Here is a 115,343-nt window from a genome sequence, read left to right on the forward strand (position 1 = left end):
AGAGCAGTTGACTTTTAATCAATTGGTCGCAGGTTCGAATCCTGCACGACCCACCAATGTAAAAAGGCGCCCTAAAGGCGTCTTTTTGCTATATGCAGAATTTAATGATTCGAACCTGCCGCAGGTTCGGGTCGAACGTAGTGAGACAACGGAGCCGCTTGCGGCGACGGCCCGAAGGGCGAGGCGAAGCCGAGTCATCCTGCACGACCCACCAATGTAAAAAGGCGCCCTAAAGGCGCCTTTTTGCTATATGCAGAATTTAATAACTGGAAAGGCTACGGCGCCGTTTTGTAGACTGGATAAGAGCATGCCATCATCCGGTAAAATGCCGCTACGCCGTTAACGACTCAATCATCCGCTCCAGTGCGGGCGTTGTTTGCTGCTTCTCATAAACCACATACAGGTCCGCCGGTATCCGCTCTTCCAGAGGTCGAAACGCCACCCCAGGCCAGTTCATCTGCGCGTATCCATCCGCCATCAGCGTGATCCCCATCCCCATGCTTATCATCGCCAACACCGTCTGCGGCTCCACCACTTCACGGATGATCATCGGGGAGAAACCCGCCTGCTGGCATACGCGCTGGAGAAATGCCCAATCGGAATGTACCGACGGAAGGGTGACGAAGTATTCATTCCGCAACGCGGCGAGGGGGATTGACTCACGAGAGGCCAACGTATGATCCTCAGGGACGGCGACCAGAAATGAAGACTCATGCAGACGCAGGCTGGTAAATCCGGAGGGAGGCTCGATCGCCATTCGCCAGATCCCGGCATCCAGTTCCCGACGTTCTAACAGCGCCATTTGCATACCCGGTGATTTTTCGCGAAAGAGTACTTCTACGTTGGGGTTTTCTTTTAGAAAACTGCGCATCGCCGGACGCATCCTCCCCCACATTGCGGTCCCGACCACGCCAAGTTCGATTCGCCCCGCCTCACCCCGCCCGATCTGTTCAACTCGCGCCATTGCCTGATTGGCACTCGCCAGCAGCCGCCGGGACTCCTCCATCAGGATTTTACCCGCATGCGTTAGCGCCACGCTGCGCGAATGACGCACAAACAGCAACGTCCCCAGCTGCTGCTCGAGCTCTTTGATATGAATACTCAACGGAGGCTGCGACATGTTCAGACGCGCTGCCGCCCGGCCAAAATGCAGTTCTTCCGCAACCGCAAGAAAATACCGCAGTAGCTTGAGATCGATGCGATGCGCGCGTTCCATGATAAGTGCGTTCCAGTTTAGAGGGAGACGTCGCAACGTTACCACATTGCCGCTCATAAGATAAAACGGCGGGTAGATGACCCGCCGCGAGAGCGATTAATGTGCCAGCGACCTGGTCATTAACTTTTCTGGCTCATGCTTATACTTAAAGAACAGCGCGAATATCACCGCCAGCACCAGAGCGTACGCCGCAAAGACTAACCAGATAGTTTGCCAGTCCTTCACGCCGTCAACCGAAAAATAATCTACCGCCAGGCCGCTCAGTATCGAGCCAACCCAGGCGCCGACGCCATTGACCATGGTCATAAACAGCCCCTGGGCGCTGGCGCGAATTCGCGCGTCCACTTCCTGCTCCACAAAAACAGAACCTGAAATGTTAAAGAAGTCGAAGGCGCAGCCGTAGACAATCATCGACATCAGCAGCATGACAAAGCCAAACGGCGATGGGTCGCCAAAAGCAAAGAAGCCAAAGCGCAGCGTCCATGCCAGCATGCTCATCAGCATGACCGTTTTAATACCAAATCGCTTCAGGAAGAACGGGATCGTCAGAATAAAGCCCACTTCCGCCATCTGGGAAACCGAAAGCAATATTGAGGGATATTTCACCACAAAACTGTCGGCAAATTCCGGGTTGCGGGCAAAGTCATGCAGGAACGGGTTACCGAATACGTTGGTAATTTGCAGCACTGCACCCAGCATCATCGCGAAGAGAAAGAAGATCGCCATACGCGGTTTTTTGAATAGCACAAAAGCATCCAGCCCCAGCTTGCTGACTAAAGATGCGGTCGCTTTCTTCTCCGCAATCGGGATCTTCGGCAGCGTAAAAGCATACATCGTTAGCAGCAGCGATGCGCCAGAGGCGATATACAACTGCGCGCTGCTAAGTTCCAGCCCCATCAGACTGACGGCCCACATCGCGACGATAAAACCAATCGTGCCGAAAACGCGAACAGGCGGGAATGCCGTCGCCGGATCCTGCCCCGCCTGCGCCAGGCAGGAATAAGAAATGCTGTTAGAGAGCGCAATTGTCGGCATGTAGGCCATCGCATTGACCAGCATTACCCAGAACATGGTGTCCGAATCAGTGACGGTCGTTGCGTACAGCAACACGCCAGCGCAAACCAGATGACACAGCATGTACGCACGTTCTGCGCGTAACCATTTGTCCGCGATGATCCCCATAATCCCCGGCATAATAATCGCCGCCAGCCCTTTTGAGCTGTAGATCATCCCCACGTTGGCTCCGGTAAAATGTAAAGTATTAATCATGTAAGAGCCCAGAGTCACCAACCAGCTTCCCCAGATAAAATATTGCAAAAAAGACATGATTTTTAAGCGTGTCGCAATACGCATTCTTTTCCTTCCTTGCCGTAGAGTACGACCCCGTAAGCCGGGGTCTTATTGTTATGTGCCTCAGGCCAGTTTGCGCAGGAAACCGCAAATGAGGTTGATAAAATTTTGCCGGGAAAGTTCTGCTGCCGCGAGCGTTTGCGCATGGGAGAGCGTCACATCGCCCAACCCTTCCGCCAGGTTAGTTATTGCAGAAACGGCAACCACCTTCAGTCCGCAATGGCGGGCGGTAATCACCTCAGGTACCACCGACATCCCCACCACATCACCGCCAATCATTTGCATCATGCGAATCTCTGCGGCTGTTTCAAAGTTCGGTCCAGGGTAAGAAACAAATACCCCTTCATTGAGGGTAAAGCCCTCTTCCGCCGCCACCGTCTGAAGAACCGAGCGATAATCGGCGTCATAAGCATTGGCCAGCGAGAAGAAACGCTCGCCAAAACGTTCGTCATTCAGCCCCACCATCGGCGTACCCGGCATGGTATTAATATGGTCGCTGAGCGCCACCAGGCTTCCTGGTCCCACTTCCGGGCGCAGCGATCCGGCGGCGTTAGTACAGAACAATAACTCGCAGCCCAGCAGCCTGAGGGTACGGATTGCGTCCGTCATAATGGTCATCCCCCGTCCTTCATAGAAGTGCCCGCGCCCTTTCATACAGGCAACCGGCACACCTGCCAGATAGCCGAGAACCAGTTCACCGGCATGACCATGAACCGTGCTTACCGGGAACCCCGGCAGCTTCTCGTACGAAATCGCCACGGCGTCTTCGATCTTTTCAGCAAGCGCGCCTAAACCAGAACCGAGAATAAAAGCCACGCGCGGCGTAAAGCCAGGTGAGTAACCGCGAATGATATCAACGCAATACCACGGATTCTGTGACAGGTCGGAATGAGTCATGGGATGTCCTTAAAAGCTACATATCGAATGAATGGTGTTCAGCACCCTCTTTTTATAGCGAGAGAGCATTGCAACTTTCCAATACACTTTCTCATGACGATCGATATGGAAATGATATCGATCGCCATAGGCAATTAAGATCGCCTCGCTATCGATTAGTAATAATTATGTATTGGATTTCTCACCCATCACATAAATACCATACCTGTTGCTGACAAGAGCAAAATAATAAAACAATCATTCGAAAATAATCTATTTCCGGATACTGGAATATACCCTATGAATAAAAATATTATTATCTTAAGTTTTACCGCCGCATTAACGTTACCGCAATCTGCCCACGCGGAGTTTACAGGTGGATTTGCCGATATCGGTCTTCACTACCTGGACTGGACGTCTGATACCACACACCGAACCAGCAGCAAATCCCACAAAGACGACTTTGGTTATCTGGAACTTGAAGGTGGCGCTAATTTTAGCTGGGGTGAAATATACGCTTTCTTCGACTGGGAAAATTTTTATCGCTCACGGAATGAAAAACCGGGGAGTGAACAGCGCTATACGTTTAAAAACACCAATCGTATTTATCTTGGCGACACCGGATTAAATCTTTATTTGCATGCATACGGGACCTACGGTTCCCCCAATCATATTCATTTCCATGATGACATGTTTTTGTATGGTCTGGGATATAACTTTACCGGCACGGGTTATTGGTTAAAGCCTTTTATTGCAAAACGCTATACCGACCAGACATATTATAGCGGTGACAATGGTTACGTAATGGGATGGGTTGCCGGATACAGTTTTACTCTCGGAAGCGAGAAATTCACCCTCACCAACTGGAACGAATACGAGTTTGATCGCGACCCCGCCTATGCCGCCGGAAACGGAGGCAAAGATGGATTGAATGGCGCCGTGGCGGTATGGTGGAACGCAACCCCGAACCTGACGGCAGGCATTCAGTACCGCTACGCTGATAATAAGCTGGGAGAGTCGTTCCTTCAGGATGGGGTTATCTACTCGGCGAAATTTAACTTCTGACTACAGGGCTGCCAAAGGCTGGCATCGCTGAAGTTTTGCGCTCCTGTGTCGATATCTTGATGGTCCGTCATTTCGGAACAGGTGCGCGCTATGATGACCCGTAATATATCCATCCCTTCCTTGCAAAACTGCGGCTGCGGGGCAAAAGCCGCCGCTGGCAACCAGCAGACAAACGTATATATCTGATTGAGCGCCCACACAGGCACAACGCACCTTTCACCCGGCCGGGAAAAATACTATGCCCTTACTCGCTAGCGCTTCTTTCCTGGGCATCAGCGACATGCGGTGTATACTCTATCGATTCCATTAATATGCAGACGCAGTACGCCTTTGTTATTTCTGTAGTCGATACACACACTGTCAGTACTGAATCCCTGGAGTCGTTATGACGCTTTTTCGTATTCTTGATCCCTTTACGCTGACACTGATCGCCGTTGTTTTGCTGGCGTCGTTTTTTCCCGCAGAAGGGGCTTTTGTCCCTGTCGTCGAAGGCGTGACGACCGCCGCCATTGCGCTGTTGTTCTTTATGCATGGCGCGAAGCTCTCGCGCGAAGCCATTATCGCGGGCGGAAGCCACTGGCGCTTACACCTGTGGGTGATGTGCAGCACCTTTATCCTGTTCCCTGTGCTCGGCGTACTGTTCGCCTGGTGGGCGCCCGTCAACGTCGATCCGATGCTCTACACCGGTTTCCTGTATCTCTGCATTCTGCCTGCCACCGTCCAGTCGGCTATCGCCTTTACTTCGCTGGCCGGCGGCAACGTGGCGGCGGCGGTCTGCTCCGCATCGGCGTCAAGCCTGCTGGGGATTTTCCTTTCGCCACTGCTGGTCGGTCTGGTGATGAACATGCACGGCGCGGAAGGCAGTCTGGAGCAGGTCGGTAAAATCATGCTGCAACTGCTGCTGCCCTTTGTCCTTGGTCATCTTTCCCGACCATGGATCGGTAAATGGGTGGCGAAAAATAAGAAATGGATTGCGAAAACCGACCAGACATCCATCCTGCTGGTCGTTTACTCTGCCTTCAGCGAAGCGGTGGTTAACGGTATCTGGCACAAGGTAGGCTGGGGGTCGCTGCTGTTTATCGTCGTTGTCAGTATTGTGCTATTAACTATCGTTATTGCGGTAAACGTTTTTGTCGCCCGCAAATGCGGCTTCAATAAAGCGGATGAAATCACCATCGTATTCTGCGGCTCAAAAAAGAGCCTCGCCAACGGTATCCCCATGGCCAATATTCTGTTTCCAACGTCGGTGATCGGCATGATGGTATTACCGCTGATGATCTTCCACCAGATTCAACTGATGGTCTGTGCGGTAATGGCACGCCGCTACAAGCAGCAGACCGAAAAAATGCAGGCGCAGCAGGAGAGCCGCGCCGCGAAAGTTTAAAGCGGGCGTTTCAGGGGCTGAACCAGCTGCGTCAGCCCCTCGGTTTTAATGAGCAGCGCAATTTGCATCAGTTCGCCCAGTTTACCCGGCGGAAATTCATCCTTGCGGGCAAACCACAGTAAATACTCCTCCGGCACATCAATCAGCCGGCGCCCTTTATATTTCCCGAACGGCATCACCGTGTTGGCGATCTCAATGAGCTGCTCTTTTTCCATCTCAGGCACCCAGCAGGCGGAGCATTTCCGCTTCGTCAATGACCTCGATGCCCAGCTCTTGGGCTTTCGCCAGCTTCGATCCTGCCGCTTCACCGGCAATCACCAGATCGGTTTTTTTCGACACACTGCCCGCCACTTTCGCCCCAAGAGCCACCAGACGCGCTTTGGCGTCATCACGGGACATCTGGCTCAGGCTGCCGGTCAGAACCACCGTTTTACCGGCGAAGGGACTGTCGATCTCTGCGGGATTGATTGCAACCGGCGCAGGCCAGCGCACGCCTTCCGCCAGTAGTTGGCCAATAACCTCGCGGTTGCTCTCTTCCGCAAAGAAATTGAACACATGGGTCGCCACCACAATTCCCACGTCAGGCACTTTCTGCAACTCGTCTATCGACGCCGCTTCTAAGGCGTCAAGCGTACCGAAGTACGCGGCTAATCCCGCGGCGGTCGCTTCACCGACTTCGCGAATACCCAGCGCATAAAGAAAACGCGCGAACGTTGTCTCCTTCGCCTTTTCCAGCGCGTCCACCACGTTTTGCGCCGACTTCGGCCCCATGCGGTCCAGCCCGGTCAGTTTTCCTGCCGTCAGCCGGAACAGATCCGCAGGCGTATGCACATACTCTTTCTCAACCAACTGGTCGATAATTTTGTCGCCCATTCCGTCAACGTCCATCGCCCGACGGGAAACGAAATGCTTCAGCGACTCTTTCCGCTGCGCGCCGCAGATTAGGCCGCCGGTACAGCGGGCAACGGCTTCGCCTTCCACGCGCTCGACGTCAGAACCGCAAACCGGGCACTGGGCCGGAAATTCAACCGGACGCGTATCATCCGGACGGTCGGAGAGCACCACATTGACGACCTGCGGGATCACGTCGCCCGCCCGGCGAATAACCACTTTGTCGCCAATCCGCAGCCCAAGACGGGCGATTTCATCGGCATTGTGCAGCGTGGCGTTACTGACCAACACGCCAGCCACCTGTACGGGCTCCAGCCGCGCGACAGGCGTGATGGCGCCCGTACGCCCCACCTGAAATTCCACGTCGCGGACAAAGGTCATCTGTTCCTGGGCCGGGAATTTAAACGCCACTGCCCAGCGCGGCGCGCGGGCAACGTAGCCAAGCTGTTCCTGCAGCGCCAGTGAGTTCACTTTGATCACCACGCCGTCAATATCGAAGCCCAGCGTTGGGCGATCTTCTTCCACCTGGCGGTAGAACGCCAGAACCGCTTCCGGAAAGTCGCACAGCGTAACGCGATTACTCACCGGCAATCCCCACGCCTTAAACTGCATCAGTCGGCCCAGGTGGGTATCGGGCAATTCGCCCCCTTCCAGGATACCAACGCCGTAACAGAAGAAAGTCAGCGGTCGCTTCGCTGTAATACGCGGGTCAAGCTGGCGTAGCGAACCCGCGGCCGCATTACGCGGGTTAGCGAAGACTTTGCTCCCGGTACGACGCGCCTCTTCGTTGATTTTTTCAAAACCGGCCTGGGGCAGAAAGACTTCTCCGCGCACTTCCAGACGCTCAGGAATGTTATCGCCATGCAGACGTAGCGGGATGGCGCGGATGGTGCGCACGTTGGTGGTAATGTCTTCCCCGGTGGTTCCGTCGCCACGGGTTGCGGCTCTGACCAATATGCCGTTTTCATACAGAATGCTGACCGCCAGACCATCGAGCTTTAGCTCGCAGCACCAGGTGAGTTTATCGGTGCTTTTTAGGCGATCCTGAACGCGTTTGTTAAACGCCAGGAAGCTCTCTTCGTCAAACACGTTGTCCAGCGACAGCATCGGTACTTCATGACGAATCTGGCTGAACGAGGCCAACGGCGCCGCCCCAACCCGCTGGGTAGGCGAGTCCGGGGTGATCAACTCCGGGTGCCGGGCTTCCAGCTCGCGCAGCTCGCGCATCAGACGATCGTACTCCGCGTCGGGCACTTCCGGCGCATCCATCACATGGTAAAGATACTCATGATGGCGAAGCGTGGTTCGCAGTTCTGTCAGTTGTTGTTCGATTGATTCCATATCGCACCATCAATGATAAAAAACCCCCGACAGGCGGGGGTTCAGAAAAGTATGTGTCGTGCCTTTAGTGTATCAGGCGTTAGCGTCTTTCACTTCGCGGATGCGGTCCTGATACTCACGCAGTTTTTGCGGCGTCATCATCCGGCGCTGGTCGTCCAGCACTACGCCACCCACTTCATCAGCGATATGCTGCGCAGACTGAAGCATCAGCTTAAAGTTTTGCAGTTCGTCGCCATAAGACGGCACCTGCATGAAAATGGTCACGCCTGGCGTGGTGAAGTCGGTCATTTCCGGGTCAAACGTCCCCGGATTAACCATATTCGCCAGGCTGAACAACGCCGGACCACTGCCGTCGGGACTCAGGTGGCGGTGGAAGATATTCATGTCGCCGAATTTGAAGCCCGCTTGCTGGATACTGTTGAGCAGGACGTCGCCATTCAGTTCGCTACCGTGATGAGCGGCAACGTTCATGATGATTACCGCTTCTTTACGCTGCGGTTTTTCTGGCGCAGGGGCCGGCGTTTCTTCTACCACCGGTTCTGGTTGCGGCTCTGCTACTGGCTCAGCCGGCTGGAATGCTTGCGAGGCCGCCTGCGGCGCTGGCGAAGCGGGCTGCTGAACAGGCTGTACCTGAGGCGCGGCAGTTTGCTGCGCCTCAGGCGCAGGTTGTTGCGGCGCGGCCTGCGGCTGAATGGGTTGCTGCGGGGCAGGCTGCGGCTGAACCGGCTGTACCGGACGCGGAGCGTGCTGCGGCGGCACCGTCGCGTCAGGCGGCGGCGCGACCGGCTGACGCGGCTGCGCAGACGCATAAGGCGGCTGGTACTGGTGTTGCGGCGACTGGCGAGGGGCTTCATGCTCCTGCGGGCTGCCGGGGGCATGATTCACGCGGTGAACACGAACTTCACCCACGCCTTCGTCAGCGTCGATATCGTCGTCAAACGGCTCATCGTCGCGTTTTGATTTCATGCGTTTCAGTGGACGATCGCGGAACATAGAAGATCGTTCTTTACGGCTGGTCCAGAAACCATGTACCAGTAAAGCGATTATGGCGATCGCGCCAACAATGATTAATATCAGACGCAAATCCTGCATCATTATATTCTCTGTTGTTCTAACACCTTGCCACCACGGCAAACATTTACTCACTAAGAGTATTTGCCGATTACGTCAAGTGCAAGTGTACTCTTAGCTTTCCCGGCATAAAGATGAAGGAAATCGTGCTTTTTGCTGTTTTTTCGAACATTTCCGAACTGTCCTGAGCGCAATTACCCGGTAAGATACCCGGGTTCACTTAGGACTAATACTAAAAGGAGTCTGTCCTGACTATGGTGTCATCATCCGTCACCGCACCACGCAGCGGTGTGTACTACTTCGCTCAGGGGTGGAAGCTGGTCTCGCAACCCGGGATCCGCCGTTTTGTTATTTTGCCCCTGCTGGTCAATATCGTGCTGATGGGCGGCGCCTTCTGGTGGCTGTTTACCCAACTGGATGCCTGGATCCCGTCGTTAATGCGGCATGTCCCGGACTGGCTGCAGTGGCTGAGTTATCTGCTCTGGCCGATCGCCGTGATCTCGGTGGTGTTGGTCTTTGGCTATTTCTTTTCGACGGTCGCCAACTGGATTGCCGCACCGTTTAACGGTCTGTTGGCGGAACAGCTGGAAGCGCGTCTGACCGGGGCCACGCCGCCAGATACTGGCGTGCTGGGCATCATGAAAGATCTGCCGCGCATCATGAAACGCGAATGGCAAAAATTCGCCTGGTATTTACCGCGCGCCATCGTCCTGCTGATCCTCTATTTCATTCCCGGTATTGGTCAAACTGTCGCCCCGGTGCTCTGGTTCTTGTTCAGTGCCTGGATGCTGGCGATCCAGTATTGCGATTATCCTTTCGATAACCATAAAGTGCCGTTTAAAGAGATGCGTTCTGCCCTGCGCGCGCGCAAGGTCACCAATATGCAGTTTGGCGCGCTCACCAGCCTGTTTACCCTTATCCCGGTGCTGAATCTTTTTATCATGCCGGTTGCAGTGTGCGGCGCAACGGCGATGTGGGTCGATTGCTATCGCGCGAAGCATGCCTTGTGGAAATAATGTAAAGATGAGACGCCAGCCGCTGGTATATGCCGTTTCTTATTCCATACTGATCGTCATTATTTCCTCATAGCATATAGATATGCGAAATCCTTACTTCCCCCTATCCGTCTGACGGGTATGCTGGGAAGGTATCCCAATTTCATACAGTTAAGGACAGGCCATGAGTAAGATTTTTGAAGATAACTCGCTGACTATCGGTCATACGCCGCTGGTTCGACTGAACCGCATCGGTAACGGACGCATTCTGGCGAAGGTGGAGTCACGTAACCCGAGCTTCAGCGTGAAGTGCCGTATCGGTGCCAATATGATTTGGGATGCCGAAAAACGCGGCGTACTGAAACCGGGCGTGGAACTGGTTGAGCCGACCAGCGGCAACACCGGTATCGCACTGGCTTACGTCGCTGCCGCGCGCGGCTATAAGCTGACGCTAACCATGCCGGAAACGATGAGCATCGAGCGCCGCAAGCTGCTGAAAGCGCTGGGTGCGAATCTGGTGCTGACCGAAGGCGCGAAAGGCATGAAGGGCGCGATTCAGAAAGCGGAAGAGATTGTCGCCAGCGATCCGGCGAAATACCTGCTGCTTCAGCAGTTCAGCAACCCGGCGAACCCGGAGATACATGAGAAAACCACCGGCCCGGAAATCTGGGAAGATACCGATGGTCAGGTGGATGTGTTTATTTCTGGCGTGGGTACAGGCGGTACGCTGACTGGCGTATCCCGCTACATCAAAGGCACAAAGGGTAAAGCAGACCTCATTACTGTCGCCGTCGAACCGACTGATTCTCCGGTTATCGCGCAGGCCCTGGCTGGCGAAGAGCTGAAGCCAGGCCCGCACAAAATTCAGGGCATCGGCGCGGGCTTTATTCCAGGCAACCTTGATCTCAAACTGATTGATAAAGTCATTGGCATCACCAATGAAGAGGCGATTTCTACCGCACGCCGTCTGATGGAAGAAGAAGGGATTCTGGCGGGCATCTCCTCCGGCGCAGCCGTCGCTGCCGCGCTTAAATTGCAGGAAGATGAAACCTTTACCAATAAGAATATTGTGGTTATCCTACCGTCCTCGGGTGAGCGTTATCTGAGCACCGCATTGTTTGCCGATCTCTTTACTGAGAAAGAACTGCAACAGTGATGCCAGCTTGTTAAAAACGCGTAAAAAAGCACCTTTTCAGGTGCTTTTTTGTGGCCTGCTTCAAACTTTCACCCCACCTGGCATTGATTCACCCCGTTGGGTCTGGTATTTAACCTGACTAATTATTTTGAAGCGCGAAATTAATCGTTACAGGAAAACTCCCTGCTGAATCGATTTTATGATTTGGTTCAATTCTTGATTTCGCGGCATAATGTTTAATGACGAGCGAAACGTCAGCGGCCAGAAGTTGCCTGCAACGGATTGCGTATAACACCTGGTGTGTCGCGTCCGTTTACGTCGGCACTAACAATACAGGCTAAAGTCGAACCGCCAGGCTAGACTTTAGTTCCACAACACTAAACCTATAAGTTGGGGAAATACAATGTTCCAGCAAGAAGTTACCATTACCGCTCCGAACGGTCTGCATACCCGCCCTGCTGCTCAGTTTGTTAAAGAAGCGAAAGGCTTCACGTCTGAGATTACTGTGACTTCCAACGGCAAAAGCGCAAGCGCAAAAAGCCTGTTCAAACTGCAAACTCTGGGTCTGACTCAGGGCACCGTTGTCACCATTTCTGCGGAAGGTGAAGACGAGCAGAAAGCGGTTGAACATCTGGTCAAGCTGATGGCGGAACTGGAATAAGTTTTTCCGGGTTCTTTTAAAAATCAGTCACAAGTAAGGTAGGGTTATGATTTCAGGCATTTTAGCATCCCCGGGTATCGCTTTCGGCAAGGCACTTTTGCTGAAAGAAGACGAAATCGTCATTGACCGGAAAAAAGTTTCTGCCGACAAGGTTGATCAGGAAGTTGAACGTTTTCTGAGCGGTCGTGCCAAGGCATCTGCGCAATTAGAAGCGATCAAAACCAAAGCTGGTGAAACGTTCGGTGAAGAAAAAGAAGCCATCTTCGAAGGGCATATCATGCTGCTCGAAGATGAGGAGCTGGAGCAGGAAATCATAGCCCTGATTAAAGATAAGCACATGACGGCTGACGCAGCTGCGCATGAAGTTATCGAAGGTCAGGCCACTGCCCTGGAAGAACTGGATGATGAATACCTGAAAGAACGTGCGGCTGATGTGCGTGATATCGGTAAGCGCCTGCTGCGCAACATCCTGGGTTTGGCGATCATCGACCTGAGCGCAATCAAAGACGAGGTTATCCTGGTTGCCGCTGACCTGACCCCGTCCGAAACCGCACAGCTGAACCTGCAAAAAGTGCTGGGTTTCATCACCGACGCGGGCGGCCGTACCTCCCACACCTCAATCATGGCGCGTTCTCTTGAACTGCCTGCTATCGTGGGTACCGGCAGCGTTACCTCTCAGGTTAAAAACGACGACTATCTGATTCTGGATGCCGTAAACAACCAGGTTTACGTCAACCCGACTAACGAAGAAATTGAAAAACTGCGCGCCGTGCAGGAACAGGTTGCCACCGAGAAAGCGGAACTGGCGAAACTGAAAGATCTGCCGGCAATCACCCTGGATGGCCATCAGGTTGAAGTGTGCGCAAACATCGGTACCGTACGTGACGTCGAAGGCGCAGAGCGTAACGGCGCCGAAGGCGTTGGCCTGTATCGTACTGAATTCCTGTTTATGGACCGCGACGCGCTACCGACTGAAGAAGAACAGTTTGCGGCGTACAAAGCTGTTGCTGAAGCCTGCGGCTCTCAGGCAGTTATCGTGCGTACTATGGACATCGGCGGCGACAAAGAGCTGCCGTACATGAATTTCCCGAAAGAAGAGAACCCGTTCCTGGGCTGGCGCGCTGTGCGTATCGCCATGGATCGCAAAGAGATCCTGCGTGACCAGGTTCGCGCTATCCTGCGCGCGTCCGCTTTCGGTAAACTGCGCATTATGTTCCCGATGATTATCTCTGTTGAAGAAGTGCGCGCACTGAAGAAAGAGATCGAAATCTACAAACAGGAACTGCGTGACGAAGGTAAAGCATTTGACGAAGCAATCGAGATTGGCGTGATGGTGGAAACACCGGCTGCGGCGACGATTGCGCGTCATTTAGCCAAAGAAGTTGATTTCTTTAGTATCGGCACCAATGATTTAACGCAGTACACGCTGGCAGTTGACCGTGGTAATGATATGATTTCACATCTTTACCAGCCAATGTCACCGTCCGTGCTGAACTTGATCAAGCAAGTTATTGATGCTTCTCATGCAGAAGGTAAATGGACTGGCATGTGTGGTGAGCTTGCAGGCGACGAACGTGCTACACTTCTGTTGCTGGGGATGGGTCTGGACGAATTCTCTATGAGCGCCATTTCTATCCCGCGCATTAAGAAGATTATCCGTAACACGAACTTCGAAGATGCGAAGGTGTTAGCAGAGCAGGCTCTTGCTCAACCGACAACGGACGAGTTAATGACGCTGGTTAACAAGTTCATTGAAGAAAAAACAATCTGCTAATCCACGAGATGCGGCCCAATTTACTGCTTAGGAGAAGATCATGGGTTTGTTTGATAAACTGAAATCTCTGGTTTCTGATGATAAGAAAGACACCGGAACTATTGAGATTGTTGCTCCGCTCTCTGGCGAGATCGTCAACATCGAAGACGTGCCGGATGTAGTTTTTGCGGAAAAAATCGTTGGTGATGGTATCGCCATCAAACCAACCGGTAACAAAATGGTCGCGCCTGTTGACGGTACCATCGGCAAAATCTTTGAAACCAACCATGCGTTCTCTATCGAATCCGATAGCGGTATCGAGCTGTTCGTTCACTTCGGTATCGACACCGTTGAGCTGAAAGGCGAAGGCTTCAAGCGTATCGCGGAAGAAGGCCAGCGCGTGAAAGTGGGTGACCCGGTCATCGAATTCGATCTGCCGCTGCTGGAAGAAAAAGCCAAGTCCACTCTGACGCCGGTCGTCATCTCCAACATGGACGAGATCAAAGAACTGACCAAACTGTCCGGTAGCGTGACCGTGGGTGAAACTCCGGTTATCCGCATCAAGAAGTAATTCTTGCCGCAGTGAAAAATAGCGCCTTCCGGCGCTATTTTTTTATCCGCCAATTTCACCTTTACAGCAACGTGGCGGTGACCGGACGATAGCACTTCTCGCGCATCAGGATTTTCATGCCGTCCGGTCCACTTTCCAGCATCCGTTTTTCGGCGTCTGCGACCAGCAATTCGCACTGATACCCTCCCGCAATGCCAAACATGGCGCGCGCCACGCAAATATCCGCCAGCGCATCCACTCCACTGGTGTCGAAATGACCGACCACCCGCCCTTGTTGACGAACCACTAAGCGATAACTTTTCATTGCGCCTCCCCTGTCGGCGGCAGTATTAATTCGTCGCAGCCGCATTGTTGGGTCCACATCATGACGTCCAGCACCCTTTCTGCCGCCAGTTGCGTGGCTCGGGTTAACGTCATTTCACGTACAATGCCGCTCACCAGCTCCGCACAGAACAGATCGCCGGTGCCTTTCAGGTCGGTTTCCACCCGCGGATGTTCAATAATATCCACCGATTCAGCCGTCACCACCGCCACGTTGATAGCGTCACGGTTTTGTCCGGGAGCACTGGTGATCACAATCCACTTCAGCGTATCGGTGAGCAGCGACCTCGCCGCAATCACTGCCTCGTCAAGCGTACCGCACGGTTTGCCGCTCAGCATGTGCAGTTCAAAGACATTTGGCGTCAGCCCATGCGCCACTGGCAGCAGATGCTGCCGGTAAGCCTCCGGGATTTCCGCTTTCACATACATACCGCTGTCCACGTCCCCTATCACCGGATCAACCAAAATGGTGATATTGGGGTGGTGCTGGCGCACGTTCTGCAACCATTGCGCCAACAGGACGATTTGCTCTGCGCTGCCCATGTAACCGGTGGTCACCGCCTTCAGCTCGCGCAGGGCGTCGCGCTCACTCAGCGCCTGTAAATAGCCGTTAAACCAGTCGGCAGGAATAATGCCGCCATAAAACGTCTCGTAATGCGGCGTATTGCTGAACAGCACCGTAGGTACCGCCGTGACGCGCAAACCTTTTGCCTTAATAGCCGGCACCGCGATGCTGTTACCCACGCTGCCGTACACCACCTGTGACTGAACGGCGACGATGTCGGTTTGTAACGCCCGATGGCTATCGCTAAAAAGCACTGACTGTATATCACTCTCCTGCGCCATAAACATCTCCTCTCACTGGACAGCGGGCTGGCGCCTCACTATTATCGTCATATGCTAAAATTCATTTTGTCATAGGTCAATAATGATCGACGGAAAAACCGCCAGCGAAATCTTTGACAACATCCGCCAGCATATCACCAGCGGAGCGTTACGTTCGGGGGATACCTTACCTCCCGTGCGCGAACTGGCCCAGGCGCTGAACGTCAACCGAAATACTGTCGCTGCGGCCTACAAACGGCTGGTTATCTCCGGGCTGGCGCTGAGTCAGGGGCGCAACGGCACGGTGATAAACGGCGCCTCTGCGCCAGTTGCGCTGGAAGGAAGCGATCCGCACACTCCGCTTGTCGATCTTTCCGGCGGCAATCCCGCAGCGGATCGTCTGCCCGAGCTGGGACGCTATCTAAAAACGCTCACGCATACTCACCGCTTGTACGGCGATGAAGCGTTATCGCCCGCGTTACAACAGTGGGCGCAAACATGGATGAAGGATGCCACCCCTGCCGAAGGCGAAATTGATATTACCAGCGGCGCCATTGATGCCATTGAACGTCTGCTGAGCGCCCACCTGCTGCCGGGCGACAGCGTGGCGGTGGAAGATCCGTGCTTTCTGAGCAGCATTAATATGCTGCGCTACAGCGGTTTTCGCGCCACGCCCGTGCGCGTTGACGAGGAAGGCATGCAACCGGACATGCTGGAGCAGGCCTTACGCCTGGGCGCACGCGCGGTGATTATTACCCCACGCGCGCATAATCCAACCGGATGCAGCCTGAGCGCCACGCGTGCCGCCGCGTTACAAAACATACTTGCCCGCTATCCGCAGGTGTTAGTCATTGTCGACGATCATTTCGCCCTGCTCTCGACATCAGCCTGGCATCCGGTTATCGCCGCGGAAACCCTGCGCTGGGCGGTGGTGCGTTCAATGTCGAAAACGCTCGGCCCGGACCTGCGTCTCGCCATCGTTTCCAGCGATCCGCTGACGTCGCAGAAACTGCGCCTGCGCCTGAACGCGGGCAGCCAGTGGGTCAGTCATCTACTTCAGGATCTCGCTTCTGCCTGCCTGAACGACAGTGATTTTCAGCGCTCATTGAACCATACCCGGCAGTTTTATGCGTCCCGCCAGCAAAAGCTGGCCGGGGCGCTGGGCCAGCATGATCTGGCCGTACCGCCGGGCGACGGTCTGAATCTGTGGCTGCCACTGAAGGACACCAGTCAGAAAACCGCTTTTATGCTGGCGAAATCAGGCTGGCTGGTGCGCGAAGGTGAGGCGTTTGGCGTGAACGAACCTGCACACGGTCTGCGTATCACGCTGTCGACATTGAGCGACAGCGATATCAACACCCTGGCGGCTGATATTTATCAGGCGCTGAATGGCTAACAGGAGAAGAGCGTGCGAGTACATTTTGTTGTTCACGAATCATTTGAATCCACCGGCGCCTATCTGCCATGGGCAGAACAACGGGGCTATACCCTCTCATGGTCTCGCGTTTATGCCGGAGAACCCGTGCCGAAGAACGCGGACGGCTTTGACATGCTGGTTGTATTTGGCGGCCCCCAGTCGCCGCGAACAACGCTTGCAGAATGTCCGTACTTTGACTCGCTGGCGGAACAGCATCTCATTAATCAGGCGATAAGCGCCGGACGTATTGTGGTGGGCATCTGTCTTGGCGCGCAATTGATTGGCGAAGCATTGGGCGCAAAGGTCTGCAAAAGCCCGGAAAAAGAGATCGGTCATTTCCCTATTACGCTGACCGCAGCAGGCAAAGAGCATCCGTTTTTCTCTCACTTTGATTCTCCACTGAGTGTCGGTCACTGGCATAACGATATGCCGGGATTAACCGATCAGGCGACCGTCATTGCGGAAAGTAAAGGCTGTCCGCGACAAATTGTGCAGTTTGGTCATTTCATTTACGGCTTCCAGTGCCACATGGAATTTACCGCCGAGTCCGTCGAAGGATTGATTAGGCACTCCCAACAGGAGCTGGCGGAAGCCGCAGGGAAAACGTTCATCCGTTCGGTAAAGGAAATGCGCGAATGGAGTTACCAGGAAATGAATGAAACGCTGTGGCGGTTTCTGGATAAACTTCTGCAAGCACATTCAGAAAATTACCCCGGTCGCGGGTGCAACTAAACGCAGGACGCCTTGTCAGAACTACGAAGGATTTCTCATCGCAAGGAAAAGTGGAATGAAAAGAATCGCCTGTACGCTATTTGCTCTCCTGTTAACTCTTCCGGTCTGGGCGAAGCTGAATGCCCATGAAGAGGCACGCATCAGCGCCATGCTTGATGCACTGGCGCAAAAAAAGGATTTAATCTTCGTGAGAAACGGCGATTCACATAATTGTGATGAAGCAGTATCCCACCTGCGCCTGAAGCTGGGGAATACCCGCAACCGTATTGATACCGCAGAACAATTCATTGATAAAGTCGCCTCCTCTTCATCGATTACCGGCAAACCCTACATTGTGCGAATTCCGGGTAAAAATGATGAAAATGCCAAACCTTATCTGCACGCACTGATCGCGGAAACAGATAAAACCCTTAACTAATTTTCTCAACGAATCGGTTAGAACATTCCCTAACCGATAGTTTTACCATTGCCAAAGAGATAATGTCATGGCAAATACTTTATTAAAGTTTGTTGTACCTGTTTTATCATTAATGATAAGTCACAATGTGATTGCCGCAGAAAATAATCGCTGTGATTTCTCTATCAGTCAGCAATCCCCTTCGACACTAATTACCTCACTGATGAATCAATTACCGGATGTGGTTAAAACCGGTAACAAAGAATCCGTCGGGAATTTCGTCGACAGCATCTGGAATGAACTGCATGCATCCTGTGCTAATTTCGAAAACGCGAATGCGGTAGTATGGCGCCTCACGCAGGCGCTGAATGAAACCGCTCAGTATGAAAAAGCCATTGAATTAAATAAAAAAGCGGCAGAGGCGACCACCAATGTTGATCAGCATCAGCGTTTTATTCGCAAAGCGACCACGCAAGCGATGCTGGCTGGTAAAGGAAGTGAAGCACAGCAGTTCATTAAAACGTATCTTTCCATCAAAAACCTCCCCGCTGAGATGTGGCAACTGGATGATGAGAATAATCAGTTAAATTATGCTCTTGCCCATCTGACGGTGCCGTTAACCACTGGGCGCTGGACGCTGGCAAAAATATATTCTACCGGTCAACGTGATGGCGCGTCAGTGATTCGTTTTACTAACAATGGCGATGGAATCTATAACGTCGCAGACAACTATGTTTCCGCTGACATAACGCTCCACTACCGGGGATCTAATAACACTGAGCATTCAGTAAAAACAACGCAGATAAAACGACCCTGGCTTTATACAACAGCAGAGGATGCTGAGCTTTCGGCAAAATTACCCGATTTCCCAGGCGAAAATATTAAACAAATAAAATCAGCTCAACGTTATAGCGTCGCCGGGGATAGCGTGACGACGGCAATATGGCAAATAACGCAAGGATCGTGGGAAATGGCGGTTCAGGCAACATTTCAGACAGCGCACAGCGAAAATGCCCTTCAGCAACTGTCTTCACTGTTTACAAAAATAAAATGGCCGCAGGCAGACACGCTTCCCCCCATTCAGAAAGAACTGGATGCACTGACAAAAACAACTTACCGTACCACGGCCGAATGGAATAACGCTGCCCGACAGGCAAACTTATTGCTTCCGGCGGCAAAATTCCCGCTTGAAAAAGCAAGAGTCAACGCCATTCTCGGTATCCATTCATACCGGCAAAATAAACTGGATAAAGCCTGGTCATATCTTCAATATGCTCGCGCCGCTTATTCGCAAACCTTAACGACTCAAACCGAAGATAACTATGGTTCGCAAGCGCTTCTGATGTACCTGACGGACATTGCTTACCGGACGAAAAAGAAGACCTATACCGAACTGGTGAAACAATCATTAAGGCATTCGCCAATGGATAGCCATTGGGTTTTTGATCCTGTTATCCCACAAATATTCAACAAAAAAAGCCAGTTACGCTTTCCCTTTAACGTCGGCATTTTCCATGCCTCAGCATTCACGTATATCGAAGGAACCGTTGTTTATTCTGCAGCAAAATATGGCTATTCGACTGAGTTTTCCGCCGGGTTGACGGAGTTGTCTGAAGTCAATGTGCCGAACATTATCAAAGCTAAAGTCAAACGCCTTCAGGAAGAAGATCGACAAAAAATAACTATAGCGGACAAAGACCTGCATAAAACAACCTATCCCTTTAGTTTACAGGGACAGAAGAAAATGGCGACAAAGTGGTCGGTCAAATGGTACAGCGGTAGCGAAAAAACAGAAAAATCACTGATCTACTGGACGTTTCCTTACCAGAGCGGTTATGGCGCGATCCTTGCGGTGGTCGATAACAAGGACAACGCGGTATTGCCCGAGCTGGATAAATTTGCCAAACAACTGGCACAGTACTCTGCCCCTGCATCGTCGTCAGTTTCTGGAGAACGTAATGATGTTTCTAACTAACAGGCACGTTTTATTCGCTCTGGTTTGTTCCTTTGTCGCGCCAACGTTTGCCGCAGCCACCTCATCTCCTGTTGAACGATATGAACTGTGCCAAAAGCTACCCTATTACGACCAAGAGCAACAATATCTGATACGGCGCCAGCAACTCGACAGCTACAAGGAAGCAATGGGATTGATTCAGCAGGGAGATTTTATTACTGCACAACGGGCGCTACTGTCCAGTCTGGAAAAAATGAAGGTAAGCTGCGACATTAACCACTATGAGTTGTCATCAGAACTGGATACCCTGGCATGGCTGTTGGAAAAAAAACACCGCTACGCTGAAGCACAGAGCCTGTTCGAAAATGCGCTACCGCTGGCAGAATATGATGATTTCATTAAAGGATTTTTAATTTCTGCCGCTAAATATGCCTGGTTCGCAGAAAAACAAACGGATGCCATCCTTTTAATTAAACGTGTGTATTCCGGCGAAGGAGGTAAAAAAATCTCACCTAATCTTTGGCACATAGACGAAAAAAATAACCAACTGTCCTGGCGGGTGGCTAATATGCGCTTCCCTGTTATTAACGCAAAGAAATGGTTGCTGGTTGATATTGACTCGGGTGAAACCCGGGATTACCCGACAGACCTGACCTACATATTATCATCCGGTGGAAAGATTCGCTTCACGATGACCTATAATGAAGTCGAAAAAGAAGACTCAATGGTATCACCTGAGGATAAAAACGTTGCGCCGCCCGTAACAGATATCGGCCATATACCAGATTTCCCGGTGGATAAAAATCTCCAGCAGAAATTTGTTGTAGCAGCAGAGGAACAAATTTCCGTCACATGGAAAATTAAGCAAGGTGACTGGCGGGTCACCATAAAAGCGAAAATTCCTGAAAGCGACAGCCAGGCCGCAATAAAGTCGATTGCTGATTTGTTTGCGCAGATTAAATGGGATAATCCGCCAAAACTCTATCACCAGCAAACGATGCGCTCGATTGAAGCTGAATTGTATCCTCTTGGGGTAGGACTGTCCGCGCCTGATGCTCCTGATGAGAACTGGGACAAAGCCAGGATCATCGCGCAAAAAGGGTTACAGATCGCCGCATTCCCGGCTGAATATCAAAAATTTTACAGCATTACAGGCCTTGCGGATTATCGTAAGGGAAAGTATGCCGATGCCAGTCAGGCGTTCGAAAAAGCGCGGGCGCAGTTCCCCTATACTCATAACGACTGGGACTATGAAAAAATTTTATTCTACTCAGCGCTCAGTACATTACGTTTTGAAGAAGGGAAAGACGGTTATGAGCTTCTGGCGAAATATATCCAGGCAGCCGGCCTCATTGGCGATAGCCAGCAGTGGAGCGTAGACACCGCGCACGGGGCGATAAGAGAAAATAAAGATGATGGATTGATTTTTCCCTTACTCACTGCCCAGACAATACTGGAGTATGCAGGGACGGATTATCTCCTGTATTCCTCCGAAAAAAATCCAGACAGTTTCCTGGTTCAGATATTACCGTCAGATACGTCGCCAAAAGCATTTATCCTGCAGCGTCTGAAAATGGCGAAAGATCAGACGGAAGGCATTAAATTCGAGCACACCGCACAGGATATTTCAGGAAGTCAGAACAACGCCGTGCGTTGGGTCTTCCATAAAGAGGAATCCATCAGAGATTACCTGTCGCCGGATGACGGTGTTTACTGGTTTATTCCCTGGCAGGGAAAGACCATTGCTGTTTTTCCCAGAACGTATGACCGGAAAGCGCCTGCGGCAGAGAAAACGGATAACTTCGTTCGTGAACTGCTGACTGCTGATTTAAAAGAGAAAGCCTAATCTACGTCAAACCGGTCAGTGACACACTGACCGGCATTGGTTATATCCCCGCCCCCTGGCTGAAATGCTCTTCGCCAAACACACCCGTGGAAAGGTAACGATCGCCGCGATCGCAGATAATCGCCACAACGACGGCGCCCGGCCTCGCCTGCGCCACACGAATCGCCCCGGCCACCGCGCCACCGGAACTGACACCGCAGAAAATCCCTTCCCGCACCGCCAGCTCGCGCATGGTGTTTTCCGCAGCCTGCTGATGAATATCCAGTACCTCGTCAACCAGCGAGGCGTTAAATATTCCCGGCATATATTCCGCAGGCCAACGGCGGATCCCCGGAATGCTGCTGCCCTCTTCCGGTTGCAGGCCAACGATGGTGACAGGCTTCGCCTGCTCGCGCAGAAAACGCGACACGCCAGTGATTGTGCCGGTCGTGCCCATACTGGAGACAAAATGGGTGATGCGCCCGGCAGTTTGCTGCCAGATCTCCGGCCCGGTGGTGCTGTAATGCGCCAGCGGGTTATCAGGGTTGTTAAACTGATCGAGCAGTTTGCCCTCTCCGCGTTCTGACATGGCTAACGCTAAGTCGCGCGCCCCTTCCATGCCCTGCTCTTTGCTGACCAGAATCAGCTCTGCGCCATAAGCGCGCATTGCCGCGCGTCGCTCCTGGCTCATGTTGTCCGGCATCAGCAGGGTCATGCGGTAGCCTTTCAGCGCGGCAATCATCGCCAGCGCAATCCCGGTATTTCCACTGGTTGCTTCAATGAGTACGTCGCCTGGTTTAATTTCCCCGCGCTTTTCCGCCTGCACGATCATCGATAGCGCAGCGCGATCTTTCACCGACCCGGCGGGATTGTTACCTTCCAGTTTGAGCCAGATTTCACTGCCGTTGTCCGGCCCCATCCGCTGCAATTTCACCAAAGGCGTATTGCCGATTGTTTGTTCTAGTGTGTTCACGTCTTTTGTCCAACTCAATGCCCGATGGCGCTACGCTTATCGGGCCTGGGTAAATCATCCCGGGATTACGCTATTTCTGCCAATACCACATCTTCATGGCGCTCAATGCGCTGCTCGCCATTATACAGCCGGGCATTTTGCAGGCCGACAAACAGGCGCTCGCCGCGCGCCGGGGTATCGTCGCCCTGCATCACCACCGTCAGCGGTTCGTTATACCATCCCAGCGGCTGCACGACTAACTGGGTATAGTGGCCTTTCGGGCTGGCTTCGATCACCTGTACCGGCAATGGCGAGTCGAGACTGGTACGACGGCTAATGTCCACTTCCCACGGACGCAGGAACAGATCGACCGGCCCCTGATACGCAGGGGTATAACCCAGCGGCCAACGGTGCGCGCCGACGTGGAACTGCGCGCCGCGAACAGTGCCCTGCAGTCGGTTCACCTCGCCCATAAACTCCAGCACGAAGCGGGTGGCCGGTTCGCGCCAGACCTGATCCGGCGCGTCGGCCTGTTCAATATGGCCCTGGCTCATCACCACCACCCGGTCCGCCACTTCGGTCGCTTCTTCCTGATCGTGGGTCACAAACACGCTGGTGAATTTCAGCTCTTCATGCAACTGGCGCAGCCAGCGCCTGAGCTCTTTACGCACCTGGGCATCCAGCGCGCCGAAGGGTTCGTCGAGCAATAAAATTTGCGGCTCAACGGCGAGCGCGCGCGCCAGCGCCACCCGCTGTTTCTGCCCGCCGGAAAGTTGCGCCGGAAAACGATCCGCCAGGTGCGCAAGTTGCACCATTTCCAGCAGTTTGGTCACTTTCGTCTTGATAGCGGCCGCATTCGGTCGTTCACGACGCGGCAGCACCGTCAGGCCAAAAGCGATGTTGTCAAAGACGGTCATATGGCGAAACAGCGCGTAGTGCTGAAACACAAACCCGACCTTACGGTCGCGAGCATGCAGGCGGCTGACATCAGTGCCGTGAAAACGAATATGCCCGCTGCTCTGATGCTCAAGCCCGGCGATAATCCGCAGCAGCGTGGTTTTACCAGAGCCGGACGGCCCCAGCAGCGCCACCATCTGACCAGAAGGAATATCCAGCGAGATATCGTTCAGCACCTGGGTGCGACCAAAGGACTTCTTAATATTGGCAATCTCAATGCTCATGATGTTCCTCCTGTTGCGCGCGTTTTTCCTGATTCTCCAGGCGCCATTGCAACATGCTCTTTAAAAACAGGGTAATAATCGCCATCAGCGTCAGCAGCGCGGCGGCGGTAAAGGAGCCAACGGTGTTATAGTCCTGCTCCAACAGTTCAATCTGTAACGGCAGCGACAGCGTTTCGCCGCGAATTGAGCCGGACACCACCGACACCGCGCCAAATTCGCCAATCGCCCGGGCGTTGGTCAGTACCACGCCGTACAGCAGCGCCCAGCGGATATTGGGCAGCGTTACGCGGCGGAACATCTGCCAGCCGGAAGCGCCGAGCAAAATCGCCGCCTCGTCCTCCTGACTGCCCTGACTGAGCATCACCGGCACCAGTTCTCGCACCACAAACGGACAGGTGACAAAGATAGTGACCAGCACCATCCCCGGCCAGGAGAACATAATTTGCAGGTTATGCTCGTCCAGCCAGCCGCCCAGCGGGCCGTTGGAACCATAGAACAGCAGATACACCAGCCCGGCGACCACCGGCGATACCGCAAACGGAATATCCAGCAGCGTGAGCAAAAGCTGGCGACCGGGAAAGTTAAAACGCGTCACCAGCCAGGCCAGCAGAACGCCAAACACCAGGTTCACCGGCACCGCGATCAGCGCAATCAGCACCGTCAGCCAGATGGCATGGAGCATGTCCGGGTCAGATAAATTCTCGATAACCGGCATCAGCCCACGGCTGAACGCCTGTACGAAGATGTAAATCATCGGCACCAGCAAAATGAACGCTGAAACCAGCATACCGACGCCAATCAGAAACCATTTTCCCCAGTTAATGCGGGGAGCGTCATAACGCTTCAATTGAGTAACTTCCGCCATTAGTGACCTACTACGCGTCGGCCAAAGCGACTTTGCAGAGTGTTAATCGAAAACAGCAGCAGCAGCGAAGCCGCGAGGATCACCGAAGCGATCGCGCTGGCGGCGGGGTAATCAAATTCCTGCAACCGCACGAAAATCATCAGCGACGTCACTTCCGTTTTCCAGGCGATATTCCCGGCGATAAAAATCACCGCCCCGAACTCGCCGAGGCTGCGGGTAAAGGACAGGGCAACTCCCGCCACCAGCGCAGGCGACAGTTCCGGTAGCACGACTTTACGAAAACTTTGCAGACGCGTTGCGCCCAGCGTTTCCGCCGCTTCTTCATATTCCGGGCCCAATTCTTCCAGCACCGGCTGCACGGTGCGTACCACAAACGGAATGCTGGTAAAGGCCATCGCCACCGCAATCCCCAGCCAGGTATACGTAACTTTGATGTCGACGCTCGCCAAAAACTGGCCGTAAAAACCATTGACTGAAAACAGTGAAGCCAGCGTCAAACCTGCGACTGCGGTTGGCAAGGCGAACGGCAGATCCATCAGCGCGTCCAGCAGCGTGCGACCCGGGAAACGGTAGCGGGTTAAGATCCACGCCATCAGCAGGCCAAATACGCCGTTAAAAATCGACGCCACGAACGCCGCCAGCAACGTCACTTTATAGGCTGCGACCACCTGCGGGTTAGTGATGACCTCCCAGTATTGCGCCCAGCTCATCTGCGAGAGCTGCATCACCAGCGCGCTCAGCGGCAACAGCAAAATCAGGCAGACGAACAGCAGGCTGGTGCCCAGGCTTAAGGTAAAGCCCGGCAGTACGCGTCTGGAGGAGACAGCAAACATTACTTACGCCCCGCCGCCAGCAGTTTGTCCAGTTCGCCGCCGCTGGCGAAATGGGTTTTCATGACATCCGGCCAGGCGCCAAACTTATCTTCCACGCGGAACAGTTCGGTCTGTGGGAATTGATCCTTCAGCTTATCCATGACTTCCGGGTTATTCACCCGGTAATAAAAACCGGTAATGATGGTCTGCGCCTGTGGGCTATATAGCCAGTTCAGGTACGCTTTTGCCGCTTTTTCCGTCCCGTTGGCTTGCACATTTTTATCGACCCACGCGACCGGGAATTCCGCCAGAATGTTGGTTTTCGGGATCACCACTTCAAAGCCCTGCGCTTCGTACTGTTTACGGATGTTGTTCACTTCGGACTCGAAGCTTATCAGCACATCGCCCAGCCCGCGTTCGGCGAACGTGGTGGTGGCGCCGCGTCCGCCGGTATCAAACACTTCGACGTTCTTCAGGAACTGAGTCATGAACTGCTCGGTTTTGGCTTTGTCGCCACCGTCAGCATTATCTGCCGCGCCCCAGGCCGCCAGATAGGTATAGCGCGCGTTACCGGAGGTTTTGGGGTTTGGGAAGATCAGCTTCACGTCGGAGCGCACGAGATCGTTCCAGTCCTGAATGTTTTTCGGATTGCCTTTACGCACCAGGAAGCCCATCGTGGAATAGAATGGCGAGCTGTTGTTCGGCAAACGGCTCTGCCAGTCCGCCGGGATCAGCTTGCCTTTATCATGCAGGATCTGCACGTCAGTGACCTGGTTATAGGTGACCACATCAGCTTTTAACCCCTGCAAAATCGCCAGCGCCTGTTTTGAAGAACCGGCATGAGACTGTTTGATGGTCAGCTTGTCGCCGCCGTTATCTTTCGCCCACTGTTGTTCAAATGGCGGGTTAAGGGCGGCAAACAGCTCACGGGAAACGTCATAGGAGCTGTTAAGCAGTTCCGTCGCCTGCGCCTGCCCGACCAGCAACAGCGACGCAACCAGCGCCAGAGAGTTCTTTTTCAGTAAGTTAACGGCCATTGCGCACCCTTATAAAATTAATGACTTTCTAATAGCCATAATATTTATAACCAGTGTGAAAGGAGTAACGGTTTTATATACCGTTTGCTGATTTGAAAGTTGAAAAGGGAATAAGAGAACCCCTCCCGGCCAGCGGAAGGGGTGTAACGTCGGTCAGACGCCGACGCTGACGCTTTCCGGCAGCGTGCTGCCGCCGTCAATCACGTTTTGGGTGCCCGTGAGATAGCTGGACTCGTCGGAGGCCAGGAACGCCGCCAGTTCGCCCACTTCCAGCGGACAGGCCAGACGACGCAGTGGTATCGCCTTCGCCATTTCTGTCAGCACCGATTCCGGATCGTCCGCGTTGGACTGGCGGGCGATGCTTTCCGCCATTGGCGTACGTACGTAGCCCGGGCAAATGGCGTTCACGCGGATCCCCGATTGCGCAAATTCCACCGCCAGCGATTTGGTCAGGCCGACAATCGCCGCCTTCGACAACGCATAAGCAGTTTCACCCGGATCGGCCACCATATCGCCGGTCACCGAAGACATCATCACAATGCGGCCATCTTTACGTTTTACCATTTCCGGCAATACGGCTTTCGTGACGTTCCAGACGCCTTTAATGTTGACATCAATATGGAAGTCGCGATCTTCATCGCTCATCTCGAGGAAACCGCCGAGGCGACACACGCCCGCGTTGTTGACGAGGATATCGATGCGTCCTTCCACCTCTTTCGCTCGCTTGATCGCTGCGGCGACAGACGCCGGATCCGTTACATCCGCCACCACGGCCGTGCAGCGATGACCGCGTCCACCCAGTTCGTCCGCCAGCTTTTCAATCTCATCGGAGATATCCAGCAGGATTAAGTTCGCGCCGTGGCGAGCAAACACTCTGGCGATCCCTTCGCCAATGCCCTTCGATGCGCCCGTAATCAATGCTGTTTTGCCCGTGAGTTTACCCATTTCAATGCTCTCCTTATGAATATGAAGTCTTACACTCCATTAACAACGAAAATACATTAAAAACAGATAAGTGCTGAGGAACAGCTCACTAATTAAGGTAAATCTTAGGAAAAAATGCGCCGGAATCAGTCCCGGAGCAGATTAATCAACTCACTGCTGCGTTCGATCATTCGTAATGACTCGACATCATTGCGCTGTACCAACCCGACAAAGAGCAGGTCGGTGACCGAGTTCTGGGCGGTACGCGTCGACATAGATGAACTGCGCCATGCCTTCTCACTCGAAACCGTGTCCAGCGTGTAATGCGCCAGCCGGCGCAGCGGGGAATCAGCAAGCGAAGTAATGGCAATCACCGTCGCCCCCCGTTCGCGCGCCGCTTGCGCGCACAGTACGATCTCCTTTTTGGCGCCGCTGTAGGAGATCGCCAGTTGCACATCGCCCTTCTGCAACGCCTGCGCAACCGTCACCTGCACATGCGTATCCGCTTCACAGGCCACGCGATAGCCAATCTTCATCAGTTTAAACGACAGATCGCGTCCCACCAGCGCCGACCCGCCCAGTCCGGTTATCTGAATAAACCCGGCGCGACTGATGGTTTCAATCACCTGTTTCAGCCGGACGAAATCCATCAGGTCACTGGTCTCTTCCAGGGCGGATAATTTTTCGCGATTCAGCTTACGGGCAATGACCTCCAGGCTGTCTTCGCTGGTGATTGAGCTGTGCAGATGTAGCGCTTTATCCTGCTTTTTTTCGCGTCTGGCGCTGTTTTCTTCAATCAGCGCCATTCGTAATTCAGTAAACCCCTTCGCCCCCAGCTTTTGGGCAAATTTGACAATACTCGACTGGCTAACCTGCAACTGCTTCGCGAGCTGACGGGAGGAGACGGTTTTTAGCTCGTTGAGATGAGCCAACAGAAATTCAGCGATTTTGCGTTCATTGTCGGTAAATTCTGCTTCAGCGCTGCGTATTTTCGCCAGAAAAAACATGTCGTCTTACTCTCCCCTGTTAACGGATTTCTCAATTCTACTGCCTGCCCGGCAGGATACCCGATTGTTTACCAGAGTATGATTACCCTCACATTCTTCACACGGCAATTCAACGATTCCATTGCGATGTAAATCAGAGAATATATGATTCCATGCATTTTCCATAGTAGCAGCCCCGTTAAGCTGTAAAGTTTGTGGCGCTCTCGACAAAATGGCGGCGGTAGCATTCACCCGGGACCGGAGAAGGAATAAAGCGAATGGCAAAAGAAATCAGCGTTGATCTCCTGCAGGCAATCCTCTCCCGGGTTGGCGGAGCGGAAAACATTGCCCGGTGCGGAAACTGCATGACGCGTTTACGCCTGACGGTACATGACAGTCGTCTGGTTGACGCCAGCATCAAAACGCTGGAGGGCATTAAAGGCGTGGTGCTGTCGGATAATCAGGTTCAGGTCATTTTTGGCCCCGGCAAAGCGCAGCGGGCAGCGGATGCCATGAATGCCCTCCTTGAAAACGGCGGCCCTGCCGTTACGGCTGGCGCGGCGGAGATTGCCGCAAACACCAAAAAGCAGATCAAAGCAAAACAGACCTCCGGCATTCAGCAGTTCCTCGCCAGGTTTGCCACTATCTTTACGCCGCTGATCCCCGGTTTTATTGCCGCAGGCCTGCTGCTGGGGATTGCCACACTTCTTGCTACGGTGCTGCACGTGCCGGCAGATGCGCAGGGCGCCTTGCCCGACGCGCTGAACTTTATGAAGGTCTTCAGTAAAGGACTTTTCACCTTCCTGGTGATCCTGATTGGCTATAACGCCGCACAGGCCTTTGGTGGAACGGGCGTAAACGGCGCCATCATCGCCTCGCTGTTTCTGCTGGGCTATAACCCCGCCGCGACCACCGGTTATTACGCAGGCATTGAGGATTTCTTTGGCCTGACAATCGATCCTCGCGGGAACATAATCGGCGTACTGATTGCGGCATGGGCAAGTGCGCGAATTGAGAACGTCATTCGCCGCTTTATGCCGGACGATCTCGATATGCTTCTGACCGCCACGCTGACCTTACTGGTCACCGCCGCGCTGGCCTACCTGGTGATTATGCCGCTCGGCGGCTGGCTGTTCGAAGGAATGTCCTGGCTGTTTATCCACCTCAACAGTAACCCGTTAGGCTGCGCCGTGCTGGCGGGGCTGTTTCTGGTTGCGGTGGTGTTTGGCGTCCATCAGGGGTTTATCCCGGTTTATCTGGCGTTAATGAGCAGTCAGGGGTTCAACAGCCTGTTCCCTATTCTTTCTATGGCGGGCGCGGGTCAGGTCGGCGCGGCGCTGGCGCTCTACTGGCGCGCGGAAAAACACAGCACAATCCGCAGCCAGATCCGCGGAGCGATAATCCCCGGGCTGCTCGGCGTCGGTGAACCGCTTATTTACGGCGTGACGCTGCCGCGAATGAAACCGTTTATTACCGCCTGTCTGGGCGGCGCCGCAGGCGGGCTGTTTATCGGTCTGGTGGCCTGGTCAGGTTTGCCTATGGGGCTGAACAGCGCATTCGGTCCGTCAGGGCTGGTGGCCTTGCCTTTAATGACCTCTGCGCAAGGGATCCTGCCAGCCATGGCGGTGTACGCCGGAGGGATGCTGGTGGCTTACGTTGGCGGCTTTATTTTTACCGCGCTGTTTGGCTGCCGTAATGTCAATCTGGACTAAATTATGCGTAAACGTTTTCTGCTTATGTCCGCGCTGGCCCTGAGTTTTAGCCTCAGCGCAACCCCATTTCCGGTTCTTACGGAAAGTACGCCTGAAAAAGTCGGAATGGATACTGAACGTCTGAACAGGCTGGATAACTGGATAGCGCAACAGGTGGCGGCGGGCTATCCCGGGGTGAATCTGCTCATCGTGAAAGACAATCATATTGTCTATCGCAAGGCGTGGGGCGACGCCAAAAAATACGACGGTCATGTTCTGATGCCTCAGCCTATCAGGGCGACCACGGATACCCTGTACGACCTCGCCTCCAACACCAAAATGTACGCCACTAACTTTGCGCTGCAAAAGCTGATGTCAGAGGGCAAACTGCATCCGGACGATCTCGTCTCGACGTACATTCCTGGTTTTGCCGATGCGCCAGAAGATGTGATTAAAGGGAAGAATGCGTTACGGATTGCGGACCTGCTGCATCATTCCGGCGGCTTCCCTGCTGACCCGCAGTATCCGAACCAGGCCGTCGCCGGGAAACTGTACTCGCAGGATAAGGCCACGACGCTGGCGATGATCAAACGCACACCGCTGGAATACCGCCCCGGCACGAAGCATATTTACAGCGACGTCGACTATATGTTGTTGGGCTTTATCGTCGAGTCCATCACCGACCAGCCTCTCGACCACTATGTCGAAAACGCCATTTATCGTCCGCTGGGTTTAAGCCATACGGTGTTTAATCCCCTTCAGAAAGGCTTTCGTCCACCGCAGATCGCCGCGACGGAGCTGAACGGCAACACCCGCGATGGCGTGATTCATTTCCCGCATATTCGCACCACGACGTTATGGGGCGAAGTGCACGATGAAAAAGCCTTCTACTCGATGGGAGGGGTCTCCGGCCACGCGGGACTGTTTTCCACCACCGGCGATCTCGCCGTACTGATGCAAACCATGCTCAACGGCGGCGGCTACGGCAACGTCAGATTGTTCAGCCCGGAGACGGTAAAAATGTTTACCCAACGCTCGGCGGAGGACGCCACGTTCGGCCTGGGCTGGCGGGTTAACGGGAATGCCAGCATGACGCCAACATTTGGCGCGTTGGCCAGTGCGCAGGCCTACGGTCACACAGGCTGGACGGGGACGCTTACCGTTATCGATCCGGTAAACCATCTGGCCATTGTGATGTTGAGCAATAAACCTCATTCACCGGTTGCCGATCCCCAAACGAATCCGAACCTGTTCAAGAGTGGCCTGCTGCCGATGGCGACATATGGGTGGGTAGTGGATCAGGTCTACGCGGCGATAAAATGACCGCATCATACCGGATAAGGGTTCAAACAACGCCTTATCCGGCACGGCTTTCCTGATGGCGTTACGCTTATCAGGTTACAGGTTGATTCGCTTACAGCGCCAGCAGGCGATCCCGTGATGGGGCAAAGTAATAGCCGCCAGTCACCGGTTTGGTGAAGCGCAGCATCGCGTCACGTTTACCGTCGGTGTCACCGAACATGCTCAGCAACTGCTGCTCAATGTTATGCAGACGCGCGCAGTAAGCGCAGAAGTACAGGCCATGAGTGCCGCTCGCGGTGCCGTAAGGCAGACTCTGGCGAACAATTTTCAGCCCTTTACCGTCTTCTTTAAGATCAACACGGCTCAGATGAGAGGTGGCCGGACGCGCGTCGCCGTCGATCTCTTCATTTGCGTCTTTCGTGCGGCCAATCATCATTTCCTGATCGTGAATGCTCATGCGGTTGAGCTGCTTCAGGTTATGTTCCCAACGCTGCACGAACACATAGCTGCCGCCTGCATCCACACCGTCTTTAATGACCGCCACTTCACGACGCGTTTCTTCACCCGCCGGGTTTTCGGTACCGTCAACAAAACCACTGAGATCGCGCTCCTCCACCCAGCGGAAGCCATGGATTTCTTCCTGAACGTCAACGCAGTCGCCAAAGGCCTCCATCGCCGCCTGGGCTACGGAGAAATTCACATCGTGACGCAGGGAAAGAATGTGGATCAGGACGTCATACTGGGTGGCCGGTGCGAGTCCCTTACCGTAAGGGATGAAATTTTTCAGCTCTTCGGCCCCGACGCCGCCGCTCAGCGCACGCCAGGTGTCGTGTCCAAAAGCCACGACCGCGCCCAGATGCGCCTCGGGAAATTTCGCTTCAAACGTCGCCAGCTTATCGGCGAAGACTTTGCTGGCGCTGCGCAGTGCGTCAACGTCGCCTTTAACATTCGCTTCAATCCAAATCGCGGCGCGGCAATGTTCTGGCAAAATGCCACTCTGAACCTGAGACATCATTCCTCCTGGAAAATGAGAATGCCACGCGGTCGTGGCATTGATGGAGGCTATTTTACCCTGTTTTTACGCGCAGCGGTTTGTTCAGACGCAAATTAACGACGCCAGATTATCTTGCTGACTTTCCATTCTTTAAGCGTGTCATCAGACGGCATTAAGCCTTCCGGCCCATGCCATTCGCCGGAAAAGAGATAGCTAATATGCTGACTGCCTTGCGCTTTACACTCCACCGCGACGCGGTCGTCATCAGTGGCTGGCTGGCAGTTGCCAAAGGCTTTGCTGTAGAGATCGCTAAACGGCGTGCCCACGTCGACCCCGGCTTCGGAAGGAATATCGCTGTCGAGAACATCGATGCGGCTAAGGGTGCCTTGTTCGCCATTAATGACCATCGCCACCTTGTCGTCCTTCATGGCTTCAAAAAAGCGCACGACGTTGCCGTTGGCGATTTTCATTCCGCTGCGCAGGCGATAATCCCCGTCCAGCGCGTCGGCTATCGCCTGTTCATTAAGCGGCGTGGCGGCAGTTAATGCGCCAACGCCCTGCTCGGTCACCTCCGTCGAGGAGCCAAACCAGTTCCACGGATTCGCCGCAGACCAGTTTACAGACGAGAGCGTCGAACACCCGGTCAGCGCCAGCGGCATCGCACATAACATCAAACGCAGCGATTTCATCACATTTCCTTCTTTATTCATCATCGTTGCTTGGAGTCCCGGTTCGCCAAAAAGTGCCGTTATTCTTTTTCAAGGGTGAAGCAGGCGCGTAACCGGCGATGGGAGATCAGCCAGATCAACGCCACGACATCCGCCACCACCAGCGCCAGACTGACGCCGTTAACAGCTTCCCCCAGCAGCCATAGCACAAGCTGCCAGCCCAGCAGTACCGCCTGCGCCAGGATCAGTGCCGCGTAAAGCCCTCGCCAGATCGCAGGAAAAGCGTAGCGTCGCCCGCTAAGAAGGAAAGCCAGCACCGCCGGGACGCCAGGCAGCAATCCAAGCCAGAAATTATCGTGATCGGGATAAAACAAATTCAGCAACGTATTGCCCTGCTCCCGGGAGGAACCGGCAATCACAAACAGCACCCAGGTTCGGGCCTGCAGCAACAATACCAACCAGAACAGCGCAGGCAGGCGCAAATGGCCATGCGCGTCGTAATCAGCAGGATGAAACTCAGTATTCTTCATCTTCGATCAGGCGCTTACCCAAACAGAGCACGTCCGCATGTTCATAGCCCAGCCGTTCATACATGCCGAGCACCACGTCGTTATCCTCGCGCACCATGATCTGCACCTTTGGACACCCACGCGCAATGAGCTTCTTTTCCAGCCGGTTGAGCAGCGCGTTGGCGATACCACGTCCCCGGAACTCCGGGTGCACGCCAAGATAATAAGCGGATCCGCGATGGCCGTCGTATCCCCCCATCACCGTTCCGACCACCTCGCCGCTGACTTCAGCCACGAGGAACAGGCTGACATCATGATTGAGCTTACGCTCAATATCCATTTCAGGATCGTTCCACGGACGCAGCAGATCGCAGCGCTCCCAAAGGGTGATCACCTCTTCGAAATCTTCCTGGCGAAAAACGCGTATCTCCATGGTATTTGCCGCCTTTTCGGGTCTAAAAACCAAGATTATGGCGCAAAGCGTTGATTCAGCCAATATCTGACGCGAAGCGGTGAAAAAAATGGCATAATAGCGAGCTGTCATGTATTGAAATGAAAAGTAAAACAATTCTCAACATCAACAGTCGTAACGGATTACGCGATACGATATAACATCTGGATTAAATATTTTTACAACTCAGGCCGTATGAGCACTTTTAAACCCCTAAAAACACTCACATCGCGCCGCCAGGTGCTGAAAGCCGGGCTGGCTGCCCTGACCATTTCGGGGATGACCCACGCCACAGCAAAAGAAGCTCCCCTGAAAACCAGCAACGGACACAGCCAGCCCGCGAAAAAAAAATCGGGCGGCAAGCGGATCGTGGTGCTGGACCCCGGCCACGGCGGCATTGATACCGGCGCGATTGGTCGCAACGGCTCGAAAGAGAAACATGTCGTGCTGGCGATCGCCAAAAATGTGCGTTCAATATTACGCAGCCAGGGAATCGACTGCCGCCTGACGCGTTCGGGGGATACGTTTATCCCTCTGTACGATCGCGTGGAAATCGCTCATAAGCACGGCGCCGATCTGTTTATGTCGATCCACGCCGACGGTTTTACGAACCCAAGCGCCTCAGGCGCGTCAGTGTTCGCATTGTCTAATCGCGGCGCCAGTAGCGCAATGGCGAAATACCTTTCCGACCGCGAAAACCGCGCCGACGAGGTGGCCGGTAAAAAAACCACCGACAGGGATCACCTGTTACAACAGGTGTTGTTCGACCTGGTGCAGACGGACACCATTAAAAACAGCCTGACGCTTGGATCGCACATTCTTAAGAAGATCAAACCCGTGCACAAGCTGCACAGCCGTTCCACGGAACAGGCGGCGTTTGTGGTGCTAAAATCACCATCAATACCGTCGGTGCTGGTAGAAACCTCCTTTATCACGAATCCGGAAGAAGAGCGACTGCTGGGCACTGCGGCGTTCCGGCAGAAAATCGCGACCGCCATCGCCAATGGCGTCGTCAGTTATTTCCACTGGTTCGATAACCAGAAAGCTCATTCGAAGAAACGCTGAATATGAAACCCGATGCACAACGCGTTAAACAGTTCCTGCTGACCCTGCAGGACACCCTTTGCCAGCAGCTCAGCGCCATTGACGGCGCGACATTCATTGAAGACAGCTGGCAGCGTGAAGCTGGCGGCGGTGGACGCAGTCGGGTACTGCGTAACGGCGGCATTTTTGAGCAGGCGGGCGTAAATTTTTCCCATGTCCATGGCGAGGCGATGCCCGCTTCCGCCACGGCCCATCGTCCTGAGCTGGCCGGACGCAGTTTCGAAGCGATGGGCGTCTCGCTGGTGGTGCACCCGCTCAACCCGTACGTTCCCACCAGCCACGCTAACGTGCGCTTTTTTATTGCCGAAAAGCCCGGTGCCGATCCGGTCTGGTGGTTCGGCGGCGGTTTTGACCTCACGCCCTACTACGGTTTTGCCGACGATGCCGTTCACTGGCACCGGACCGCGCGCGATCTGTGTCTGCCGTTTGGCGACGAGCTCTACCCCCGCTATAAAAAATGGTGTGACGACTACTTTTTCCTGAAGCATCGCAATGAGCAGCGCGGCATCGGCGGGCTGTTTTTTGACGATCTGAACACACCGGATTTCGATCGCTGTTTCGCCTTTATGCAGGCGGTGGGGAACGGTTATGCCGACGCCTACCTGCCGATCGTCGAACGTCGCAAAGCGATGCCCTGGGGCGAGCGCGAGCGTAACTTCCAGTTGTATCGTCGCGGGCGTTATGTGGAATTTAACCTGGTCTGGGATCGCGGTACCCTGTTTGGGTTACAGACAGGCGGACGCACCGAATCGATTTTGATGTCGATGCCGCCGCTGGTGCGTTGGGAGTACGACTGGCAGCCGGAAGACGGTAGCCCGGAAGCCGCATTGAGTGACTTTATTCAGGTACGCGACTGGGTGTGAGTCGCGCCGCTTCGCAGGCTGGATAAGCGGCGCGCCATGCGGCAATCACGCAGCCGCCATTGCCTCACATCCACTGGCGCATGCGTTGATGTAACGTCGACGACGGCTTCTCGGCAAACAACTGCTGGTAGTCGGTGGCGAACTGGCCCAAGTGCCAGAATCCCCACTGCATCGCGGCGTCCTTGACCGTGGCGCTTTGCGACCACGGACTGATCAGTTCGCGGCGCACCGCGTTCAGGCGGATCCTTTTCAACCACGCGTTTGGGCCAATCCCCAAAATAGCGTGAAACGCATTCTGCAACGTGCGACGGCTGACGTGCAGTTGATTGCACAGATCCAGCACCGTCAGCGGCTCAGACATGTTTTCCAGCACATACTCCCGCGCCCGCGACAGCAGCCTGCGGTAGCCCTGATGGCTAACGCTTTCCGCCGTATGAATTGGCTGCGCCTCTTCCAGCATCGTCCCCATCGCCATTAGCAGGTTATCGCCAAGCACTTTTCGTACGGCGGGCTGATGGAGATTCTCCGGATTCTCGCTAAACGTCGCCAGCGCCTGCTGAACAAAGCCCCACAGCGCCGCTTTGTGCTGCTCTTTGACCTCCAGCGCCGCCTGGCTGCGCAGCATATGTAGCACCCGCTCCGGGTTATGTAAAAAGTTGGCCTGCCGGGAGATCACATCTTCCGAAATCACCACCCCAAGAATGGTGTAATCGTCCGGGGTACTCAGTTCAAACTCGGTACCACCCGGCCGGGTCGCAATCTCCGCGCTGCCGAGGCACTGGCTGCCAATAAACCCCTGCTCGCCGCGCGTCGCCGGAATACCAAACCAGAAAGAGTTCGGCCAGACCAGACACGACTGGCGCAGCGCCAGTCCGGTGTATTCACGGAACACCTGAATATCATCGAGCAGGATTTCCGTGAACTCGCCATGAAATTTGCCGGGATGCAGTTGATCGTAAATCTGCTGCCAGGCGGTAATGGTCAGGGCGTGCTCATACACGTCCGTGGTTCGCCGCTGGTGAACGTTGTCCACTTCCACCTTCGGCGTCAGTTTTACGTCTTCGGGTAATGCTTCATGATAAAGATGGTGCAAGTTAGCTGTACGGGTCTTTTTCATGATCTTTATGCCGGACGCCTGTTGAGACGCCCGGCCCTCCGACAGATTAATTTTTTATGCGATAGCGACTGCTGCGTTTACGCAACGCCCCGTCCGTAAAAAGCTGCTCCAGCGCCGCCCGGGCCTGCTCCAGCGGCCAGCCAAAGTGCGCGGCGACCTCGCCCGCCGTCATGCCCTGACGCACCCCGGCGAGTTTTGCCAACAGCGCATCGGCGTTGTCTGGTACGCCAGGCGGCTGCGGCGCCGTTTTCGGCGCGGGAGGCGCCGATGCACGCTGAAACCCGCCGATCAGCCACTGGGTGTCATCCTCGGGCCGACCAATCTCTTTTCGGCTGATGACGCGTCCGGTGCGCTGCGCCGCGGCGCTTCCGGCATCCAGCGCCGCCCGACAGGCCGCCAGATCGCCCTCCACTACCAGCGTCACCTTGCCAGGGTCAAGCACTTCGTGATTCAGCAGCGTGACGTTGGCGGCTTTCAGCATGGCATCCGCGGCATCCACCGCCGCGACCATGCCCTCCACTTCCAGTAATCCCAGCGCATTGATCATCGGCAACCTCCGTTACGCGCGCTGGATGGGACTACGGGCGATATCCAGAACCGCATCGGTAAAGGCATTGCACGCCGCTTTACAGGCCGCCTGGCTCCCGGTTAAAAACGCAGCGGAATAGTTGGTTTCCGACGGCGGCGGCACGTAGGTCACCAGTTGAACATCGGCAGATTTCATCGCCGCATCAATACCAAAGGTCGCTTCGAGCGGCGGCGCAACCAGATAAGCGATCGGATCGCCCAGCGCAATCCCCGCGGTTGACGAGAGATACGAACCGGTGCGCGACACCACGTGCGCGAGAAATGCCGTATCTTCCGCATCGTTCGCCCACTGGAACGCAGCGCCGCTTTCAATATGGGCGACCATCGCGTCCAGTCCGGCGCGAACCTCCGCCGGGTTTGGTCCGCCGAGCATAATCAGCACTTCTCCGGCGGTAGGCGACGGGCCGTGGGCAGCGCCGGCGTATAGCGAGCGGCCATACACCACTTCCACCATCGCCTGTTTCGTCGCTTCGTCTGCGGCAATATACGTCACGTCGTCAGAGTCTGCCGTGATGAGACCGAGGCTACGTATATGCGACGGTAATTTCAGTTCGCGCGCAAACCCGTCGTTTACGGAAGCAATCACGCGCATCGCGCTGACCGAGGGTCGAATCAAATCTAATGCTGGCATGATGCCTCCTTTAACGGGTCATGTTGATGCCGGACGCCTTTTGCTCCAGCATGCGTTTGGCCAAATCGACAATGACGGCGGCCGCTTCGACCGGCGGGGTGCCGCCCTGGTGGATGTTCGAAATACAGGTGCGATCGGCTTCCACGGTGGTCGCCACACGCGGGGAATAGACCGCGTAGCAGGAGAGACTTTCTGACTGCCCCAGCCCAGGACGTTCGCCGACCAGCAGGACAACCACCTTAGCACCGAGGATCTCGCCGATCTGATCTTCTATCTTCACGCGGCCATAGCGCACAAAGAACGGCGTGCCGACCTTCAGCCCCGCCTGCTTCAGCCCGGCGAGAAGGGGCGGCAAAATCTCCTCATAGTTGGCCGTGATCGCATCAGTGGAAAGACCGTCGGATACCACCACCTGCACGTCCGGATTCATCACGCACTGCGCTTTCAGCGCCTCGACCGCTTCCGGACTCAGCCGACGCCCCATGTCCGGGCGGGTCAGATACAGGTTTTTGTCGCTGATTTCCGAACGCACCTCCAGCAACCCCTGGGCTTTCACCCACTCTTCCGGCACTTCTTTCAGCACCGTGTCTTTCGAACGCGAGTGATCGGCGAGAAAGCGCAGCAGCGCCTGGGTGCGTGGGCGCGGCCCGGCGCGCCCCGTGCAAACCCGCGCGGCGGTGCTACGACGCAGCTCCGTGAGCACGTCGGCGCGGTGCGGATGCTCAACGCCAATCCACGCTTTCGCTTGTGCGGATCCTAAATCGACCTCACAGCTTTCGCTGGCGACAGGCGCCGCGCACTGTGGCTTATGGCATCCCTGCGCGGACGGCGCGGCGGTTTGTGGCGCATCCTGGCCCATTGACGCCATCACGCTACGTACAATTTCTTCAATCTGTTTTTGATCCATGGTGTCTCATCCCCGCGTCATCAGAAGAACAGTGACGGATCGCCCGCCCGTTTGGTCAGACGACCGTTTGCCATAATGCCCATCGTTTCCAGCCAGCGTTCAAACTCCGGCGACGGGCGCAGGTTCAGCAGCTGGCGCACGGTTGCGGTGTCGTGGAAGGCGGTGGTCTGATAGTTGAGCATGATGTCGTCGCCGAGCGGCATGCCCATGATGTAGTTGCAGCCGGCGGTGGCGAGCAGAATCATCAGGTTTTCGTTGAGGTTCTGATCGGCGTCGGCATGGTTGGTGTAGCAGCAGTCGCAGCCCATCGAAATGCCGCTCAGCTTGCCCATAAAGTGATCTTCCAGGCCCGCACGGATAATCTGGCGATCGTTATAGAGGTACTCCGGCCCGATAAAGCCCACCACCGTATTAACGAGGAACGGATCGTAGTGCCGCGCCAGCCCGTAGTTACGCGCTTCCATTGTCACCTGATCCGCGCCAAAGTTAGCGCCAGCGGAAAGCGCCGAACCTTGCCCGGTTTCAAAGTACAGGCAGTTTTCCCCGGCGATGCGGTTGAATTCCGCCCCCACCGCGCGCGCTTCATCCAGCATCGCCAGCTCGACGCCAAACTCTTTTAATCCCTTCTCGCTGCCGCAAATACTCTGGAAGATCAGCCCGCCCGGCGCGCCGCGACGGATCGCTTCGATCTGGGTCGTCACATGCGCCAGCACGCAGCCCTGGGTCGGGATGTTGAACTTGTCGATGACGCCGTAAACGGTATCCAGTACGCGGCTTAAGTTTTCCACGTCGTCGGTGACCGGGTTGACGCCAATCACCGCATCGCCTGCGCCAAAAGAAAGCCCTTCATAGATTTGCGCGGCAATACTCTGCACATCGTCGCGGGTGTCGTTCGGTTGTAAGCGGCAGCTAAAGGTGCCTGGAATACCGATCGTGGTATTGGCTTTTTTAATCACCGGCATTTTCTTGCCGCCGTAAATCAGATCGGCGTTGGAACAAATTTTCGCCACCGCCGCCACCACTTCAGAGGTGAGCCCTTTACGGGTAAAAGCGATGTCGTCAACGGATGTTTCGTCGCTCAACACGTACTCGCGCAGTTCGCTGATGCTCCAGTTTTTAATGCGGTTATAAGCGGTTTCATTGACGTCATCCTGAATCAGACGCGTCACGCAGTCCTCCTCATAAGCAATCACCGGATTATTGCGAATATCCGCCACTGTCATTTCTGACAGTACCTGTTTCGCCGCCACGCGCTCCTGCGAACTTTGCGCTGCGACGCCTGCCAGCACATCCCCCGAACGCAGTTCGTTGGCCTTTGCCAGCACCTCTTTTACATCCTTAAACTGATATACATTGCCGAACAATGTGGTCTTTAGTTTCATAAGTCGTTCCCTCAGGAAGGAAATGCGAGTGATTTCACCGTCACCGGCACAACCGATCCGCCAAAAAGAGGCGTACCAATGTCGATATAGTCCCCCGCGCGCACGACCACCTCATCGATGACCGCCAGCGGGAGTTGCTGTAACTGCGGGCGCAACAACATGCCCAGGGCTTTACCAAAATCCTGCTCGGCCACCACCAGCAGGGGATGCGGATTGGGAAAACGCACGACAAAGGCGGTCAGCGCGTCGATGACCGACAGTAACGCGGCGTAACGCACCGGAAGCGAGGCGGGCAGCGCCAGCACGTAAGCGTCGTTTTGGGGATCGAGATCGAGTTGAATGAGCGCCTGCTGCCAGGCATGCAACAGATCCGCGTCATCCTGCGGGATCGCCACTGGCAGATTGCGCAGCGGCAGTTGAACGTCGTCCAGCCAAATCGTACTGCCGGACAGCGACAGCGTATGCGCCCCCGCGCCGATCACCGTGGCCCGTACGGTCTGCGCCGGAAACTGAACGTTCATCTCCCGCAGGCGGGGATGTTTGTGCAGCGCCGTCGCTAACAGCGGTCCGATGTCAGCAAAACAGAACGGATCGGCGGGCAGGTTGCGGTAGCATTCGCCCACCCCGCCGGAAAGCGTAATCACATCAGGTTTCGCCCCGGCAGGCAGCAGCGCGGTTTGCATCAGCGCCTGCGCCAGCGGTGACGGCGTGCCGTCAATGATTTCCACAATCAGTTCCGCCATCCGCTGCGTCACCTCAACGACCTGCGCCACAGTAAGTGTGCGGGCGTCAGTTCCTTCGCCGAACAGCGCTGCGACGATCTTCTGACCGGGTTGGTGAGCGTAAACCACGCGTCCCTGGCCGTCGGTTTCCAACAGACGGCCCCCCACATTCAGGCAGGCGGTACCGGTGACCTTTCCGGCATCAAACAGCGCGTAGTTCGACGTCCCGCCGCCGATGTCGATATTGAGCACCCGACACATCCGCTGCTCTGAAAGGGTTTGCGCGCCCGCGCCGTGTCCGGCAATCACCGACTCCAGATGGGGACCGGCGCTGGCGACGACAAAGTCGCCGAGCGACTGCGACAGCGCCATTACCGCCCCGCGCGCATTGCGGGTTTTCGCGCTCTCGCCGGTGATGATGATCGCCCCGGAGTCCACGGTTTCCGGCGCGATGCCGGCCGCCTGGTATTGTTCAAGGATTAATGCCCTGAGTTCGGCCTCTTTTAACCCACCCTGCTTATCGACAGGCGTAAAGAAAACCGGGCTTTGCCAGCTAATTTCGCGTTTGATGAATTCGTAACGAGGCACCTGCGACACCGCCGCGCGGTTGACCAGTTCCAGTCGTGAGAAGATCACCTGGGTGGTGGTGGTGCCAATATCGATACCAACGCTCAGTAGCTGGCGAGTGTTCACGATTGCGCCTCCACGTCGATTTCTGCCGGGACATTTTCATCTTTTGGCACCAGCATCATCGCCACGCCAATCGCCGTGACGCCGCCAATGAGCTTGCCGACAATCATCGGGAAAATCATCGCGTTCATGTTGGCTGCCGCGAAGCCTAAGTGGTCGCCCAGCGCGAAGGCGGCAGAAACAGCGAATGCGCAGTTGATCACTTTGCCGCGGGTATCCATCTGCTTCATCATGCCGAACATCGGGATATTGTTCGCCAGCGTCGCCACCATGCCGCCCGCCGCCATATTGTTGATTTTGAGCAGGCCGCCGACGCGCATCAGTGGTTTTTCGAACCAGCGGGTCAGCAACAGCACCATCGGATAAGCGCCGAGCAGCACGCAGGAGATAGAACCGATCACTTCGATGGCGCGCATCACCTCGCCGGGCGTGTCGCCAGGGGCCATGAAGATCGGATCAAGTCCTGGGATCAGATCCCAACCGAGCAGGAATTTGATCACCGCCGCCGCCAGGCCGATAGTGATCAGCGCCACGAGGAATTTGGCGAAGATCTGGAAGCCGCTGATCATCTTTTCCGGAATGAACTTCAACCCCAGCGCCACCAGCACCGCAACGATGATCACCGGGATCATGTTCATCAGGATCAGCGCGAAGGTAAACTCCACCGGCTGACCGTTGATCTCAACGCCGGAATACATTGCCACCAGCCCCCCGGCGATACAGCCGATGGGGATCGTCACGATGCCCGCCAGCACGCCGAGCGCCAGCCAGCGGCGGTCAGACGGCTCAATGATCCCCAGCGCCACCGGAATAGAGAAGACGATGGTTGGCCCCATCATCGCGCCGAGAATTAACCCTGAGTATAGCCACGCCGCCACATCGCCGCCCGCCAGCTCTTTGGCGAGGAAGAAACCGCCCATGTCGCAGGCCAGCAGCGTACCGGCAAACATTGACGGGTTCGCACCGAGCATTTCATACAGTGGAATAATCACCGGTCCGAGCAATTTCGCTAACACCGGCGCCAGCGCGGTCATACCGACCATGGCCAACCCCAGAGCGCCCATCGCCATAAAACCTTCTTCAAACTGTCCACCGGACCCTTCAATGCTTTTGCCGAATTTTCCGAGGAAACGCGCTGAACCGCCGAACTGTGACAGGATCCTGTCCACGGCGGCAATCAGCATAAAGAACATCATGATGTACATGATGATTTCGTTAATTCCCATAGCCTCTACTCCCTGTCTTTTGTGATTCGTGGGCCTGATGGCGCTGCGCTTATCAGGCTGTTAATGTGCCGCCGTGTACAGGTCGATAATCTGTTCCCGGCTGGCGGTGCGTGGGTTGGTGCGCAGACAAATATCCTCCAGCGCCCCCGTCGCCCAGCCGCTGTAATGTGCTGCTTCCGCGCCTGCGTCGCCGAGGCGCGTCGTCAGGCCCACTTCGGCGATCAGATCGCTCACCGCCGTGATGGCATCGCGATCGTCCGATTTCTTATTGGTCAACGCCCGCCCGATATGCGTAAAGCGTTCACGGCACACCATTCGGTTAAACCCCATCACCGTTGGCAGCAGCATGGCATTCGCCTGGCCGTGAGGGATGTGCAGCGTCGCCCCCGGCTGGTGCGCCATCGCATGGCACAGCCCCAGTCCGGCGCTGGAAAACGCCATTCCCGCCATACAGGAGGCAAGCAGCATACTTTCGCGCGCGGCGAGATCGTGTCCGTAGCCCACCGCTTTCGGCAGTGATTTGCCGATCATCGCTATCGCGCCAATCGCCAGGCTGTCAGTAAACGGGGAGGCATTCAGCGCGCTGTACGCTTCCACCGCGTGAGTGAGCGCATCAATACCGGTCATTGCCGTGACCGATGACGGCACGCCTTCGGTCAGCGCGGCGTCAAGAATCGCCAGATCCGGCATCAAAGAAGCATGCGCCAGCACCTGTTTGCGCCCGCTCGCCGCGTCGGTAATCACCGTGACGTTGGTGGTTTCCGATCCGGTACCGGCGGTGGTAGGCACCGCGATCAGCGGCAGGCGCGGACGCAGCGTGCTGGTTTCCGTCATCTCTGCCAGCGTCAGGCTGGGATTGGTGACCAACAGCGCGACCGCTTTTGCCGCATCCAGCACGGATCCGCCGCCAAACGCCACCACGCCGTCGCATTTAGCCTCGCGCAGCTGCGCAACCGCGGCACAGACGTCGGTAATACAGGGTTCTCCTGGTGGACACGACCAGACCGTCATCGCCACGCCCTTCATCGCCAGGCTGCGCTCAAGCGGCGCGGTCAATCCGGTCTGATGCAGAAAACTGTCGACCATCACAAACAGATGGCTGAGTTCGCGCGTCTGCGCTTCCTGTCCGCAAGCGCTCAACGCGCCGAGTCCACACAGCGTGACCGGCGGAACGCTAAAGGTTTTCACGCGTTGCAGATTCAGGGTATCGAATGCCTGAAAGAGCGCCGTCTGCAAGTCAGCTTGCATAGATTCCCTCCGCTTTCTCTTTCCCGCTGTTAGCGATAGCCAGCGGCGTCATAAACAGGCTGTGTTGGGGCAGATGCACCTGTAAAGTCGGGAAACGCTGGCGAAACAGTTCGCCCACCCCCGGCTGCATGCAGGAACCGCCCGCCAGCCACAGATCGTTAATCCCCTGCCCTTCAATGTGCCGGGCGACAATCTCCGCCATTTTTTCGTACACCGGCTTAACCACCGGCCAAATCTCCTGCGCATTGCTGCGCTTGTACTGTTCGGCGTCCTCCAGCGAGATGCGCCGGTTTCCGGCAAGGGTCAGTGAAATGTGATGACCACCGGTCGCTTCGTCGGCGGACCAGGTCACTTCCCCCCGCTTCACGATGGCGATGCCGGTCGTGCCGCCGCCGATATCCACCACGCCGGCGTTATCGAGTTGCAGCAGATCCGCCACTGCAGTCGGTTCATCCAGCACGTGGCTCACCTCCAGCCCGGCCGACTCCAGCACGTTGATTGAAATGCGCGGATCGGTGCCCGGCGGGAATGAGGTCGCCGCATGGGTGAAGCGGCAGCCGAGCCGTTTTTCGAGCGTATCGAGATGACGGCGCACCAGGGTGACCGCGCCGAAGAAATCCCAGACGATGCCGTCACGCACGACGTCAGCCCAGTCGAGGCACACCGCGACGGGCTGCGCGTCGCCGTCGACGACCATCGACACTACGTCGCAGGTGCCCAAATCCACGCCCAGCCACAGCGGAGACTCGCTGTCAGCGGGCGTCTGATTACAGAGCTGCGCGGCTTTTTGCAGTCGCGGCGTCAGCCAGCGTTGTTCGTCGTGCGCCATGTTTTATCCCTTAAACGATTCTGAACGCATCCACCAGCACGCAACGACGCAGACGCACAAAGGTGCGCGCGCTGGTGACCCCTTCCCCGGTTGGCGTAGTGATGGTCATCGTGGTCCAGCCTTCGCCGCCCAGCCCCAGCCCGGCAATGCACGGCCCGTTTTTGACGAAAATGCTGGTATCAATGGCGTTGGCCATCTGGTTCATGTTGTCGATATTGCGCGAGTGCATAGCCGCCGTATGGTGACAGCCGCCTTCCAGCTCAACCGCCAACGCGATCGCCTCATCGACATTTGCCACCCGTACGACCGGCAGCACCGGCATCATCAGTTCGGTGACGGCAAACGGATGGCTGGCGGGCGTTTCGACAAACAGCAACCGGGTTGGCTCAGGCACCTTCAGACCAATGGCTGCCGCGATTTTCGCCGCGTCACGGCCCACCCAGTCACGGCTGACGGTGCCTTTGCCGCGTTCATCAATGTTTTTCAGCAGTACCGGCTGAAGCTGTTCGGCCTGCGCGGCGGTCAGTTTCACCGCCTGTTGGCCTTCCATCAGGCGCATCAATTCGTCGGCAACGCTGTCGACGACAATCAATACCTTCTCGTCGGCGCAAATAATGTTGTTATCAAAGGACGCGCCTTTCACGATGGATTCGGCGGCGCGCGCGAGGTCGGCGGTCTCATCCACCACCACCGGCGGATTACCGGCCCCTGCGGCAATCAGCCGCTTGTTGGTGTGTTTACGGGCGGCTTCGACGACCGCTTCGCCGCCAGTGACCACCAGCAGGCCGATGCCCGGGTACTTAAACAGCCGTTGGGCGGTTTCGATATCCGGATTCGCCACCGTGACCAGCAGGTTCTCCGGGCCGCCCGCCGCCGCCACCGCCTGGTTGAGCAGGGTGATGGCGCGCTGTGAAACGCCTTTCGCCGCCGGATGCGGGGCAAACACCACGCTGTTGCCGGCAGCAATCAGGCTGATGGCGTTATTAATCACCGTCGCCGCCGGGTTGGTGGACGGCGTCACCGAGGCCACCACGCCCCACGGCGCGTTTTCAATCAGGGTCAGTCCGTTATCACCGGTCAGTACCTGCGGCGACAGACATTCCACACCCGGCGTGCCGCGCGCCTGGGCGATATTTTTGGCCACTTTATCTTCGACACGGCCCATGCCGGTTTCTTTAACGGCAAACTCCGCCAGTTCTCTGGCGTGTTTTTCGCCCGCCTCACGAATGGCGTGAATCGCAAGCTGGCGCATCGCCACGCTTTTCAGCCCCTGCTGGGCGATTTTTGCGGCTGCCACCGCATCATCCAGGGAGGCAAAAACGCCCATTTCATGAACGGCGGCCACCGGATGGCTGCTGTCCTTCATTTTCAGCAGCACCGCTTTTACCACCTGTTCAATGTCCTGTTGATTCATGATGTTCAGTCCTATTTATGGAAAATCACCTGACCGCCCGCCACCACTTCATCGACGATGCCAATGACGCACAGATCCACCGGCGAGGCTTCACTGCGGTGCGCCTGACGCGCCGAGCTGCCGCTGACCAGCAGTACCCATTCGCCGGTTCCCGCGCCGATACTGTCGATAGCGACAGCGCACTGCCCGTCCGGGTTGCCCGCAGCATCAATCATCTCGACCATCAGCAGCTTGTCGTGGGCCAGTCCCTGATGGCGGACGGTGCAGACGATTTGTCCTGTAACGACAGCCAGTTTCATACCCGCCTCCTTGTTGCCGGATGACCGCGCCTGGCGCCTTATCCGGCCTACACAATCCGAACGCCGTGGGTGGTCTCCCGTAGGCCGGATAAGCACAGCGCCATCCGGCACCACGCGTCATGCTTAGATGTTGCTGTCGCCTTTGAAGCTGATCGGGAAGACTTCTTCCAGATCGCCATGCGGACGTGGGATAACATGTACGGAGACCAGCTCGCCAATGCGCTGCGCGGCGGCGGCGCCAGCATCCGTTGCCGCTTTGCACGCCGCGACGTCGCCGCGCACCATCGCGGTCACCAGACCACCACCAATCTGCTTCACACCAACCAGTTTCACGCGCGCGGCTTTCACCATCGCATCAGAGGCCTCAATCAGTGCAACCAGGCCCCGGGTTTCAATCATTCCTAAAGCTTCCATTGTGTTTTCCTCTCATGGGGTCCAGAACGGGACCGTTTATACAACCAGGGTTTGCGAATCGCGTACGCGGCTCGCGTCAGTCTGGCGCGGCACCGCAGCCACCAGCGCCAGTTCGATAATTTCCTGTACGCTACAGCCCCGTGACAGGTCATGTAGCGGCGCGGCCAGCCCCTGAATCAGCGGCCCGACAGCGCGGTATCCGCCCAGACGCTGGGCGATTTTGTAGCCGATATTGCCCGCCTCCAGCGACGGAAAGACCATCACGTTGGCGTTGCCCCGCAGCGGACTGTCGGGCGCTTTTTGCGCGGCGACCTCCGGCACGAAGGCGGCGTCAAACTGCAGTTCACCGTCCACCTGCAGTTGGGGCGCGCGTTCCCTCACGATCTCTGTCGCCTGCTGCACGTTAGCGACATTAGGATGACGGGCGCTGCCGTGGCTGGAAAACGACAGCATCGCCACCCGCGGCTCGTCGCCGGTAATGGCGCGCCATGACGCCGCGCTGGCGATGGCGATATCCGCCAGTTGCGCCGCCGTGGGCTGCGGCACCACGCTACAGTCGGCAAACCCTAACGCTGGCCCAACGTACTGCGGCAGCATCAAAAAAATGGACGACAAGGTTTTGCAGCCAGGCTGAAGGCCGATGATGCGTAGTCCGGCGCGCAGCACGTTGGCCGTCGATGACAGATTGCCCGCAATGCACACATCAGCGTGCCCCGCGCTGACCATCGCTGCGGCAAACATCAGCGGGTCGCTCAGTTTTTCCACCGCATCCGTCGGCGTTTTTTCGCCTGCTTTTGCCAGCCAGCGGCGGGCAAAATCCTCGCGCATTGCGGGATTGCTCTGTGGGTCGATGACCTGAATCCCGTCCAGGGCCACGCGGTGGCTCAACGCAAACTGACGCAGAGCGAATGGGCTGGCGACCAGAACCGGGCGCGCCAGCCCCTGCTGTTGCAGGTAGTGCGCCGCTTTTAACACGCGCGGGTCTAACGCATCCGGAAACACCACCCTGGCAGGCGCCTGTAAGGCCAACTGGCGGGCGCGTTCAATGATCATTGTTCACCTCCCAGTCGCTGTTGGATCTGACTGACGGTAAGCGGCTGCGTCGCGACGGACAAAATCATCATCACGTAGACCGCGCTGGAAAGGCGGTTCAGCGCCTGCATGATGTCCGGTCGCAGAACCTCAAAACTGCGGTTGATAAAGACCTGCGCGGCAATGGTTTCCGTTTCGCGCACTTTGGTGCGTAGCAGGTTAAGCAGCGCCGCGTCGCGCCCGTGGCGGGCTTCCGGCACCAGATGGTCGTGGTCGAGATAGCGCAACGGCTGATGAGAAAGGCGGTGCAGATCGTCTTCGTTCAGGCCGACAATCGACTGCGCCGCCAGCGGTTCGTCCATCGCGTCGGCGCGCATAATATTGCCAAGCCGCGAACGAATATCCGCCAGCCACGGCTGCCAGAGGTCCGACAGTTCTGTTTGCAGCCACACAGTCAACGCGATAGTGCTGTCCAGCGCGGCGCGAAAACCCAGGCGCGGATCGCTTTTCGCGACCATTTTGTCCGCCGTCAGATGGGTCAGCGTGTCAGGCTTCTCCTTCACCGGCTGGCGGCACAGTTCGCAGCAGGCCTGCGGATGGGTGTCGCTGCTGGTCAGGCCGTGCACCGGCTGCAGTTGCTGTTGCTCGTCGTCGACGAACAGGCGGCCCTGCTCATCAAGAAATTTGATGCGCAAATGGCGACTTTCCAGCAGTTCACGGGCAGAGGGCGTCAGGCGGGCGTCAGCGGGAAGATGGATCTCCGCACCCTCGCTGAGCGTATGGTTCGTTCTGAGCCATGCTTCGGTGATGAAGTCGTTCATACCGATTGCCAGTTCGCAGGCCACGCTACGTACAGGAAGCGCACGGTCGTCGGCGTGCCAAATTCAATGCTGGAGCCTTTAGGGATAAACATGACGTCCCCGGCTCTGGCGATCAGGGTTTCGCCTTCATGACGCACATGCAGTTCGCCTTCCAGCACCATGTCGATTTCGTCGTAGTTCAGCGTCCACGGGAAGAAAGCGTTGTCCCACTGCATAAATCCGGCGGCCATGCTGCTGCCATCCTGCTCAGTCACCAGATCGGTTAAGCCCACGCAGTGCGGTTCGGCGCCGTCAAAACGACCAAACTTCACGCTGCTGCCGTCAACAACCTTGATTCCGCCTTTGCCGGTAACGGATTTAAAGCCCGGCTGCATCCCGGCCTGCTCCAGCGACTGTTTTTCTTTCAGCACTTTCTCCATCAGTTGCGAAACCAGGCTTTCGGTGAACTGCCCTTCCGGCAACTGCGCTATGATGGTTTCACGAATGCGCTGGGTATCGGATTTGCCCGCGTCCACGCTGCTCGTCGTCGGGGCAGATTCGTCGCATTCCGTTATCGTCACGCCCAGCAGTTCCGCGACCTCTCGCGCTTCCGGGGTGATAATGCTGGCGCGCAGGACCACCGACATCGCCTGTTCGCCGCGTGCATGAGCCGCACGTATGTCATTCGCTGTGATGAGTTTTTTCACCTGCCCCTTCCTCCTTTTGGCTAAGCTCACTCAGATAGTCCACCAGATGCTGTACGCTGCCCGGATCCTGGCTGTTGAGGGCAAAAATCGGCTCTGCAAAGCCCATCCCGCGCAGTAACGCCCGCGTAGCAGGCACGTCGGCATCCGGCCTGTCCGTTTTGCTGATCACCGCAATGTGTCGTTTACTGGCGCCAATATCTAACAGCCCGGCAGGTAAGCGACTTTCTCTGTCATTTGCCGCATGGACATAAATCAACGTGTCGACGTCCTGCAGCGTGGTTATTAAGGCGTGGTACCAGCGGGGATGACTGAAATATTCCCCGGGGGTGTCAATATCGCCGTCGGCATTAAATTCCACGGCCTGCGTTTTCCTGGCGAGGGAATAATTTCCCTGCAGCGCGTTAAAAAGCGTCGTTTTTCCCGCGCCTACCGCCCCCACAAACGCAATACGTTTCATACCGGCTCCGAATTAGCTTTTGGTCAGCTCACACAGGGTAAAATTTAATAAGCGCCCAAGTCCGCTGACCGTTTGCAATAATGCTTCCTCTACCGCGCCGACGGTTCCATAAATCACCAGCGCGCCGCTGAACCGGTCGAGAAAGCCGATATGGACATCGGCGGCTTTCATCGCCAGATCGCCTGCAATCATGGCGGTCTCACCTGGCGTCAGCGTCATAATGCCGATAGCGCCTGCCTCGGGAACGCCGATCTTTTTCGCCAGTTCTTCACCTGGATGCGCAATGAGATGCGCCAGCGTGACCTGTTTACCCGGCACAAATTCCTGAATGATGCGTTCTTTATCCATTGGCCACCGCCCCTGTTGAAACTGGTCTTATCGTGGCAATTTTTTGCTGGGGTAAATAACAAAATTCGGCAAGGTGATTTAAAAGGTGAAGGAGATCACTATTACGCAGAAATAAAAAAGCGCGGGAGAGACCCGCGCCGAAATGAATTAAAGTGAAATTACAGCGGTTGCGTTTGTGCTTCAACGACCGCCAGCGCCACCATATTAACAATCCGCCGCACAGAGGCGATCGGCGTTAATACATGTACTGGCTTCGCCACGCCCATTAATACTGGCCCGACGGTCACGCCTTCAGAACTGGAAACGCGCAGTAAGTTGTAACTAATACGTGCCGCTTCCATATTCGGCATCACCAGAATATTGGCGGAACCTTTCAGCGGACTGTCCGGCATCCGGTCATTGCGAATACTTTCCACCAGCGCCGCGTCACCGTGCATTTCGCCGTCGATCATCAGTTCCGGAGCCCGTTGTTTGATCAGCGCCAGCGCTTCGCGCATTTTGCTGGCCGCTGGCGCATTGGATGACCCAAAGTTGGAATGCGACAGCAGCGCCACCTTCGGCTCAATACCAAAGCGACGCACCGACTCCGCCGCCATCAGGGTGATCTCCGCCAGCTCTTCCGGCGTCGGATCTTCATTGACATAGGTATCGGCAATGAAGGTGTTACCGCTCGGCAGCAGCAGCGCGTTCATCGCCCCCGCCGCATGCACGCCTTCACGGTAACCGAACACCTCTTTGACCACGCTGAAGTGCTCATGGTAGTCACCGATAGTGCCGCAGATCATCGCATCGGCTTCACCGCGTTGCACCATGATCGCGCCAATGGCCGTATGATTGCCGATCATCGCCCGCTGCGCCTGCTCCTGGGTGATCCCACGGCGCTTCATGATCTGGTAATACTCGCTCCAGTACTCTTTGAAACGCGGATCGGATTCGTTGTTGACGATCTCGAAATCAACGCCCGCTTTGATCTGTAATCCCAGCTTCTGGATGCGCATCTCGATCACGCCCGGACGGCCAATCAGGATGGGCTTCGCCAGTCCCAGGGTCACTAACTCCTGGGTGGCATGCAGCACGCGCGCCTCTTCCCCTTCCGGCAGCACCACGCGCTTCGGCTCTTTGCGCGCCTGGGAGAAGATCGGCTTCATAAACAGGTTGGTTTTATAGACAAATTCGGTCAGCTTATCGACATAGACGTCAAAGTCGGCGATGGGCCGTTTCGCCACGCCGGAGTCCATCGCCGCTTTCGCTACGGCCGGCGCGATTTTAACGATTAAACGCGGATCGAACGGTTTCGGAATGATGTATTCCGGACCGAAACTCAGATCCTGATCGCCATAGGCCGAGGCAACCACTTCGCTCTGCTCGGCGTGGGCCAGTTCGGCTATCGCATGTACCGCCGCCAGCTTCATCTCTTCGTTGATCGCCGTCGCGCCGACGTCCAGCGCGCCGCGGAAGATGAACGGGAAGCACAGCACGTTGTTGACCTGGTTCGGGTAGTCCGAGCGTCCAGTACAGATAATCGCGTCCGGGCGAACCTCTTTCGCCAGCGGCGGCAGGATTTCCGGTTCCGGGTTCGCCAGCGCCAGAATCATTGGCGCACGGGCCATTTTCTTGACCATCTCCTGGGTCAGTACTTTCGGGCCGGAGCAGCCGAGGAAGATGTCCGCGCCGTCAATGACATCATCCAGCGTGCGTTTGCCGTCATCATCCACTGCATAGGCCGCTTTGGTTTCCGCCATATTCGGCTCGCGACCTTTGTAGATCACGCCTTTCGAGTCGCAGACCACAATATTGTGTTTCTGCATTCCCAGCGCCACCAGCAGGTTCATACATGCGATAGCCGCCGCGCCCGCGCCGGAAACGACCATTCGCACATCGGAGATGTTCTTTTCCACCACCCGCAGGCCGTTCAGAATAGCGGCTGTGCTGATGATGGCGGTCCCGTGCTGATCGTCATGGAACACTGGAATGTTCATCCGTTCACGCAGCTGTTGTTCAATATAGAAACATTCCGGCGCTTTAATGTCTTCGAGGTTGATGCCGCCGAAGGTCGGTTCCAGCGCGGCCACCACGTTGATAAATTTATCCGGATCCAGCTCGTCGACTTCGATATCGAACACGTCGATACCGGCAAATTTTTTGAACAGTACGCCTTTGCCTTCCATCACCGGCTTACCGGCCAGCGCGCCGATATTGCCTAAGCCGAGCACTGCCGTACCGTTAGAGATCACCGCGACGAGGTTGCCGCGCGCAGTGTATTTGTAGGCCGCCAGCGGATCTTTTTCAATTTCCAGACAAGGGGCCGCGACGCCCGGCGAGTAGGCCAGCGCCAGATCGCGCTGTGTCGCCAGAGGCTTGGTTGGAGAGACCTGGATCTTACCGGGGACAGGGAATTCGTGGAAATCAAGCGCGCTTTGTTTTAACTGGTCATCCATCTTGTTGTTCCTTTTCACGTAACGATCAAAAAATGAGACGCAACAGCCTGGTGCGCCGCACATTATCACCGCTGTGCGGGGCGCAAACTTTGAAGGTCGCCAAACTCTTACGACTCAAAATAATGAAATTGTAATCAACTCATAACAACCATGTTACCCGGTTGCGCCAGCAATACCATGCCTGTCTGCTATGCTTTTTTGTTATGCAGTTCATGAATTTTCCAGAAGTGTGAATTAACGCACTCACCTAACACTTTACTTTTCAAGGAGTATTTCCTATGAACCAGTTAGACGGCATCAAACAATTCACTACTGTCGTGGCGGACAGCGGCGACATTGAGTCGATTCGCCATTATCAGCCCCAGGATGCCACCACCAACCCTTCTCTGCTGCTGAAAGCGGCGGGTCTTGACCATTACAGCCACCTGATCGACGACGCCCTCGAATGGGGTAAAAAACGCGGTAAAACCCAGGAGCAGCAGGTCGCGGAAGCCTGCGATAAGCTGGCGGTCAATTTTGGTGCGGAAATTCTGAAAAGCATTCCCGGTCGCGTATCGACCGAAGTCGATGCCCGCCTCTCGTTCGATAAACAAAAAAGCATCGAGAAAGCACGTCATCTGGTCGACCTGTACCAGCAGCAGGGCATCGAAAAATCACGCATTTTGATCAAGCTGGCCTCCACCTGGGAAGGCATTCGCGCGGCGGAAGCGTTAGAAAAAGAAGGCATCAACTGCAACCTGACGCTGCTGTTCTCTTTCGCCCAGGCCCGCGCCTGCGCTGAAGCGGGCGTGTATCTGATCTCCCCCTTTGTCGGGCGCATCTATGACTGGTATCAGGCGCGCAGTCCGATGGATCCGTATGTGGTGGATGAAGATCCGGGGGTGAAATCCGTGCGGAACATCTATGACTACTACAAGCAGCACCGCTATGAAACCATCGTCATGGGGGCCAGCTTCCGCCGTACCGAACAGATTCTGGCGCTGACAGGCTGCGACCGCCTGACCATCTCCCCTGACCTGCTGAAACAGCTGCAGGAAAAAGAAGAACCGGTCATTCGCAAGCTGGTGCCCTCTTCGCAAACCTTCCATCGTCCGACGCCGATGAGCGAAGCCGAATTCCGCTGGGAACATAACCAGGACGCAATGGCGGTTGAAAAGCTGTCTGACGGCATCCGCCAGTTCGCCGTCGACCAGCGCAAACTGGAAGACCTGCTCGCTGCCAAACTTTAAACACTGCCACGGAGAGAAATATGTCCCGTAAAGAACTTGCCAACGCCATTCGCGCGCTCAGTATGGATGCCGTGCAGAAAGCCAATTCCGGCCACCCCGGCGCCCCGATGGGGATGGCCGATATTGCCGAAGTGCTATGGAACGATTTTCTCAAGCATAATCCGACCGATCCCACCTGGTACGACCGTGACCGCTTTATTCTCTCTAACGGTCATGCCTCGATGCTGCTCTACAGCCTGCTGCACCTGTCCGGCTACGACCTGCCGCTGGAGGAGTTAAAAAACTTCCGCCAGCTACACTCCAAAACGCCGGGCCATCCGGAAATCGGTTATACGCCGGGTGTAGAAACCACCACCGGCCCGTTGGGTCAGGGGCTGGCGAACGCCGTCGGCCTGGCCATTGCGGAACGCACTCTCGCCGCGCAGTTCAACCAGCCGGATCATGAGATCGTCGACCACTTCACATATGTGTTTATGGGCGACGGCTGTCTGATGGAAGGGATTTCACACGAAGTGTGTTCGCTGGCGGGCACGCTGGGTCTCGGCAAACTGATCGGCTTTTACGATCACAACGGCATTTCCATTGATGGCGAAACCGAAGGCTGGTTTACCGATGACACGGCTAAACGGTTTGAAGCCTACCACTGGCATGTGGTGCATGAAATAGACGGCCACGATCCGGAAGCGGTGAAGAAAGCGATTCAGGAAGCCCAGAGCGTGAAGGACAAGCCGTCGCTGATTATCTGCCGTACGGTTATTGGTTTTGGCTCACCGAACAAAGCAGGTAAAGAGGAGTCGCACGGCGCAGCGCTGGGCGAAGAAGAAGTCGCGCTGACCCGCCAGAAGCTGGGTTGGCGCCATCCGGCGTTTGAGATCCCAAAAGAGATTTATCGCGCCTGGGATGCCCGTGAGAAAGGCGAAAAAGCGCAACAGCGCTGGAAAGAAAAATTTGCCGCCTATGAGAAGGCGTATCCGGATCTTGCCGCCGAGTTTAGCCGCCGGATGAGCGGCGGCCTGCCGGAAGCCTGGGAAGAGACGACGCAGAAATTCATCAACGACCTGCAGGCGAATCCGGCGAAAATCGCCACCCGCAAAGCCTCGCAAAACACGCTCAATGTTTATGGACCGCTGCTGCCGGAGCTGCTTGGCGGCTCGGCGGATCTGGCGCCCAGCAACCTGACCATCTGGAAAGGATCCACCTCGCTGAAAGAGGACCCGGCGGGAAATTATATCCATTACGGCGTGCGCGAATTCGGCATGACCGCCATCGCCAACGGCATTGCTCATCACGGCGGATTTGTCCCCTACACCGCTACCTTCCTGATGTTTGTCGAGTATGCGCGAAACGCCGCGCGCATGGCGGCGCTGATGAAGGCGCGGCAGATCATGGTGTATACCCATGACTCCATTGGCCTGGGGGAAGATGGCCCGACCCACCAGGCGGTGGAACAACTGGCGAGCCTGCGCCTGACGCCGAACTTCAGCACCTGGCGACCGTGCGATCAGGTTGAGGCGGCGGTCGGCTGGAAGCTGGCGGTGGAACGTCATAACGGTCCAACGGCGCTTATCCTGTCACGTCAGAATCTGGCGCAGGTCGAGCGTACGCCGGAGCAGGTAAAAGAGATTGCCCGCGGCGGCTACGTGCTAAAAGACAGCGGCGGCAAGCCGGACATCATTCTGATCGCGACCGGTTCGGAGATGGAAATTACGCTGCAGGCGGCGGAAAAGCTGACCGGCGAAGGACGTAACGTGCGGGTGGTTTCATTGCCTTCAACGGACATTTTTGATGCCCAGGACGAGGCATACCGTGAGTCGGTGCTGCCGTCAAACGTGACGGCGCGCGTGGCGGTCGAAGCCGGTATTGCCGATTACTGGTACAAATACGTCGGCCTGAAAGGCGCAATTGTCGGTATGACGGGTTACGGGGAATCGGCGCCTGCCGACAAGCTGTTCCCGTACTTTGGCTTTACGGTCGAGAATATCGTTGCGAAGGCGCAGAAAGTGTTGAAGGCCTGATATCTGTCTTCACCTTAGCGCGTAATCCACAGCGTGGGCCAGGCATCTGGCCCATGCCAGCCATCGCAGCTCGGTTCTTCCGCGTAACGCACCAGGCGAAAACGTTGACCGTCAAAGCGCCAGCGGGTCTGAATACCGCAATCCGTCATTCCCCGCCCCTTCGCCAGAGTTATCAACTCGCGGGATTTCTCATCAAAACTGGCGTTCATCAACTCCATGTCATTGCCCCCCGACCCGTTTTTAAACGGCAGACGCAGACGAACAGCGTGGGAAGCCAACGGTTTTTTGCGCGACACAACCCACGCCAGATCGACGGTGTTCCACGCGCCGGCTTCACAGGCAATCATCATCAGGGCTTTATCATCGGTGAGCGCAGTGACGCGGACATCCCGGCGCGACGGATCAAGCGAACAGCGAATACCGTTCATTCGCCAGTTACCGTAATCGAGCAGATCGTTTCGTTCTTCAAGAGACAGCGGCGTGGGCGTGGGGTTAACTACCGCCACGCCTTTCAGTGCGGGCGCGGGCGGCACGCTGAGGGGCGGATCGTCGCCTTTATCAATCCACGCCGTTTCGCTTCCCACGCGCTTTTGCTGCGCGTCGATAAACAGCAGCGCGGCCTTCAGCCCGGTTAATGAAATGCGCTGACTGCCTTTACGCAGGGTAATCGCGTCGCTTTCCTGAATCGTCTGCAGAAACTCGCTTATCGTCGCCGTATCGTCAGTCATGAGATGCCATGCCGTGACGCGCCAGCGCTGGCCGTTCAGGGCCAGAGGATGACCGTCAAGCAGCAGTCGCGGCGCGATCTCTTTTTCGCCCTCTGGCGTTTTTAAGCCGCCAAGATCGATACGCAAAACGGCGTCAGTATGTGCGCCTGCGCTACGGCTGAGGGTCATCACCAGACCGCCATGGTCACCGGTATTACGCGCAATGCAGAAGTTTTGGTTATTACAGGTCACCTGCCAGTCAGAAAAGGCCTGCTGCGCCGGGGCCGCCCATAACAGTCGACCCGGAAGCAGGCCGAGCAGGAAAAGGAAAATGACGCGATAGCGCATGGACGGTGATAACCCCAGAAGTCAAACGAGCAACAGGTCGTATCTTCGTTGCGCAGTTAGCCATCCTCAATCGGATTTATCGGATTGCGTCAATAATTCGTAAAGAAATATAACCTTTAATTATCAATCCATTAAATGCGAAGAATGCAAATAGTTAAGCAATAACACGGTCTTACCGTCTCGTATCTCGCCCGTTTTAATCATCTCCAGCGCCCGGGTAAAGGGAAGCTCCAGCACGTCGATCTCTTCATCTTCGACGCCGCCGCCCGCATTTGCGCGCTGGCTGTCACTGTACTCAGCAATAAAGAAATGGATCAGTTCCGTGACGCCGCCGGGGGACATATACAGCTCAAATAATTTACGCACTTCGCCGACGGCATAGCCGGTTTCTTCAATGGCCTCTTTGCGGATACAGGCTTCCGGCTCGTCGTTGTCGAGCAGTCCGGCGCAGGTTTCAATGAGCTGTCCGCTTTCATTGCCATTAACCCAGGTCGCGACGCGGAACTGACGGATCAGCACCACCGTTTTTTTCTCAGCGTTATACAGCAGAATGGTCGCGCCGTTGCCGCGGTCGTACACTTCGCGCTTGTGACGAATCACCTCGCCGCTTGAGCGGGTCAGATCGTAGGTGATATTGCGCAGGATGAAATAGTTATCAGAAAGGATTTTGTCTTTAACGAGGGTAATTTTTTGCGACATACCGGCTCCACAGCGTAAGGTGAGAAAACATACTACGCCGCGGATCCGGATTTGTCTGCGTGGGATTACGCTGAATTATGTGCGATGCCGGACGACGCTGAGCGTCTTATCCGACATCAGGAGTGCGAAGTCGACGCCAGCTTAACCACACCCCATCAGGCACAGGGACTATTCCCCCAGCCAGTCGATAATCCCCTGCGCGGCATGACGCCCTTCGGCCATCGCGGTCACCACCAGATCTGCGCCGCGTACCGCATCACCACCGGCGAAGATTTTCGGGTTAGTGGTCTGGTAGCGGTAGGCGCTTTCAACGTTTGCCGCTATGCGTCCCCAGCTATCCACCTTCACGCCGTGGGTTTCCAGCCACGGCATGCCGTGCGGATGAAAACCAAACGCCATGATCACCGCGTCCGCGGGCATCACAAACTCGCTGCCGGCGATGGGTACCGGACGGCGGCGGCCCTGGGCGTCCGGCTCGCCAAGCTCGGTACGCAGGAAGCGCACGCCGCAAACCCGGCCTTCGGCATTCAGTTCCAGCTCAACAGGCTGAACGTTAAATTCAAAATTAGCCCCCTCTTCGCGCGCGTTCTTCACCTCTTTCTTCGAGCCGGGCATATTGGCTTCGTCGCGACGGTAGGCGCAGGTCACTTTGCTTGCGCCGTGACGCAGCGCGGTACGCACGCAGTCCATGGCCGTATCTCCCCCGCCAAGCACCACGACGTTTAACCCGGCGGTATTGATGTACGGTTCATCCGGGTGTTCATCCAGCCCCATCAGCTGTTTGGTGTTGGCAATAAGGAACGGCAACGCGTCATACACGCCCGGCGCATCTTCGTTAGGTAAGTCGGCTTTCATCGAACGGTAGGTCCCTACGCCGACAAACACCGCGTCGTATTCGTCCAGTAGCGTCTCCAGCCTGACGTCGCGACCTACTTCGCAGTTCAGCTCGAAATGAATTCCCATTGCGCTGAAGATTTCCCGGCGGCGCGCCAGCAGCGATTTGTCGAGTTTAAACGCCGGAATGCCGAAGGTCAGCAGCCCGCCGATCTCCGGATGCCTGTCGAAAACCGTGGCGCTGATGCCGTGGCGCGCCAGCACGTCCGCACAGGCCAGGCCCGCCGGACCCGCGCCGATAATCGCCACCCGTTTATCACTTTGCCGTACGTCGCTGAGGTCCGGTCGCCAGCCGTTTGCCAGCGCGCGATCGGATATGTAACGTTCAATATTGCCAATGGTCACCGCGCCATATTCGTCCCGCACCGTACAGGCCCCTTCACAGAGACGATCCTGAGGACAAACACGCCCGGTGATTTCCGGCAAGCAGTTGGTTTGATGAGAGAGTTCTACCGCCGCATCAATGTCGCCAGCCTTCACCCGTTCAATCCACTGCGGAATGTGATTGTGCAACGGGCAGGTCCACTCACAAATGCTGTGCTCGCCGCATTTCAGGCAGCGAGACGCTTCCTGCTTTGCCTGCGCGCTGCGAAACGGCAGGTAGATTTCATCAAAGCCGGTTTTGCGCGCGTCAATGGCCAGCTTATCCGGCTCACCGCGCGCAGGCGTGGCGCGCATCTGCTCGATTTTGCTGATACCCGGCGATGTTTGTCCTCCTGTTTCCGCATGCCAGGGCTGGATTTCCTGGCGTGCGGTACGCAGTCGTCGCGCTTTCGCCAGGCGGGCTAAGCTCCCTTCCGTCACCAGTTGCAGCGCGTCCGCCGGGCAGTTTTCCACGCAGGCCGGTCCGTTTTCGCGCCCTGCGCAAAGATCGCACTTGTGAGCGGTCGCGTTAACCTGATCTTTCGCGACCGGCGTCAGGACAATCTGCATCGCGCCAAACGGGCATGCCACCACGCAGGATTTACAGCCAATACATTTTTGCGCATTGACCTGTACGCTATCGTTAATATGGCTGATGGCGCCGTTCGGGCAACTGCGGGCGCAAGGAGCATCCTCGCAGTGGTGACAGGTGACGGCACTGCGCTGATGCTGGTGTTTGATGACCGCGATCCGGGGCCGGTAATGTTGTTGACTCAGGACGTGTTGCTCATCATTGTGGGCCATAACGCAAGCCACTTCGCAGGCATGGCATCCCAGGCACTGTTGGCTGTTGGCCATAATAAAACGGTTCATGGCGACCTTCTTTTTTGGTTGTAAAAACCTTATTCTTTACGTGTTATTACCGACTAAGCAGGGCGTCGGCAATGTTCATCTGCCCAGGAAGCACAACTATTTCTACAGAACCTGAAGCAGATCAATTTATTTCAGCTTCAATGAAACTGCGTTTCATCCTGAACACGGTTAAAGGAACTCACGCCAGTGATCGTCAAACGTCCCGTCTCGGCCAGCCTGGCCCGGGCCTTTTTTTACATTGTTCTGCTGTCGATTCTGTCCACCGGCGTAGCGCTGTTAACGCTGGCGAGCAGCCTGCGCGATGCCGAGGCGATTAACGTCGCCGGTTCGCTGCGCATGCAGAGCTACCGGCTGGGTTACGATCTGCAAAGCCGTAGTTCGCAGTTGACCGCCCATCGCCAGCTTTTCCAGCAGGCGTTGAACTCTCCCGCTCTCAGCAATCTGAACGCCTGGTACGTGCCGCAGGCGGTAAAAAGCCGCTACGGGCAACTGCACGCCAACTGGCTGGAGATGAATAAGCGGCTGATTGACGGCGATTTACCCTGGTATCAGGCCAACATTAATGCCTATGTCGATAAGATCGATCTGTTCGTATTGGCGTTACAGCACTACGCCGAACGCAAGGTCATGCTGGTTGTCGGCACGTCGCTGGCGGGCGGCATCGGTATCTTTACCCTTGTTTTTTTCACCCTGCGACGTATTCGCCATCAGGTAGTACGTCCGTTAAGTCAATTGGTGATGGCCAGCCAGCGTATTGAACACGGCCAGTTCGATTCCCCTCCGCTGGAAACCCATCTGCCGAACGAACTGGGGTTGCTGGCGAAAACCTTCAACCAGATGTCGAGCGAGCTGCACAAGTTGTACCGTTCGCTTGAAGCCAGCGTGGAGGAAAAAACCCGCGACCTGCACGAGTCCAGACGTCGCCTTGAGGTGCTTTACCAGTGTTCGCAGGCGCTGAATACCAGCCAGATTGACGTTCATTGTTTTCGTCATATCCTGCAAATTGTGCGCGAAAACGAAGCCGCCCAGTTTCTGGAACTGACCGTTGGCGAGAACTGGCGCATCAGCGAAGGCGAAAAACAAACCGAATTGCCGATGCAGATCCTGCCGGTCACGATGCAGGACACGGTTTACGGTGAACTGCACTGGCAGAGCCAGAACGTGAACAGCGCAATCCCCCTGTTGAACAGCGTCTCAACGATGCTTGGCCGCGGCTTGTACTTTAACCAGGCGCAAAAGCATTTCCAACAGCTGTTGTTGATGGAGGAACGAGCCACTATCGCCCGCGAACTGCACGACTCGCTTGCGCAGGTGCTCTCTTATTTGCGCATCCAACTGACGCTGCTGAAGCGTTCGATTCCGGAAGATAACGCCCCTGCGCAGTCAATCATGGATGACTTCTCCCGGGCGCTGAATGATGCATACCGCCAGTTACGTGAACTGCTGACGACCTTCCGCCTGACGCTGCAGCAGGCCGATCTCCCCTCCGCGCTGCATGAGATGCTGGAAACCCTGCAAGCTCAGACGCCCGCGAAACTGACGCTGGACTGCCGCCTGCCGACGCTGGCGCTTGACGCGCAGATGCAGGTGCATTTACTGCAAATTATTCGCGAAGCGGTTCTTAACGCGATGAAGCACGCGAATGCCAGTGAAATCGCCGTCAGCTGCGTGACCGCGCCGGATGGCGATCATACGGTCTATATTCGCGATAACGGCGTGGGCATTGGCGAACCGGATGAACCGGCAGGGCATTACGGCCTGAATATTATGCGGGAACGTGCGGAACGGCTTGGCGGCACGCTGAGTTTTTCTCAACCGTCCGGCGGCGGCACGTTAGTGAGCATTAGCTTTCGTTCGACAGATTCGCAAGACGATACCGCACATCTGACGTAGAATTTCACAAAACCGGACGTAAGCGCGCAGGAAGCTGACAAACGCCGCAAAGAGGCATGATAATTTACATTATCTCCTTTTTTTCTCCACGTTTGGTTTGTGCCTTGCCGCTACAGTGAAGCACATCACACCGATAAGTTATCAAGAAAAATGAGGTCCTCTTTCTGATGGCGAATTTCTTTATCGATCGCCCCATTTTTGCCTGGGTGCTGGCTATCCTGTTGTGCCTGACAGGAACCCTGGCTATTTTTTCTTTGCCTATTGAGCAGTATCCGGACCTTGCGCCGCCCAACGTGCGCATCACCGCTAACTATCCGGGCGCATCCGCGCAAACGCTTGAGAACACCGTTACCCAGGTCATTGAGCAGAACATGACCGGCCTCGACAATTTGATGTACATGTCATCACAAAGCAGCGGGACCGGCCAGGCCTCGGTGACGCTGAGCTTTGTCGCCGGAACCGATCCGGATGAGGCGGTTCAGCAGGTGCAAAACCAGCTGCAGTCGGCCATGCGTAAGCTGCCGCAGGCAGTGCAGAATCAGGGCGTAACCGTGCGTAAAACCGGGGACACCAACATTCTGACTATCGCCTTCGTCTCCACCGACGGCTCAATGGATAAGCAGGACATCGCGGACTACGTCGCCAGTAATATCCAGGACCCGCTAAGCCGGGTTAACGGCGTGGGCGATATTGATGCTTACGGTTCGCCATATTCAATGCGTATCTGGCTGGATCCCGCCAAACTCAACAGCTACCAGATGACCGCGAAAGATGTGACCGACGCCATTGAATCGCAAAACGCGCAGATTGCGGTGGGTCAGCTCGGCGGTACGCCTTCCATTGATACTCAGGCGCTGAACGCCACCATTAACGCCCAGTCGCTACTGCAAACCCCCGAACAGTTCCGCGCCATTACGCTGCGGGTGAATCAGGATGGCTCGGAAGTGACGCTGGGAGACGTCGCCACCGTCGAAATGGGGGCGGAAAAGTATGATTATCTCAGCCGCTTTAACGGCCATGCGGCCTCCGGGCTGGGGGTAAAACTGGCCTCTGGCGCGAATGAAATGGCGACAGCGACCCAGGTGCTCGCGCGGCTGGATGAACTGGCGCAGTATTTTCCGCACGGGCTGGAATACAAGGTCGCCTATGAAACCACCTCCTTCGTGAAGGCCTCAATCGAAGATGTGGTGAAAACGCTGCTGGAGGCCATCGCGCTGGTGTTCCTCGTGATGTATCTGTTCCTGCAAAATTTCCGCGCCACACTGATCCCCACTATCGCCGTACCGGTGGTGTTGATGGGGACCTTCTCGGTACTTTACGCCTTTGGCTACAGTATCAACACCCTGACGATGTTCGCGATGGTGCTGGCTATCGGCCTGCTGGTCGATGATGCCATTGTGGTGGTGGAGAACGTCGAACGCATCATGAGCGAAGAGGGACTTTCCCCGCGCGAAGCGACGCGTAAGTCGATGGGACAAATTCAGGGGGCGCTGGTCGGTATCGCGATGGTGCTCTCGGCGGTATTTGTGCCAATGGCATTCTTCGGCGGCACGACCGGGGCGATCTACCGCCAGTTCTCCATTACGATTGTCGCGGCGATGGTGCTGTCGGTGCTGGTGGCGATGATCCTCACCCCTGCCCTGTGCGCCACGCTGCTAAAACCGCTGCATAAAGGGGAGCATCACGGGCAGACTGGCTTCTTCGGCTGGTTTAACCGCACCTTTAACCGTAACGCCGAGCGCTACGAAAAAGGCGTGGCGAAGATCCTTCACCGCAGCCTGCGCTGGATGTTGATTTACGTGCTGCTGCTCGGGGGAATGGTGGTGCTGTTTCTGCGTCTGCCGACCTCCTTCCTGCCGCTCGAGGATCGTGGGATGTTCATCACCTCGGTGCAGTTGCCGAGCGGTTCCACGCAGCAACAAACCCTGAAAGTGGTACAGCAGGTCGAAAAATACTTCTTTACCCACGAAAAAGAGAACGTCCAGTCCGTGTTTGCCACCGTCGGCTCCGGCCCCGGCGGCAACGGCCAGAACGTGGCGCGAATGTTTATTCGTTTAAAAGACTGGGACGAGCGCAACACCACGACCGGCACATCGTTTGCCATTATCGAGCGCGCGACCAAAGCGTTTAACCAGATTAAAGAGGCGCGGGTGTTTGCCAGCAGCCCGCCGGCTATCAGCGGCCTGGGCAGCTCTGCGGGTTTCGACATGGAGTTGCAGGATCACGCCGGGGCCGGTCACGATGCCCTGATGGCCGCGCGCGACCAGTTGTTGCGGCTTGCGGCGAACGACAACCAGTTGACTCGCGTACGCCACAACGGTCTGGACGACAGCCCGCAGTTGCAGATCGATATCGACCAGCGCAAAGCTCAGGCGCTAGGCGTCTCTATTGATGACATCAACGATACGTTACAAACGGCCTGGGGGTCGAGCTACGTCAACGACTTTATGGACCGCGGGCGCGTAAAAAAAGTGTATGTTCAGGCGGCGGCGAAATACCGTATGCTGCCGGAAGACATCAATCTGTGGTACGTGCGCAACAACAGCGGCGGCATGGTGCCCTTCTCGGCCTTCGCCACCTCGCGCTGGGAAACGGGCTCGCCGCGACTGGAGCGCTATAATGGCTACTCCGCCGTTGAAATCGTCGGCGAGGCGGCGCCTGGCGTCAGCACCGGTACGGCGATGGACGTGATGGAGTCGCTGGTACGCCAGCTTCCAACCGGATTTGGGCTTGAGTGGACCGCGATGTCGTATCAGGAACGGCTGTCCGGCGCACAAGCGCCCGCCCTTTACGCCATTTCGCTGCTGGTGGTATTCCTGTGCCTGGCGGCGCTGTATGAAAGCTGGTCTGTGCCGTTCTCGGTGATGCTGGTGGTGCCGCTGGGGGTGATTGGCGCCCTGCTCGCCACCTGGATGCGCGGTCTGGAAAACGATGTCTATTTCCAGGTAGGACTGTTGACGGTGATTGGTTTGTCAGCGAAAAACGCCATTCTTATTGTGGAATTCGCCAATGAGATGAACGAAAAAGGCCACGATCTGCTGGAGGCCACGCTGCATGCCTGTCGCCAGCGCTTGCGACCTATCCTGATGACCTCGCTGGCCTTTATCTTCGGCGTACTGCCGATGGCGATCAGCAACGGCGCAGGCTCGGGGGGTCAGCATGCGGTCGGTACCGGCGTGATGGGCGGGATGATCTCGGCGACAATTCTGGCTATCTACTTCGTACCGCTGTTTTTCGTGCTGGTGCGCCGACGCTTCCCGTTGAAGCCGCGTCCGGAATAAACAAACAAAAAGGCGACCTGCCAACGGGTCGCCTTTTCAGTGTGATGCGTCTCACACGATCTGTTCTGTTATTTGGATGCCTTTCCAGAATTTTATTTACGAAGCATAACTTCGATAAAGTCTTTCCAGTTCCCCAGTTCACGTTCAATCATAACGACCTCTGCTTCTTATTATGGGTATTCTACAAAACACCTTCACGCCGGGTGAAGTTAAATTAGCCGATTGCTGTGATTACATCCTCCGGGGAGACCGTGAAGTGATGTAAACATCATGGCGCTGAACCCATAAATTTTATGTGACTTACTGCAATATTTTGAAACAATCATACCTTATTATCGGCAGCGTTTATTTTGATTAAAAAACAGCCGGATGCAAGAGGTAAATTCCGAATCGCGATAAACATCGATCCGGCGCAGATCAGGAGAATTATTATTCACACTCCTTCAACAATGATATATTTTCTGATCACCATTACATGACAAATCATATTATCAGTCACAACATTATTACTGATTAAAAAATCAGTTTACGATAATAAGGATGCAAATGATTACCCTTTACGGCATCAAAAACTGCGATACCATTAAAAAAGCCCGCCGCTGGCTGGAGGCGCAAAACCGGGATTATCGCTTTCATGACTACCGCGTAGACGGCCTGGATCCCGCGCTACTTACTACGTTTATCGAAGAACTGGGCTGGGAAGCATTGTTGAATACTCGCGGCACCACCTGGCGAAAACTCGATGAAGCCACACGCAATGCCATTACCGATGCCGCAGCAGCCACCGCGTTAATGCTGGAAATGCCGGCAATCATCAAACGCCCATTGCTCTGCGCGCCCGGGAAGCCTATGCTGCTGGGTTTTAGTGAATCCAGTTATCAGCAGTTTTTTGACGAGGTGTAGTCTATGTCGTGCCCGGTTATTGAGCTGACACAGCAGCTTATTCGCCGCCCTTCCCTTAGCCCGGACGATGCGGGATGTCAGGCGTTGATGATTGAACGCCTGCGCGCCATCGGTTTTACCGTTGAGCGTATGGATTTTGCGGATACACAGAATTTTTGGGCATGGCGCGGTCAGGGCGAGACGTTAGCGTTTGCCGGTCACACCGATGTAGTGCCTGCGGGTGATGCCGACCGCTGGATCAACCCGCCCTTCGAACCGACAATTCGTGACGGTATGTTGTTTGGTCGCGGCGCGGCGGATATGAAAGGTTCGCTGGCGGCCATGGTGGTGGCGGCAGAACGTTTCGTTGCGCAGCATCCCAACCACAAAGGACGCCTGGCGTTTCTGATCACCTCCGATGAAGAAGCCAGCGCGAAGAACGGCACCGTCAAGGTGGTGGAAGCGCTGATGGCGCGCAATGAACGCCTCGACTATTGTCTGGTGGGCGAGCCGTCGAGCACCGAAGTGGTAGGCGACGTCGTCAAAAACGGCCGCCGCGGTTCTCTGACCTGTAACCTGACGATTCATGGCGTGCAAGGACACGTGGCCTATCCGCATCTGGCGGATAACCCGGTGCACCGCGCCGCGCCGATGCTCAACGAACTGGTGGGCATTGAATGGGATCGGGGCAATGATTTCTTCCCGGCCACCAGTATGCAGATCGCCAATATCCAGGCGGGAACCGGCAGCAACAATGTGATCCCCGGCGAGCTGTTTGTGCAGTTTAACTTCCGCTTCAGCACTGAGCTGACCGATGAGATGATCAAAGAGCGGGTTCATGCCCTGCTGGACAAACATCAGTTGCGTTATACCGTCGACTGGTGGCTCTCCGGCCAGCCGTTCCTGACGGCGCGCGGGAAGCTGGTGGATGCGGTGGTGAATGCCATTGAGCACTATAATGAAATTAAACCGCAGTTACTGACCACGGGCGGGACATCCGACGGACGATTTATTGCCCGCATGGGGGCGCAGGTGGTGGAGCTCGGCCCGGTGAATGCCACGATTCATAAAATCAATGAATGTGTAAACGCCGCCGATCTGCAACTGCTTGCCCGTATGTATCAACGTATCATGGAACAACTCGTCGCCTGACGATGTTCCGTTAAGAGGTAAAGCGCATGGACTGGCTGGCTAAATATTGGTGGATTCTGGTACTGGTGTTTCTGGTAGGCGTACTGCTGAACGTGATAAAAGATCTCAAGCGCGTCGACCATAAAAAATTTCTCGCCAACAAGCCGGAGCTTCCCCCGCATCGTGATTTCAACGATAAGTGGGATGATGAGGACGACTGGCCGAAGAAAGACCAACCGAAGAAATAACCCCATTACGGACTGAAAGGGGCCGGAAAAGGCGACGTTGCCTTCCGGCCATTTCATCGCCCAGGCGGAAAACATCATTTCGCTTTTTTCCGCTCCTGACTATGCTTTCGACTTACATCATCTCGATGATATCGTCATCCTTTGGCGTCCCGCCGCTGAGTGCTTCATCAAAATAGTGCTTCGGCACGGTGTAGCGTAAATGGTCGAGCGCAAACTGCATGCTGCGATCGTCTATCGCATGTCCCAGATCGTCCACGATATCCAGCGTCACGTCGCCGCCCGCAAGTTGCAGCGCGTCTTGCGCCGCCACCGCATGGGAAAGCTCAATTACCCGATCTTCACCGCCATGAATCAGATGGATAGTCGTCGCGGTGGTGGCCGTTTCCGGCAAGCTGGCGTAGCGGCCATTGAACGCAATCACGCGGGAAGCCAGGCCTGGCTCAGCCTTGATGCTTTCAAGCGCCATGATCGCCCCCTGCGAAAAACCGATCAGCGCCGTAGCGTTAGCTCCGACGCCGCTCTGCTGTTGCCACTCGCGCACAGTGTCAATAAAGGCAGGCATCACGGCATTTATCCGCGCCTGGCGATTTTCCTCGGTCACCCCGTCCACCGAGAACCATTGCCGTCCCGACGCTGTGCCGCTCGGCTCGATGCCGCCCACGCTCACCACCAGCGCGTCCGGAAAGACGGGTGCAAACCATGAGCCGATCTCGCCCATTGCGACCGGATTATCTCCAACGCCATGAAACAGGAGCAACAGCTGCTGCGCAGGTTTACCCGGACGTTGAACAACAAAATGATCATGTTTCATGGCATTCTCCTTAGCTTAGGGTGTCAATTCTACGCCCCCCAATCGCAATGACCATGCCAGAAAATTGAAGGAGTTAGTGAAAAAATTGCCATTGCACAATGCGATCGCGGTACTGCCGGCAACGTTCATCATCTAACGCGGCAAGCGCCTGCGCCGCCTCGTCCCGTTGTTGCCTCAATAACGCTTTGCGCCCGGAAAGCCTCAGTGCGCCGCACAACTGCGCGTCACTATGTCGATCCTGTATGCCGCCCCGCAGCGCCGGGAGTGGCAGCGTACAGGAGGCCAACAGGCGGTTCAGACAGCCAAGCGAGGTGAGCAATGGCCGGTGAGCAAAGGCAAAACCAGACAGGGCGCGCCAGTCATCTTCATTAAGCGTAGACGTTTTGAGGGGGTCTACCGGAATCGTCTCGCCATTCCATTGACTAAGGACTTCCGCATCGCGGCGTAAACGCCCATGTTCCTCATTCGCCAGTCGTTTTCCTGCCGCCGTTAACGGCAGTATCGCCATCGCGGCGTAACAGCCGCTGCTGGCTTCTTTGTGATTCCCCATGCGGACCAGAATGAAGCCGCAGCGCTGCCAGAAACGCCAAAGCTGCGGCGTGTAGCCAAAGCTAACGGAAAGGTAGTCACTGGGGGCATCATGGGCCTGGGCAATCAGTTGTTGACCAATACCCTCCCCCTGCCAACCGGGATGTATGGCTATCCGGCTGACACGACGACCGGTCAGCGTGGCGGCCAGCGGATCGCCGCCGTGCGCCGCCAGCGACTGCGCCACGAGATTTCCGCGAGGCCGACGGTAACCCGCCCAGACGGCCTGGCTGAGTTCACCGCTCAGCCCGCCTTCATCCACCAGCCATAGCGCGCCAACGGTTTGTCCAGCGCAGCTAGCCTGAAAAAAATGCTGCCCCGGCGCATCCATCATCCGGCGCAGGTCCAACGGCGAGGTGCGATAGTGCGCGCCGGAAAGTAGCCGGTAAGCCGCCAGCGGTAGCGCCGGGCGCGTTCGCCAGCTTTTTTGCTCAAAAGGGGTGATGGTTACGTCACCCTGCGGCAAAGTGGCAAAATCGTCATCGTCAAATACCAGCGCGTCGCTGACGGTTTTCTCCAGCGGGCACCCTTTGGCCCAGCGAACGGGGTGCTGGAGTTCGAAGCGTTGAAGCGTCGGAAAACGGGCGCAAAACTTAAGCAAAAATCCGCGTCCGGTGCCTTCGTAGCCCTGAACGGTGGTGGTCAATAAGACGCGGGGGAAACGCGATACAAGGCGGTGCAGGAGCGGCGCGGGGATCGCGGCCGCTTCGTCCACGATCAGCCAGTCGGCGCGTACGTCGGCTGCCAGCAGCGCATCCGGTGAGTAAAAGCAGAATTTATCGCCAGCAAACTGCGCCAGCACGTCCGTTGCCGCTTTCGCAGGCGCGGTGACGATCGCCGTCCCGGCAATACGCGCAATCAGCTGGCCCGCCAGGGCGGACTTGCCGCGACCGCGGGCGGCGATCGCGGCGGCAATGCCTTCCGGCATCGTTGACAGTTTCGCCAGAAGGGCGGCTTGTTCCGGCAACGGCTCACCGCTGGCAGGCTGCCACGCAGGACGCTGCGGAAAATGCGGGACGGTAAACGGCTGATGTTGCTGCCAGCATAGCGTCTCCCCGTCAGAGAGGAGGACATGGCAGAAATGGCGAACAAAATTGGGCGTCGGGATGGGCTGAGCGCAGTCGCTCCAGCGAAGCGAATCCGCATCCGGTTGCGTGGACCAACGCGCCAGCGGCGGAACCAACAGGACCAGCCAGCTTCCCGCGCGCAGCGTACCGCTTAAGGCTGCGAACGCCGCCGCATCCAGCCCCTGACGCGCATCAAAAACCGCATGACGAAATTCTCGACCTAACAGAGTTTGCAGCGCCTGCGGCGAACAGCAGGGCGCCGAGGGCGCATCGTCCGAAACCCAGAGCCAGTCGCCGGGAAGCTGTGCCCGCAGGCGCAACGCCTGTTCCCGGCACCAGTCATTCTCGCCGCTCAGCACCAGCAGGCGGCGGATCCCCTCGCGCGCCAGCTGCGCGGTGAGCGCATTCAGCGTCATAACGTCGGACATCCCTGCCTCTGCAATCAGAGCGCTTTGCCGAAGGTATTACACTGCGCCGGATCGCCGCTGTCGAAGCCGCGTTTAAACCAGGTGTAGCGCTGTTCAGACGTGCCGTGAGTGAAGCTGTCCGGTACCACGCGTCCCTGGCTTTGTTGCTGCAGACGATCGTCGCCAATGGCTTCGGCGGCATTCAGCGCTTCTTGCAAATCGCCAGCCTCCAGTACGCCCTGCTGCTGCATGTTGTGACCCCAAACGCCCGCAAAGCAATCAGCCTGCAGTTCCATTCTCACGGAAAGACGGTTAACTTCCGCCTGCGAGGCATTTTGCTGCAGCTGGCGAACTTTTGGCTCAATGCCCAACAGTTTCTGGATATGGTGACCAACTTCATGCGCAATAACGTAGCCCTGGGCGAAATCGCCGTCCGCGCCCAGCTTGTTTTTCATTTCGTCATAGAAGGAAAGATCGATATAGACCGTACCGTCCGCCGGACAGTAGAACGGTCCCATAATGGACTGCCCGGTGCCGCATCCGGTGCGCGTAGCGCCGCGGTACATCACCAGCTTAGGCTGCTGGTAGGTACGCCCCATTTTTTCAAACTGCTGCCCCCAGGTGTCTTCCGTTGTCGCCAGAATCACGGAGGTAAACTTGGCCGCTTCATCGTCGTTTGGACTGATGGAGCGTGAAGATTGTTGCTGCGAAACCGGCTGCCCGGTCATCAAGCCCGTCAGGTCGACCCCATAATAGCCTGCGACCAGAACGACAATCAGCAGAACCAGACCGCCTTTTCCGCTCGGCAAACGAAAACCGGGACCGCCCAGAGACGGGCCGCCGCCAGAACGGCTGCGTCGGTCTTCCACATTGTCACTTTCACGTCGCCCTTGCCAGCGCATAATCACCTCATCTCTCTATTCATTATGATGATGATCGTAGGCGGTTCAGCACAAGATTACCACTGGAAAGCGCTAGCGAGCCGGAGAAAAAGCCCCGGCCCGCCGTGTCTGTTAGTCGAGATTCACGCCCAGACGACGCGCAACGGTTTCGTAGGCTTCAATCAGGCCGCCCAGGCTCTGACGGAAACGGTCCTTGTCCATCTTGTCGAGGGTCTCTTTATCCCACAGACGGCTGCCGTCCGGCGAGAATTCATCACCGAGCACCACTTCACCTTTGTACAGACCAAACTCCAGTTTGAAGTCGACAAGGATCAGACCTGCGTCATCAAACAACGTCTTCAGCACGTCATTGGCTTTGTAGGTCAACTCTTTCATGCGCGCCAGGTTCTCTTTGCTCACCCAGCCGAAGGTTTCGCAGTAAGAATCGTTCACCATCGGATCGTGCATCGCATCATTTTTCAGAAACAGATCGAACAGTGGCGGATTCAGTTCGATGCCTTCTTCAATACCCAGGCGTTTGACCAGAGAGCCAGCAGCACGGTTACGCACCACGCACTCTACCGGCACCATATCCAGTTTTTTTACCAGACATTCGGTGTCTGAGAGCAGGCGCTCCATTTGCGTCGGGATACCGGCCTCTGCCAGTTTGGTCATGATAAAGTGGTTGAACTTGTTGTTCACCATGCCCTTACGATCAAACTGTTCAATGCGCGCGCCATCCCCTGCTGACGTATCATTGCGGAATTCGAGCACCAACAGATCCGGGTTTTCCGTGCTGTATACGGTCTTCGCTTTACCACGATACAACTCAGCTTGCTTTTGCATCTTCAATACTCCTGGGTGTGAATTTGTAGTCGAAACGGGAAACATTATGCCACGCACACGTTTGCGTAGCACGAAAATAAAAAGGGCCGGATTTCTCCAGCCCTGTATTTTTACTTGCTAAACGCTGCCTGGAAGACGGCCACCAGCGCGTCGTTCTGGCTCTGCGTCAGGGTATGCCCCTTCGGATCGATAAACTGCATGCTGCTGCGGTTGTCTAAGTCACCGACCTGCAGCTTATAGTCGCCGGACGCCAGGCCCGGATCGCTTGCGCCCAGCTCACGCCAGTCGCTATCAGACAGCGGTTTGTACGTCACCGCCATGCTGCCCTGAGAGCGAGTGCTGTCGGTTACCTTCATGCCTGCCTTCTCCAGCGCGGCGGGCAGACGCTGCCAGACAACGTTGAACGGACCACGCACGACCAGCATCGGTAAACCGGTCTCATCCGCGGCGCTCTGCACATCCATAGTAGCGGCGGAGCGGTTCTGCGCGGCGTTCGCGGCGTCATTCGCGGTCTTATCAAGACCCGCGGAAATAACGTTCATCATTTCCGCGCTGTAACGTTGCAGTGAAGCGGCGTCAGCAACCGGCTTACCCGCCTGTTCCAGGTTAACCAGTTTCACCATCACCGCCTGCTGATAGCCCTGCGGTTTCACCGAAATCTGATAACGGCCACGGTACTGCTGGTCTTCATCAAGACGGTTCCATTCAACCCAGTCGGTTGTCAGGGTCTGGCTGGCGTCGTCACGCTTTTCAATCGTGTAGTTTTTAGACTGAATCACGCTAACGACCTGCGGCCACAGCGTATTACCGCGTCCGTTTTCCACCAGCAGCGTTGCGGTATCGCCAGCAAACTGGGTACGCGCCCCGCTAACCAGCGCCAGCGGCTGAGCAGGCGGACGGATGTCCAGCGCTTTACCGACAGCGCCGCTGCCGTTGGTCACCGGAATGTTATAGTCACCCGTGGTCACCGGCAGAATCATACCTGCTGGAGCATGGAGTTCAGCAAGCGGCGCGGCATCCAGATAGGATTCATCACCGCTCACCTGGCGCTTGTAGCGCGAATCAGAACTACAGGCAGCGAGCAGCAAAACAAGCGAAACACCCGCAACCCTGGCCAGGCGCGACTTTTGTACTGAGTAAGCCATCAAATCTCCCTAAACTTTACAGCAAACCGGCGTGCTTAAGCGCCGCTTCGACGATGTCACGACCTTGGTCCGTGATCGGCGTCATTGGCAGGCGCAGCGTATCGGTCGCCACAAGGCCCAACGCCTTACATGCCCATTTCACTGGGATCGGGTTGGGTTCGACAAACAGTTTGTTGTGTAACGGCATCAGACGCTGGTTGATCGCCCGCGCCTCGGCAAAACGCCCTTCCGCCGCCAGCTTGCACATTTCCGCCATGTCGCGCGCGGCGACGTTAGAGGTAACGGAGATTACGCCATGACCGCCTAACTGCATAAAGTCCATCGCGGTCGCATCGTCGCCGCTAAGCAGCAGAAAATCGTCAGAAACCCGCTCTTTGATCTGATGAACACGACTTAAGTTCCCCGTGGCCTCTTTAATGGCGACAATATTTTTCAATTCCGCCAGACGGCCTACGGTTTCCGGCAGCATATCGCAGCCGGTACGGGATGGCACATTATACAGAATTTGTGGCAGGTCAGTATGTTCCGCGATGGCTTTGAAATGCTGGAACAACCCTTCCTGCGTCGGACGGTTATAATACGGCGTCACCGTCAGGCAGCCGACAATTCCGCTGTCATTGAAACGCTGCGTCAGACTAATGGCTTCTGCGGTCGCATTGGCGCCCGTTCCGGCAATCACCGGGATACGGCCATCGGCTAACTCCAGGGTCATCATCACCACGTCGCCATGTTCATCATGGCTCAGCGTAGCGGATTCGCCGGTGGTACCCACAGAAACGATCGCCGAGGTGCCGCTGGCGACATGATAATCAATCAGTTTTTTCAGGCTTGACCGGCAGACATTACCTTTCTCATCCATCGGCGTAACAAGCGCGACAATACTTCCCGTGAACATGGGCCATCCTCTGTGCAAACAAGTGTCTCAATGGTACGTTTGGTACGGTAATAAAAGCAAGTGACCAGAGCCCTTCTGGTTGTTGTATGCCGGTTTTTTTTATGCTTTCCTTATGATTACCCCACCTATCAAAGGAAGAACAGGTTTGACACCTTCATCGCAACATTATTTGGTTATTACTGCGCTGGGTGCCGATCGCCCGGGAATTGTGAACACGATCACCCGTCATGTGAGCAGTTGTGGCTGCAATATTGAAGACAGCCGACTGGCCATGCTGGGTGAGGAGTTTACGTTTATCATGCTGCTGTCCGGTAGCTGGAATGCCATCACCCTGATCGAATCGACCTTGCCGTTAAAAGGCGCAGAGCTGGATTTATTGATAGTGATGAAGCGCACCACTGCCCGTCCTCGTCCGCCGATGCCCGCCACAGTATGGGTTCAGGTCGATGTGCCGGATTCACCTCATTTAATTGAGCGTTTTACAGCCCTGTTTGATAGCCATCAAATGAACATTGCGGAACTGGTTTCGCGCACGCAACCCGCTGAAAATGAAACGCCTGCGCAGCTGCACGTGCAGATTACGGCGCACAGTCCGGCATCACACGATGCGGAAAATATCGAGCAGGCGTTTAAAGCCCTATGTACAGAACTCAATGCACAAGGCAGTATTAACGTTGTTAATTATTCACAACATGATGAACAGGATGGAGTTAAGTAATGAATCCACTGAAAGCCGGTGACATCGCACCGAAATTTAGCTTGCCGGATCAAGACGGGGAACAAGTAAATTTGACCGACTTCCAGGGACAGCGTGTTCTGGTCTATTTCTATCCGAAAGCCATGACGCCGGGCTGTACCGTTCAGGCCTGCGGCCTACGCGATAACATGGATGAGTTGAAAAAGGCGGGCGTGGATGTGCTGGGTATCAGCACCGACAAACCCGAAAAACTTTCCCGTTTTGCCGAAAAAGAACTGCTGAACTTTACCCTGCTGTCTGACGAAGATCATCAGGTTTGTGAACAGTTTGGCGTCTGGGGTGAGAAATCCTTTATGGGGAAAACCTATGACGGTATTCACCGCATCAGCTTTTTGATCGACGCAGACGGTAAAGTTGAACACGTTTTCGACGACTTCAAAACCAGCAATCACCACGATGTCGTACTGAACTGGCTGAAAGAAAACGCCTGACCGTTTCCGGCCTACAGGCTATCTTTTGTAGGCCGGCTGCCACGCGTTTTACTCAAACGTGCCTTTTACGCACGCTTTTTTATCCCGCACCATGGCTTTGCCTTTCGCCCACAGATGTGTCACTTCCAGCGCTTCATTAAGCACCAGAATATCAGCGTCGCATCCGACCGCTAACCGGCCTTTATGGGCAAGGCCCAGAAATTCGGCCACCGTACGCGTAAGCGGGCACAACGCCTGCTCCAGCGGCAGATGATGAATAGTGACTAACTGGCGCAGCGTCTGTGCCAGCGAGTCGAATCCCGCCACGCCGATGCCGATCAGATTGCCGTTTTCATCAAACTCCGGCTGGCTGCCGTTACCGTCTGAACTGAGGGTGAGACGCGACAACGGAACATCATTCTGTATCGCGGTAACGATCGCCGTGGCGGGATCGACAGGCTCATCAATGCTGCTGGTGATGTCGATATAGCCACCGTCGTGCGCATATTCCAGCGCCGCATGGAACAGCGACTCGGCGCGGTTAACATGTGTTGGCAGGAGTTTTGTGATGGGCACATCGGCATTCGCGAGGATCTCATACAACGGCTCGAGCATCCTGGGGCTACTGCCCATATGAAACACGCTCACGCCCGCTTTCTGCCCCAGTAGTCCGCCGACGCGCGCCTGTGCGGCCATATTAGCCAGCGCGGCGGCGTCCGGGGCAGACGAGCGGTGATCGGAGATCGCGCACTTCACCCCAATGACCTTATCGATCAGCGCCACGTCACGATCGACGCTGCCGGTGAGGGTCGGAGAGGGCAGCGAGTAGGCGCCGGTGAGCATCCACGCGCTGATACCTTCCGTTTCCAGCGCGCGGGTCTTCGCGAGGAGCGACTCCGGATGGCGGGTTATCCCATCAGTCCCCAGTAACCCGACTACGGACGTGATCCCGGCCTCCACCAGCCGCGACAAACGCACTTCCGGCGTGCGGGTATGAGGCCCCGCTTCGCCTCCGCCGCCAATCAGGTGCACATGCTGGTCGATAAAACCCGGGCAGACAACGGCGCCTGCCAGATCAATACACTGGCAGCCAGGAAAATCGCCCGGCGCGATAGTGGGAGCAATCGCCACGATTTTGCCGCTGGCGACGAGAATATCCTGTACGCCAAGATCGTCAGGGGCGTAGACATGTCCACGCTGAAACAGCGTCAGGTTCAGAATTGAACAGTTCATAACCTTCCTTGTTAAACAATAAGTTGCATGACCCAGATCGACACCAGCGCGTTAATCACGCACACGGCGATGATGTGCGGATAATACCGCGGATCGACACCCGCTGTCCCGAGACAGCGTCCGACGTTTTGTACCGGGTTGCCCATCAGGTAGATCGCAGGTAAAAGGACGGTCGCGTCATGCCCCGTCAGCGCTCCCGCCACCACCAGGCTCGCGCAAACGCCTACGCCACCGCCCATGCTCATTACCGCAGCCAGCAGTACGGTGGCAGACTCGCCTGGCAAGCCCCAGAGCGCCATCACCGGCTCGCAGACGCGGCCAACGATATCAAGCAGTCCTGTCACCGTCAGCGCCTGGATAATGACAAACGCCATCACCACGTTGGGAAGAAGGCTGGTAGTGGCGATGGTAAAACCGCGCCGCGCGCCGTCGATAAACATATCCATGACATTTTTACGTACCTGCGCGCTCATCTCAGGCCTCCCGTTGCAGACGACGATTTTCCAGCAGCGATATCCACAGCCTTAACAGATTCGCGCCGACAAACTTAAAGACCAGAATCACCGCCAGCGGGGTAATGACCGGCACGGTAATCATGGTGAACAGCGCTGCGCCAGAAGAAAAATAATTGGTTATGCAGGCGCTACCGCTGGTTTGCCACGTGGCGAAAATCTCGCGCTCCTGCCCGGTAATGAGCCCCTCTTCCGCCATTTCTTTGGTCATCCCTGCCGCAGCGTCGGTATTTTGCAGGTTCGCAATCAACGCCAGCGAGCAAATCCCTGGAATCCCCAGTAAAGGACGCAGAACGGGCGTCATCAACTGTTGGGCGGCGCGCAGGCCACCCAGCCCTTCCGTCACCGAAATAATCCCTAACGACAGAATGACCGACGGCGCGAGTTCGAGGGCGAAAAGAAATCCGTCTTTTGCTCCCGTTCCACCGATCCCGCGAAACGAGAGGGCTTTATCTCCCGCCGCGTTGATCTGACCAAACGTGCCGTTGAGCACGGTAAAATCGAAAACCCGCCACCATTCCGTGCTTTTCGCAAATATCCCTGAAAAAAAGAGAATCGTAATGAAAAAGGCGAGATAACCGCCCCACCCCGGTTTCTGTTGCGTGTGTGTGTTGTGACCCATTTTTTTCTCCTGTCGGTCTTTTCCATGCGTGACAAAAATTCATCACCCGGGTCACGTTAAAGACAAAAAGGACGAAAAACGACAGCGTGGCGGTATATTCAGAAAACATTTAGAGGGGAGAAGCAATCCGGTAACAGAACGTTACCGGATGAAAAGAGTTACGCTGCGTCAACGCGCTGCGCATCAGGCCAGGCATGGACCACGGCTTTAATTAAGGTCGCTAACGGAATCGCGAAGAAAACGCCCCAGAAACCCCACAGGCCGCCAAAAATGACCACGGAGAGAATGATCACCAACGGGTGCAGATTCACCGCTTCAGAGAACAAAACCGGCACCAGCAGGTTGCCGTCAAGCGCCTGGATGATCAAATAGACCGCGAAACAGCTCCAGAACTCGGTCCCCAGACCAAACTGAAACAGCGCCACGCCCACTACCGGGATCGTCACCACGAAGGCGCCGATATAAGGGATAAGAACCGAAAAGCCGACCAGCACCGCCAGCAGTAGCGAATAGTTCAGGCCAAACAGCAGGAAGCCCAGCCAGGTCGCCACACCCACCACCACCATTTCCAGCACTTTCCCGCGGATGTAGTTGGTGATTTGCTGATTCATCTCTTTCCAGACCTGCCCCGCCAGCCCACGGTTGCGCGGTAGCACCCGGCGCACCGCATTCAGCATCTGCTCTTTGTCCTTCAGCAGGAAAAACACCATCAGCGGCACCAGCACCAGATAAACCGCCAGGGTCAGCAGGCCAACCAGAGACGCCAGTGAGTATTTCACTACGGAATCGCCCATCGTCAGCATGCGGGTACGCATGTTTTCCGCCATGGCGTCAATGATGCCCGCGTCCATTAACGCAGGATAACGACGCGGCAATGTCGCGGCGAAATCAGAGAGTTTATTCAACATGCCGGGCATGTCGCGGATCAGGTATATCCCCTGCTGCCAGGCCACCGGCATCACCACAAACGCCATAAGCAGTAAAATGCCTACAAACAGTACCAGCACAATCGACGTCGCCCAGCGGCGTGAACAGCCGATCTTCTCCAGGCGGACGGTCGGCCACTCGAGTAAATAAGCCAGCACGATAGACACCAGCAGCGGAGCCAGTAATCCGCTAAAAAAGAAAAGGATGCCGAAACCGGCAACCAGGATCACCAGCAAAGCAATCGCCTCCGGGTCGCTAAAGCGACGGCGATACCATTGCATCAACATTTCGAGCATAAAACCTTCCCTGAACCTCATTAGCGGGATTGCGATCCCGAATTGTATCGAAATGTCACAAAAAAGACTTCGCTTTTTATGACTGATTCAGGAAACTGAAAAGTCATTTGTGCAGGGTATTCATCCGCAGGTTTCACCGCTACACTGCCCTTGCAGGCAGAGCGGGAACGATACTGCCCGGCATCGGTCAAATGACTATCTCAAAGAAAACAGGACAGAGGTTATGTTCAGGCAGTTTAAGAAAAACCTGGTGGCTACCCTCATTGCCGCACTGACCCTCGGTCAGGCGGCGCCCGCGTTCGCAGACGCTGCGGACTCATTGCCGGACATGGGAACGTCGGCTGCAAGCACCCTTTCCATCGGGCAGGAATTGCAGATGGGCGATTATTATGTACGCCAGCTGCGGGGCAGCGCGCCGTTGATTAACGACCCGTTGTTGGTTCAGTACATTAACGGACTCGGGATGCGCCTGGTTTCCCATGCCGACTCGGTCAAAACGCCCTTCCATTTCTTTTTGATTAATAACGACGAAATCAACGCATTCGCCTTCTTCGGCGGTAACGTCGTGCTGCACGCCGCGCTGTTTCGCTACTCTGATAACGAAAGCCAACTCGCCTCGGTCATGGCGCACGAAATTTCCCACGTTACCCAACGCCACCTGGCGCGGGCGATGGAAGATCAAAAACGCAGCGCGCCGCTCACCTGGGTTGGCGCACTGGGCTCCATATTGTTAGCAATGGCCAGCCCGCAGGCGGGGATGGCGGCGCTCACCGGGACGCTGGCGGGCACGCGTCAGGGAATGATCAGCTTTACCCAGCAGAACGAACAGGAAGCCGACCGTATAGGGATCCTGGTGCTTCAGCGCGCCGGATTCGATCCACAGGCTATGCCGACATTCCTGGAGAAACTGCTCGACCAGGCGCGCTACTCCTCCCGTCCGCCGGAAATCCTGTTAACCCACCCCCTGCCGGAAAGCCGACTTTCTGACGCCCGTAACCGGGCAAACCAGATGCGTCCGGTGGTGGTGCAATCATCGGAAGCGTTCTATTTAGCGAAAGTGCGCACCCTGGGGATGTATAATTCCGGACGCAACCAGTTAACCAGCGATCTGCTGGATGAACTGGCGAAAGGCAATGTCCGCCAGCAGCGCGCCGCGCAATATGGCCGGGCGCTTCAGGCAATGGAAGGCAGTAAATATGATGAAGCGCGCAAAGCGCTCCAGCCGCTGTTATCGGCGGAGCCGGGGAACGCCTGGTATCTGGATCTGGCCACCGACATCGACCTCGGACAGAAGAAAACCCATGACGCGATCGCGCGTCTCAAAAATGCGCGCGATTTGCGGGTGAACCCTGTCCTGCAGCTTAACCTCGCGAACGCGCTGCTGCAGGGTGGACAGGCGCAGGAAGCCGCAACGATCCTCAACCGCTATACGTTTAATTATAAAGACGACAGCAATGGCTGGGATCTTCTTGCCCAGGCGCAAGCTGCGCTGAATCATCGCGATCAAGAGCTTGCGGCCCGCGCGGAAGGCTACGCGCTGGCGGGCCGTCTCGATCAGGCGATCTCATTACTCAGCAGCGCCAGCTCACAGGCGAAGCTGGGCAGCCAGCAGCAGGCGCGTTACGATGCCCGTATCGACCAGTTGCGTCAGCTGCAAGAACGCTTTAAGCCTTACACCAAAATGTAATTATCTGTCCTTTGCCCGGATAGCGATACAAGGAGAAGTCATGTCAGAAGCGGTAAAAATCTACCATAATCCGCGTTGTTCCAAGAGTCGCGAAACGCTGAGCCTGCTGCAGTCCAACGGCGTGGAGCCGGAAGTGGTGCTTTATCTCGACACCCCCGCCGATGCGGCAACACTGCGTCAACTGCTGAAAATGCTGGGCATGACCAGCGCCCGCGAACTGATGCGCCAGAAAGACGATCTCTACAAAGCGCTCAATCTGGCAGACAGCAATCTGACGGAGGCGCAACTGATTCAGGCGATGGTAGAAAATCCCAAACTGATGGAGCGCCCGATTGTGGTGGCGAACGGTCAGGCACGAATCGGACGACCGCCAGAGCAGGTGCTGGACATCGTCCGCTAACCGCCCATGCGCCGCCTCAGTATCGATTGCGGCGCTTTTCTATTATTTGGCTCTCAATAATTTTCCGAGGCTACTCGCATCCTTGCCGCTTCTTTCTCTTCTTTATTTTTCTTTCTGCTAGATTGCGGACTATTCATTAAAGAAGGAAAAGGATGCCATGAATAAAAAGAACACCTCGACACCGCATGATGCCGTGTTTAAACAATTTTTATCCCATCCCGAAACCGCGCGTGATTTTTTGGAGAGTCATTTACCCCGTGCGCTGCATAAACTTTGTGACCTCAGTACGCTTCGTCTGGAGTCTGCCAGTTTTATTGAGGAGACGATGCGCGCCTATTATTCGGATATTCTTTACTCATTAAAGACGCGCGCAGGTAACGGTTATATTTACGCATTAATTGAACATCAGAGCTCTCCCGACCGGCACATGGCGTTTCGCCTGATGCGCTATGCCATTGCCGCCATGCAGCGTCACCTTGACGCCGGACACGACACATTACCGCTGGTGATCCCGGTTCTGTTCTATCACGGTCTGGTTAGCCCTTATCCTTACTCAATGCGCTGGCTGGATGCGTTTGCGCTGCCGTCGCTGGCAGAAAACTTCTATAATCACGCCTTTCCTTTAGTCGATATTACCATCATACCCGATGATGAAATTATGCAGCATCGGCGGATGGCTATTCTGGAAATAGTGCAAAAACATATTCGCTTGCGCGATTTAAATGAATTAACAGATAAACTAGTAATATTAATCAATCAAAACAACATCACCCACGAGCAGCTTAAAACAGTATTGCTTTACGTATCAAAAAATGGAAAAGTAGAAAATCAACGCGCTTTTTTCCAGACACTGGCAAACCAACCAACCGAATATAAGGACACAATTATGACGCTGGCAGAATATCTGAGAAACGAAGGACTCGAAGAAGGTCTGGAAAAAGGGCAAAAGCTCGCGGCGTTACGTATCGCAAAAGAGATGCTGAAAAACGGGCTCGACCTGCCACTCATTCTCACCGTGACGGGCGTCAGCGAAGCAGAATTACATCAGACAGACCCAGAGCAGTCTGCGGTTAAAGCTTGAGGATCTCTTTGACGAACGGAATCGTCAGCTTACGCTGGGCGGTAATCGAGGCATGATCGAGCTGGTCCAGCGTCATAAACAGCGTACGCATTTCGCGATCCAGCCGTTTAAGTAAAAAGCGCCCCACGTCTTCGGGTAGCTCAAAGCCACGTAGCCGGGCGCGCAGCTGAAGCGCCTGAAGTTTGTCTTCATCCGACAGAGGCTGAAGCTTGTAAATTTGCCCCCAGTCCAGCCGCGAGGCCAGATCGGGCAAGCCGAGATTAAGCTGACGTGGCGGACGATCGCCGGTGATCAGCAGACGCGTTTTTCCAGACTCGAGGATGCGGTTGTAGAGATCGAAAATCGCCATTTCCCACAGCGCATCGCCGGCGACACATTCGATGTTGTCGATACAGACCAGCGAAAGCTGTTCCATCCCGTCGAGCACCTCCGGAACAAACCAGGTGCGCTTGTCCAGCGGCACATAGCCGACCGCGTCGCCGCGCTGCGACAGTTCCGCGCAGGCGGCATGCAATAAATGACTGCGGCCCGCGCCTTCACGCGACCAGAGATAAATGTATCCGCTATGCTCCTGACGCAACACGTTTTGCAGTGCGGCCAGTAAAGAGGCGTTATCCCCCGGCCAGAAACTTGCGAAAGTTTCGTCGTCAGGAAGATAAAGTGGCAAGGAGAGCTGTGCCGGTGTGTTCAGAGATACCTCAACCCAGATTTCATTAAATCGCGATGAGTTTAACACAGAATTCCGCTGTGATAGAACCGGGCAGCGTCCCTGCCCGGTTTCTGCGTTACTGCTGCGGCGTATCCGCGTCTTTCGCATCCAGTACCACTTCTTCCGGACGCAATACTGAGATTAACTTGAAGATCAGACTCAGGCCAATCCCGACGATGGTGGCCAGCGCCATGCCTTTCAGTTCAGCGGCGCCAATGTGAACCTTCGCGCCACTGACGCCAATGATCAGAATAACGGAGGTCAGGATCAGGTTCTGCGCTTTGTTGTAATCCACCTTCGATTCAATCAGCACGCGGATACCGGACGCGCCGATTACCCCATACAGCAACAGGGATACCCCACCCATCACCGGTAGCGGAATGATCTGGATAGCCGCTGCGAGTTTGCCTACGCAGGAGAGCAGAATAGCGAAGATCGCCGCGCCGCCAATCACCCAGGTGCTGTACACGCGGGTAATTGCCATGACGCCAATATTTTCGCCGTAGGTGGTGTTCGGTGTAGAGCCGAAGAAGCCGGAGATCACCGTTGATAAACCGTTAGCGAACATAGAGCGATGCAAACCCGGATCGCGTACCAGATCTTTTTTAACGATATTCGCCGTAACCACCAGGTGCCCGACGTGTTCAGCAATCACCACCAGCGCCGCTGGCAGAATGGTCAGAATAGCGAACCACTCGAAACGCGGGGTGTAGAATGTCGGCAGCGCAAACCAGTGCGCCTCGGCGATCGGTGTGGTATCGACAACGCCCATCGCGAAGGAAAGCGCATAGCCCGCCAGCACGCCAATGAGGATCGGAATAATCGCCATAAAGCCGCGGAACAGTACAGAACCGAACACGGTCACCGCCAGCGTCACTATGGAGATAATAATGGTCTTCGCATCCGCGGACTGACCTTCCGCCGGCAGCAGTCCGGCCATGCCAGCAGCGACCCCCGCCAGTTCCAGACCGATAACGGCAACAATGGCGCCCATCGCAGCAGGAGGAAACATCACGTCCAGCCAGCCAGTGCCTGCCTTCTTCACGATGAAAGAGACCAGGCAGAACAGCACGCCGCACATAATAAAGCCGCCCAGCGCCACCTCATAGCCTAACGGCAGCAGGAGCAGCACCGGGGAGATAAAGGCAAAGCTCGACCCTAAATAAGCCGGGATTTTCCCTTTACAGATAAACAAATAGAGCAGCGTACCGATGCCGTTAAACAGCAGAACGGTGGCCGGGTTAATATGAAACAGAACGGGCACCAGCACGGTTGCGCCAAACATGGCGAACAGGTGTTGCAAACTAAGCGGGATTGTCTGTAAAAGCGGCGGTCTTTCACTTACCCCGATAGCACGGCGCGTCATAGTGTTTTCCTCTGTGTGTTTTGTTATTAGCAGTTGAGTTGTTTTATTCAAAAAAAAGCCGACTCTTAAAGTCGGCTGATATTTAATGATTCACTTATTTCGTCCCAAAGATCTTATCACCGGCATCGCCAAGCCCCGGAATAATGTATCCGTGCTCGTTCAATCCCTGGTCGATCGACGCGGTGTACAGTTCCACGTCCGGGTGCGCTTTTTCCAGCGCGGCAATGCCTTCCGGCGCGGCAACCAGCACCAGCACCTTGATGCTGCTGCAACCGGCTTTTTTCAGCAGATCGATGGTGGCGATAACGGAACCACCGGTCGCCAGCATCGGATCAACGATCAGCGCCATACGCTCGTCGATGTTGGACACCAGCTTCTGGAAATAAGGAACCGGCTCCAGGGTTTCTTCGTTGCGGTACATCCCGACCACGCTAATACGCGCGCTTGGTACGTTTTCCAGTACCCCTTCCATCATCCCCAGACCTGCGCGCAGGATAGGCACGACGGTAATTTTTTTCCCTTTAATCTGGTCGACTTCAACCGGGCCATTCCAGCCTTCAATGGTCACCTTTTCGGTTTCCAGGCCCGCAGTCGCTTCGTAGGTCAGCAGACTGCCTACTTCCGAGGCGAGTTCACGAAAGCGTTTGGTGCTGATGTCGTTTTCACGCATCAGACCCAGCTTGTGTTTGACGAGTGGGTGTTTGACTTCCACGATCTTCATACTCTTCTCCTTTCCTCAGACGAGTGGCAACCACAAAAAAATCGCCGGATTATACCGCTTTTCCTCCTGGGCGCAACATAACGTATGCATGACCTGGATCAAGCAAAGTTATTTACCTTTGGCTGATGAGTATAAAACACGCCCCACATTCTGCGCGGGGCGGCGGGTCAAGTCGCTGAAATCAGAGCGTTTCACCGTTGCTTTTAATCACCTGCTGATACCAGGCGAAAGATTTTTTAGGCTGCCGGGCCAATGTGCCGCTCCCGTCATTATTTTTGTCGACGTAGATGAAGCCATAGCGTTTTTTCATTTCTCCCGTGCCAGCGGAAACCAGATCGATGCATCCCCATGGCGTGTACCCCATCAGATCCACGCCATCCTCCACCACCGCTTTTTTCATTTCGCGGATGTGCGCGGCCAGGTAGTCAATACGGTAACTGTCGTCCACCGATCCGTCAGGCTGCTGAACGTCAATGGCGCCGAAGCCGTTCTCAACGATAAACAGCGGCAGCTGATAGTGGTCCCAGAACCAGTTCAACGAATAGCGCAGGCCGACGGGATCGATCTGCCACCCCCAGTCCGACTTCTGCACGTAGGGGTTGGCGACCAAATGCTTCGTTTCGTCATAGTCAAGCTGTGGATTATCCTCCGTCGCTTTGGTGGTAAACGACATGTAATAGCTAAAGCCAATGTAATCAACGCAGCCCTCAGACAACGCGGCGCGATCGGCGTCGGTGATATCCAGCGCGAAGCCGCGGCGTTCGAAATAGTTAAGGATGTGCTGCGGGTATTTACCGCGTACGTGGACGTCGGTAAACCAGTAGCGGCGGTGCATGGCGTTCATCGCCATCATCATGTCGTCCGGCGCACAGGTCAGCGGGTATATGGGGCACATGGCGATCATGCAGCCGACCTGTAGCGCCGGGTTGATTTCGCGGGCGGCTTTCACCGCCAGCGCACTGGCGACCAACTCGTAGTGCGCCGCCTGGTACATTATCGGTTCGCGATCTTCGCCCGGCTGGTATTTCAACCCGGAGTTAGTAAACGGCGCGAAGTCTTCATGATAATTCGCCTGGTTGTTAATCTCGTTAAACGTCATCCAGTATTTCACTTTATGCTGATAGCGCGTAAACGCTACCTTCGCAAAGCGCACGAAAAAGTCGATGAGCTTACGGTTGCGCCAGCCGCCGTATTCCGTCACCAGATGGTACGGCATCTCGAAATGCGACAAGGTGATCACCGGTTCAATGCCGTATTTCAGACACTCGTCAAAGAGGTCGTCATAAAATTGCAACCCCGCTTCATTGGGCTGGGTTTCGTCTCCCTGCGGAAAAATACGTGTCCAGGCAATGGACGTGCGGAAACACCTGAAGCCCATTTCCGCGAACAGTTTTATGTCCTCTTTGTAGCGGTGGTAAAAGTCAATGGCGTGGTGATTGGGATAATTTTTGCCTGGCAGCACGCCGTCGGTGATTTCCCGCGCGACGCCGTGCGCGCCCGCGGTCATCACATCGGCCACGCTGATTCCCTTTCCGCCTTCCTGCCAGCCGCCCTCCAGTTGATGCGCCGCGACCGCCCCACCCCACATGAAATTCGCTTTAAATCCCGACATAGATCCCCTCGTTAATTCGCATTAGCAAAACAGAAACCGGTTTCAGTACGATACTGAGCAAACTTAGCGGCGCATTCAAGCAACGAAATGTACCCGGTTTCATTTTCGTGGCGCAGGTCATAAAAACGGCGCCGTACGAGAAATTCGCAGCAAAAATCAACACATAAAATCGGATGCAACGCAGGCTCGCAAACGTTTGCTTTCCCTGTTAGAATTGCGCCGAATTTTTCCTTTTACCGCAAGAAATAACGTGGGGAACCAGGCAGTGACCGATAAAACCTCTCTTAGCTACAAAGATGCCGGTGTTGATATTGACGCGGGCAATGCTCTGGTCGATCGAATCAAAGGCGTAGTGAAGAAAACCCGCCGCCCGGAAGTGATGGGGGGTCTGGGTGGCTTCGGTGCGCTGTGCGCGTTGCCGCAAAAATATCGTGAACCGGTACTGGTTTCCGGCACTGACGGCGTAGGGACCAAACTGCGTCTGGCAATGGATCTTAAGCGTCACGACACCATCGGGATTGACCTGGTGGCGATGTGCGTGAACGACCTGGTGGTTCAGGGCGCTGAGCCGCTGTTTTTCCTCGACTATTACGCTACCGGGAAACTGGATGTGGACACCGCAGCCAGCGTCATTCAGGGCATTGCGGAAGGTTGTCTGCAGTCCGGCTGCGCGCTGGTCGGAGGGGAAACCGCTGAAATGCCAGGGATGTACCACGGTGAAGACTATGACGTCGCGGGCTTCTGCGTCGGGGTGGTGGAAAAATCAGAAATCATCGACGGTTCTAAAGTTGCCGACGGCGATGTGCTGATTGCGCTGGGATCCAGCGGCCCGCACTCAAACGGCTACTCGCTGGTGCGCAAAATCGTTGAGGTTAGCGGCTGCGACCCGGAAACCACCGAGCTTGACGGTAAGCCGCTGGCCGATCATCTGCTTGCGCCGACCCGAATCTACGTGAAATCGATCCTGGCGCTGATCGAGAACGTCGACGTGCACGCCATCGCCCACCTCACCGGCGGCGGTTTCTGGGAAAATATTCCACGCGTCCTGCCGGACAACACTCAGGCGGTGATCGACGAATCTTCATGGCAGTGGCCTGCCGTGTTCAACTGGTTGCAAAACGCCGGTAATGTTAGCCAGCACGAAATGTACCGTACCTTTAACTGCGGCGTCGGTATGGTGATCGCCCTTCCGGCAAGCGAAGTGGACAATGCGCTGGCATTGCTGAAAGCAAAGGGTGAAAACGCGTGGAAAATCGGTATCATCAACGCTTCTGATTCCGAACAGCGTGTGGTTATTGAATAATGAATATTGTGGTGCTTATTTCCGGCAACGGAAGCAATTTGCAGGCGATCATTGATGCCTGCAAAGAGAAGAAAATCAACGGCACCCTTCGCGCAGTATTCAGCAACAAGGCCGATGCGTTCGGCCTTGAACGCGCCAGAAAAGCGAACATTCCTGTGCATACGCTGACGGCCGATCAGTTCGCCAGCCGTGAAGCGTTTGACCGGGAGCTGACCCTTGAGATCGACGCGTATGCGCCTGATGTGGTGGTGCTGGCCGGTTTTATGCGCATTCTTAGCCCAGCCTTTGTCGCTCATTATCACGGACGCCTGCTGAATATTCACCCTTCCCTGTTGCCCAAATATCCCGGCCTGCATACCCACCGCCAGGCGCTGGAAAATGGCGACGAGGAACACGGCACGTCGGTGCACTTTGTCACCGATGAGCTTGATGGCGGTCCGGTCATTTTACAGGCGAAAGTGCCCGTCTTTGAGGGAGACGACGAAGACGAAATCACCGCGCGCGTTCAGGCCCAGGAACATGCCATTTATCCCCTGGTTGTGAGCTGGTTCGTCGAAGGCCGTCTGAAGATGCATGACAACGCCGCGTGGCTGGATGGTCAACGTTTGCCGCCGCAGGGCTATGCGGCTGACGATTAATTCGGTCCCTTCACAGGCCAGAAGCGCCGTCTTCTGGCCCTGACGCGTCCGTTCGCCGGATAGCGGCAAAATACCCTCTCCGACCTACTTTTCTTCCCGCCTTTATGTTATCAAACAGTTTATTGTCATACTTTTCTGGCACAGTTGGACATCTGAGAGCATTGCTCGCCATAATGATCAGGTCGTGTCCCGTGAATCAAACGGAGTATAAGTATTAATGGGTCAGGAAAAGCTATACATCGAGAAAGAGCTGAGCTGGTTAGCGTTTAACGAACGCGTGCTCCAGGAAGCGGCGGATAAATCTAACCCGCTAATCGAAAGGATGCGTTTCTTAGGCATCTATTCCAATAACCTTGATGAGTTCTATAAAGTGCGTTTCGCCGAGTTGAAGCGCCGCATTATCATTAGCGAAGAACAGGGTTCAAATTCGCATTCTCGCCATCTGTTAGGCAAGATCCAGTCCCGCGTGTTAAAAGCCGATCAGGAATTTGATGGTCTTTATAACGAACTGTTGCTGGAGATGGCGCGCAACCAGATCTTCCTGATTAACGAACGCCAACTGTCAGTGAATCAGCAAAGCTGGCTGCGCCACTACTTTAAACAATACCTGCGCCAGCATATCACCCCCATTTTGATCAACCGCGAAACGGATCTCGTTCAGTTTCTGAAAGATGATTACACCTACCTCGCGGTGGAGATCATTCGTGGTGATTCGATACGCTACGCGCTGCTGGAAATTCCATCGGACAAAGTGCCACGCTTCGTCAACCTGCCGCCGGAAGCCCCGCGACGCCGCAAACCGATGATCCTGCTGGACAACATTCTGCGCTACTGCCTGGATGACATCTTCAAAGGCTTTTTTGATTACGACGCCCTGAACGCTTATTCGATGAAGATGACCCGCGACGCCGAATACGATCTGGTGCACGAGATGGAATCCAGCCTGATGGAGCTGATGTCCTCCAGCCTCAAACAGCGTTTGACCGCTGAACCGGTGCGTTTTGTTTATCAGCGCGACATGCCCAACGCGCTGGTCGAAGTGCTGCGGGAAAAACTGACCATCTCGCGTTATGACTCCATCGTGCCCGGAGGGCGTTACCACAACTTCAAAGATTTCATTAACTTCCCGAATGTCGGCAAAGCGAATCTGGTGAATAAACCGCTGCCGCGCCTGCGCCATATCTGGTTTGATAATGAGAAGTTTCGTAATGGCTTTGACGCCATCCGTGAACGCGATGTGCTGCTCTACTACCCATATCACACCTTTGAGCACGTTCTGGAGCTGTTGCGTCAGGCCTCCTTCGACCCGAGCGTACTGGCCATCAAAATTAACATCTATCGCGTGGCGAAAGATTCACGGATTATCGACTCGATGATCCATGCTGCCCACAACGGCAAAAAAGTCACGGTGGTGGTGGAGCTACAGGCGCGCTTTGATGAAGAAGCCAACATTCATTGGGCGAAGCGCCTGACGGAAGCGGGCGTACATGTGATCTTCTCCGCGCCGGGCTTAAAAATTCACGCCAAGCTGTTTCTTATTTCGCGTAAAGAAGGCGACGACGTGGTGCGCTACGCGCATATCGGCACCGGTAACTTCAACGAAAAAACCGCGCGCCTGTATACCGACTATTCGCTGCTGACCGCCGATGCGCGGATCACCAACGAAGTGCGCCGGGTGTTTAACTTTATTGAGAACCCGTACCGTCCGGTAACGTTTGATTATTTGCTGGTTTCGCCACAGAACTCGCGTCGCCTGCTGTATGAAATGATTGACCGTGAAATCGCCAACGCTCAGCAGGGACGCCCTTCCGGCATCACCCTGAAGCTGAATAATTTGGTCGACAAAGGGCTGGTTGACCGCCTGTATGCGGCGTCCAGTTCCGGCGTGACGGTAAATCTGCTGGTTCGCGGAATGTGTTCGCTGATTCCTTATCTTCCAGGCATCAGCGATAATATTCGCGTCATCAGCATTGTTGACCGCTATCTGGAACATGACCGTGTTTACATCTTTGAAAATGGCGGCAATAAGCAGGTGTATCTGTCCTCCGCGGACTGGATGACGCGTAATATCGACTACCGCATTGAGGTAGCGACGCCGCTGCTTGATCCACGCCTGAAGCAACGGGTACTGGATATTATTGACATCCTGTTCAGCGACACGGTAAAAGCCCGCTATATCGACAAAGAACTGAGTAATCGCTACGTGCCGCGCGGGAATCGCCGCAAAGTACAGGCGCAACTGGCGATTTATGACTACATCAAATCACTCGAGCAACCAGACTAACGCTATGCCAATACATGATAAGTCCCCACGACCGCAGGAGTTTGCGGCAGTCGACCTCGGCTCAAACAGTTTTCACATGGTCATTGCCCGCGTGGTGGATGGCGCAATGCAGATAATTGGCCGTCTGAAGCAGCGTGTCCATCTGGCTGACGGCCTCGGCCCGGATAACCGGCTGAGTGAAGAAGCCATGGAGCGCGGGCTAAGCTGTCTGTCGCTGTTTGCCGAACGTCTGCAGGGGTTTTCGCCCTCCAGCGTCTGTATTGTGGGGACGCACACGCTGCGTCAGGCGTTGAACGCCACTGACTTTCTCAAGCGTGCGGAAAAGGTTATCCCCTACCCTATTGAGATCATCTCCGGTAACGAAGAAGCGCGCCTGATTTTTATGGGCGTTGAGCACACGCAGCCCGAAAAGGGGCGTAAGCTGGTGATCGACATCGGCGGCGGCTCAACGGAACTGGTGATCGGCGAAAACTTCGAGCCAAAGCTGGTTGAAAGCCGTCGTATGGGGTGCGTCAGCTTTGCGCAGCTTTATTTTCCCGGCGGCGCGATCAACCCGGAAAACTTCCAGCGCGCCAGAATGGCGGCGGCGCAAAAGCTCGAAACCTTAACCTGGCAGTTTCGCATTCAGGGCTGGAACGTCGCGCTGGGCGCCTCCGGCACCATTAAAGCCGCACATGAAGTGCTGCTGGAGTTGGGGGAAAAAGACGGTTTTATTACCCCGGAACGTCTGGACCGTCTGGTGACAGAGATACTGCACTATCGCAATTTTGACGCCCTGAGCTTGCCGGGCTTATCCGAGGAGCGAAAAGCGGTGTTTGTGCCGGGTCTGGCGATTCTTTGCGGTGTCTTTGATGCGCTGGCCATCCGCGAGCTTCGCCTCTCCGACGGCGCGCTGCGTGAAGGCGTCCTGTACGAAATGGAAGGCCGCTTTCGCCACCAGGACGTCCGTAGCCGTACCGCCAGTAGCCTGGCGAATCAGTACAATATTGACAGCGATCAGGCCAGACGCGTACTGGATACCACCATACAGATGTACGATCAGTGGCAGGCGCAGCAGCCAAAACTGGCCCATCCGCAGTTGGAAGCGCTGCTGAGATGGGCCGCGATGCTGCACGAGGTAGGCCTGAATATCAATCACAGCGGCCTGCATCGCCATTCAGCGTATATTCTGCAAAACAGTGATTTACCCGGCTTTAATCAGGAGCAGCAAACCATGATGGCGACGCTGGTTCGCTATCACCGCAAAGCGATCAAGCTGGACGATCTGCCGCGCTTTACGCTGTTCAAGAAGAAGCAATACCTGCCGCTAATCCAGTTGCTGCGCCTTGGCGTTCTGCTGAACAATCAGCGCCAGGCCACGACTACGCCCCCGACGCTGACGCTCATCACGGACGACAGCCACTGGACGCTCCGTTTTCCTTATGACTGGTTCAGCCAGAACGCGCTGGTGCTGCTCGATCTGGAAAAAGAGCAGCAATACTGGGAAGCGGTCACCGGCTGGCGTCTGAAAATAGAGGAAGAACGTTCACCGGAAATCGCCGCCTGAAGACCGCTCAGGTGCCGGTAACCGGCACCTGCGCTTTCAGTATGTCCCTTAGCGGTTGGGGTTCGCCGATTAAATATCCCTGCATATAGTCAATACCCAACGAGGCGACCGCGCTGCGGATCTCCTCGCTTTCAACAAATTCCGCCACCACCTGCATTTTCTTCATGCGCGCCAGATGGCAGATAGAAGCCACAATCTGGTAGTCGAGGCTGTTCGATACCATATTGCGGATAAAACTCCCGTCAATTTTTAAAATGTTGGCGCTGATATTTTTCAGCCGGGCATAGCTGGCATAGCCGGTACCGAAATCGTCAATCGCAATTTGACAGCCCAGCTGTTGCAGATTATGCAGCGTTACCTGCGCCTGCTCGGCATTCAGCAGCGCGTAGCTTTCGGTGACTTCGAAGATCAACTGCCACGCCTCGATCTGGTATTTGCTCAGTAGCTTGCTGACTTCCAGTGAAAACTTCGCCCGACAAATTGACGGAGCCGAAAGATTCAGGGCAAAACGGCGCGCGGGCATCTCTGCACGATTATCGGCCATAAAGCGTAAGGTATGTTCGATGACCCAGAGATCGATTCGCGAGGCCAGACCGAACTCATGCGCAACGGGCAAAAATACCTCTGGCGAGATCAATCCACTGTCACTGTCTTTCAACCGCAGCAGGATCTCATGGTAGACATCGCCACGCAGGCCTTCGATAGGTTGCGCCATCAGGCAGAAGCGATCGTGTTCGAGCGCGTGCTGCAGGCGATTCATCATCGCCACTTTATCTTTCACATTGCGCTGCAAATTCACAGCTCCACGACGCTCCAGATTCTCCGGCGTGTTGGTCATAATCGACAGTTCAGCAATGGTACTAAGTTCGCCAAGCAGCAGATAAATATGGTTCACCGGAGACCGCACGTAGCAGTAGCTCATGCCCACCTGCGGCTGGAAGGTCATACCGTCCCAGATAAAGCGAAACCGTTTGATGTGCTCGTCCAGGAGATCAATACGCTGCTGGTGTGATTCGGTGTTTAAGCGCAGCAGCAGGTCCGGGCCAGACATTTGGTAGACGTTTTCATCCGGCGACAGCTTTTCATTTATCCAGTGTGAAAGCTGCTGCTTATACTGAATCCGCAGCATAATGCCATAATTCTTCACCAGCACTTCGAGCTCAGGAACATGCAGAAAACAGAGCGCGGACCATGGGGCATTTTTCAGGGCGCGATTGAGCGCGCGGAGATTGGGCAGATGAACAACGGGATCGAGGAAAGCCAGCCTGCGCGCGCGGCTGTTGACAACCCGCTGACGCGTGGCCAATACCGCCATGTAATTGACGATAAATGAAAAAACCAGAAAGCTCGACGACGTGATCGCCAGTTGGACATCATAACCAGAATAATAGGGGGTATAGCTCTGGTAATTATGAATCGCAATAATCAGCACGGGCGCCCAAAGCAGAGAGATGAAGCGATAGCCATAGCGCATCGCGCCCCAGAGCATAACCGGCAGTAATAATGACATTGTATAATTTGTGCTGAATATTGAGCTATTAACATTCAGGGGCATACATAACAAGGTCATTAATACAACGAGGATTAATAACCATAAGGCGACCTCTTTCTTCGAGGCTTTTGCATCAAACTGCAGTTTTAACTGGGAATAATAGCCGCGTAAATGAAGCGGGTTACGAATCACGCGAAGGAGAAAATAGAAAAACGGGACGCCAATTAAATTTCCGACCAGGATCCCCTGATAGTTAATTAATGCATTGATGTTAAACGGGGTGACGCCCATCAGATTCAGTCGGCTTTCATACATTCCGACAAACGCCGCAAACTGAAAAAGCACAAGAAACAGCGTAGCGGAGCAAAATACCTGCCAGAAAATTCGCTGGAACACCAGTCGCGGCTCGCCGTGTGAGACGCAATTCCGACGCGGATTAAAGACGCGATAGCCGCCCCAACTGAGGACGATAGCGATGAGGAAATGGGCGATTACCGGTAGCGTTTCAGCCAGCCCCACCTGCGGATATTTGCGTAAAAAGATGGCAAGAATAATTCCTGGTAATGCCGCCCAACTGAAAAAGTGCATCATGCTCATCATTAATGCTAACGGAAGATATAAAAGCACCACATCCCCGGAAGCCATATGCGCATAAGTATTGACGTGGCTCACTAATGGCAGCATTAAACACGGCAAAACCAGAGGAAGCCCCCACCACTTATCTCTGATTGCAATATAATTTTTATTCAGTCTCATAGATGCTCAGCAGAAACCCCGACTCCCGATGGGTTTTATCAGACAGGCATCCCCCCTGACCGCAAAAAGGCGATGAAAAGATCATCACGTGAGACAACGATTTTAGTTGCCAGCGGAAAGCAAATTTTGACATACATCAAATAATTTCACCGCCATTAATTAATTATTACCTTTATTCCGGCGTGTTATCATTTATATATTATTAATGTAAATAAGATTATTAACTTCCATAACAACCACCCATGAACAAGCTAACGCATTTTTACAACGTCATGAATTGACCATTGCGGCGCAGTATGCCTTAATGTGCTTATCGCCCGCAGGGGCATCTCTTAAGGAACCTTTTGTGAGTCAGGCTACCAGTATGCGAAAACGACATCGATTTAACAGTCGCATGACCCGTATCGTACTGCTTATCAGTTTTCTCTTCTTCTTTGGACGCTTTGTCTACTCTTCTATTGGCGCCTGGCATCATCATCAGGACAAAAAAGACGTTCAACAGTCCAGCCTCTCTGTCGAAACGCCCGCACAGCGTTAAGGTTTCTCAGCGCGATAAGATACCGACCACATGCCGCAGTATCGCTAACCGTTAATAGCAGCGGATGAGCATGCTCACGAGATTCGTATTATTGCCGTATAACACGCATCAGAATTATCAGGCCATGATCAGACGCGTAAACAGCCGCTGAACCGGCATCTGAACGGATAGTTCGGAAGGAAGAGCGCTGGCGTAAGTCCCGGTATTACCGCCAAACGCCTGCCGGACCCTCACATTTTACAACACCTCAACCACTTCAAATTCTTCTGCGATCAACTCCATATCTTCAGAAAAGTGACCTTCGCGGGTGAAAAATCGCTGATGCTCTTTCTGCCAGTATTGAAGGCTTAAATCGCCTTCCCCTTCTTTGCGAGCAAAAGCCTCAGTCACGTCACAAAAACGCACCAGTCGCATTGAAAGCAGCCTGGTCACGCAGATCGGGACATTCTGACCATCAAGGATAATATTATAGCTTCCAATTCTCGGGGCAGACTCTCCCTGCAGGTAAGAGGCAAACGATCCACAGGAAGCCGTTTTGATTCCTTTTTTAATCAGGTCCGCAAGCTCGCTGGCAAGTTTCGGGCTATCGCCCATTTGCCAGGCCTCTGCGCCTGGATATTTCGCTTTGAGTTCCTCAACCGCAACCATAAAAGCCCTTTTGAATTGTCGATGAAAAGAAACGTTATACCGGTTTCATCATAAGCTGTCCCGTCAATAACAATGATGTCTTTCTTCAAATATTGTGGCCCATTTTTCGCGCTAAGCAGTCATTGTAAATGCGAATAGATAAAAATAAAAAACCCTCTGTAAAAACAGAGGGTTGAATTAATATTCGAACAGAAATGATTAGCTATAAGTTAGCGGTTCATCATTCCCACTCAATGGTAGCGGGGGGCTTACCGCTGATGTCATACACCACGCGGGAAATGCCGTTCACTTCATTGATGATGCGGTTAGACACGCGGCCTAAGAAGTCATACGGCAGGTGCGCCCAGTGCGCGGTCATAAAGTCGATGGTTTCAACCGCACGCAGAGAGACAACCCAGTCGTATTTACGACCGTCGCCCATCACGCCAACCGAACGAACCGGCAGGAACACGGTGAACGCCTGGCTTACCTTGTTGTACAGGTCAGCTTTGTGCAGTTCCTCGATGAAGATCGCGTCCGCACGACGCAGCAGATCGCAATACTCTTTCTTCACTTCGCCCAGCACGCGCACGCCCAGACCTGGCCCCGGGAACGGGTGACGGTAAAGCATGTCGTACGGCAGACCCAGCTCCAGACCAATCTTGCGTACTTCGTCTTTGAACAGCTCTTTCAGCGGTTCAACCAGACCCATCTTCATCTCTTTTGGCAGACCGCCGACGTTATGGTGAGATTTGATGACGTGCGCCTTACCGGTTGCTGAAGCAGCAGACTCGATGACGTCCGGGTAGATAGTGCCCTGAGCAAGCCATTTCACCTCTTCCAGCTTCAGCGCTTCTTCGTCGAACACCTCCACGAAAACGCGGCCAATGATCTTACGTTTTGCTTCCGGATCGTTTTCACCCGCCAGCGCGCTGAGGAAGCGGTCTTCCGCCGGAACATGAACGATGTTCAGACCGAAATGGTCGCCGAACATATCCATCACCTGCTGCGCTTCATTCAGACGCAGCAAACCGTTATCGACAAAGACGCAGGTCAGGTTTTTGCCGATCGCACGGTGCAGCAGCATCGCGGTGACGGAGGAGTCAACCCCACCGGACAGACCGAGGATCACTTTGTCATCACCGACCTGCTGACGGATACGCTCAACCGCGTCGTCGATGATTTTTGCCGGCGTCCACAGCGCTTCACACTGGCAGATATCGCGCACGAAGCGCTCCAGCATACGCATCCCTTGACGGGTGTGCGTCACTTCCGGGTGGAACTGCACGCCGTAGAAACGTTTTTCCTCATTCGCCATGATGGCGAACGGGCAGCTTTCGGTGCTGGCAACGGTCACAAAGTCAGACGGGATAGCGGTGACTTTATCGCCGTGGCTCATCCAGACGTCGAGCAGCGGCTTGCCGTCGGCGGTCAAGGAGTCTTCGATACCACGCACCAGCGCGCTGTCGCTAACCACTTCAACCTGGGCGTAGCCAAACTCGCGCTCGCTGGAGCCTTCTACATGACCGCCCAGCTGCATCGCCATGGTCTGCATGCCGTAGCAAACGCCAAATACCGGTACGCCCGCTTCAAAAACGTACTGCGGCGCGCGCGGACTGTTTTCTTCGGTGGTGCTTTCAGGGCCGCCGGAAAGAATGATACCGCTAGGATTAAACTCGCGAATCTGTGCTTCAGTTACATCCCAAGCCCACAGTTCGCAGTACACGCCGAGTTCACGTACGCGACGCGCAACCAACTGAGTGTACTGCGATCCGAAATCAAGGATGAGAATGCGATGCTTGTGAATATTGTCTGTCATTGACGCTAATTCCGAGGCAAATGAAACCAAAAAAAGCGCCCGTCAGGGCGCGTAAACTTATCAGGAGCCCAGACGGTAGTTCGGGGACTCTTTGGTGATGGTCACGTCATGAACGTGACTTTCCTGAATACCCGCACCGCTGATACGGACGAATTCCGCCTTAGTACGCAATGCGTCAATAGTACCACAGCCCGTCAGTCCCATACAGGAGCGCAGGCCGCCCATCTGCTGGTGAATGATCTCTTTCAGACGGCCTTTATAGGCAACGCGGCCTTCGATACCTTCCGGCACCAGTTTGTCGGCGGCGTTATCGCTCTGGAAGTAACGGTCAGAAGAGCCTTTAGACATTGCGCCCAGCGAGCCCATTCCGCGGTAGGATTTATAAGAACGGCCCTGGTACAGTTCAATTTCGCCCGGAGATTCCTCGGTACCGGCCAGCATAGAGCCGACCATCACCGCGCTTGCGCCTGCGGCAATGGCTTTCGCGATATCGCCAGAGAAACGGATACCGCCGTCGGCGATAACCGGAATGCCGGTGCCTTCCAGCGCTTCTACAGCGTCAGATACGGCGGTGATCTGCGGAACCCCCACGCCGGTTACGATACGGGTGGTGCAGATAGAGCCTGGGCCAATCCCCACTTTCACCGCGCTTACGCCAGCGTCAGCGAGGGCGCGCGCGCCTGCGCCAGTCGCCACGTTGCCGCCGATGATTTGCAGATCCGGGTACTTCGCGCGGGTTTCGCGGATACGCTGCAGTACGCCTTCGGAGTGGCCATGAGAGGAGTCGATCAACAGGACGTCAACACCCGCAGCAACCAGCGCATCAACGCGTTCTTCGTTGCCCGCCCCCGCGCCAACCGCTGCGCCGACGCGCAGGCGACCGTGCTCGTCTTTACAGGAATTCGGTTTACGTTCTGCTTTCTGGAAATCTTTAACGGTGATCATGCCGAGCAGGTGGAAGCTGTCATCAACAACCAGCGCTTTCTCGACGCGCTTTTCGTGCATTTTTGCCAGCACGACATCACGCGCTTCACCTTCACGCACGGTAACCAGACGCTCTTTCGGGGTCATATAGACGCTCACCGGCTGGCTCAGGTCCGTCACAAAACGCACGTCGCGGCCCGTAATGATGCCGACCAGTTCGTTGTCTTCGGTCACAACCGGGTAGCCTGCGAAACCATTGCGTTCGGTCAGTTCTTTAACTTCGCGCAGGGTGGTCGTGGGCAGAACGGTCTGCGGGTCGGTAACCACGCCAGATTCATGTTTCTTCACGCGACGGACTTCTTCCGCCTGGCGCTCGATAGACATGTTTTTGTGGATAAAACCAATGCCGCCTTCCTGAGCCAGAGCGATTGCAAGGCGCGCTTCAGTCACGGTATCCATTGCTGCGGAGAGCATAGGAATGTTCAGACGAATGGTTTTCGTCAACTGCGTGCTGAGATCGGCAGTATTCGGCAGAACGGTGGAGTGAGCGGGAACGAGGAGGACGTCGTCAAACGTCAAAGCTTCTTTAGCGATACGTAGCATGGGCAATATCTCTGACCTGGGGTGGATAAATATTGCCGTGGCATTATACAGAGCGTAACCGATTGCATCTACACTTTTTTGCAAAAAAACCTTGCGATCCCCGGTAAGCGGGTTACTATCGACTGAATAACCTGCTGATTTAGAATTTGATCCCGCTCACATGTTATCCTCTCAGACTTCCGCCATTTTTACCGTAAGCCGCCTTAATCAGACGGTTCGTCTGCTGTTGGAACAAGAGATGGGACAGGTCTGGATCAGCGGCGAAATTTCGAATTTCTCCCAGCCCGCGTCAGGCCACTGGTATTTCACCCTGAAAGATGACGCCGCCCAGGTGCGCTGTGCGATGTTTCGCAACAGCAACCGCCGGGTAACTTTCCGCCCGCAACACGGGCAGCAGGTGCTGGTGCGCGCCAATATCACCCTCTACGAGCCGCGCGGCGATTACCAGATTATCGTCGAGAGCATGCAGCCCGCGGGTGAAGGTCTGCTCCAGCAAAAATTCGAACAGCTAAAAGCCACGCTTTCGGCAGAAGGTTTGTTCGACCAGCAGTTTAAAAAACCGCTTCCCTCCCCTGCCCGCTGCGTCGGGGTGATCACCTCGAAAACCGGCGCTGCGCTGCATGATATTCTCCACGTGCTCAAACGCCGCGATCCGTCACTCCCGGTCATTATTTATCCGACCGCCGTACAGGGTGACGATGCGCCAGGGCAAATCGTGCGCGCCATCGAACTGGCGAACATGCGTAACGAGTGTGACGTGCTGATTGTCGGACGCGGCGGCGGTTCACTGGAAGATTTATGGAGCTTCAATGATGAACGGGTGGCGCGGGCAATCTTCGCCAGTCGCATTCCGGTAGTGAGCGCCGTCGGACACGAAACGGACGTGACGATTGCCGATTTTGTCGGCGATCTGCGCGCGCCGACCCCTTCAGCAGCCGCTGAAATGGTCAGCCGCAACCAGCAGGAGCTGGTGCGCCAGCTTCAGTCTGCCCAGCAGCGCCTTGGCATGGCGATGGACTATTTTCTCGCAAACCGCAGCCGTCGCTTTACACAGTTGCATCATCGTCTGCAACAGCAGCATCCGCAGCTGCGACTGGCGCGTCAGCAGTCGGCGCTGGAACGATTACAACAGCGGATGAATATCGCGATTGACAGCCAGCTTAAGCGTTCCAGCCAGCAGCAATTCCGCTTATTACAGCGCCTCAATCACCAAAATCCTCAGCCGCGCATTCACCGGGCGCAAAGCCGTGTTCAGCAACTGGAATATCGTCTGGCGGATACAATACGCGCGCGCCTGAGCCTAACGCGTGAACGCTTCGGCAATGCGGTCACTCATCTGGAAGCCGTCAGTCCGCTCTCCACTCTGGCACGCGGCTACAGCGTGACCAGCAGCGCCGACGGCAATGTGCTGAAACACACTAAACAGGTGAAGGCTGGCGATCTGCTGACCACCCGGGTCACCGATGGCTGGGTGGAAAGCGAGGTGAAAGCCGTCAAAACGGTAAAAAAATCCCGCCAGCGTAAAAGCGTTTAATTTTCACACTATACTGCTGTTATTCCTTATTTATTCGGCCTTGCCAGAATTCAGGAGAACAGCATGCCCCACTTTTACAGCGTCATCCCGCCTTATATCCTGCGTCGCATTATCGAAACAGGTTCTGAACCGCAGCAGCGGTGCGCACGACAAACGCTGAGCCACGTGCAGACCCTGATGGCGCATATGCCGGGCAAGCCCGCCGCGCCGCACGTCAGTCAGGCTGGCCAACTGGAACGCGACATTTACGATGCGAAGCAGACCCAGGAACTACCCGGCACGCAGGTCCGTTATGAGGGGCATCCTTCGAATGGCGACGTGGCGGTAGATGAAGCCTATGATTATCTCGGCATAACCCATGACTTTTTCTGGAAAAACTGGCAGCGCGACTCGTTGGATAACAAAGGGTTAATTCTCACCGGCACGGTTCATTACGGACGCGAGTACCAGAACGCCTTCTGGAACGGGCAGCAGATGGTGTTTGGCGACGGCGATGGCGAGATTTTTAACCGTTTCACGATTGCCATTGACGTGGTGGCGCACGAACTGGCGCATGGGATCACGGAATCCGAAGCCGGACTGATCTACTTTGAGCAGGCGGGCGCGCTCAATGAATCGCTATCTGACGTGTTTGGCGCGCTGGTAAAGCAATACCATCTGGGGCAAACCGCGGAGCAGGCCGACTGGCTCATCGGCGAAGGGCTGCTGGCGGAAGGTATCAACGGCAAGGGATTACGCTCAATGTCGGCACCGGGTACCGCCTATGACGATCCGCTGCTTGGCAAAGATCCACAGCCCGGTCATATGCGCGATTTTATCAAAACGCGTGAGGACAACGGCGGCGTGCACCTTAATTCCGGCATTCCTAACCGGGCGTTTTACCTCGCCGCAACGGCGCTCGGCGGTTACGCATGGGAGAAGGCTGGCTATGCCTGGTACGATACAGTGTGCGATCGCCAACTGGCGCAGGATGCCGACTTCATTGATTTCGCGCGTTTAACCATTCATCACGGCGAAAAACGTAGCGGTAAAGAAACGGCGCAGGCCATTGAGGACGCCTGGAAAGCCACAGGAGTGATGTAATGGATATCCCTGAACTCACCGATGACGCCGTTGTGGAACTGGCACGCGAAGGCGGCGTCGCGTTTATCCCGAAGCTGAGTCAACAGCGCAAAATTGCCCTTTCCACCTTGTCTGAGGCCCAGCGTCAGCGCGTTGCCGACATCCTGCGGCAAAGCCTGTCCGTCGGCACGCCGCCGGGTCAGGCGGATTCGCCGGGGCGAGGCGATCAGCGCTATTTTCGTATTCAGATCGTCTGGACCCGGCACGATCAGGCGGGATACGCCGATATCATCGTGCTGGTGCCGGAAAATGACGCGCCCGCTTCGCTCGTTGAGCTTTGGCAAAAAGGAGAGGATTGCGTGTGCGATTAAGTTCGCGTCAGGGCAAACTCAACGCGTTTTTTTGAAATCAGGCCATGGCCATTCTGGCAAAAGTAATCCACCGCGCCACAGGCTTTTAAGATCTGTAGCGGCTTATGGCAGTCCGGGCACAGCGCCGCAAGGGCATAATCGACATTGCACGTCGCACAATGCGCAGTCTCACCGTTACGTTCCAGCGGATTTTGGCAGTCTGGACAACGAAGTTCCATAGCAGTCTCCCTATCTGGATGTGTGCCCTCTCCTGAGAGAGGGCTTAAGTGATTACTTACTTTTCTTGATATGTTTAATCAGGCGCTTACGCTTGCGCATCTGCGTCGGGGTCAGCGTATTACGCTTATTCGCATACGGGTTTTCCCCTTCTTTGAACTGGATACGAATCGGTGTCCCCATCACTTCCAGCGACTTACGGAAGTAGTTCATCAGATAACGCTTGTAAGAGTCCGGCAGGTCTTTAACCTGGTTGCCGTGAATCACCACGATTGGCGGGTTGTAACCACCGGCGTGGGCGTATTTCAGCTTCACGCGGCGGCCACGCACCAACGGCGGCTGGTGATCTTCCACCGCCATCGTCATGATGCGGGTTAGCATCGCGGTGCTGACGCGACGGGTGGAGCTGTCATAGGCCTCACGTACGGATTCAAACAGGTTGCCGACCCCGCTGCCGTGTAGTGCGGAGATAAAGTGTACGCGGGCAAAGTCGATAAAGCCCAGACGGAAGTCCAGCGTCTCTTTCACCTGCTCTTTCACTTCCTGCGTCAGGCCATCCCACTTGTTCACCACAATAACAAGTGAGCGCCCACTATTAAGGATGAACCCCAGCAGCGACAGGTCCTGATCGGAAATCCCTTCGCGGGCATCAATCACCAGCAGCACCACGTTAGCGTCTTCTATCGCCTGCAGCGTCTTGATTACCGAGAACTTTTCCACCGCGTCGGTAATCTTGCCGCGCTTACGCACCCCTGCGGTATCAATCAGCACATATTCACGCTCGTCACGCTGCATGGGAATATAAATGCTGTCGCGCGTGGTGCCGGGCATGTCGTAGACTACCACGCGGTCCTCACCCAGAATGCGGTTAGTAAGCGTAGACTTACCCACGTTCGGTCGTCCGACTATCGCCAGCTTGATCGGCAGATCCTGCGGGTTAAAATCATCTGCCGGCTCTTCTTCCCCGTTCTCGTCGGCGTCATACTGCGCCCAGTATTCGGCGTCTTCATCCACCTCTTCCTGCGGCGCGACATCGTCCATCCACGGCAGCAGAACGTGCTCCAGCAGGCTGAGAACGCCACGACCATGAGACGCGGCGATCGGGTGAATTTCCCCCAGCCCCAGGGAGTAGAAATCCACAACCGCCTGGTCCGGATCGAGGCCGTCGGTTTTGTTGGCGACGAGGAAGGTCGGTTTTTCACGGGAACGCAGATGCTGAGCGATGGCTTCGTCAGCAGGCATCAGGCCCGCGCGGGCGTCCACCATAAACAGTACAACGTCCGCTTCTTCAATCGCCAGCAGGGACTGTTCCGCCATACGGGTTTCTACACCGTCTTCCGTCCCGTCAATACCGCCAGTATCAATACAGATAAACTCGCGACCATCAATTTCCGCACGACCGTACTTACGGTCACGAGTCAGACCCGGGAAATCCGCAACCAGCGCATCCCGGGTACGGGTTAGACGGTTAAATAACGTGGATTTTCCGACGTTAGGGCGCCCGACAAGCGCGACCACAGGTACCATGTTTAAAGCCTCATTTTATAAATCATCAGACAACAGACGCGATTTTTGCGCCGTTGTTAAAAACAGGAAAACGGCCCCTGCACCAGGAGCCGTTTTTTAACGCGCACGACCGGAACGATTAACGTGTAATCGCGTACACGGTACCGTCTTTCGCCTGGATCAGCAGTTTGCCGTCGGCAGACACCGGTTCGGTCTGGAAGCCGGAGCTGTCAACTTCCTGCTGTGCCACAAAGCGGCCATCTTCAACGTTGAGCCAGTGCAGGTAACCTTCGCTGTCGCCCACCACCAGATTGCCATTGTACAGCACCGGAGAGGTCAGCAGACGGTGCAGCAGATCGCTCTGTGTCCACAGGGTTACGCCGCCGTCGGTGGTCAACGCCAGTATGCGGTCATTCTGATCCACCAGATAAATACGGTTGCCGTCAACGATGAAATCGTTCACTGACCCCAGTTCACGTTTCCACATGATCTGACCGCTGCGCAGATCCAGCGCCGTCAGGTTACCATTATACGCCAGCGCATAGACGATACCGTCAACGATAACTGGCGTGGTATCGACATCGCTGAGACGGTCGATTTCTGTAGAGCCCGTCGCCTGAGAAATACGCTGCTGCCAAATCATCTGGCCCTGCTGCATCAGCACGGCGCTTACGCGACCGTTATCGCCGCCGACAATCGCCGCGCCGAAGGCCGTCGCTGGCGCAGACTCGCCGCGCAGAGACAGAGAAGGCATATCAAGGTTGACGGTCCACTTGATCGCGCCATCCGCTTCGTTCAGCGCCTGCAGCTGGCCGTTACTGGTATGAATCAGCACCAGGCCGTCGCTGACCACCGGACGCGACAGCGCTTCGCCCGCGACTTTGGTCTGCCACGCAACGGTACCGTCCGCGGTGTTCAGGGCATATACCTGGGCTTTTTCACTGCCCAGGTAAACATGACCGCCAGACACCGTCACGCCGCCAGACAGCAGCGCAGGCGCGCGGGAGAACCAGCCATCTTTCTCGTTGAGGTTAACCGACCAGATCTCTTTGCCGTCGTCGGCATTTAACGCTTTCACCACGCCCGCACGATCGGCGGCGTAAACCACGTTATCTGCCAGCGCAGGATGGAGGTTGGAATAGAAATCACCGATCCCGTTGCCCACAGAGGTGCTCCAGACGGTAGACGGGGTAAACTGGTTCTCAACCACCGGTAATGGGGACATTTTAACAACGTCTTCTTCGCCGCTAAACAGTGAACAGCCGCTCAACAGGGTAACGGACAGCAGTCCTGGCAGAAGTAATTTACGCAATTGCATCGGGTCCCTCTCAGATGGACAAATTATTGATTTTCATCTGCAACATTTCGCTCAGTGCCGGGGAGGCTTTGCTGTTTACGCCTGCTTCCCATGCACTACGCGCACCTTTCTTGTCGCCTTTGCTCAGCAACGCTTCGCCACGCAGATCGGCAACAATCGCCGCCCAGCCTTCACCTTTTACGGTGTCGAGGGTTTGCAGCGCAGTGTCAGCCTGTTTAAGCTGTACCTGAACGCGAGCCAGACGCAGTGAGATAACCGCTTTAAGATTTTCGTCACTGGTGGCCGCCAGTCCCTGCTGTAGCTGGGACACGGCTTTATCAAGTTGATTCTGGTCGACAAACTGTTGCGCCAGCTCCATCGACGCTAACGCGCCGTAGGTGTTTTTATTCTCAGCAGCAAATTTTTCCGCCGCAGACAGGTTTTCTGCGTTATCCGCGCTGAGCGAGCTCACGACGGTCTGATAAGCCTGAGAAGCAGAGCGTGCGGATTCAGTCTGGTGACTGGTCCAGTAGCGCCAGCCAATCAGCGCGCCAACCCCTAAAATCACCCCAACCGCCAGGGCTTTGCCGTTTTCGGCAAAGAAGCGTTTAATCGCGTCAACCTGGTCGTTTTCGTTCTCGTAAATTTCCACGCAGTCCTTCTCCTTAAGCCATTAACGTGCGCAAATGCGTTGCAACGCTATCCTGTGCAACCGCCGTTTGCTCACCGGAGCGCAAATCTTTCACAACGACAGTACCGGCAGCCACTTCGGACTCGCCAAGCACCAGCGCAATGCGGGCGCCCCACTTATCAGCGCGGGCAAACTGTTTCTTAAAGTTGCCGCCGCCGTGGTTTGTCATCAGCTTCACGCCCGGGAGGTCATCCCGTAAACGTTCCGCCAGCGTCATTGCCGCAGACTGCGTATCCGCGCCTGAAGCCACCAGGTATATATCGACAACAGGATCGGCAGTAAATTCCGGATTCACCGCCTGAACAAGTAAAACAAGGCGCTCAAGCCCCATTGCGAAGCCCACCGCCGGGGTCGCCCGGCCACCAAGCTGTTCCACCAGTCCGTCATAGCGGCCGCCAGCGCAAACGGTGCCCTGGGAACCCAGGCTGCTGGTCACCCATTCAAAAACGGTACGGTTGTAGTAGTCAAGGCCGCGAACCAGACGCTGATTAACGGTATAGCCAATGCCCGCGGCTTCCAGCAGTTTACACAGGCCGGCAAAATGTTCGCGGGAATCGTCGTCGAGATAGTCGCCAAGCTGCGGCGCATCGTTAAGCAGCGCCTGTACGTCCGGATTTTTGGAGTCCAGAACGCGCAGCGGGTTGCTGTACATACGACGTTTGCAGTCTTCGTCAAGCTTCTCAACGTGCTGTTCCAGGAAGGCGACCAGCGCATCGCGATAACTGGCGCGCGCCGCCAGAGAACCAATAGAGTTCAGCTCCAGGTTAACGTGCCCGGCGATCCCCAGCGCACGCCACCAGCGTGCTGTCAGCATGATCAGCTCAGCGTCAATGTCCGGCCCCTGCAGGCCAAAGGCTTCGACGCCCAACTGGTGGAACTGGCGATAGCGCCCTTTCTGCGGACGCTCGTGGCGAAACATTGGTCCGATGTACCACAGACGTTGTTCCTGATTGTACAGAAGACCATGCTCGATGCCGGCGCGTACACAGCCTGCCGTTCCTTCAGGACGCAGGGTCAGGCTATCGCCATTGCGGTCCTCGAAGGTATACATCTCTTTTTCAACGACGTCAGTAACTTCACCAATCGCGCGTTTGAATAACGGGGTCTGCTCTACAATCGGCAGGCGGATTTCACTGTAACCGTAGCTACCGAGCACGTTTTTGAGTGTGCCTTCAATGCGCTGCCAGATGGCGGTTTCGCCAGGCAGATAATCGTTCATGCCGCGAATGGCTTGAATGTTTTTTGCCACGTTTATTCTCTTTCTGAATATAAAAATGAACCCTCAGCGCTTTCCCGAACGAGACGGGAGCCATGCGGGTTCAATCATACACGGGAAGCTACGCGCTTCCCATCACGTTATTATTTTTCAACCTGCTGCACGTTGATGCGCTGCGCTTCGTCGAGCATTGTCGCTTTGGCGCGAATGCGGGCTTCAAGCTGGTCAATCATGTCGTTATTATCCAGACGATCTTTACGAACGCCATCTTCATAGAGACCACTTTTCTTGTTGCCGCCCGTCACGCCCAGCGTGGAGACCAGCGCTTCACCCGGCCCGTTGACCACACAGCCAATGATAGAAACGTCCATCGGGGTGATGATATCTTCCAGCCGCTGCTCCAGCGCGTTCACCGTACCGATCACGTCGAACTCCTGGCGCGAACAGGTCGGGCAGGCAATAAAATTGATGCCGCGTGAGCGAATACGCAGTGATTTGAGAATATCAAAACCGACTTTGATCTCTTCCACCGGATCGGCTGCCAGCGAGACGCGCAGGGTGTCGCCGATCCCTTCAGACAGCAGCAGCCCGAGGCCGATCGCGGATTTCACCGCGCCGCTGCGTGCGCCGCCGGCTTCGGTGATGCCTAAGTGCAGCGGCTGAGCGATCTGACGCGCTAACAGGCGATAAGACTCAACGGCGAGGAAGACATCGGAGGCTTTCACGCTGACTTTAAACTGATCGAAATTGAGACGATCGAGATGATCGACATGGCGCATTGCCGATTCCAGCAGCGCCTGCGGCGTCGGTTCGCCATATTTTTCCTGCAGATCTTTTTCCAGCGACCCGGCGTTAACACCGATGCGGATCGGGATATTTTTGTCGCGCGCGCAATCCACCACCATGCGGATACGCTCTTCATTACCGATATTGCCAGGGTTGATACGCAGACAGTCCACACCATATTCCGCCACTTTCAGCGCGATACGGTAGTCAAAGTGAATGTCGGCCACCAGCGGAACAGAAACCTGCTGTTTGATGAGCTTAAAGGCTTCTGCGGCATCCATGGTGGGGACGGAGACGCGAACAATATCTGCGCCAACGCGTTCCAGCGCTTTTATCTGGTTAACCGTCGCTTCCACGTCCGTGGTCCGCGTATTGGTCATCGACTGTACGGCGATGGGGGCGCCATCGCCAATCGGCACATTCCCAACGTAAATACGCGTTGATTTTCTACGTTGAATTGGAGCCTGGTTATGCATGAAAAATCTCCCGCGTTACCCGTCTGTTACTGCGCCGGTGATTGTTCGGCATTGAGGGTCAGACGCGCAACCTGGTTAGTTCTGATAAAACGGCTCAGATCGACAGGTTTTCCTTGATACTGGATCTGCACCGCCGCCGGAGCGCCAATTTTAAGCTTATAAGGCGCCTGCCCGGTTAGGTTTAAATTGCCATCTTTACGCTGCATACCGCTGAACAGCTTTTTGCCGGTCGCATCGGTCACTTCCAGCCAGCAGTCGGCGGTGAAGTTCATCACCAGCGCGTTTGGGTCGACAGCAGGTGCCGCCGTGCCTGCCGGATCGGTTGGCAGCGTTGCTGTACCGTCCGTCGCGGACTGTGGCGCAGGGGTGGCCGGAGACGTCGTGGCGGTATCCACGTTAGCCTGAGAAGGCGACACAACGGCGTTCTGCTGCGGGTCAACCGCTGGCGCCGTTGTGGTTGGCGCTGGCGTTTGCGCGGTTTCCGCCGGACCGGTCGACGCAGGAGTATTATCCTGACTTGCTGCGGCGCTGGTATCCAGCGGCACGCTCTGCGTCGTTGCGCCATTTGCGTTCAGCTCAGCAGCGGACTGATCGGCCATCGTCGTGATCTCCTCCTGCTGCGCCTTATGGTTTTGCCACCACCAGGCGCCCGTCAGGCCGACGACCACAAACAGCACCAGCCAGGTAAACGTCATCAACCAGCCGTCGCGCTTTTTGCGCCGTTTACCTAATGAGAAGCTCTGCATCGGCGCCACTTTCGCCGCACGGACAGGCGCCTGTTTTTCCAGGCCAGGCAGCAGCTCTTCTTCAGGGATATGCACCAGACGCGCATAGGAGCGGATGTACCCGCGCAGGAAGGTCGAAGCAAGATCGGCCGGGGCCTTATCTTCTTCGATATCACGTACGGTAGACACCTTCAGGCAAAGTCGCTCAGCGACAGCCTGCTGGCTGAGTCCGAGTTGTTCACGGGCATTACGCAGACGAACGCCAGTGGATTGTGCTTCATGTTGGTCGTGAGTGGCTTCAGTATTCATTCGCTACAGCTGCTGGTGTAAATTTGGATTCAGGCGCCGGCGAGTCACAATGCCCACCCACACCGCGAAACATCTGGTCAGTTAACCTTAGTCAGACAGTATAAGCCTGTCAGGTCACTCTTAACAAAAACAGCTCAAGCCAGAGGGCTAAACTATTGTTGCACCGTACATACTGCCTTAAAGTCGACAAAAACGCACCGTTATTATTGACCAGACGAGTACAAGCGCGGCCCTCATTCAAATAACATTGCGTCACTGCACATAAAACGGGCAGTGACGCAATATTTATCAGATCGCTTTCACGTCGATAGCCTCGCCCTGCATACGTTTACGCAGGGTACGCTTGGTCCGATCGATAACATCCCCGGCCAGTTGACCGCAGGCGGCGTCGATATCATCGCCGCGGGTTTTACGCACAATGGTGGTAAACCCGTAACCCATAAGCACTTTCGAGAAACGATCGATGCGGCTATTGGAGCTGCGGCCATACGGCGCGCCCGGGAACGGGTTCCAGGGGATCAGGTTGATCTTACATGGCGTATCTTTCAGCAACTCCGCCAACTGATGCGCGTGCTCGGTTCCGTCATTGACGTGATCGAGCATGACATATTCGATGGTCACGCGCCCCTGGTTAGCGTTGGATTTCTCCAGATAGCGGCGCACCGCGGCGAGGAACGTTTCGATATTGTATTTCTTGTTGATAGGGACAATTTCGTCTCGAATTTCATTGTTCGGCGCGTGCAACGAGATCGCCAGCGCGACATCGATCATGTCGCCTAATTTGTCCAGCGCAGGCACGACGCCGGAAGTGGACAACGTGACGCGACGTTTGGACAAGCCAAAGCCAAAATCATCCAGCATGATTTCCATCGCCGGAACCACGTTGGTCAGGTTGAGCAACGGTTCGCCCATCCCCATCATCACCACGTTAGTGATCGGACGCTGGCCGGTGACTTTCGCCGCGCCAACGATTTTCGCCGCACGCCACACCTGGCCGATGATTTCAGAAACGCGCAGGTTACGGTTAAATCCCTGCTGGGCCGTTGAGCAGAATTTACATTCCAGCGCACAGCCTACCTGAGAAGAGACGCACAGCGTGGCGCGGTCGTCTTCCGGGATGTATACCGTTTCAACGCGCTGATCGCCGACGGCAATCGCCCATTTGATGGTGCCGTCGGAGGAGCGCTGTTCTTCAACCACTTCCGGCGCGCGGATTTCCGCCACCTCTTTCAGCTTACCGCGCAGAACTTTGTTGATGTCGGTCATCTCATCAAAGTTGTCGCAGCAATAGTGATACATCCACTTCATCACCTGATCGGCGCGGAAGGGTTTTTCACCTAACTCTTTAAAAAACTCCCGCATCTGCTGGCGGTTGAGATCCAACAGGTTGATTTTTCCATCTTTATTGGGAACTACCGGGGTGATGCTTTCAGGCGTGACAATGTGTTCAGACATATTCTATTCCGGCCTCGTTATTACACGTTATGGCCCCTGGAGGGTTGAAAAAGAAGCGCCCCGGTGAGCGGTGCTCGTCCTGGGGCGCTGCATTGTACAAATTCTGGCGCAAGGATGCCACGTCTGCACGCGGCATTTACGAAATTATTAACGAGTACGCGGGCACACCTCGCCTTCTCCGAAGAAGAAGGCGATTTCGCGTTTCGCGGATTCGAGGGAGTCGGAACCGTGGGTGCCGTTTTCGGTGAAGCTGTCCGCATAGTCCGCGCGAAGGGTACCCGCCAGAGCGTTTGCCGGGTTGGTTGCGCCCAGCAGATCGCGATGACGCTGCACCGCGTTTTCGCTTTCCAGAACAGAGACCACGATCGGGCCAGAGGTCATAAACTCCACCAGACCGTCAAAGAACGGCTTACCGTCGTGCTCAGCATAAAAACCGCGAGCCTGTTCTACGGTCAGGTGCAGCATTTTTGTGCCGACAATTTTAAACCCTGCTGCTTCAAAGCGCGCAAAGATATTACCAATAACGTTTTTTGCCACCGCGTTTGGCTTGATGATGGAAAAAGTACGTTCAATCGCCATTATTAACCTCTGATAAGTGTTCTGTTGTTGTTTACCTGGCGCGGATTATAAAGAGCATCCTGACTGTTGCCTATGGATAAAGGTAACATTTTTTTAAAATAAGATGAGTATTAGCAACAACACGCATGCGTTCGCGGCGGATGGCCTGACAAACGGCGCAGACGACTACAGTAAGGAAAATCTCACCGTCGCAATTTGTCCTGCGCCATCCATCACCAACAGTTGATATTCTCGGTTTTCCACGAGCCGCAACGTGATCGCAGATCCTCGTTCGCTTAACGGTTCGCCATTAAGGAACCACCAGCGTTCGCCGCTTCCACCGCTGCTCTGAATCGCGACGCTCGCCTCAAGACTACCCGGTAAACGCTTCACTATCGCCCCGTCACGTATGCCGGAAAGCTGAAGCGGTAAAAGGGCGTCCTGTCCCAGCGGCGGGCACTGTACGGAGGGCGGCGGCAGCCTTGCAGCACGACGCTCCGGGGTCGGTAACCACGGCTCCAGCGGCAGCGGCCAGACGATCAGCGTCCGCTCGCGCGCCTGCGGACAGTCGGCAGCAACGCGTTTTCCCGCGCCGTCCAGCCAGACAGGAAAACGAATACCGCTCACGCCTTCTTGCTCAGGCAACAGCAGCGTCGGCGGCTGTGCGCCCTCCAGCAGCCAGCTCGCCAGACGACGGCGACAGTTGGCGTCGCCATCCGCAAGAGATTGTCCGCCAGGCCAGCAAACCGTCCCTCGCGTCACTGACGAAGGGCGCGGATCTTCCGGCAGCGATGCGCCACGGGCCAGCAGCAAGTTGTTTACCTGATTCAACAGCGGAATGGCGCTGGCGAATCCAAATTGTCCGGCGACGGGCGTTCCATCCGGTCTGCCGGTCCAGATGCCGATCACATAGCGAGCGTTCAGGCCAATCGCCCACGCGTCGCGATAGCCGTAGCTGGTGCCGGTTTTCCAGGCCAGCGGCGCGACGCGGGGTAGCGCGCTGTCCGGTAACGGCTGCGCTTCATCCGCCATGATTCTCCGGATGATCCATGCCGCGCCCGGCGAAAGCAATGGGCGCTCAATCAGCGGCTCGTCCGGTTGCAGGCGCAGCTTTCCCGCCTTACCGTGGCGGGCAAACGCGCTATACGCCGCCGCCATCTCCTCAAGCCGCGCGCCTGCGCCCCCCAGAATCAGCGACAGATTCGGCGCGGCGCCCGCAGGCAGATACAGCGGCAATCCGGCGTTGCGCAGTTTCGCCGCAAAACGTTTTGGTCCGTAGGCTTCCAGCACCTGCACCGCTGGCAGGTTCAGCGATCTGACCAGCGCCTCACTCATGCTGACGGGGCCGTGGAAGCCGCTGTCAAAATTGCCAGGCCGATAATCCCCGGTACGACGTGGCACATCCTGTAATAAAGACGCCGGATGAATTAACCCATCATCCAGCGCAAGGCCGTAGACAAAGGGCTTTAACACCGATCCGGGTGAACGGATCGCATTTACCATATCCACATGACCGAATCGCGTGTCGTCATTCAAATCTGCCGAGCCGACCCAGCCACGCACACTCATGTCGGTATGGTCGACCACGATCATCGCCAGGGAACTGCGCGCCGGAAGCCTTCCCTTCCAGTTGTTCGCCAGCTCTTCCAGTTGCCTTTGCAACCCGGCATCCAGGGTGGTGACGATTTTGTCGCGCTGGCTTTTGCCCAACATCATGCGCGAAAACAACGGCGCTAACTGCGGCATTTGTCTCGGCGCAAGCCAGACAGGCTCTTCACGCGACTCCTGCACCTGCTTTGGCGACCACACGCCCTGGGTCGCCATTCGCGCAAGCACTTTATTTCGCGCGGCTTCTGCCCGTTCCGGCCACCGGTCGGGACGCAGACGGCTCGGCGCCTGAGGCAGCACCGCCAGTAAAGCCGCTTCGGAATAACTCAACTGCGTCGGAGGCTTACCCAGGTAAGCCCAACTGGCCGCGCCGACGCCCTGCAAAGTCCCGCCAAACGGCGCACGATTGAGGTACAGGGTCAGGATGTCACGCTTAGAGAGGTGCCATTCAAGCTGAAAAGCGCGCCAGAGTTGACGAAACTTGCCGCCGAAGGTTCGCGGATGCGGGTCGAGGAGTCGGGCAACCTGCATGGTTAAGGTGCTGCCGCCGGAAATCACGCGTCCGGCGCTCAGATCCTGCCACGCCGCGCGAAGCACAGAGAACGGATTGACCCCCGGGTGCGTCCAGAACCAGCGATCTTCGTAATTGATGAGCGCCTCAAGGTAGCGGGGGGAGACCTCTTCAACGGTAACCGGATAACGCCAGATCCCTTCCGCGTCGGCGAATCGCCATAACGGCGTACCGTCATGCGCCACAACGACACGGGCCGGATTCACTTCGCGCAGGGGTAAGGGCCAGATTTTATCAGCCGCCAGAACGGCGGCGACCAGAAGGACAGACGCAACTGCCAGCCAGAGCCAGCAGTTGCGTTTGCGACACAATCGGATCATTTACGGCTTAACAATCAGCAGATTGTCAGCCGCGCCGATCGCCCGCCATTGTGGTACATACATTGACTCCACCAGCGGCGTCGGCACCTGGTACGTTCCCGGCGTCACCGCGCGCGCCAGATACACCAGCGTGACGGGCTGCCCTTCATTGATCGCCACGGCGGCGACAAAGCGATCATCGCGGAACTCCATGTGCTGAATGTCCGCCTGTTGCATCTGGTTAATCAGGTTCTGCACTTCGCTGCCGCTTTCCTGCAGGCTGGCGCTGCCATTGGACAGGTTCTGGTTTTCCAGTTCCAGACCGGCTGGCAACAGATCCACCACCAGCGCATCGGGCACGTTCTGGCTGGCCTTCACTTCCAGCCAGACCAGCACCAGTTCGCCACTGCGTAGCGAATCCAACGCTTTGCTTTGTCCATCAGTGCCCAGAATATGGCGCTCAATGTGCAAAACATTGCTGGCTGGCGCTGGCGCGGTTTGCGGGTAGCCGCTGACATCCAGGCGCAGCCACATTGGCTGTGTGCCGCTGTTGGTCACCTGCAGCGCGGCAAGTTGATCGGCATCGAAATTGCGGGTTTGCGCGCGATCGCCCGCCAACGGCTGCGTCTCAAGCGACGTCTGCGCCTGCCAGGTTCCCGGCAGATCCTGAAGAGTGCGCGCCGCAAGGAACAACGCGTTATTCTCCTGCGTTGACAGCCAGCGTTGACCAAATGCCTGTTCAGAGAGGGTGTTCAGCAAGCTGTTCTGCGCTTCCGGCTTCAGCTTGTTTTCTTCCAGCAGCGACAGCATCAGCGCGTTATCGCGAAGCGGGCTGCCGTAATCCGCCATCCACTGACGATCGCTGTCGCGCGGCGTCGTCAACGCCAGGCTAATCGCCTCGTCGCTACGCTTCGCATCCCCCATATTTTTCAGGGCAATCCCCAGTTGCAGCAGCGGTAAACCGGACGCCGCCTGACCGCGACGCTCCCAGATTTCACGCAGCGCGCCGAGCGGCGCTTTCTGCTGACGCGCCAGCACCAGCGCGGCATAGGCCTGCACGGCAAACTTACTCGCCCGGGTGTCATCGGCGTAGCGAATCGACATCATGCCCGGATCCTGAAGATAGCGCAGCAGACGCGCGTTCCCCTGGTTAATGCTTTCCGCCGGGACGCTGTAGCCCTGCTCGCCCGCCCGGACAAGAAAGTCCATCGCGTACGCGGTCAGCCAGT

Annotated in this window: 106 protein-coding genes and 1 other RNA gene (1 of these 107 running past the window's edge); 37 read left to right on the top strand and 70 right to left on the bottom strand. The window is 55.7% G+C overall.

Annotated elements, in window-relative coordinates:
- Positions 1-78: 78 nt before the first annotated feature.
- Positions 79-214: non-coding RNA, RtT sRNA (locus OGY07_RS00350), on the top strand.
- 117 nt (positions 215-331) lie between these two features.
- On the opposite strand, the gene OGY07_RS00355 is transcribed toward OGY07_RS00350, so the two are convergent.
- The 3 genes from OGY07_RS00355 to xapA form a co-directional block, all read right to left on the bottom strand.
- Positions 332-1,216, bottom strand: coding sequence for a LysR family transcriptional regulator (locus tag OGY07_RS00355; RefSeq protein WP_060570595.1), 885 nt, complete (start codon positions 1,214-1,216; stop codon positions 332-334).
- A gap of 96 nt (positions 1,217-1,312) precedes the next feature.
- On the bottom strand, positions 1,313-2,569 hold the full coding sequence (locus OGY07_RS00360; protein ID WP_042290818.1) for a nucleoside permease: 1,257 nt from the start codon (positions 2,567-2,569) through the stop codon (positions 1,313-1,315).
- Between the two features lie 60 nt (positions 2,570-2,629).
- Entirely contained in the window at positions 2,630-3,463 is an 834-nt protein-coding gene (gene xapA, locus OGY07_RS00365; protein WP_060570591.1) for a xanthosine phosphorylase, read from the bottom strand.
- Between the two features lie 279 nt (positions 3,464-3,742).
- Between xapA and OGY07_RS00370 the strand changes: the two genes are divergently transcribed.
- Entirely contained in the window at positions 3,743-4,507 is a 765-nt protein-coding gene (locus OGY07_RS00370) for a nucleoside-specific channel-forming Tsx family protein (RefSeq protein WP_286597978.1), read from the top strand.
- Positions 4,508-4,892: 385 nt separating this feature from the next.
- On the top strand, positions 4,893-5,891 hold the full coding sequence (locus tag OGY07_RS00375; protein WP_042290823.1) for a bile acid:sodium symporter family protein: 999 nt from the start codon (positions 4,893-4,895) through the stop codon (positions 5,889-5,891).
- Here the strand turns inward: OGY07_RS00375 and OGY07_RS00380 are convergent.
- The 3 genes from OGY07_RS00380 to zipA form a co-directional block, all read right to left on the bottom strand.
- Positions 5,888-6,106: a DUF3820 family protein gene (locus OGY07_RS00380; RefSeq protein ID WP_060570586.1), complete on the bottom strand. Its 219-nt coding sequence runs from the start codon at positions 6,104-6,106 to the stop codon at positions 5,888-5,890. The two genes, OGY07_RS00375 and OGY07_RS00380, sit on opposite strands and share 4 nt — an antisense overlap.
- Before the next feature lies 1 nt (position 6,107).
- Entirely contained in the window at positions 6,108-8,123 is a 2,016-nt protein-coding gene (gene ligA, locus OGY07_RS00385; protein WP_286597982.1) for an NAD-dependent DNA ligase LigA, read from the bottom strand.
- Between the two features lie 72 nt (positions 8,124-8,195).
- On the bottom strand, positions 8,196-9,218 hold the full coding sequence (gene zipA, locus OGY07_RS00390) for a cell division protein ZipA (RefSeq protein WP_060570580.1): 1,023 nt from the start codon (positions 9,216-9,218) through the stop codon (positions 8,196-8,198).
- A gap of 230 nt (positions 9,219-9,448) precedes the next feature.
- On the opposite strand from zipA, the gene cysZ reads away from it, so the two are divergent.
- The 5 genes from cysZ (at position 9,449) to crr (ending at position 14,309) form a co-directional block, all read left to right on the top strand.
- The gene (cysZ, locus tag OGY07_RS00395) at positions 9,449-10,210 is read left to right on the top strand and encodes a sulfate transporter CysZ (protein ID WP_181822792.1); all 762 of its coding nucleotides are present in this window, start codon (positions 9,449-9,451) and stop codon (positions 10,208-10,210) included.
- A 163-nt stretch (positions 10,211-10,373) separates the two neighbouring features.
- Positions 10,374-11,345, top strand: coding sequence for a cysteine synthase A (cysK, locus tag OGY07_RS00400; RefSeq protein ID WP_042290830.1), 972 nt, complete (start codon positions 10,374-10,376; stop codon positions 11,343-11,345).
- A 382-nt stretch (positions 11,346-11,727) separates the two neighbouring features.
- Positions 11,728-11,985, top strand: a complete 258-nt coding sequence (gene ptsH, locus OGY07_RS00405; protein WP_000487600.1) for a phosphocarrier protein Hpr — start codon at positions 11,728-11,730, stop codon at positions 11,983-11,985.
- Between the two features lie 46 nt (positions 11,986-12,031).
- Positions 12,032-13,759 (top strand): phosphoenolpyruvate-protein phosphotransferase PtsI, encoded by a 1,728-nt coding sequence (ptsI, locus tag OGY07_RS00410; RefSeq protein ID WP_042290832.1) that lies wholly within the window; start codon positions 12,032-12,034, stop codon positions 13,757-13,759.
- A gap of 40 nt (positions 13,760-13,799) precedes the next feature.
- Positions 13,800-14,309 (top strand): PTS glucose transporter subunit IIA, encoded by a 510-nt coding sequence (crr, locus tag OGY07_RS00415; RefSeq protein ID WP_042290834.1) that lies wholly within the window; start codon positions 13,800-13,802, stop codon positions 14,307-14,309.
- Between the two features lie 61 nt (positions 14,310-14,370).
- Here crr and OGY07_RS00420 read toward each other — a convergent pair whose 3' ends face one another.
- Both OGY07_RS00420 and pdxK read right to left on the bottom strand, forming a co-directional pair.
- A complete protein-coding gene (locus OGY07_RS00420) occupies positions 14,371-14,613 on the bottom strand; it encodes a hypothetical protein (protein WP_060570578.1) in 243 nt (80 codons plus the stop codon).
- Positions 14,610-15,476: a pyridoxine/pyridoxal/pyridoxamine kinase gene (gene pdxK, locus OGY07_RS00425; RefSeq protein ID WP_286597998.1), complete on the bottom strand. Its 867-nt coding sequence runs from the start codon at positions 15,474-15,476 to the stop codon at positions 14,610-14,612. Before pdxK ends, OGY07_RS00420 begins: the two co-directional genes overlap by 4 nt.
- Before the next feature lie 82 nt (positions 15,477-15,558).
- Here pdxK and ptsJ point away from each other — a divergent pair, with 82 nt between their 5' ends.
- The 5 genes from ptsJ to OGY07_RS00450 all read left to right on the top strand — a co-directional run bounded on the left by ptsJ (position 15,559) and on the right by OGY07_RS00450 (position 21,801).
- Positions 15,559-16,851 carry a MocR-like B6 salvage transcription factor PtsJ gene (gene ptsJ, locus OGY07_RS00430; protein WP_286598000.1) on the top strand — a complete coding sequence of 431 codons (1,293 nt, stop codon included), beginning with the start codon at positions 15,559-15,561 and terminating at the stop codon, positions 16,849-16,851.
- Positions 16,852-16,863: 12 nt separating this feature from the next.
- A complete protein-coding gene (locus tag OGY07_RS00435) occupies positions 16,864-17,604 on the top strand; it encodes a type 1 glutamine amidotransferase (protein ID WP_286598002.1) in 741 nt (246 codons plus the stop codon).
- A 55-nt stretch (positions 17,605-17,659) separates the two neighbouring features.
- The gene (locus tag OGY07_RS00440; protein WP_042290841.1) at positions 17,660-18,022 is read left to right on the top strand and encodes a YfeK family protein; all 363 of its coding nucleotides are present in this window, start codon (positions 17,660-17,662) and stop codon (positions 18,020-18,022) included.
- Positions 18,023-18,089: 67 nt separating this feature from the next.
- On the top strand, positions 18,090-19,976 hold the full coding sequence (locus OGY07_RS00445) for a hypothetical protein (protein ID WP_286598006.1): 1,887 nt from the start codon (positions 18,090-18,092) through the stop codon (positions 19,974-19,976).
- The gene (locus OGY07_RS00450) at positions 19,960-21,801 is read left to right on the top strand and encodes a tetratricopeptide repeat protein (RefSeq protein ID WP_286598008.1); all 1,842 of its coding nucleotides are present in this window, start codon (positions 19,960-19,962) and stop codon (positions 21,799-21,801) included. Before OGY07_RS00445 ends, OGY07_RS00450 begins: the two co-directional genes overlap by 17 nt.
- 40 nt (positions 21,802-21,841) lie before the next feature.
- Here OGY07_RS00450 and cysM read toward each other — a convergent pair whose 3' ends face one another.
- The 7 genes from cysM to murR form a co-directional block, all read right to left on the bottom strand.
- Positions 21,842-22,753 (bottom strand): cysteine synthase CysM, encoded by a 912-nt coding sequence (gene cysM, locus OGY07_RS00455; protein ID WP_286598011.1) that lies wholly within the window; start codon positions 22,751-22,753, stop codon positions 21,842-21,844.
- 65 nt (positions 22,754-22,818) lie between these two features.
- The gene (gene cysA / locus OGY07_RS00460) at positions 22,819-23,913 is read right to left on the bottom strand and encodes a sulfate/thiosulfate ABC transporter ATP-binding protein CysA (protein ID WP_060570568.1); all 1,095 of its coding nucleotides are present in this window, start codon (positions 23,911-23,913) and stop codon (positions 22,819-22,821) included.
- Entirely contained in the window at positions 23,903-24,778 is an 876-nt protein-coding gene (gene cysW, locus OGY07_RS00465; protein WP_042290850.1) for a sulfate/thiosulfate ABC transporter permease CysW, read from the bottom strand. The genes cysA and cysW overlap by 11 nt, the downstream gene beginning before the upstream one ends.
- Positions 24,778-25,611: a sulfate/thiosulfate ABC transporter permease CysT gene (gene cysT, locus OGY07_RS00470; protein ID WP_042290851.1), complete on the bottom strand. Its 834-nt coding sequence runs from the start codon at positions 25,609-25,611 to the stop codon at positions 24,778-24,780. The genes cysW and cysT overlap by 1 nt, the downstream gene beginning before the upstream one ends.
- Positions 25,611-26,627, bottom strand: a complete 1,017-nt coding sequence (gene cysP, locus OGY07_RS00475; RefSeq protein ID WP_042290852.1) for a thiosulfate/sulfate ABC transporter substrate-binding protein CysP — start codon at positions 26,625-26,627, stop codon at positions 25,611-25,613. Before cysP ends, cysT begins: the two co-directional genes overlap by 1 nt.
- A gap of 153 nt (positions 26,628-26,780) precedes the next feature.
- A complete protein-coding gene (gene ucpA, locus OGY07_RS00480; RefSeq protein WP_042290853.1) occupies positions 26,781-27,572 on the bottom strand; it encodes an SDR family oxidoreductase UcpA in 792 nt (263 codons plus the stop codon).
- A gap of 125 nt (positions 27,573-27,697) precedes the next feature.
- Entirely contained in the window at positions 27,698-28,558 is an 861-nt protein-coding gene (gene murR / locus OGY07_RS00485; RefSeq protein ID WP_286598017.1) for an HTH-type transcriptional regulator MurR, read from the bottom strand.
- A gap of 257 nt (positions 28,559-28,815) precedes the next feature.
- Between murR and murP the strand changes: the two genes are divergently transcribed.
- Positions 28,816-30,249: a PTS N-acetylmuramic acid transporter subunit IIBC gene (murP, locus tag OGY07_RS00490; protein ID WP_286598019.1), complete on the top strand. Its 1,434-nt coding sequence runs from the start codon at positions 28,816-28,818 to the stop codon at positions 30,247-30,249.
- Positions 30,250-30,252: 3 nt separating this feature from the next.
- Positions 30,253-31,551: a penicillin binding protein PBP4B gene (gene pbp4b / locus OGY07_RS00495; RefSeq protein ID WP_286598021.1), complete on the top strand. Its 1,299-nt coding sequence runs from the start codon at positions 30,253-30,255 to the stop codon at positions 31,549-31,551.
- Positions 31,552-31,642: 91 nt separating this feature from the next.
- Here the strand turns inward: pbp4b and OGY07_RS00500 are convergent, their stop codons facing one another.
- The 4 genes from OGY07_RS00500 to OGY07_RS00515 all read right to left on the bottom strand — a co-directional run bounded on the left by OGY07_RS00500 (position 31,643) and on the right by OGY07_RS00515 (position 34,134).
- Positions 31,643-32,542, bottom strand: a complete 900-nt coding sequence (locus OGY07_RS00500) for a Dyp-type peroxidase (protein WP_200034812.1) — start codon at positions 32,540-32,542, stop codon at positions 31,643-31,645.
- A 95-nt stretch (positions 32,543-32,637) separates the two neighbouring features.
- Positions 32,638-33,213, bottom strand: a complete 576-nt coding sequence (locus OGY07_RS00505; protein ID WP_042290861.1) for an RpoE-regulated lipoprotein — start codon at positions 33,211-33,213, stop codon at positions 32,638-32,640.
- Between the two features lie 59 nt (positions 33,214-33,272).
- Entirely contained in the window at positions 33,273-33,722 is a 450-nt protein-coding gene (locus OGY07_RS00510; RefSeq protein WP_286598024.1) for a DUF2919 domain-containing protein, read from the bottom strand.
- Entirely contained in the window at positions 33,709-34,134 is a 426-nt protein-coding gene (locus OGY07_RS00515) for a GNAT family acetyltransferase (RefSeq protein ID WP_042290864.1), read from the bottom strand. The genes OGY07_RS00510 and OGY07_RS00515 overlap by 14 nt, the downstream gene beginning before the upstream one ends.
- Before the next feature lie 213 nt (positions 34,135-34,347).
- Between OGY07_RS00515 and amiA the strand changes: the two genes are divergently transcribed.
- Complete coding sequence (gene amiA / locus OGY07_RS00520; protein WP_042290865.1) at positions 34,348-35,217, top strand: N-acetylmuramoyl-L-alanine amidase AmiA; 870 nt, start codon at positions 34,348-34,350, stop codon at positions 35,215-35,217.
- 2 nt (positions 35,218-35,219) lie between these two features.
- Positions 35,220-36,119: an oxygen-dependent coproporphyrinogen oxidase gene (hemF, locus tag OGY07_RS00525; protein WP_042290866.1), complete on the top strand. Its 900-nt coding sequence runs from the start codon at positions 35,220-35,222 to the stop codon at positions 36,117-36,119.
- A 64-nt stretch (positions 36,120-36,183) separates the two neighbouring features.
- Here hemF and eutR read toward each other — a convergent pair whose 3' ends face one another.
- The 18 genes from eutR to maeB all read right to left on the bottom strand — a co-directional run bounded on the left by eutR (position 36,184) and on the right by maeB (position 53,368).
- Positions 36,184-37,236, bottom strand: coding sequence for an HTH-type transcriptional regulator EutR (eutR, locus tag OGY07_RS00530; RefSeq protein ID WP_181822781.1), 1,053 nt, complete (start codon positions 37,234-37,236; stop codon positions 36,184-36,186).
- 46 nt (positions 37,237-37,282) lie between these two features.
- A complete protein-coding gene (eutK, locus tag OGY07_RS00535) occupies positions 37,283-37,783 on the bottom strand; it encodes an ethanolamine utilization microcompartment protein EutK (protein WP_181822780.1) in 501 nt (166 codons plus the stop codon).
- Between the two features lie 12 nt (positions 37,784-37,795).
- Positions 37,796-38,455: an ethanolamine utilization microcompartment protein EutL gene (gene eutL, locus OGY07_RS00540; RefSeq protein WP_042290871.1), complete on the bottom strand. Its 660-nt coding sequence runs from the start codon at positions 38,453-38,455 to the stop codon at positions 37,796-37,798.
- Between the two features lie 10 nt (positions 38,456-38,465).
- Positions 38,466-39,362, bottom strand: coding sequence for an ethanolamine ammonia-lyase subunit EutC (gene eutC / locus OGY07_RS00545; protein ID WP_042290872.1), 897 nt, complete (start codon positions 39,360-39,362; stop codon positions 38,466-38,468).
- 20 nt (positions 39,363-39,382) lie between these two features.
- The gene (gene eutB / locus OGY07_RS00550; protein WP_012906585.1) at positions 39,383-40,744 is read right to left on the bottom strand and encodes an ethanolamine ammonia-lyase subunit alpha; all 1,362 of its coding nucleotides are present in this window, start codon (positions 40,742-40,744) and stop codon (positions 39,383-39,385) included.
- A gap of 11 nt (positions 40,745-40,755) precedes the next feature.
- Positions 40,756-42,159: an ethanolamine ammonia-lyase reactivating factor EutA gene (gene eutA / locus OGY07_RS00555; RefSeq protein WP_286598034.1), complete on the bottom strand. Its 1,404-nt coding sequence runs from the start codon at positions 42,157-42,159 to the stop codon at positions 40,756-40,758.
- Positions 42,156-43,382, bottom strand: coding sequence for an ethanolamine utilization protein EutH (gene eutH / locus OGY07_RS00560; RefSeq protein ID WP_042290876.1), 1,227 nt, complete (start codon positions 43,380-43,382; stop codon positions 42,156-42,158). The genes eutA and eutH overlap by 4 nt, the downstream gene beginning before the upstream one ends.
- A 60-nt stretch (positions 43,383-43,442) precedes the next feature.
- The gene (gene eutG, locus OGY07_RS00565; RefSeq protein WP_286598038.1) at positions 43,443-44,630 is read right to left on the bottom strand and encodes an ethanolamine utilization ethanol dehydrogenase EutG; all 1,188 of its coding nucleotides are present in this window, start codon (positions 44,628-44,630) and stop codon (positions 43,443-43,445) included.
- Positions 44,620-45,459, bottom strand: a complete 840-nt coding sequence (gene eutJ / locus OGY07_RS00570; protein ID WP_286598040.1) for an ethanolamine utilization protein EutJ — start codon at positions 45,457-45,459, stop codon at positions 44,620-44,622. The genes eutG and eutJ overlap by 11 nt, the downstream gene beginning before the upstream one ends.
- A gap of 10 nt (positions 45,460-45,469) precedes the next feature.
- Positions 45,470-46,873 (bottom strand): aldehyde dehydrogenase family protein, encoded by a 1,404-nt coding sequence (locus OGY07_RS00575; protein WP_286598042.1) that lies wholly within the window; start codon positions 46,871-46,873, stop codon positions 45,470-45,472.
- A gap of 11 nt (positions 46,874-46,884) precedes the next feature.
- Positions 46,885-47,172: an ethanolamine utilization microcompartment protein EutN gene (gene eutN, locus OGY07_RS00580; RefSeq protein ID WP_042290880.1), complete on the bottom strand. Its 288-nt coding sequence runs from the start codon at positions 47,170-47,172 to the stop codon at positions 46,885-46,887.
- A 123-nt stretch (positions 47,173-47,295) separates the two neighbouring features.
- On the bottom strand, positions 47,296-47,586 hold the full coding sequence (gene eutM / locus OGY07_RS00585) for an ethanolamine utilization microcompartment protein EutM (RefSeq protein WP_000387720.1): 291 nt from the start codon (positions 47,584-47,586) through the stop codon (positions 47,296-47,298).
- 36 nt (positions 47,587-47,622) lie between these two features.
- Entirely contained in the window at positions 47,623-48,639 is a 1,017-nt protein-coding gene (pta, locus tag OGY07_RS00590; protein ID WP_060570551.1) for a phosphate acetyltransferase, read from the bottom strand.
- The gene (gene eutT, locus OGY07_RS00595) at positions 48,636-49,439 is read right to left on the bottom strand and encodes an ethanolamine utilization cob(I)yrinic acid a,c-diamide adenosyltransferase EutT (protein ID WP_286598048.1); all 804 of its coding nucleotides are present in this window, start codon (positions 49,437-49,439) and stop codon (positions 48,636-48,638) included. Before eutT ends, pta begins: the two co-directional genes overlap by 4 nt.
- The gene (eutQ, locus tag OGY07_RS00600) at positions 49,436-50,125 is read right to left on the bottom strand and encodes an ethanolamine utilization acetate kinase EutQ (RefSeq protein ID WP_181822776.1); all 690 of its coding nucleotides are present in this window, start codon (positions 50,123-50,125) and stop codon (positions 49,436-49,438) included. The genes eutT and eutQ overlap by 4 nt, the downstream gene beginning before the upstream one ends.
- A complete protein-coding gene (gene eutP / locus OGY07_RS00605; protein WP_060570546.1) occupies positions 50,100-50,582 on the bottom strand; it encodes an ethanolamine utilization acetate kinase EutP in 483 nt (160 codons plus the stop codon). The genes eutQ and eutP overlap by 26 nt, the downstream gene beginning before the upstream one ends.
- 12 nt (positions 50,583-50,594) lie before the next feature.
- Positions 50,595-50,930, bottom strand: a complete 336-nt coding sequence (gene eutS, locus OGY07_RS00610; protein WP_042290888.1) for an ethanolamine utilization microcompartment protein EutS — start codon at positions 50,928-50,930, stop codon at positions 50,595-50,597.
- Between the two features lie 158 nt (positions 50,931-51,088).
- Complete coding sequence (gene maeB, locus OGY07_RS00615; RefSeq protein ID WP_042290889.1) at positions 51,089-53,368, bottom strand: NADP-dependent oxaloacetate-decarboxylating malate dehydrogenase; 2,280 nt, start codon at positions 53,366-53,368, stop codon at positions 51,089-51,091.
- A gap of 278 nt (positions 53,369-53,646) precedes the next feature.
- Here maeB and tal point away from each other — a divergent pair, with 278 nt between their 5' ends.
- A complete protein-coding gene (gene tal, locus OGY07_RS00620; protein ID WP_042290891.1) occupies positions 53,647-54,597 on the top strand; it encodes a transaldolase in 951 nt (316 codons plus the stop codon).
- Positions 54,598-54,617: 20 nt separating this feature from the next.
- Positions 54,618-56,612 carry a transketolase gene (gene tkt / locus OGY07_RS00625; protein ID WP_211935438.1) on the top strand — a complete coding sequence of 665 codons (1,995 nt, stop codon included), beginning with the start codon at positions 54,618-54,620 and terminating at the stop codon, positions 56,610-56,612.
- 14 nt (positions 56,613-56,626) lie between these two features.
- Here the strand turns inward: tkt and OGY07_RS00630 are convergent, their stop codons facing one another.
- From OGY07_RS00630 to aegA, 3 genes are all read right to left on the bottom strand, one after another.
- Positions 56,627-57,667 (bottom strand): DUF1176 domain-containing protein, encoded by a 1,041-nt coding sequence (locus OGY07_RS00630; RefSeq protein ID WP_211935437.1) that lies wholly within the window; start codon positions 57,665-57,667, stop codon positions 56,627-56,629.
- A gap of 123 nt (positions 57,668-57,790) precedes the next feature.
- Positions 57,791-58,366, bottom strand: coding sequence for a GDP-mannose pyrophosphatase NudK (gene nudK / locus OGY07_RS00635; RefSeq protein ID WP_042290897.1), 576 nt, complete (start codon positions 58,364-58,366; stop codon positions 57,791-57,793).
- A gap of 168 nt (positions 58,367-58,534) precedes the next feature.
- Positions 58,535-60,496 carry a formate-dependent uric acid utilization protein AegA gene (gene aegA, locus OGY07_RS00640; protein ID WP_042290898.1) on the bottom strand — a complete coding sequence of 654 codons (1,962 nt, stop codon included), beginning with the start codon at positions 60,494-60,496 and terminating at the stop codon, positions 58,535-58,537.
- Positions 60,497-60,682: 186 nt separating this feature from the next.
- On the opposite strand from aegA, the gene narQ reads away from it, so the two are divergent.
- Entirely contained in the window at positions 60,683-62,389 is a 1,707-nt protein-coding gene (narQ, locus tag OGY07_RS00645) for a nitrate/nitrite two-component system sensor histidine kinase NarQ (protein WP_286598058.1), read from the top strand.
- A gap of 167 nt (positions 62,390-62,556) precedes the next feature.
- Positions 62,557-65,670, top strand: coding sequence for a multidrug efflux RND transporter permease AcrD (gene acrD / locus OGY07_RS00650; protein WP_060570538.1), 3,114 nt, complete (start codon positions 62,557-62,559; stop codon positions 65,668-65,670).
- A gap of 92 nt (positions 65,671-65,762) precedes the next feature.
- On the opposite strand, the gene ypfM is transcribed toward acrD, so the two are convergent.
- Entirely contained in the window at positions 65,763-65,822 is a 60-nt protein-coding gene (ypfM, locus tag OGY07_RS00655; protein WP_001386977.1) for a protein YpfM, read from the bottom strand.
- A gap of 394 nt (positions 65,823-66,216) precedes the next feature.
- Here ypfM and OGY07_RS00660 point away from each other — a divergent pair, with 394 nt between their 5' ends.
- From OGY07_RS00660 to OGY07_RS00670, 3 genes are read left to right on the top strand one after another with little or no spacing between them, the layout of a single operon-like run.
- The gene (locus tag OGY07_RS00660) at positions 66,217-66,573 is read left to right on the top strand and encodes an ArsC family reductase (RefSeq protein ID WP_042290901.1); all 357 of its coding nucleotides are present in this window, start codon (positions 66,217-66,219) and stop codon (positions 66,571-66,573) included.
- 3 nt (positions 66,574-66,576) lie between these two features.
- Complete coding sequence (gene dapE / locus OGY07_RS00665; RefSeq protein WP_060570536.1) at positions 66,577-67,704, top strand: succinyl-diaminopimelate desuccinylase; 1,128 nt, start codon at positions 66,577-66,579, stop codon at positions 67,702-67,704.
- 26 nt (positions 67,705-67,730) lie between these two features.
- A complete protein-coding gene (locus OGY07_RS00670) occupies positions 67,731-67,931 on the top strand; it encodes a YpfN family protein (RefSeq protein ID WP_042290905.1) in 201 nt (66 codons plus the stop codon).
- 112 nt (positions 67,932-68,043) lie between these two features.
- Here the strand turns inward: OGY07_RS00670 and ypfH are convergent, their stop codons facing one another.
- From ypfH to dapA, 6 genes are all read right to left on the bottom strand, one after another.
- Positions 68,044-68,742 carry an esterase gene (ypfH, locus tag OGY07_RS00675; protein WP_286598063.1) on the bottom strand — a complete coding sequence of 233 codons (699 nt, stop codon included), beginning with the start codon at positions 68,740-68,742 and terminating at the stop codon, positions 68,044-68,046.
- A gap of 73 nt (positions 68,743-68,815) precedes the next feature.
- Positions 68,816-70,825 carry a tRNA(Met) cytidine acetyltransferase TmcA gene (locus OGY07_RS00680; protein ID WP_286598065.1) on the bottom strand — a complete coding sequence of 670 codons (2,010 nt, stop codon included), beginning with the start codon at positions 70,823-70,825 and terminating at the stop codon, positions 68,816-68,818.
- A gap of 14 nt (positions 70,826-70,839) precedes the next feature.
- Positions 70,840-71,706, bottom strand: a complete 867-nt coding sequence (gene ypfJ / locus OGY07_RS00685) for a KPN_02809 family neutral zinc metallopeptidase (protein ID WP_181822769.1) — start codon at positions 71,704-71,706, stop codon at positions 70,840-70,842.
- A gap of 111 nt (positions 71,707-71,817) precedes the next feature.
- Positions 71,818-72,531, bottom strand: coding sequence for a phosphoribosylaminoimidazolesuccinocarboxamide synthase (purC, locus tag OGY07_RS00690; protein WP_286598071.1), 714 nt, complete (start codon positions 72,529-72,531; stop codon positions 71,818-71,820).
- Between the two features lie 110 nt (positions 72,532-72,641).
- Complete coding sequence (gene bamC / locus OGY07_RS00695) at positions 72,642-73,676, bottom strand: outer membrane protein assembly factor BamC (protein ID WP_042290912.1); 1,035 nt, start codon at positions 73,674-73,676, stop codon at positions 72,642-72,644.
- Positions 73,677-73,692: 16 nt separating this feature from the next.
- On the bottom strand, positions 73,693-74,571 hold the full coding sequence (dapA, locus tag OGY07_RS00700; protein WP_042290913.1) for a 4-hydroxy-tetrahydrodipicolinate synthase: 879 nt from the start codon (positions 74,569-74,571) through the stop codon (positions 73,693-73,695).
- A 145-nt stretch (positions 74,572-74,716) separates the two neighbouring features.
- Between dapA and OGY07_RS00705 the strand changes: the two genes are divergently transcribed.
- The gene (locus OGY07_RS00705; RefSeq protein WP_042290914.1) at positions 74,717-75,289 is read left to right on the top strand and encodes a glycine cleavage system transcriptional repressor; all 573 of its coding nucleotides are present in this window, start codon (positions 74,717-74,719) and stop codon (positions 75,287-75,289) included.
- Positions 75,289-75,759, top strand: a complete 471-nt coding sequence (gene bcp, locus OGY07_RS00710; RefSeq protein ID WP_012906615.1) for a thioredoxin-dependent thiol peroxidase — start codon at positions 75,289-75,291, stop codon at positions 75,757-75,759. Before OGY07_RS00705 ends, bcp begins: the two co-directional genes overlap by 1 nt.
- Positions 75,760-75,807: 48 nt before the next feature.
- Here the strand turns inward: bcp and iadA are convergent, their stop codons facing one another.
- From iadA to OGY07_RS00730, 4 genes are all read right to left on the bottom strand, one after another.
- The gene (gene iadA / locus OGY07_RS00715; protein WP_286598075.1) at positions 75,808-76,971 is read right to left on the bottom strand and encodes a beta-aspartyl-peptidase; all 1,164 of its coding nucleotides are present in this window, start codon (positions 76,969-76,971) and stop codon (positions 75,808-75,810) included.
- An 11-nt stretch (positions 76,972-76,982) separates the two neighbouring features.
- Positions 76,983-77,444, bottom strand: coding sequence for a YjiG family protein (locus tag OGY07_RS00720; RefSeq protein ID WP_199956590.1), 462 nt, complete (start codon positions 77,442-77,444; stop codon positions 76,983-76,985).
- 1 nt (position 77,445) lies between these two features.
- A complete protein-coding gene (locus OGY07_RS00725) occupies positions 77,446-78,105 on the bottom strand; it encodes a nucleoside recognition domain-containing protein (RefSeq protein ID WP_286598078.1) in 660 nt (219 codons plus the stop codon).
- Positions 78,106-78,263: 158 nt separating this feature from the next.
- Positions 78,264-79,328: an AI-2E family transporter gene (locus OGY07_RS00730; protein WP_042290921.1), complete on the bottom strand. Its 1,065-nt coding sequence runs from the start codon at positions 79,326-79,328 to the stop codon at positions 78,264-78,266.
- A 223-nt stretch (positions 79,329-79,551) separates the two neighbouring features.
- Between OGY07_RS00730 and bepA the strand changes: the two genes are divergently transcribed.
- The 3 genes from bepA (at position 79,552) to OGY07_RS00745 (ending at position 82,496) form a co-directional block, all read left to right on the top strand.
- The gene (gene bepA / locus OGY07_RS00735; protein WP_286598081.1) at positions 79,552-81,015 is read left to right on the top strand and encodes a beta-barrel assembly-enhancing protease; all 1,464 of its coding nucleotides are present in this window, start codon (positions 79,552-79,554) and stop codon (positions 81,013-81,015) included.
- A gap of 40 nt (positions 81,016-81,055) precedes the next feature.
- Entirely contained in the window at positions 81,056-81,415 is a 360-nt protein-coding gene (arsC, locus tag OGY07_RS00740) for an arsenate reductase (glutaredoxin) (RefSeq protein WP_042290924.1), read from the top strand.
- Between the two features lie 157 nt (positions 81,416-81,572).
- Complete coding sequence (locus tag OGY07_RS00745; protein ID WP_181822765.1) at positions 81,573-82,496, top strand: Rpn family recombination-promoting nuclease/putative transposase; 924 nt, start codon at positions 81,573-81,575, stop codon at positions 82,494-82,496.
- On the opposite strand, the gene OGY07_RS00750 is transcribed toward OGY07_RS00745, so the two are convergent.
- From OGY07_RS00750 to OGY07_RS00765, 4 genes are all read right to left on the bottom strand, one after another.
- On the bottom strand, positions 82,486-83,187 hold the full coding sequence (locus OGY07_RS00750) for a DnaA inactivator Hda (RefSeq protein ID WP_211935781.1): 702 nt from the start codon (positions 83,185-83,187) through the stop codon (positions 82,486-82,488). The two genes, OGY07_RS00745 and OGY07_RS00750, sit on opposite strands and share 11 nt — an antisense overlap.
- Positions 83,188-83,281: 94 nt before the next feature.
- Positions 83,282-84,571 carry a uracil permease gene (gene uraA / locus OGY07_RS00755; RefSeq protein WP_286598085.1) on the bottom strand — a complete coding sequence of 430 codons (1,290 nt, stop codon included), beginning with the start codon at positions 84,569-84,571 and terminating at the stop codon, positions 83,282-83,284.
- Between the two features lie 94 nt (positions 84,572-84,665).
- Positions 84,666-85,292, bottom strand: a complete 627-nt coding sequence (gene upp / locus OGY07_RS00760) for a uracil phosphoribosyltransferase (RefSeq protein ID WP_003037929.1) — start codon at positions 85,290-85,292, stop codon at positions 84,666-84,668.
- 181 nt (positions 85,293-85,473) lie between these two features.
- Entirely contained in the window at positions 85,474-86,904 is a 1,431-nt protein-coding gene (locus OGY07_RS00765; RefSeq protein WP_286598087.1) for a 6-phospho-beta-glucosidase, read from the bottom strand.
- 265 nt (positions 86,905-87,169) lie between these two features.
- On the opposite strand from OGY07_RS00765, the gene purM reads away from it, so the two are divergent.
- The 4 genes from purM (at position 87,170) to ppx (ending at position 92,675) form a co-directional block, all read left to right on the top strand.
- Entirely contained in the window at positions 87,170-88,207 is a 1,038-nt protein-coding gene (purM, locus tag OGY07_RS00770; protein ID WP_060570601.1) for a phosphoribosylformylglycinamidine cyclo-ligase, read from the top strand.
- Positions 88,207-88,845, top strand: coding sequence for a phosphoribosylglycinamide formyltransferase (gene purN, locus OGY07_RS00775; protein WP_042290932.1), 639 nt, complete (start codon positions 88,207-88,209; stop codon positions 88,843-88,845). Before purM ends, purN begins: the two co-directional genes overlap by 1 nt.
- Positions 88,846-89,062: 217 nt before the next feature.
- On the top strand, positions 89,063-91,129 hold the full coding sequence (ppk1, locus tag OGY07_RS00780) for a polyphosphate kinase 1 (RefSeq protein WP_042290933.1): 2,067 nt from the start codon (positions 89,063-89,065) through the stop codon (positions 91,127-91,129).
- A 4-nt stretch (positions 91,130-91,133) separates the two neighbouring features.
- A complete protein-coding gene (gene ppx / locus OGY07_RS00785) occupies positions 91,134-92,675 on the top strand; it encodes an exopolyphosphatase (protein ID WP_286598092.1) in 1,542 nt (513 codons plus the stop codon).
- Between the two features lie 7 nt (positions 92,676-92,682).
- On the opposite strand, the gene OGY07_RS00790 is transcribed toward ppx, so the two are convergent.
- Complete coding sequence (locus tag OGY07_RS00790; protein WP_286598094.1) at positions 92,683-94,923, bottom strand: bifunctional diguanylate cyclase/phosphodiesterase; 2,241 nt, start codon at positions 94,921-94,923, stop codon at positions 92,683-92,685.
- Positions 94,924-95,269: 346 nt separating this feature from the next.
- Here OGY07_RS00790 and OGY07_RS00795 point away from each other — a divergent pair, with 346 nt between their 5' ends.
- Positions 95,270-95,461: a YfgG family protein gene (locus OGY07_RS00795; protein WP_042290938.1), complete on the top strand. Its 192-nt coding sequence runs from the start codon at positions 95,270-95,272 to the stop codon at positions 95,459-95,461.
- A 237-nt stretch (positions 95,462-95,698) separates the two neighbouring features.
- Here the strand turns inward: OGY07_RS00795 and OGY07_RS00800 are convergent, their stop codons facing one another.
- The 3 genes from OGY07_RS00800 to guaB form a co-directional block, all read right to left on the bottom strand.
- Positions 95,699-96,109 (bottom strand): ASCH domain-containing protein, encoded by a 411-nt coding sequence (locus OGY07_RS00800; protein WP_042290940.1) that lies wholly within the window; start codon positions 96,107-96,109, stop codon positions 95,699-95,701.
- A 220-nt stretch (positions 96,110-96,329) separates the two neighbouring features.
- Positions 96,330-97,907, bottom strand: a complete 1,578-nt coding sequence (gene guaA / locus OGY07_RS00805; protein WP_042291366.1) for a glutamine-hydrolyzing GMP synthase — start codon at positions 97,905-97,907, stop codon at positions 96,330-96,332.
- A 60-nt stretch (positions 97,908-97,967) separates the two neighbouring features.
- Positions 97,968-99,434, bottom strand: coding sequence for an IMP dehydrogenase (guaB, locus tag OGY07_RS00810; protein WP_042291368.1), 1,467 nt, complete (start codon positions 99,432-99,434; stop codon positions 97,968-97,970).
- A gap of 160 nt (positions 99,435-99,594) precedes the next feature.
- On the opposite strand from guaB, the gene xseA reads away from it, so the two are divergent.
- The 3 genes from xseA to OGY07_RS00825 all read left to right on the top strand — a co-directional run bounded on the left by xseA (position 99,595) and on the right by OGY07_RS00825 (position 102,401).
- Positions 99,595-100,968: an exodeoxyribonuclease VII large subunit gene (gene xseA, locus OGY07_RS00815; RefSeq protein WP_286598100.1), complete on the top strand. Its 1,374-nt coding sequence runs from the start codon at positions 99,595-99,597 to the stop codon at positions 100,966-100,968.
- Positions 100,969-101,031: 63 nt separating this feature from the next.
- The gene (locus OGY07_RS00820; protein ID WP_286598102.1) at positions 101,032-102,051 is read left to right on the top strand and encodes a M4 family metallopeptidase; all 1,020 of its coding nucleotides are present in this window, start codon (positions 101,032-101,034) and stop codon (positions 102,049-102,051) included.
- A complete protein-coding gene (locus OGY07_RS00825) occupies positions 102,051-102,401 on the top strand; it encodes a protealysin inhibitor emfourin (protein ID WP_042291377.1) in 351 nt (116 codons plus the stop codon). Before OGY07_RS00820 ends, OGY07_RS00825 begins: the two co-directional genes overlap by 1 nt.
- Here the strand turns inward: OGY07_RS00825 and OGY07_RS00830 are convergent.
- The 11 genes from OGY07_RS00830 to OGY07_RS00880 all read right to left on the bottom strand — a co-directional run.
- Complete coding sequence (locus OGY07_RS00830) at positions 102,398-102,619, bottom strand: zinc ribbon domain-containing protein (protein WP_042291379.1); 222 nt, start codon at positions 102,617-102,619, stop codon at positions 102,398-102,400. The two genes, OGY07_RS00825 and OGY07_RS00830, sit on opposite strands and share 4 nt — an antisense overlap.
- 52 nt (positions 102,620-102,671) lie before the next feature.
- On the bottom strand, positions 102,672-104,144 hold the full coding sequence (der, locus tag OGY07_RS00835) for a ribosome biogenesis GTPase Der (protein WP_060570505.1): 1,473 nt from the start codon (positions 104,142-104,144) through the stop codon (positions 102,672-102,674).
- Between the two features lie 118 nt (positions 104,145-104,262).
- Positions 104,263-105,441, bottom strand: coding sequence for an outer membrane protein assembly factor BamB (bamB, locus tag OGY07_RS00840; RefSeq protein WP_042291385.1), 1,179 nt, complete (start codon positions 105,439-105,441; stop codon positions 104,263-104,265).
- A 10-nt stretch (positions 105,442-105,451) separates the two neighbouring features.
- A complete protein-coding gene (locus OGY07_RS00845) occupies positions 105,452-106,072 on the bottom strand; it encodes a YfgM family protein (protein WP_042291388.1) in 621 nt (206 codons plus the stop codon).
- A 13-nt stretch (positions 106,073-106,085) separates the two neighbouring features.
- Positions 106,086-107,360: a histidine--tRNA ligase gene (hisS, locus tag OGY07_RS00850; protein WP_042291391.1), complete on the bottom strand. Its 1,275-nt coding sequence runs from the start codon at positions 107,358-107,360 to the stop codon at positions 106,086-106,088.
- 110 nt (positions 107,361-107,470) lie between these two features.
- Positions 107,471-108,589, bottom strand: a complete 1,119-nt coding sequence (gene ispG, locus OGY07_RS00855; protein ID WP_042291394.1) for a flavodoxin-dependent (E)-4-hydroxy-3-methylbut-2-enyl-diphosphate synthase — start codon at positions 108,587-108,589, stop codon at positions 107,471-107,473.
- Between the two features lie 26 nt (positions 108,590-108,615).
- Positions 108,616-109,623 (bottom strand): cytoskeleton protein RodZ, encoded by a 1,008-nt coding sequence (gene rodZ / locus OGY07_RS00860; RefSeq protein WP_286598108.1) that lies wholly within the window; start codon positions 109,621-109,623, stop codon positions 108,616-108,618.
- A gap of 288 nt (positions 109,624-109,911) precedes the next feature.
- Positions 109,912-111,078, bottom strand: a complete 1,167-nt coding sequence (gene rlmN, locus OGY07_RS00865) for a dual-specificity RNA methyltransferase RlmN (protein ID WP_286598110.1) — start codon at positions 111,076-111,078, stop codon at positions 109,912-109,914.
- A 147-nt stretch (positions 111,079-111,225) separates the two neighbouring features.
- Positions 111,226-111,657: a nucleoside-diphosphate kinase gene (ndk, locus tag OGY07_RS00870; RefSeq protein ID WP_042291400.1), complete on the bottom strand. Its 432-nt coding sequence runs from the start codon at positions 111,655-111,657 to the stop codon at positions 111,226-111,228.
- Between the two features lie 165 nt (positions 111,658-111,822).
- Positions 111,823-114,135, bottom strand: a complete 2,313-nt coding sequence (gene pbpC, locus OGY07_RS00875; RefSeq protein WP_042291403.1) for a peptidoglycan glycosyltransferase PbpC — start codon at positions 114,133-114,135, stop codon at positions 111,823-111,825.
- On the bottom strand, positions 114,136-115,343 hold the 3' end of the coding sequence (locus tag OGY07_RS00880) for an alpha-2-macroglobulin family protein (RefSeq protein ID WP_286598116.1). Its footprint extends 3,736 nt past the window's final position; only the last 1,208 of its 4,944 coding nucleotides appear in the window; its start codon lies off the right edge, out of view; it ends in the stop codon at positions 114,136-114,138.

This window comes from Citrobacter sp. Cs237, assembly GCF_030332325.1.
Lineage (GTDB): Bacteria > Pseudomonadota > Gammaproteobacteria > Enterobacterales > Enterobacteriaceae > Citrobacter_A > Citrobacter_A sedlakii.

Coding starts and splice junctions, on each gene's coding strand:
- OGY07_RS00355 (WP_060570595.1), bottom strand. CDS start 1,216: ATGGAACGCGCGCATCGCATCGATCTCAAGCTACTGCGGTATTTTCTT.
- OGY07_RS00360 (WP_042290818.1), bottom strand. CDS start 2,569: ATGCGTATTGCGACACGCTTAAAAATCATGTCTTTTTTGCAATATTTT.
- xapA (WP_060570591.1), bottom strand. CDS start 3,463: ATGACTCATTCCGACCTGTCACAGAATCCGTGGTATTGCGTTGATATC.
- OGY07_RS00370 (WP_286597978.1), top strand. CDS start 3,743: ATGAATAAAAATATTATTATCTTAAGTTTTACCGCCGCATTAACGTTA.
- OGY07_RS00375 (WP_042290823.1), top strand. CDS start 4,893: ATGACGCTTTTTCGTATTCTTGATCCCTTTACGCTGACACTGATCGCC.
- OGY07_RS00380 (WP_060570586.1), bottom strand. CDS start 6,106: ATGGAAAAAGAGCAGCTCATTGAGATCGCCAACACGGTGATGCCGTTC.
- ligA (WP_286597982.1), bottom strand. CDS start 8,123: ATGGAATCAATCGAACAACAACTGACAGAACTGCGAACCACGCTTCGC.
- zipA (WP_060570580.1), bottom strand. CDS start 9,218: ATGATGCAGGATTTGCGTCTGATATTAATCATTGTTGGCGCGATCGCC.
- cysZ (WP_181822792.1), top strand. CDS start 9,449: ATGGTGTCATCATCCGTCACCGCACCACGCAGCGGTGTGTACTACTTC.
- cysK (WP_042290830.1), top strand. CDS start 10,374: ATGAGTAAGATTTTTGAAGATAACTCGCTGACTATCGGTCATACGCCG.
- ptsH (WP_000487600.1), top strand. CDS start 11,728: ATGTTCCAGCAAGAAGTTACCATTACCGCTCCGAACGGTCTGCATACC.
- ptsI (WP_042290832.1), top strand. CDS start 12,032: ATGATTTCAGGCATTTTAGCATCCCCGGGTATCGCTTTCGGCAAGGCA.
- crr (WP_042290834.1), top strand. CDS start 13,800: ATGGGTTTGTTTGATAAACTGAAATCTCTGGTTTCTGATGATAAGAAA.
- OGY07_RS00420 (WP_060570578.1), bottom strand. CDS start 14,613: ATGAAAAGTTATCGCTTAGTGGTTCGTCAACAAGGGCGGGTGGTCGGT.
- pdxK (WP_286597998.1), bottom strand. CDS start 15,476: ATGGCGCAGGAGAGTGATATACAGTCAGTGCTTTTTAGCGATAGCCAT.
- ptsJ (WP_286598000.1), top strand. CDS start 15,559: ATGATCGACGGAAAAACCGCCAGCGAAATCTTTGACAACATCCGCCAG.
- OGY07_RS00440 (WP_042290841.1), top strand. CDS start 17,660: ATGAAAAGAATCGCCTGTACGCTATTTGCTCTCCTGTTAACTCTTCCG.
- OGY07_RS00445 (WP_286598006.1), top strand. CDS start 18,090: ATGGCAAATACTTTATTAAAGTTTGTTGTACCTGTTTTATCATTAATG.
- OGY07_RS00450 (WP_286598008.1), top strand. CDS start 19,960: ATGATGTTTCTAACTAACAGGCACGTTTTATTCGCTCTGGTTTGTTCC.
- cysA (WP_060570568.1), bottom strand. CDS start 23,913: ATGAGCATTGAGATTGCCAATATTAAGAAGTCCTTTGGTCGCACCCAG.
- cysW (WP_042290850.1), bottom strand. CDS start 24,778: ATGGCGGAAGTTACTCAATTGAAGCGTTATGACGCTCCCCGCATTAAC.
- cysT (WP_042290851.1), bottom strand. CDS start 25,611: ATGTTTGCTGTCTCCTCCAGACGCGTACTGCCGGGCTTTACCTTAAGC.
- cysP (WP_042290852.1), bottom strand. CDS start 26,627: ATGGCCGTTAACTTACTGAAAAAGAACTCTCTGGCGCTGGTTGCGTCG.
- ucpA (WP_042290853.1), bottom strand. CDS start 27,572: ATGGGTAAACTCACGGGCAAAACAGCATTGATTACGGGCGCATCGAAG.
- murR (WP_286598017.1), bottom strand. CDS start 28,558: ATGTTTTTTCTGGCGAAAATACGCAGCGCTGAAGCAGAATTTACCGAC.
- murP (WP_286598019.1), top strand. CDS start 28,816: ATGGCAAAAGAAATCAGCGTTGATCTCCTGCAGGCAATCCTCTCCCGG.
- pbp4b (WP_286598021.1), top strand. CDS start 30,253: ATGCGTAAACGTTTTCTGCTTATGTCCGCGCTGGCCCTGAGTTTTAGC.
- OGY07_RS00500 (WP_200034812.1), bottom strand. CDS start 32,542: ATGTCTCAGGTTCAGAGTGGCATTTTGCCAGAACATTGCCGCGCCGCG.
- OGY07_RS00505 (WP_042290861.1), bottom strand. CDS start 33,213: ATGAAATCGCTGCGTTTGATGTTATGTGCGATGCCGCTGGCGCTGACC.
- OGY07_RS00510 (WP_286598024.1), bottom strand. CDS start 33,722: ATGAAGAATACTGAGTTTCATCCTGCTGATTACGACGCGCATGGCCAT.
- OGY07_RS00515 (WP_042290864.1), bottom strand. CDS start 34,134: ATGGAGATACGCGTTTTTCGCCAGGAAGATTTCGAAGAGGTGATCACC.
- amiA (WP_042290865.1), top strand. CDS start 34,348: ATGAGCACTTTTAAACCCCTAAAAACACTCACATCGCGCCGCCAGGTG.
- hemF (WP_042290866.1), top strand. CDS start 35,220: ATGAAACCCGATGCACAACGCGTTAAACAGTTCCTGCTGACCCTGCAG.
- eutR (WP_181822781.1), bottom strand. CDS start 37,236: ATGAAAAAGACCCGTACAGCTAACTTGCACCATCTTTATCATGAAGCA.
- eutK (WP_181822780.1), bottom strand. CDS start 37,783: ATGATCAATGCGCTGGGATTACTGGAAGTGGAGGGCATGGTCGCGGCG.
- eutL (WP_042290871.1), bottom strand. CDS start 38,455: ATGCCAGCATTAGATTTGATTCGACCCTCGGTCAGCGCGATGCGCGTG.
- eutC (WP_042290872.1), bottom strand. CDS start 39,362: ATGGATCAAAAACAGATTGAAGAAATTGTACGTAGCGTGATGGCGTCA.
- eutB (WP_012906585.1), bottom strand. CDS start 40,744: ATGAAACTAAAGACCACATTGTTCGGCAATGTATATCAGTTTAAGGAT.
- eutH (WP_042290876.1), bottom strand. CDS start 43,382: ATGGGAATTAACGAAATCATCATGTACATCATGATGTTCTTTATGCTG.
- eutG (WP_286598038.1), bottom strand. CDS start 44,630: ATGCAAGCTGACTTGCAGACGGCGCTCTTTCAGGCATTCGATACCCTG.
- eutJ (WP_286598040.1), bottom strand. CDS start 45,459: ATGGCGCACGACGAACAACGCTGGCTGACGCCGCGACTGCAAAAAGCC.
- OGY07_RS00575 (WP_286598042.1), bottom strand. CDS start 46,873: ATGAATCAACAGGACATTGAACAGGTGGTAAAAGCGGTGCTGCTGAAA.
- eutN (WP_042290880.1), bottom strand. CDS start 47,172: ATGAAACTGGCTGTCGTTACAGGACAAATCGTCTGCACCGTCCGCCAT.
- eutM (WP_000387720.1), bottom strand. CDS start 47,586: ATGGAAGCTTTAGGAATGATTGAAACCCGGGGCCTGGTTGCACTGATT.
- pta (WP_060570551.1), bottom strand. CDS start 48,639: ATGATCATTGAACGCGCCCGCCAGTTGGCCTTACAGGCGCCTGCCAGG.
- eutT (WP_286598048.1), bottom strand. CDS start 49,439: ATGAACGACTTCATCACCGAAGCATGGCTCAGAACGAACCATACGCTC.
- eutP (WP_060570546.1), bottom strand. CDS start 50,582: ATGAAACGTATTGCGTTTGTGGGGGCGGTAGGCGCGGGAAAAACGACG.
- eutS (WP_042290888.1), bottom strand. CDS start 50,930: ATGGATAAAGAACGCATCATTCAGGAATTTGTGCCGGGTAAACAGGTC.
- maeB (WP_042290889.1), bottom strand. CDS start 53,368: ATGGATGACCAGTTAAAACAAAGCGCGCTTGATTTCCACGAATTCCCT.
- tal (WP_042290891.1), top strand. CDS start 53,647: ATGAACCAGTTAGACGGCATCAAACAATTCACTACTGTCGTGGCGGAC.
- tkt (WP_211935438.1), top strand. CDS start 54,618: ATGTCCCGTAAAGAACTTGCCAACGCCATTCGCGCGCTCAGTATGGAT.
- OGY07_RS00630 (WP_211935437.1), bottom strand. CDS start 57,667: ATGCGCTATCGCGTCATTTTCCTTTTCCTGCTCGGCCTGCTTCCGGGT.
- nudK (WP_042290897.1), bottom strand. CDS start 58,366: ATGTCGCAAAAAATTACCCTCGTTAAAGACAAAATCCTTTCTGATAAC.
- aegA (WP_042290898.1), bottom strand. CDS start 60,496: ATGAACCGTTTTATTATGGCCAACAGCCAACAGTGCCTGGGATGCCAT.
- acrD (WP_060570538.1), top strand. CDS start 62,557: ATGGCGAATTTCTTTATCGATCGCCCCATTTTTGCCTGGGTGCTGGCT.
- OGY07_RS00660 (WP_042290901.1), top strand. CDS start 66,217: ATGATTACCCTTTACGGCATCAAAAACTGCGATACCATTAAAAAAGCC.
- dapE (WP_060570536.1), top strand. CDS start 66,577: ATGTCGTGCCCGGTTATTGAGCTGACACAGCAGCTTATTCGCCGCCCT.
- OGY07_RS00670 (WP_042290905.1), top strand. CDS start 67,731: ATGGACTGGCTGGCTAAATATTGGTGGATTCTGGTACTGGTGTTTCTG.
- ypfH (WP_286598063.1), bottom strand. CDS start 68,742: ATGAAACATGATCATTTTGTTGTTCAACGTCCGGGTAAACCTGCGCAG.
- OGY07_RS00680 (WP_286598065.1), bottom strand. CDS start 70,825: ATGTCCGACGTTATGACGCTGAATGCGCTCACCGCGCAGCTGGCGCGC.
- ypfJ (WP_181822769.1), bottom strand. CDS start 71,706: ATGCGCTGGCAAGGGCGACGTGAAAGTGACAATGTGGAAGACCGACGC.
- purC (WP_286598071.1), bottom strand. CDS start 72,531: ATGCAAAAGCAAGCTGAGTTGTATCGTGGTAAAGCGAAGACCGTATAC.
- bamC (WP_042290912.1), bottom strand. CDS start 73,676: ATGGCTTACTCAGTACAAAAGTCGCGCCTGGCCAGGGTTGCGGGTGTT.
- dapA (WP_042290913.1), bottom strand. CDS start 74,571: ATGTTCACGGGAAGTATTGTCGCGCTTGTTACGCCGATGGATGAGAAA.
- bcp (WP_012906615.1), top strand. CDS start 75,289: ATGAATCCACTGAAAGCCGGTGACATCGCACCGAAATTTAGCTTGCCG.
- iadA (WP_286598075.1), bottom strand. CDS start 76,971: ATGAACTGTTCAATTCTGAACCTGACGCTGTTTCAGCGTGGACATGTC.
- OGY07_RS00720 (WP_199956590.1), bottom strand. CDS start 77,444: ATGAGCGCGCAGGTACGTAAAAATGTCATGGATATGTTTATCGACGGC.
- OGY07_RS00725 (WP_286598078.1), bottom strand. CDS start 78,105: ATGGGTCACAACACACACACGCAACAGAAACCGGGGTGGGGCGGTTAT.
- OGY07_RS00730 (WP_042290921.1), bottom strand. CDS start 79,328: ATGCTCGAAATGTTGATGCAATGGTATCGCCGTCGCTTTAGCGACCCG.
- bepA (WP_286598081.1), top strand. CDS start 79,552: ATGTTCAGGCAGTTTAAGAAAAACCTGGTGGCTACCCTCATTGCCGCA.
- arsC (WP_042290924.1), top strand. CDS start 81,056: ATGTCAGAAGCGGTAAAAATCTACCATAATCCGCGTTGTTCCAAGAGT.
- OGY07_RS00745 (WP_181822765.1), top strand. CDS start 81,573: ATGAATAAAAAGAACACCTCGACACCGCATGATGCCGTGTTTAAACAA.
- uraA (WP_286598085.1), bottom strand. CDS start 84,571: ATGACGCGCCGTGCTATCGGGGTAAGTGAAAGACCGCCGCTTTTACAG.
- upp (WP_003037929.1), bottom strand. CDS start 85,292: ATGAAGATCGTGGAAGTCAAACACCCACTCGTCAAACACAAGCTGGGT.
- OGY07_RS00765 (WP_286598087.1), bottom strand. CDS start 86,904: ATGTCGGGATTTAAAGCGAATTTCATGTGGGGTGGGGCGGTCGCGGCG.
- purN (WP_042290932.1), top strand. CDS start 88,207: ATGAATATTGTGGTGCTTATTTCCGGCAACGGAAGCAATTTGCAGGCG.
- ppk1 (WP_042290933.1), top strand. CDS start 89,063: ATGGGTCAGGAAAAGCTATACATCGAGAAAGAGCTGAGCTGGTTAGCG.
- ppx (WP_286598092.1), top strand. CDS start 91,134: ATGCCAATACATGATAAGTCCCCACGACCGCAGGAGTTTGCGGCAGTC.
- OGY07_RS00790 (WP_286598094.1), bottom strand. CDS start 94,923: ATGAGACTGAATAAAAATTATATTGCAATCAGAGATAAGTGGTGGGGG.
- OGY07_RS00800 (WP_042290940.1), bottom strand. CDS start 96,109: ATGGTTGCGGTTGAGGAACTCAAAGCGAAATATCCAGGCGCAGAGGCC.
- guaA (WP_042291366.1), bottom strand. CDS start 97,907: ATGACAGACAATATTCACAAGCATCGCATTCTCATCCTTGATTTCGGA.
- guaB (WP_042291368.1), bottom strand. CDS start 99,434: ATGCTACGTATCGCTAAAGAAGCTTTGACGTTTGACGACGTCCTCCTC.
- xseA (WP_286598100.1), top strand. CDS start 99,595: ATGTTATCCTCTCAGACTTCCGCCATTTTTACCGTAAGCCGCCTTAAT.
- OGY07_RS00820 (WP_286598102.1), top strand. CDS start 101,032: ATGCCCCACTTTTACAGCGTCATCCCGCCTTATATCCTGCGTCGCATT.
- OGY07_RS00825 (WP_042291377.1), top strand. CDS start 102,051: ATGGATATCCCTGAACTCACCGATGACGCCGTTGTGGAACTGGCACGC.
- OGY07_RS00830 (WP_042291379.1), bottom strand. CDS start 102,619: ATGGAACTTCGTTGTCCAGACTGCCAAAATCCGCTGGAACGTAACGGT.
- der (WP_060570505.1), bottom strand. CDS start 104,144: ATGGTACCTGTGGTCGCGCTTGTCGGGCGCCCTAACGTCGGAAAATCC.
- bamB (WP_042291385.1), bottom strand. CDS start 105,441: ATGCAATTGCGTAAATTACTTCTGCCAGGACTGCTGTCCGTTACCCTG.
- ispG (WP_042291394.1), bottom strand. CDS start 108,589: ATGCATAACCAGGCTCCAATTCAACGTAGAAAATCAACGCGTATTTAC.
- rodZ (WP_286598108.1), bottom strand. CDS start 109,623: ATGAATACTGAAGCCACTCACGACCAACATGAAGCACAATCCACTGGC.
- rlmN (WP_286598110.1), bottom strand. CDS start 111,078: ATGTCTGAACACATTGTCACGCCTGAAAGCATCACCCCGGTAGTTCCC.
- ndk (WP_042291400.1), bottom strand. CDS start 111,657: ATGGCGATTGAACGTACTTTTTCCATCATCAAGCCAAACGCGGTGGCA.
- pbpC (WP_042291403.1), bottom strand. CDS start 114,135: ATGATCCGATTGTGTCGCAAACGCAACTGCTGGCTCTGGCTGGCAGTT.